Below are 115343 nucleotides of genomic sequence, written 5' to 3' on the forward strand. Positions count from 1 at the left end.
TGCTCCGAAGACCAGCCTGACAACGAAATCCGTTGTGTGGAACACCTGTTACAGCGTCAGGTGGATGCGATTATTGTTTCCACCGCACTGCCGCCGGAACATCCGTTCTATCAGCGCTGGGCAAACCGCTCGCTGCCGATTGTCGCGCTTGACCGCGCACTGGAAAATGAGCACTTTATCAGTGTGGTCGGGGATGACTTTGAGGACGCCAAAATGCTGGCTGCTGAACTGCGTCAGTTTCCGGCAGAATCGGTGGTTTATCTCGGCGCGTTACCGGAACTTTCCGTCAGTTTTCTGCGTGAGCAGGGATTCCGCGAAGCCTGGGAAGGCGATGTCCGCAAAGTGAATTTCCTGTATGCCGACAGTTATGAGCGTGATGCCGCCGCCAAAGCGTTTGATACCTGGCTGGAAAGCAACCCGATGCCGGATGCGCTGTTTACCACATCATTTGCTCTGTTACAGGGGGTGATGGATGCCACGCTGGCCCGCAGCGGCCGTCTGCCGGGGCAACTGGTGATCGCAACCTTCGGTGATCATGAACTGCTGGATTTCCTTGAGTGTCCGGTACTGTCTGTGGCGCAGCGTCATCGTGATATTGCTGAGCGCGTGCTGGAGCTGGTGCTGGCGAGTCTGGATGAAAAACAGAAACCGGCAGCGGGTATCACCCGGATCCGCCGTGATCTGTGCCGCCGCGGCAGTCTGAGCCGCCGGTAAGATTCAGACCATAAAATAATTTTTTTCCTGATACCTGTACGGAAACGTATAGGTATTTTTGTTTAGTTTGTCCTGAAACAGATGAAAAACTCTTTTTGGGAGGAATCCTAAGATTTTTTTTCAATTCTGCTGATTGACAGAAATTGACAATTTTCACAGAACGCCTGTTTTCCTTCCGTAAATACACTTATTCTGATTAAGGATATACACGACAGAATATCCTCCGTTCAGTTTTGTGACTGTTATGCCATTGATAAACTGAATATTAAATTTTCAAATAGTAAATAATCACGAGCTGTAACAGAAAGTAACGGCACAGATGACCGGCACAAAAATACGGAAATGCCGTGAGTTGTGGTGATTTTTTATCCTGAAAGTGAGTGATACCTCGCAAAAATGCATCTTTCTTTCGTCAGATTCGGTATAATTTGCCCCGGTTAGCCGAGTGTGTATTATGTGAATTTTTTTCTGATTTGAATCAGTGTGTTATCTCACTTCTGTTCCCTGAAGTAAAAAATCCCATATTTTCTCACCCCTTTATTCCCCGATAACGGAAACGAAACCTTGTCAGCGCTGGCTTGACAAGCTTTTCGTACCATTCGTAAACTCTGTTGGTGGGGAATTGTGGGTGAAAGTGGTAATTCAGGGCAAAACTGAGCGGAGAAACGAATGTTTCGCGGGGCAACACTGGTTAATCTTGACAGCAAAGGGCGCATAACCGTACCGGCACGGTACCGGTCGCTGCTTGCTGAAAAGTCGGAAGGTCAGATGGTCTGCACTATCGATCTCCACCAGCCGTGCCTGCTGCTTTACACCTTACCGGAATGGGAACTGATCGAACTGAAGCTGGCTCAATTGTCCACCATGGATCCCACAGAGCGCCGTGTTCAGCGCCTGTTACTGGGCCATGCCACGGAATGCCAGATGGACGGTGCGGGACGTCTTTTGTTAGCCGGTACACTGCGCACACATGCGCGGTTAACCAAAGAAGTCATGCTGGTCGGGCAGTTCAACAAGTTTGAGCTGTGGGATGAGCAGACGTGGTATCAGCAGGTACAGGATGATATTGCTGCCGGGCAGACGGCATCCGGACCTTTATCCGCCCGGTTACAGGATTTATCACTTTAAATGGCAGAGAGTCAGTTTCAGCATACCAGTGTTTTACTGGATGAAGCCGTTAACGGATTACAGATCCGCGAAGACGGTATTTATATCGACGGCACATTCGGCCGCGGCGGGCATTCCCGTCTGATTTTATCAAAACTCGGTCCGCAGGGGCGTCTGATCGCCATTGACCGGGATCCGCAGGCGATTGCCGCTGCGGCGCAGATTGACGACCCGCGTTTTTCCATTATTCACGGCCCGTTTTCCGGTATTGCCGGTTATGTGAATGATCTGGAACCGGGCGGACAGATTAACGGCGTTCTGCTGGATCTCGGGGTGTCTTCCCCGCAGCTGGACGATGCGGAGCGCGGGTTCTCCTTTATGCGTGACGGGCCGCTGGATATGCGCATGGATCCGACGCGGGGGATTTCCGCCGCACAGTGGCTGACTGAAGCCAAAGAAGACGATATTGCGTGGGTGCTGAAGAATTTCGGCGAAGAGCGTTTTTCAAAACGGATTGCCCGCGCGATTGTTGAACGGAACAAGACCGGAGAACCGCTGACGCGGACAAAACAGCTGGCGGAACTGATCGCCGCTGTGTCTCCGGTGAAAGAAAAGCATAAGCATCCGGCGACCCGCAGCTTCCAGGCGATCCGCATCTATGTCAACAGCGAGCTGGATGAAATCCGCCAGGCGCTGAGCGGCGCACTGAGCATTCTGGCACCCGGCGGCCGTTTATCGGTCATCAGCTTCCACTCGCTGGAAGACCGGATTGTGAAGCAGTTTATGCGCAACGAAAGCCGCGGACCACAGGTGCCGCACGGATTACCGCTGACGGAAGAACAACTGAAAGCACATGGTACACCGGCGCTGAAACTGGCCGGAAAAATGAAACCGTCAGAGCAGGAAATCAGTGTTAACCCGCGTGCCCGCAGTTCAGTGCTGCGCTTTGCGGAGAAAGCATGACCACAGAACGGCACAATTTAGCCCGTGTTATATGTCGTGACCTGCTGCGCCACGGATTAATCCCTGCGATTTTATTTATCGCAGTGATCGTCAGCGCGATTTTTGTGGTTATCACGGCACATAAAACACGTCTGCTGACCGCAGAGCGGGAACATCTTGTGCTGGAGCGTAACTCGCTGGATATTGAATGGCGTAACCTGATTCTGGAAGAGAACGCCCTGGGGGATCACAGCCGTGTCGAGCGCCTGTCCGTTGAGCGTCTCAGTATGCAGCATGTGGATCCGGCAAACGAAAAAATTGTCGTAACAAAATGACGAAGGCATGAAAAGCAGAAAAGCAGCAGCCAAAACGCAGGGCGGTGCCCGTATCAAACGTCCGGAAGAAAAAGCCAGTTTTATCAGCTGGCGTTTTGCGTTGTTATGCGGCGGTATCGGGCTTGCCCTGGCCGCACTGCTGATCCGGGTCGCGTATTTACAGATTATCAACCCGGACATGCTGGTCAAAGAGGGCGACATGCGCTCGCTGCGCGTCCAGGAAATCCCGACCGCACGCGGCATGATAAGTGATCGCATGGAGCGTCCGCTGGCGGTCAGTGTGCCGGTGAATGCGGTCTGGGCTGATCCGAAAGAGTTAGCCGACAAAGGCGGGGTAGGGGATGACACCCGCTGGCGCGCACTGTCCGAAGCACTGAATATTCCGCTCGACCAGGTGAAAAGCAAAGTCACGGCGAACCCGAAAGGCCGTTTTGTCTATCTGGCGCGTCAGGTGAACCCGACCATCGGCGATTATGTGAAAAAACTGAATCTGCCGGGAATTTATTTACAGGCGGAATCAAAACGGTATTACCCGTCCGGCTCCGTCACTGCTCATATTATTGGTGTCACCAATATTGATGATGAAGGGATTGAAGGGGTTGAGAAAAGCTTTGACCGCTGGCTGACCGGGGTTCCGGGACAGCGGACAGTCCGCAAAGATCGCGGCGGCCGTGTTATCGAAGACATCATCGCCCGTGAAAGTCAGGCCGGACACAACCTGACACTCAGTATTGATGAGCGTTTACAGGCGCTGGTATACCGCGAAATCAGCAGTGCGGTGGCACTGAACAAAGCGGAATCCGGCACGGCGATTCTGGTGGATGTGAATACCGGGGAAATTCTGGCGATGGCGAACAGCCCGTCCTATAACCCGAACAACCTCCAGGGCACGCCGAAAGATGCCATGCGTAACCGCGCTATCACCGATATCTTTGAACCGGGATCGACGGTAAAACCGTTAGTGGTGATGACGGCACTGAACAACAACATCATCAAACCGAACAGCGTGGTGAATACCTATCCGTACCGGATCAGTGGTCATGAAATCAAAGACGTGGCGCGTTATGCCGAACTGACCATCACCGGTATTTTACAGAAGTCGAGTAACGTAGGTGTCTCAAGACTTGCGTTAGCGATGCCCGCTCAGGAACTCGTGGACGTCTATTCGCGTTTCGGGCTGGGAAAACCGACCAATCTGGGGCTGGTCGGAGAAAGCAGTGGCATATACCCAAGTAAAAAAACACGGTGGTCTGAGCTTGAAAGGGCCACCTTTTCTTTCGGCTACGGGCTGATGGTAACACCGTTACAGTTAGCGCGGGCCTATGCAACAATCGGCAGTTTCGGGATTTACCGTCCGCTGTCCATCACAAAAGTGGATCCGCCGGTGCCGGGCACCCGCGTCTTCCCTGAACCGGTGATGAAAACCGTGGTGCAGATGATGGAAAGTGTTGCGTTACCGGGCGGCGGCGGAACGCGCGCTGCAATTAAAGGGTATCGCGTGGCGATTAAAACCGGGACGGCGAAAAAAGTGGGCGATGACGGGAAATACGTGAGCCGTTATATCGCTTACACCGCCGGGGTTGCACCGGCAAGCCGTCCGCGTTTTGCACTGGTTGTGATTATCAACGACCCGCAGGGCGGCAAGTATTACGGGGGTGCGATCTCCGCACCGGTATTCGGTGCCATCATGGGCGGTGTTCTGCGGACAATGAACGTGGAACCCGATGCGCTGACACCGGAAGAACAAACTAATGAAGTGGTTATTACTAAACCAAAAGAGGGTACAAGTGGCAGATCGTAATTTGCGCGATTTACTCGCGCCGCTCGGTGTTGATGCACCGGCTAAGGCGTTACGTGATATGACCCCGGACAGCCGTAAAGCGGCTGCCGGTGATCTGTTTCTGGCGGTTAAAGGCCACCAGTCTGACGGACGTCACTACATTCCTCAGGCCATTGCCCAGGGTGTGGCTGCCGTGGTCGCGGAAGCGGATGGCGCAGCGGAAGACGGCAGTGTACAGGTTCTGCATGGCGTACCGGTGGTTTATCTCAGCCACCTGAATGAAAAATTATCCGGTCTGGCCGGTGAGTTCTATCACCATCCGGCGGAGCGTCTGAAACTGATCGGCGTCACCGGTACTAACGGTAAAACCACCACCACCCAGCTGCTGGCGCAGTGGACTCAGGCGATGGGCGAAACCAGCGCCGTGATGGGGACGGTCGGGAACGGGTTACTTGGCCATGTGATCCCGACGGAAAACACCACCGGCTCAGCCGTCGATATCCAGCTTGAACTGGATAAACTGGCGAAGAAAGGTGCCACGGTGGCGGCAATGGAAGTCTCCTCTCACGGACTGGTTCAGAGCCGTGTGGCGGCACTGCCGTTCCGGGCAGCGGTCTTTACTAACCTGAGCCGTGACCATCTTGATTATCACGGTGATATGGCCAACTACGAAGCCGCCAAATGGCTGCTGTTCTCAACCCATCACAGCGAACAAAAAATTATTAATGCGGATGATGAGACAGGGCTGAAATGGCTGGCAAAACTGCCGGAAGCGGTCGCCGTCACAATGGATGACAATCTGCCTTCTGACTGGCAGGGGCGTTTTCTGAAAGCCGTTTCGGTGGATTATCATGACAGCGGGGCGCACATCACCTTTACCTCAAGCTGGGGTGACGGTGCACTGGACAGCCCGCTGATGGGCGCTTTTAACGTCAGTAATCTGCTGGTGGCCGCGGCAACCCTGCTGGCACTGGGCTATGACCTGAATACACTGCTGAGCGCTGCAACCGCGTTAACACCGGTCTGCGGCCGGATGGAAGTTTTCACCGCAGATAACCGGCCAACGGTTGTTGTCGATTATGCTCACACCCCGGATGCGCTGGAAAAAGCACTGAGTGCGGCGCGTCTGCATACCAAAGGCAAACTGTGGTGTGTCTTCGGCTGCGGCGGTGATCGTGACAAAGGTAAACGTCCGCTGATGGGGGCTATTGCCGAGCAGGAATCGGATGTGGTGGTGATTACCGACGATAACCCGCGCAGCGAAGAGCCGCAGGCGATTATCAATGACATTATGGCCGGACTGGTTGATACCTCCCGTGCTCTGCCGATCCCGGGCCGTGCGGAAGCGGTCACCTTTGCGGTGATGCAGGCAAAACCGGATGATGTGGTGCTGGTGGCCGGAAAAGGGCATGAGGATTATCAGCTGGTCGGCAACCGCCGTCTGGACTACTCCGACCGCCTGACCGTCGCCCGCCTGCTGGGAGTCATAGCATGATCCCGTTCTCCCTCGCTGATATCGCACAACTGACCGCCGGGGAGCTTATCCTCAGCGATCACGCGGCATCAGAACGGATTGAGAGTATCACCACGGACAGCCGCACTATCGGTGAACGTGCACTGTTTATCGCCCTGGCCGGTGAACGTTTTGATGCTCATGATTTCATTGCGGATGTGGCAGCGAAAGGTGCCGCCGCCGTCCTGGTGAACCGCCGCATGGACGTGAACTGTCCGCAGATTATTGTTAACGATACCCGTCTTGCACTGGGCGCGGTGGCGAAAGGCAACCGTGACCGCAGTCAGGCGAAAGTGGTGGCGCTGACCGGGTCTTCCGGCAAAACGTCTGTTAAAGAGATGACCGCTGCAATTTTACAGCAGGCAGGTGAAACCCTGTTTACCGCCGGTAATTTTAATAATGATATCGGCGTGCCGCTGACATTGCTGCGCCTGACAGAAAAACATCAGTTTGCGGTGATTGAGCTGGGTGCCAGCCACACCGGTGAAATTGCCTATACTGCCGCCATGACACACCCGCAGACCGCACTGGTGAATAACCTGTTTGCCGCCCATATCGGCGAGTTCGGTTCCGCAGACGCTATCGCACAGGCAAAAGGGGAAATTTTCACCGGCCTGACTGACGAAGGCACCGCGATCATCAATCTGGAAAGCAATGATTTCACTCACTGGCAGGCGCACCTGACGCCGCGTCAGACCCGCTGGTGTTTCTCCGTTGATCCGCACCCGCAGGCAGATTTTTACGCGGCTGATGTGGTGATAAACCCGCTGACCACCGATTTTACCCTGCACACACCGGCAGGCAGCACTGCTGTCACACTGCCGCTGCCGGGCCGTCATAATATTGCCAATACCCTCGCGGCAGCGGCACTGGCACTCTCTGCCGGGGCGACACTGGCGGATATCCGCAGTGGCCTGGCGCAGACCCGTGCCGTTCCGGGGCGGTTATACCCGGTTGAACTGGCACCGGGTAAACTGGTGATTGACGATACCTACAATGCCAATGACGGCTCAATGATTGCCGCAATCCGTGTGCTGGCACAACTGCCGGGTTATCGTGTGCTGGTTGCCGGGGATATCGGCGAACAGGGCGGTTATGCCGAAGAGAGTCACCGCAGAGTCGGGCAGGCTGCCCGTGATGCCGGGCTGGATGCGGTATTCACCGCAGGTCAGTTCAGTCATTTTATCAGTGATGAGTGCCAGGGACGCCATTTCGCTGACAAAACAACCCTCATTGCTGCACTGGCACCTCTGGTGGCACAGCATTCATCAATTTCAATTTTAGTTAAAGGTTCACGCAGCTCCGCAATGGAAGAAGTTGTGCACGCCTTGCAGGAGAATGTCCCATGCTGATTTGGCTGGCTGAGTATCTGGTGCAGTTTCACACTGCGTTTAACGTCTTTTCTTACCTGACGTTCCGTGCCATCGTCGGCCTGCTGACCTCGCTGATTATCGCATTATGGATGGGGCCGCATGTGATTGCATACCTCCAGAAAATGCAGATTGGTCAGGTTGTCCGCAACGAAGGACCGGAATCGCATTTCAGCAAGCGCGGTACCCCGACCATGGGCGGCGTGATGATCCTGTTCTCCATTGCCATTTCTGTTCTGCTGTGGGCACGTCTGGATAACCCGTATGTCTGGTGTGTGCTGCTGGTGCTGATTGGCTACGGGATTGTCGGGTTTATCGATGACTACCGCAAAGTGGTGCGCAAAGACACCAAAGGGCTGATTGCCCGCTGGAAATATTTCTGGCAGTCCGTGCTGGCACTGATCGTGGCATTCAGCATGTATGCCATCGGCAAAGATACACCGGCAACCGAGCTGGTGGTACCGTTCTTTAAAGATGTGATGCCGCAGCTGGGTGTGCTGTATATCCTGCTGGCCTATTTTGTGATTGTCGGCACCAGTAATGCGGTCAACCTGACGGACGGTCTCGATGGCCTTGCTATTATGCCGACCGTCTTTGTGGCTGCCGGTTTTGCGCTGGTGGCGTGGGCAACCGGTAACGTGAATTTCGCCCATTATCTGCATATCCCGTATCTGCCGCATGCCGGGGAACTGGTGATTGTCTGCACCGCGATTGTCGGGGCAGGGCTGGGCTTCCTGTGGTTTAACACCTATCCGGCCCAGGTTTTTATGGGGGATGTCGGTTCACTGGCACTCGGCGGTGCGCTGGGTACCATTGCTGTTCTGCTGCGCCAGGAATTCCTGCTGCTGATTATGGGCGGTGTTTTCGTGGTGGAAACGCTGTCGGTGATTTTACAGGTCGGATCCTTCAAATTACGCGGTCAGCGTATTTTCCGGATGGCACCTATTCATCACCATTATGAATTAAAAGGCTGGCCTGAACCAAGGGTGATTGTCCGCTTCTGGATTATCTCCCTGATGTTAGTGCTGATCGGTCTGGCGACACTCAAGGTACGTTAATCATGACGAATTATCAGGGGAAAGACATTGTGATTGTCGGGCTCGGTTTAACCGGGCTTTCCTGTGTGGACTTTTTTCTGTCGCGCGGCGTCACACCGAAAGTGATGGATACCCGCACCTCCCCGCCCGGCATCGATAAGCTGCCGGACAGCGTTCAGTGTCACTGCGGCGGTTTTGAAGCGCAGTGGCTGCTGGATGCCGACCTGATTATCGCCAGCCCGGGTGTGGCGGTCAGTACCCCGCAACTGCAGGCAGCGGTGCAGGCCGGTGCGGAAATTATCGGCGATATCGAATTATTTGCCCGCGAAGTGACAGTGCCTGTGGTGGCGATCACCGGCTCAAACGGTAAAAGCACCGTGACCTCCCTGGTGGGGGAAATGGGACGCTGTGCCGGTCTGCGTACCGGTGTCGGCGGTAATATCGGCCTGCCGGCACTGGAACTGCTGAAAGACGATTACGAGCTCTGTGTGCTTGAGTTATCCAGTTTTCAGCTGGAAACCACGTTCAGCTTGAAACCGGCAGCCGCCACGGTTCTGAATGTCACGGAAGATCATATGGATCGCTATCCGCAGGGGCTGGAACAGTACCGTGCGGCAAAACTGCGTGTTTATCACGACGCTGCGGTCTGTGTGTATAACGCGGAAGATGCACTGACACAGCCGGGCTGCGATTGTGACCGGTCTGAATATGTCAGCTTCGGCACCGAAACAGGGGATTACTGGCTGGATACCGATGAGCAGTCACTCTGTTTCTGCGGCGAGAAAATTATCAGCTGCAATGAGATGATCCTGCACGGTCAGCACAACTATTGTAATGCCCTGGCAGCTCTGGCGCTGGCGGATGCGGTTAATATCCCGCGCGAAGGCGCACTGAAAGCACTGCGCACTTACAGCGGCCTGCCGCACCGTTTTCAGCTGGTGCACGAATCTGCCGGGATCCGCTGGATTGATGATTCCAAAGCCACCAACGTCGGCAGTACCGAAGCAGCGCTGAACGGCCTGCAGGTGGACGGCTGTCTGCATCTGCTGCTCGGTGGTGACGGCAAATCAGCGGATTTCTCACCGCTGCTGCCGTACCTGAGCGGCGAAAAAATCCGTCTTTACTGCTTCGGGCGTGACGGTGCACAGCTGGCGCAGCTGCGTCCGGATGTCTCTCTGCTGACAGACACCATGGAGCAGGCCATGCGGGCGCTGGCACCGTCACTGGCTGCGGGGGATATGGTGCTGTTATCACCGGCCTGTGCGAGCCTGGATCAGTTCCGTAATTTTGAAGAGCGCGGGCGTGAGTTTGCCCGTCTGGCACGGGAGTTAGCGGCATGAAATTCCCCGGATCACAGCGTTTTAAAAACTGGATGATCGGCGAGCGTAACGGCGAGTTCAGTACGGTCGTGATGTATGACCGGACACTGCTGTGGTTTGCACTGGGACTGGCCGCGATTGGCTTTGTGATGGTGACTTCCGCCTCAATGCCTGTCGGGCAGCGTCTGGCGGATGATCCTTTCTATTTTGCCAAGCGTGACGGCGGCTTCTTAATTTTTGCTTTTATTATCGCTGTCGTGATTATGCGTTTCCCGCTGGAGATGTGGCAGCGCTACAGCACATTGCTGCTGATTGGTACGATCGGCGGGCTGATTGTGGTACTCGGCGTGGGCAGCTCCGTCAACGGGGCATCACGCTGGATAGCGATCGGGCCGATGCGTATTCAGCCTGCGGAAGTGTCGAAACTGGCACTGTTTGTTTATCTCGCTAGCTATCTGGTGCGCAAGGTGGACGAAGTCAGAAATAACTTCTGGGGATTCTGCAAGCCGATGGGCGTGATGTTTGTGCTGGCGGTGTTACTGCTGTTACAGCCGGATCTCGGTACCGTGGTTGTGCTGTTTGTCACTACACTGGCGCTGCTTTTTCTCGCCGGTGCCAAAATGTGGCAGTTTATCGCGATTATCGGCGGCGGTGTCGCGGCAGTGGTACTGCTGATTATCGCCGAACCTTACCGTATGCGGCGTGTGACCTCGTTCCTTGACCCGTGGGAAGATCCGTTCGGCAGCGGTTACCAGTTAACACAATCACTGATGGCCTTCGGGCGCGGTGATTATTTCGGTCAGGGGCTGGGCAATTCTATCCAGAAAATGGAATACCTGCCGGAAGCCCACACTGACTTTATTTTTGCCATCCTCGGTGAGGAACTGGGGTATTTCGGCGTGATCCTGGTATTGCTGATGGTCTTTTTTGTCGCCTTCCGTGCCATGGTTATCGGTCGCCGTGCGCTGATGATTGACCAGCGTTTTGCCGGTTTTCTGGCCTGTGCCATCGGCATCTGGTTCAGCTTCCAGGCTCTGGTTAACGTCGGTGCCGCCTCCGGTATGCTGCCGACCAAAGGGCTGACACTGCCGCTGATCAGTTACGGCGGTTCGAGTTTAGTGATTATGACCACAGCCATTGCTTTGCTGCTGCGGATTGATTTTGAAACACGCCTGGCGAAAGCCCAGGCATTCTCAAGGAGAGCGCGATGAGTAATAAAGCCCCCCGTCTGATGGTGATGGCCGGTGGTAGTGGCGGACATGTCTTTCCGGGGCTTGCGGTTGCGCACTATTTACAGAGTCAGGGCTGGGAAATCCGCTGGCTGGGTACCCGCGACCGGATGGAAGCTCAGCTCGTGCCTAAACACGGCATTGATATCGATTTTATTGAGATTACCGGTCTGCGCGGCAAAGGCGTAAAAGCGCTGCTCACCGCGCCGTTCCGTATCGCGAAAGCGATAAAACAGGCGAAAAAAATTATGCGTGATTACCAGCCGGATGCGGTGCTCGGTATGGGCGGATTTGTCTCCGGCCCGGGCGGTGTGGCGGCGTGGCGTTGTGGTATTCCGGTGATCCTGCATGAGCAGAACGGTGTTGCCGGGCTGACCAACGGCTGGCTGTCGAAAATCGCCACCACGGTATTACAGGGATTCCCGGGCGCCTTCCCGCAGGCTCCGGTGGTCGGTAACCCGGTACGTGAGGATATCCTCACTCTGCCGTCTCCGGCAGAACGGTTTGCCGGGCGTGAAGGGCCGATCCGCATTCTGGTGATCGGCGGCAGTCAGGGCGCGCGTATCCTGAACCAGACCCTGCCGGAAGTGGCCGGGATTATGGGGGATACTGTCTGTATCCGTCATCAGGCCGGAAAAGGCAGTGCGGAAAGCACACAGGCGTTGTATAACACGCAGAATGCGTCAGACAGTGTGACTGTCACAGAATTTATTGATGACATGGTTGAAGCTTATACCTGGGCGGACGTGGTTATCTGCCGCTCCGGGGCGCTGACCGTCAGTGAAATCGCGGTCGCCGGGCTGGGCGCAATTTTTGTGCCGTTTCAGCATAAAGACCGCCAGCAATACTGGAATGCGCTGCCGCTGGAACAGGCGGGCGCGGCGGTTATCATGGAACAGCCGGCCTTTAATGCACAGGCGGTGGCAGAGCAGCTGCGTGAGTGGGACAGACCACGACTGCTGACCATGGCGGAAAAAGCACGGAGTGTCGCGATTACCGATGCCACCAAACGGGTGGCGGATGCAATTATTGCGGCAGCAAAAAAACACTAACGAATTGATATAGCGAAGAAATAACGTGAATACACAGCAATTGGCGAAATTACGATCCTTCATTCCGGAAATGAAACGTGTCCGGCACATCCACTTTGTCGGCATCGGCGGTGCCGGTATGGGCGGCATAGCGGAAGTGCTGGCGAACGAAGGTTATGAGATCAGCGGGTCTGATCTGGCGCCGAATGCGGTAACAAAACAGCTGACTAATCTGGGCGCGACGATTTATTTCAATCACCGTCCGGAAAACGTGGCAGACGCCAGTGTGGTGGTGGTATCCACCGCCATTTCAGCGGATAACCCGGAAATCGTGGCGGCGCGTGATGCCCGTATTCCGGTGATCCGCCGCGCGGAAATGCTCGCGGAACTGATGCGCTTCCGTCACGGTGTGGCGATTGCCGGCACGCACGGCAAAACCACCACCACGGCGATGATTTCCGGTATCTATGGCCGCGGTGGTCTGGATCCGACCTTCGTCAACGGCGGGCTGGTCAAAGCCGCCGGTGTGCATGCGCGTCTCGGTTCAAGCCGTTATCTGATTGCGGAAGCGGATGAAAGTGATGCCTCTTTCCTGCACCTGCAGCCGATGGTCGCCGTGGTCACCAATATCGAGCCGGATCACATGGATACTTATCACGGTGATTTTGAAACCCTGAAAGACACCTTTGTGAACTTCCTGCACAACCTGCCGTTCTACGGCCTGGCGGTGGTGTGCATGGATGATGCGGTGATCCGCGACATCGTGCCGCGCATCGGTCGTTATGTGATTACGTATGGTTTCCATGAGGATGCGGATGTCCGAATTACTGATTTTGAACAGCGCGGTTCGCAGTGCTTCTTTACGGTTCAGCGTGAGAATCTGCCGGATCTGACTGTGGAACTGAATGCACCGGGCCGTCACAACGTGCTGAATGCCACGGCAGCGATTGCGGTCGCGACAGAAGAGGGTATTCCGGATGAGGACATTCTGGCCTCTCTGCGTGAATTCCAGGGGACCGGACGTCGTTTTGACTTTCTCGGCAACTTCCCGCTGGAGCACGTCAACCAGAAAGAAGGCAGCGTGATGCTGGTGGACGATTACGGCCATCATCCGACCGAAGTGGATGCGACTATCAAGGCGGCAAGAGCAGGCTGGCCGGATAAGCGGATTGTGATGGTTTTTCAGCCGCACCGTTATACCCGTACCCGCGACCTGTATGAGGATTTTGCCAACACGCTGGATCAGGTCGATATCCTGCTGATGCTGGATGTGTATGCCGCCGGTGAACCTGCCATTCCGGGGGCGGACAGCCGTTCGCTGTGCCGCACAATCCGCCAGCGCGGCAAGCTGGATCCGATTCTGGTCACCGAACCGGGCAAAATTGCAGCGGTACTGGCACAGGTTCTTGAAGATAATGATTTAATACTGGTTCAAGGCGCCGGAAATATCGGTAAAATAGCGCGTACATTGGCTGACACAAAATTACGGCCGGTTTTGAGTGAGGATAATTAAGAATGACTGAAAAAGTCGCGGTACTGATGGGCGGAACATCCGCAGAACGTGAAGTCTCTCTGGCTTCAGGTGCGGCGGTGCTTGCCGGTTTAAAAGAAGCCGGAATTAATGCGTTCGGGGTGGATACCAAAGAGTATCCGGTGACCCGTCTGAAGGAAGACGGTTTTACCAAAGTCTTTATCGCGCTGCACGGCCGCGGCGGGGAAGACGGTACATTGCAGGGCTGCCTGGAGCAGATGGGGCTGCCGTACACCGGAAGTGGTGTGATGGCCTCCGCTCTCTCTATGGACAAGCTGCGTACCAAACAGCTCTGGGCAGGCGCAGGACTGCCGATTGCCCCGTACTTTGCCATCAGTGCGGCCCGTTTTGCGCACATCAGTGATGAAGAATTACAGCAGGGTGTGGCATCACTGGGGTATCCGGTGATTGTCAAACCAAGCCTGGAAGGCTCGAGTGTCGGTATGTCCAAAGTGGATAATGCTCAGGCGCTGCGTCCGGCACTGGAAGAAGCGTTCAGACATGACAAAGATGTGCTGGTGGAAAAATGGCTGAGCGGCCCGGAATTCACCGTGGGTTTCCTCGGTGAGCAGATGCTGCCGTCTATCCGCATTCAGCCGGCGGCGGTGTTCTATGACTACGAAGCCAAATATATTTCTGACGACACACAATATTTCTGCCCCGGCCTCGAAGGGGCACGCGAAACAGAAATCCGTGAGCTGGCAAAAGCCGCTTACAAAGCCGTGGGCTGTGAAGGCTGGGGTCGTGTGGATGTGATGCTCGACAGTGACGGACAGTTCTACCTGCTGGAAGTGAACACCTCCCCGGGTATGACCAACCACAGTCTGGTGCCGCAGGCGGCGCGTCAGGCCGGCATGAGCTTCTCCGCTTTTGTGGCGGATGTTCTGGCACTGGCGGACTGATATGTCACAGGCTGCACTGAATATGCGTGAACCGGAACCGGATCCGGATTATGAAGGTTCACGTCCCAGTAACGGCACATACCTTGCCGGGCTGCTGTTTTTCCTGATGGTGCTGGGAACGCTGGTCTGGGGTGGTCTGATGGTGCTGAACTGGATGAAAGATGCAGACCGCCTGCCGATGTCAAAACTGGTATTAACCGGTGAGCGCCATTACACGACTAATGATGATGTGCGCAAAGCGGTATTATCCCTCGGGACACCCGGCACGTTTATGACACTGGATGTCAATGATGTGCAGCAGCAGCTGGAACGGATCCCGTGGCTACGTCAGGTCACTGTGCGCAAACAGTGGCCGGACGAATTAAAAATTCATCTGGTCGAGTATGTGCCGTATGCACGCTGGAATGACTCACAGATGATAGATGACGCCGGACGGGTCTTCAGCCTGCCGGCGGAACTGACAGAAAAAGATTCTTTCCCGATGCTCTACGGGGCACAGGGCAGTGAACAGGATGTTCTGAGCGGGTATCGTGAAATGGCGCAGCAGCTCAGCGGGACGGGACTGAAAATCAAATCAGCCTCCATGTCACCGCGTCATGCCTGGCAGCTGGTGCTGGATAATGACATCCGGGTTGAACTCGGACGGCTGGATACCCGGGGCCGGTTGCAGCGTTTTACCGAACTGTATCCGACTCTGGTGCAGGAACAGGACAAACGGGTTGATTATGTCGATCTCCGCTATGACAGTGGTGCTGCGGTCGGCTGGGCGCCATTGCAGATCGATCCTTTCGCAAACGGACATTAAGACATAACAGGTATAGAAGGCGGGCAGAATAACAATGATCAAAGCAACGGATAGAAAATTAGTCGTCGGCCTCGAAATAGGCACCGCCAAAGTATCTGCGCTTGTTGGTGAAATTCTGCCGGACGGTGTGGTGAACATTATCGGTGCGGGCAACTGCCCGTCACGCGGAATGGACAAAGGCGGCGTCAATGATCTGGAGTCGGTGGTAAAATGCGTTCAGCGTGCCATCGACCAGGCGGAACTGATGGCGGACTGCCAGATTTCATCAGTCTATCTGGCGTTATCCGGTAAACACATCAGCTGCCAGAATGAGATCGGTATGGTACCGATTTCAGAAGAGGAAGTGACCCAGGAAGATGTGGAGAATGTGGTGCACACGGCGAAATCTGTCCGTGTCCGCGACGAGCACCGTGTTCTGCATGTGATCCCGCAGGAATATGCCATTGATTACCAGGAAGGCATTAAAAACCCGGTGGGATTATCCGGTGTGAGGATGCAGGCAAAAGTGCATCTGATCACCTGTCATAACGACATGGCCAAGAATATTGTCAAAGCCGTTGAGCGTTGCGGACTGAAAGTGGATCAGCTGATTTTTGCCGGTCTGGCATCAAGCTTCGCGGTTCTGACAGAAGATGAGCGTGAGCTGGGTGTCTGTGTGGTGGATATCGGCGGCGGCACAATGGATATGGCGATTTACACCGGCGGCGCACTGCGTCACACCCGTGTTATCCCGTATGCCGGGAATGTGGTGACCGGCGATATCGCATATGCTTTCGGTACACCGCCTAATGATGCGGAAGCGATTAAAGTCCGTCACGGTTGTGCGCTGGGGTCTCTGGTCAGCAAAGACGAAACCCTGGAAGTGCCGAGTGTCGGCGGGCGTCCGCCGCGCAGCTTACAGCGCCAGACATTAGCCGAAGTGATTGAGCCGCGTTACACCGAATTACTCAATCTGGTTAATGACGAAATTTTGAAAGTACAGGAACAATTACGTCAGCAGGGTGTCAAACACCATTTGGCCGCTGGTATCGTGCTGACAGGTGGTGCGGCTCAGATTAACGGACTGGTTGAGTGCGCCCAGCGTGTTTTCCATACACAGGTTCGTATCGGACAACCGCTTAATATAACCGGCTTAACGGATTATGCGCAGGAACCGTATTACTCTACAGCGGTAGGGTTGCTGCATTACGGAAAAGAATCTCACCTGGTCGGCGATACCGAGACAGAAAAACGTGCCTCGGTGAGCAGTTGGTTTAAAAAATTAACTGGCTGGCTCAGAAAAGAATTTTAATTTGTACTAAGGCTGGCGATAATAAGCGCCGGGCCATAATAAGAAAGGCACAAAACGGAGAGAGATTATGTTTGAACCGATGGAATTGACCAACGACGCGGTGATTAAAGTCATCGGCGTCGGCGGGGGCGGCGGTAACGCTGTTGAGCATATGGTCCGTGAACGCATCGAAGGCGTTGAATTCTTCGCTGTGAATACGGACGCTCAGGCGCTTCGTAAAACCGCCGTCGGCCAGACTATTCAGATTGGTAACGGGATCACCAAAGGCCTGGGTGCGGGTGCAAACCCGGAAGTGGGCCGTAACGCGGCGGAAGAAGATCGCGAAGCTCTGCGCAATGCACTCGACGGTGCGGACATGGTCTTTATCGCAGCCGGTATGGGCGGCGGTACCGGGACCGGTGCGGCACCTGTTGTTGCTGAAGTTGCCAAAGAGCTGGGTATTCTGACCGTTGCTGTGGTGACCAAGCCGTTCAACTTTGAAGGCAAAAAACGCATGGCATTCGCCGAGCAGGGGATTACGGAGTTATCGAAGCATGTTGACTCACTGATCACCATCCCGAATGACAAGCTGCTGAAAGTATTAGGCCGCGGGATCTCACTGCTGGATGCCTTCGGAGCGGCTAACGATGTGTTACGCGGCGCGGTTCAGGGTATCGCAGAACTGATCACCCGTCCGGGTCTGATGAACGTTGACTTCGCGGACGTCCGTACCGTGATGTCAGAAATGGGTTACGCCATGATGGGTTCCGGCGCGGCACGCGGCGAAGACCGCGCGGAAGAAGCCGCCGAAATGGCGATTTCCAGCCCGCTGCTGGAAGATATCGACCTGTCCGGTGCGCGTGGTGTGCTGGTTAACATCACGGCGGGCTTTGACCTGCGTCTGGATGAGTTCGAAACCGTGGGTAACACTATCCGTGCATTTGCATCGGATAATGCGACCGTGGTTATCGGTACGTCTTTAGACCCTGAAATGAACGATGAACTGCGTGTGACTGTGGTCGCGACCGGTATCGGCATGGACAAACGTCCTGAAATCACGCTGGTAACCAACAAAGCGGTACAGACCAACAACATGGAACATCGTTATGCACAAATGCAAAACAGCATGACCAGCATGGATGACAGCAAATCAGTGGCACAGGTTGTCAACGATTCGTCAGCACAAAGCAATAAAGAACCGGATTATTTAGATATCCCGGCTTTCTTACGCAAACAGGCTGACTAAACCGAAAAGATTTGCATCTCCGCTTTTTGTGCTAAACTATCTCCCTTGTCATTAGTTTATAATGGCAGGGAGACAGTTAATCAAACGAGACAGACACGATGATCAAACAAAGAACATTAAAGCGTATTGTTCAGGCTACGGGTGTAGGTTTACACACCGGTAAAAAAGTTACGCTGACAATGCGTCCGGCACCGGCCAATACCGGGATCATCTATCGCCGTACTGATCTTAATCCGCCTGTCGATTTTCCGGCAGATGCGAAATCCGTGCGTGATACGATGTTATGTACTTGTCTGGTAAATGAAGACAACGTACGTATTTCCACGGTTGAGCATTTAAACGCCGCACTGGCCGGACTCGGCATTGATAACCTGGTTATCGAAGTCGATGCCGCGGAAATTCCGATTATGGATGGCAGCGCAAGCCCGTTCGTCTTCCTGTTACTGGATGCCGGTATTGAAGAACTGAACAGCGCGAAGAAATTCCTGCGTCTGAAAGAGACCGTCCGTGTTGAAGATGGTGATAAGTGGGCTGAACTCTCTCCGTTTAACGGTTTCAGCTTGGATTTCACTATCGATTTCAACCATCCGGCGATCGATTCCAGCACTCAGCGCTACGCGATGAACTTCTCTGCGGAAAACTTTGTCCGGGATATCAGCCGCGCACGTACCTTCGGGTTCATGCGTGATATTGAATATCTCCAGTCCAAAGGTTTATGTTTAGGCGGAAGTTTTGACTGTGCCATCGTGGTGGATGATTACCGCGTGCTGAATGAAGACGGCCTGCGTTTTGAAGACGAATTTGTCCGTCACAAAATGCTGGATGCTATCGGTGACCTGTTTATGTGCGGCCACAACATCATTGGTGCCTTTACCGCATTTAAATCCGGTCATGCACTGAATAACAAGTTACTGCAGGCTGTTCTGGCTAAAGAGAGCGCCTGGGAACTCGTGACATTCGAGAACGAAGCACAGATGCCGGTTGCATTCCGTGCACCGTCAACCGTACTGGCGTAATCAGGTCATGGCACCACAGCTTGTTGCCCTGACCCTGACACTCCTGTCACTGACGTTATTTGCCAGATAACCGTCTGCTTAATCTGCTGCACTGGTACTCTCTCCGGCCAGTGCAGCCAATTTCTCCAGTTTCTTCCTCAGTTTCTCCGGGCTTCTCTGCGCCAGCGCCTTCAGTGAACCGGCACTTTCTACACTCAGTTTCCGTCCCGGCCCCGTTGTCTTTTGCCCTCTGAACGCTGAATTGCTGTTTTTATCATCACCCGGTAACCCGGTTGACGATGATTTCATCAATGACGGATTGATTTTGATGTCGATAGCCGATAATGATGGTAAAATCTCCCGGCGCAGCGCAGAACGCAGCGCGGGAAGTTCGTAACGCAGCCGGGTCATCTGCGCGGCGTTAGAGACTTCCAGAATTAACAGTTGTTTGCGATAATTAGCCACGCGGCAATGTGGTTTGAGCATCGCGGGCAGCAGCGCCAGAACGGCGCGGTTGAGTTTAAGTAACACGACAGCACGCTGCTGAATACTTTTAAGGGTATTATTATCCTTAGTCCCGCTTTCCAGCAGGCTTTCAAGGGAAACTGGCTGACTGTCGCGCATCACATATACTCCGGATCTCGTGAGGGAAACACTATTTTAAATCTTTGGCGGCAATTTGGCAGGCGTTATTTCTGGTGCCATCTCTTTATCGGGATTGTGGCGACCGGTTTTGGCCTGCCTGCAGTCCTGAACAACGGTGATGTTACCACAGCCGGTGCCGGGACAACACAAAACCGCCAGAGTCAGGCATTATCCGCCTTTGACAGCCTGTTCCTGCAAAGCAGCCAGCCGGCGAGAACCTCACAGAGCATCAATTACTGGCAGCAGCATGCGGTCCGTAATGTTATCCGCCAGATTTCCTTTGCGTTTTCCTGTCCGGAAGATGCCTCAAAAGATAATACCCCGGCAGAAGACCGGCATGATGGCGCCGCGCAAAATATGCTGGCGGCACTGTATGCCATTCTGACCGACTCCCCGGCACTGCCTGTTTATCATCCGGCTGTCATGCCGCAGCGCATTGCCGCAGATAACCCGTCCCCGTCTTTTTCAGTTCAGTGGATTGCCCGCACCGGCGGCATCCGTGCCGGTCCCGTACAATCAGCGTAGTCCCTCAACGACATTATTAACACATTCGATTATTAACAAGGCCTGATTGTGCCTGAACAGAGACGTTTATTATGCTGGTAAAATTACTGACAAAAATCTTCGGCAGCCGGAATGACCGTACTTTACGCCGCCTGCGCAAATCCGTGGAAACGATCAACCGGATGGAACCTGAGTTCGAAAAGCTCAGTGATGATGAATTAAAAGCCAAAACACAGGAATTCCGTGATCGCCTGGCCAAAGGTGAATCCGAGCAGGATATCCTGCCGGAAGCATTTGCCACAGTACGTGAGGCGAGTAAGCGAGTATTTGGTATGCGTCACTTTGATGTCCAGCTGATCGGCGGCATGGTGCTGAACGAACGCTGCATTGCCGAAATGCGTACAGGTGAAGGTAAAACGCTGACCGCGACACTGCCTGCTTATCTCAATGCCCTGTCCGGCAAAGGGGTTCACGTGGTGACAGTGAACGACTACCTCGCCCAGCGTGACGCCGAAAACAACCGCCCGCTGTTTGAATTCCTCGGACTGACCGTCGGCATCAACCTGCCGGGCATGCCTGCACCGGCCAAACGCGAAGCGTATGCTGCGGATATCACCTACGGTACCAACAACGAATACGGTTTTGACTATCTGCGTGACAACATGGCGTTCAGCCCGGAAGAGCGTGTTCAGCGTAAACTGCACTACGCGCTGGTGGATGAGGTTGACTCCATCTTAATCGATGAAGCCCGTACCCCGCTGATTATCTCCGGTCCGGCAGAAGACAGCTCTGAGCTGTACATGAAAGTGGATAAACTGATCCCGCGCCTGGTTCGTCAGGAAAAAGAAGATTCCGACACCTTCAAAGGTGAAGGTCACTTCTCTGTGGATGAGAAAACCCGTCAGGTCACACTGACTGAGCGCGGTCTGGTGCTGGTGGAAGAGCTGTTATCTGAAGCCGGTCTGATGAATGAAGGCGAATCCCTGTACTCACCATCCAATATCATGCTGATGCACCACGTTATGGCGGGTCTGCGTGCGCACTCCCTGTTTGTCCGTGATGTGGATTATATCGTCAGCGAAGGTGAGGTTATCATCGTCGATGAACACACCGGCCGTACCATGCAGGGCCGCCGCTGGTCTGATGGTCTGCATCAGGCGGTGGAAGCCAAAGAAGGTGTGGAAATCCAGAATGAAAACCAGACACTGGCCTCTATCACCTTCCAGAACTACTTCCGTTTATACACCAAACTGGCCGGGATGACCGGTACAGCGGATACGGAAGCCTTTGAATTCAGTTCAATTTATAAACTCGATACCATTGTTATCCCGACTAACCGTCCGATGATCCGTAAAGATTTACCGGATCTGGTTTATATGACCGAAGCGGATAAATTCAATGCCATCATTGAAGATATCCGTGAGCGTACAGCTGCCGGACAACCGGTGCTGGTGGGGACTATTTCTATCGAGAAATCAGAGCTTATCTCCAACGCACTGAAAAAAGCCAAAATTGAGCACAGTGTACTGAACGCCAAATTCCACGCCATGGAAGCGGATATCGTTGAACAGGCCGGTCGTTCCGGTCATGTGACTATCGCTACCAACATGGCGGGTCGTGGTACGGATATCGTACTGGGCGGCAGCTTACAGGCGGATCTGACTGCGCTGGATGAGCCGACAGAAGAGAATATCGCGGCAGCGAAAGCGGCATGGCAGGAGCGTCACGATGCCGTTCTGGCAGCAGGCGGCCTGCATATCATCGGTACTGAGCGCCATGAATCCCGCCGTATCGATAACCAGTTACGTGGTCGTTCAGGCCGTCAGGGGGATGCCGGTTCTTCCCGCTTCTACCTGTCTATGGAAGATGCGCTGATGCGTATTTTTGCCTCTGACCGTGTTACCGGCATGATGCGTAAACTGGGCATGAAAGAAGGTGAGGCGATTGAGCATCCGTGGGTAACCAAAGCGATTGCCAACGCACAGCGCAAAGTGGAAAGCCGCAACTTTGATATCCGTAAACAGCTGCTGGAATATGATGATGTGGCAAACGACCAGCGCCGCGCTATCTATACCCAGCGTAATGATCTGCTGGATAACGGCGATATCAGCGAAACCATCGACAGCATCCGTGGTGATGTCTTCACTACGGTTATCGATGCATACATTCCGCCGCAGTCTCTGGAAGAAATGTGGGATATCCCGGGACTGGAAAAACGTCTGGAACAGGATTTCGACTTACATCTGCCAATCAAAGAGTGGCTGGATAAAGAGCCTGAGCTGCACGAAGAAACCCTGCGTGAGCGCATCCTGGAGAAAGCGGTCGAGGTTTATAAAGCCAAAGAAGATATTGTCGGCGCTGAAATGATGCGTCACTTCGAGAAAGGCGTGATGCTGCAGACGCTTGATACGCTGTGGAAAGAGCATCTGGCGGCAATGGATTACCTGCGCCAGGGGATCCATCTGCGCGGTTACGCACAGAAAGATCCGAAGCAGGAATACAAGCGTGAATCTTTCTCCATGTTTGCTAACATGCTGGAAGGTCTGAAATATGAAGTGGTCAGCACCATTTCCAAAGTTCAGGTCCGCATGCCGGAAGAAGTGGAAGCTCTGGAACAGCGCCGTCGTGAGGAAGCTGAACGTCTGGCACAGCGCCTGCAGCTCAGCCATGAAAATGACAATACTGCGCTGATGACCAAAACAGAGGCCGAAATGGCATCCGGTGTCCGCAAAGTCGGCCGTAACGATCCGTGCCCTTGCGGTTCCGGCAAAAAATACAAGCAGTGCCACGGTGCACTGAAATAACCGGTCTCTGACAGACGATTAGCATAAAAAAGTAAAAAGGCGGGGAAACCCGCCTTTCTTCTGTAAATAAAACGGACACAAGATGATGGAAAAAAAACACTTACGTATTGCCGCCGGCGTTATCCGTAATGCAGAAGGCGATATCTTTATTGCTCAGCGTCCGGCTGAATCCCATATGGGCGGTTACTGGGAGTTTCCCGGCGGAAAGCTGGAAGCCGGAGAATCACCGGAACAGGCGCTGATACGGGAACTGGAAGAAGAACTGGGTATTGTGGCGGTTCCCGGCGAACTGTTGCAGACGGCAGAACATGAATTTCCGGATCGTCTGATCACCATTTATTTCTTTCTGGTGGAAGAGTGGCAGAATGCGCCGTATGGCCGCGAAGGTCAGCCATCCCGCTGGGTAAAACAAACCGCCCTGATTGCTGAGGAGTTCCCGCCGGTCAACCGGGGGATTGTGGCACTGCTGACGGAATAAGGTTCAGATATACGGACGGCGGCTGTTTTGTTCAGCCGCCGCCGGGTTAATCAGTACGGTGAACTGTCTTCCGGTTCGCTCCAGGCTTCACTGTCAGAAAGGTCACTCTGGCTGGCAATCCGTTTTTCTTCAGCCGCCCATTCCCCGAGATCAATCAACTGACAACGTTTGCTGCAAAACGGGCGGTACGGGCTTTCCGGTCCCCAGATAACCTCTTTTTTGCAATTCGGACAGTTAACGATAATAGCTTCTGACATAACATCCTCCCCTGTCAGCAACAGGCAATTTCAAACGGTAAAGTAGCCGGTATTATACCGTGTTCGCTGTCAGTATGCAGGAAGCGTATGGCAAAACGTGTTTTATGGCCGGAGACCTGCGGGTAAATCTGAAAATCAACCGGCAGCCGCAGACGCAGTAAGTCGGCACCTTCTGCGTTATCCTGATAAAAACCGTTGTGGCTTTCAGTGGCAACAAACGGTGCAGACTGGCGCAGCAGCGTCAGCAGGCTGCTCAGCGCATTATGCAGCGGTTGTAAACCTTCAATCCAGGCAGCCTGCGTGGTATCACGGACACTTTGCGGCAGATTCAGCCACAGATGAAGGTAAGGCAGGTCAAAGCCGCAGCAGCCGCCCGGAATACTCAGCCGCTGGCGGACGATGCTGATAATTTTATCTTCTTTCAGATGCTGGGCGATACGGGGGGCTTTGCTCAGTGCCGCCGATTTTTGTTTCAGTTCGTCAGAAAAACCACGGATCAGCGCCTGGTCAGCATTAGGCGCTTCTGCCCACATGGCCAGTTTCTTTTGCTGCTTTTCCAGCTCTTTTAAAATTTCCGAACGGACTTCACCGCGATCAGTCACTTCAATAAACTCTGCGACAGCCCGGAAAAACGCCAGGCTTGACGGCAGAGAATCCAGTGGTGACAGCGTGCTCATTTGCTGAAGTGATGTTTCAATACGCAGCCATGAACGGGTTCGTTCGTTTAAAGGGTGTTCAAAAATAACTGACTGACGGATTTCGCTCATGGGTGTTCCTGTTCTGGCTGACGGGCCAGTGCTGTATAAAGTTCGTGCAGTGCAAGGACGCGGGGCATCAGCGGCTCATCGTTATCATGATTTGTCAGGATATCATCAGCAACGGCCAGACGTTGTTCACGGGATGCCTGCGCCCGCAGAATATTTTCGGCATGCTCTGCGGAAACACCGTCACGGCGCATTGTCCGGGCTATCTGTTCGTGCGGATGGATATCCACAACCAGCACGCGATCCGCAAGGGAAGCAAGGTTATTTTCAACCAGCAGAGGAACCACCCAGAGGGCATAAGGGGCGGTGACATTATTCAGCTGACGTTGGGTTTCCTGATGGATAAGCGGATGCAGTAACTGATTGAGCCATGTTTTTTCTGCCGGGTCTGCAAAGATTTTCCGGCGCAGGGCTGCTCTGTCCAGAGTGCCGTCTGCAGACAGAATCTGCTGGCCGAAATGATCAGTAATAGCCTGCAACGCCGGAGTTCCCGGTTCCACCACCTGACGGGCAATAATATCCGCATCTGTCACAGGAACCCCGAGACGGGCAAACATATCCGCAACAGTGCTTTTTCCGCTGCCGATCCCTCCGGTTAACGCAACAATATAAGCCATTGTATCTTGTCCTGATTGAAACAACGGGTAAATTGTACCTGATGAAATTAATTTCGCCTATGACAAATAAGCGATTAATACAGAGATATTTCACAGGTTTGAATTTTTTAATCCTGTTTTCTTAAATTATGAATAGTTTATCAGACTAAAACTTCACCGAGCCGGAATAAAGGTAAATACATTGCAATTAATAAAACAGCGATGAGAATTGCCGGAAGAATAAACAACAGTGGTTGCAGTATTTTAAAAAATGCCTGAATTTGGTTTAAGGCAAGAGATTTAAACCATTCTGCAATATAGGGGAAAATATGTCCGAATTGCCCGCTGGCTTCACCGGTGGCGACCAGCTCATGGCAAAGCGCAGGGAATACTCCGGATTTTTTAATTGACTGACTGAATGATTTTCCGTTAAGCAGCTCTTCACGTATTGTGGTGAGTGCTGCTTTATATAATGGATGCGTGGTTGTCATAATAAGTGTATTAATACCCGAAATGAGCGTAATACCCGATTGCTGTGTCATTGCCAGCATCTGAAAAATATGAGAGACATGATGACAGATAATAATATTACCGATAAACGGAATACGCAGAATACAGGCTGATTCTGTTTTTTTAACATTTGGGTATTTCCGGCGAAATATATGATAAATAAATATAATTATTGTCATCAGACTCAGTGCCGGAATTGTGTCACCGGCAATAATACCGGAAATCCGGATCAATTGCCGAGTCAGTACCGGGAGTTCCGCATCAAATGATGCATATATTTTTGCGAATTCAGGAATTACAAACAGAAACATTAATGTGACCATCAGCGAGCTGACAATGAACAGTGCGGCGGGATAGCGCACGGATTTAATTAATGTGGCCCGGTGATCCAGGTTGCTCTGAATATGCTGTGAAATAGTATGCAGACACTCCGGTAATTTACCGGTTTCCTCCCCGACCGTAATCATCTGACAGTAAAAGGAATCAAATAAGCCGGGATACTCCGTTATTCCCTGTGTGAAGGTTTTTCCCTGTTGCAGTTGTCTGATAAGCGCCCGGATCACTTCTTCCCAGAGCAGATGACGGCATTCACCGGCCAGCAGCGAGAGTGCTTTCAGTAACGGTAATCCTGATGTCAGTAAGATTGTCAGTTGCCGGGTAAAATGCAGCAGATACTGTTTTTCTTTCCGCGAACAGGCCAGCCGTTTGCGGCAGCAGAGGGAAACAGGTGTGATGCTCTGCGAAATCAGCTGATTGACAGCATTATTCTCTGATGACGAAATAAGCGTTCCGGTCACCACGCCGCCGGCAGATGTCAGGCCGGACCAGTCATACAGCCGGTAAAATTGCATGGCATCACTCCTGTTGTCAGCGGATATTAAATATCCTGCATATGGTAAATCTCACTGAGGGTGGTTACGCCGGTTTCTGCCAGTCTGACCCCGGCGTCAAACAGTGAGCCGGGTAACTCACCGGCAGCGGATGACGGCGGATGCTGCGGTGTCAGAAATGCAAAACAGGCGGTACGGCCGTAATAGCCCGAAAAACAGTGATCACAGCCGTTTGCCTGCCACGGGGTGAACTGATGTGTTTTTCCGCCGCTCAGTATGACGGTCTCCGTTTCCTGTTTTTGTGTTTTACAATGCGGGCACAGCACGCGGACCAGACGTTGTGCAATAATCAGTTTGATACAGGTTTTCATGAAATACTCGTCAATACCCAGTTGCCGCAGCCGTGAGAACGTATCTTCCGCAGAATTGGTATGCAGGGTGGACAGCACCAGATGCCCGGTATGCGCCGCTTTGACAGCCATTTCCGCCGTGGCTTTATCCCGGATCTCTCCCACCATAATGACATCAGGATCCTGGCGAAGCAGGGCACGGAGGATGGCGGCAAAGCCCAGTTCAATCTTCGGGTTTATCTGGGTCTGGGTGATCCCCCGCAGCGGGATTTCCACCGGGTCCTCAACACTGCAGATATTCCGGTTATTCTGGTTCAGATACTGCAGGCAACCGTAGAGTGTGGCGGTTTTTCCGCTGCCGGTGGGGCCGGTCAGTAAAATGATACCGGTGGCACTGCTGAGCCCTGCATGCAGTGTTTCCAGTTGCGGAACTGTCAGTCCTGATTTTTCCAGCGCCAGGTTCTGTGTGGTGCTCAGCAGGCGCAGTACCACTTTTTCACCGTAAATGGTCGGCAATGTGGCAACGCGGACAGCATAGCGGGTGTTATTTTCCAGCCATTCAAACTGCCCATCCTGGGGTAACCGTTTTTCGGCAATATCGAGACCGGCAATAATTTTGATACGGATAATGATTTCCCCGCTGATTTCCGGGGGCGGTGAGTTCAGTGTATGCAGTTGTCCGTCGATTCTGGCACGGATCCGGTAGCCCTGCTGTGCCGGTTCGATGTGAAGGTCGGATGCCCGTTTAATGATAGCTCCGGCAATCAGCTGGTTAACAAACCGGACTGCCGCTGATTGTTGTTCTGCCGGCCAGGTGTCAGTGTCCGGCGGTTGCCGGGAATCCTGTACCGGAGGCGGTGCAGGCGGCGGTAATGGTGAACCTGCGGCTGTGCCGCTGTTACCGGTATCGGCAGAGACCGGTGTGTGTGTCCCGGCAGTGATACCGGGGAACAGTACCGGCTCGGGCAGCGCGGTATTGCGGCGGCAGTAGGCCAGTTTTTCGCGGTGCCACAATTCAATATCAACCCGTTTACCGGCCAGAAACCGGATAGCAGATACAACATCCCTGCGCGGCTGTTGTGCGGCAGCAACTCTGACGGCATCCGGATTATAATCAATCAGCATCAGTTCATTGCGTTCACACAGTGCATGAACTTCAGCCAGCAGAAGTTGTTCTTCCCCGCCGGAGCGGGTAACAGGAGACAGTGTGCCTGTTTGCATAATGAATTCCTTTTCATGTCAGTAGTTACTTGATGACGTCAAGACAGATTTTTTTCAGCGCCTCTTCTTTGGTTTCACAGACGGTAGTCCAGACAGTGATACCGTTATGCGGACTTTTTGCCGGTGTTGTGCTGACTGTCAGCGCAGCCAGTGAGCTGTTCCCGAGTACAGTCACAACACCGTTTTCTGCTTTGACTGATTTGATATAACGGCCCGGTGAATCAGCAGGGATAGTGCCCTGTCCGCTGCTGCATCCGGCAAAGGCGGGGCTGTCAAAACTGCACAGCTCCACACCGGTTTTAAATGCGGTCACCGTACGCAGCACGTCAATCAGTGCCGCCTTCCGGATATAGTTCTGATAGCCGGGAACCGCAATGGCACTGAGGATCGCCACAATGGCAACCACCACCATCACTTCGATTAATGTGAAACCGTGCTGGTTCATACTGATGCTCCTTTTGTGTCAGTGAACGGGGTACTTATTTAGCGTGATGCACTCTATTCAATGACGGATCGGCAAAAAAGAGAGGCATCCGGATTTCTCGGCACAGATGGAAAACTGCAGTGTAACAACTGAAAACGGCAGATTTTTTTTCGGTCTGACACGCAGAAATCAGCCGTAAAAAATCAGCACTCCCCGGAGAGGGGGGAAGACACGTATACTGTGCGGCACAATATGATATTTGTTATGTGATTCAATAACGGTTTTTTGCTCAGGAGAACGAATGGATATTCAGGATGGCTGGCTGACCACAGCGCGCCGGGTTATCTCACCGCATCACGATACCCGGCCGGAACAGGTGACTCCCCGTTTACTGGTGATCCACAATATCAGTCTGCCGCCGGGACAGTTCGGCGGCCCGTATATCGATCAGCTTTTTCAGGGGACGCTGAACCCGGATGCGCATCCGTTTTTTGCAGAAATACAGGCGCTGCGGGTTTCCGCACATTGCCTTATCCGCCGGACCGGGGAAATTGTGCAGTATGTGCCTTTTGATGCACGGGCCTGGCATGCGGGGGTTTCCTGTTATCAGGGTACGGAAAAGTGCAATGATTTTTCAGTCGGCATTGAGCTGGAAGGCACCGATACCCAACCTTTCACCGATGAACAGTACCGGGCTCTGGCGGCGGTGACACAGGTGCTTCTGGCGCATTATCCGCACATGAACGGGCATATCACCGGGCACAGCGATATTGCGCCGGGACGTAAAACGGATCCCGGCCCCTGTTTCGACTGGAAGCGATACAGGGATTCACTGAATCCGGCAGACGTTCCGGCTGAATAACCCGCAAAATTACGCAGATATGACTGAGGTGAAATTTTCCTGTTTAACGGTTCCCTGCTAGAATCAGTATTCTGGTAATTGTTGTGAATTGAATAAGTTTGATAACAATAGTCATAGCAGAGACGGTCTTGTTTGCCGTCATAACCTAAAAAACCGGCATATATGTGCGGTAAAAATGCACAAAATAAGACTGTGTATTCAGCAAATTGGTCACTGTAACGGTTCAGTTTGCGTATTTATCTGAATTTTAAACGTTAAATTCTGTAACATTCACGATGCAGCATTTAAACGTATCAGTTATCAATTTATGCTAAAATTTAAAAAAAATTGTTAAAACTTGCGGGTTTTTATGATTTAGCTCAAGGTCTTTATAGACAGTTGGTGAATACTTTGTTACTTTAAGACCCTGTAAAAGAAATTGGTATTACCAATTGACTACAAAACCCATGAAGCAATATTTATCCATGTTGATGGTTCTGATACAAATATGGCTTACAGCAAAATCCGCCAACCAAAATTAGCCGACGTGATCGAGCAGCGGCTGGAGCACTTAATCCTCGACGGCACTCTGAGCCCGGGGGAGAAGCTGCCGCCTGAACGCGAGCTGGCCAAACAGTTCGACGTCTCACGTCCCTCACTGCGCGAAGCAATTCAAAAACTTGAAGCGAAAGGCTTTCTGCTGCGCAGACAAGGTGGCGGCACATTTGTACAGAGCAATCTCTGGCAAAGCTTCAGTGACCCGCTTGCCCAGCTGCTGGAAGGGCATCCCGAATCTCAGTTTGATCTGCTGGAAACCCGTCATGCCCTCGAGGGTATTGCTGCCTATTATGCCGCACTGCGGGGAACCGAAGCGGATTTTGTCCGTATCACCAACAGCCATCAGGCCATTGCCGATGCCCGCGACGCCGGGGATGTGGAAGCCGAATCTCAGGCTGTACTGCAATATCAGCTGATTGTCACAGAAGCCGCACATAATGTGGTGCTGTTACATTTACTGCGCTGTATGGTGCCGATGCTGGAAAAAAATATCCGGCAGAACTTTGAATTTTTATATACCCGAAAAGAGATGCTGGCGATGGTCAGCGAGCACCGGGAACAGGTATTCCGGGCCATTATGAGCCGGTCGCCGGAGGCCGCGCGGGAAGCATCCCACCGTCACCTGGCATTCCTGGAGGACGTATTGCTGGATATGAGCCGTGAACATACCCGCCGGGAACGTTCACTGCGCCGTCTCCAGCAGTATACAGAATAAATCAGTAATGGTTTTGGGGCTTACAGATCCCTGAATGCTGCGTCTGTAAGCTGACCTATGCATCAGCGGCAATATATAGCCGGGCCTATCTTCACGTCGCCCGCCAACATTAAGGCAGGATACGTGAAGATAGGCTCGGAATATCATTAGAAACAGATAAACTATAAGGAATACACCATGTCAGACATTTTGAACAATGACGTGGATCCGATCGAAACCCGCGACTGGCTACAGGCGATCGAATCGGTCATCCGTGAAGAAGGTGTTGAGCGTGCACAGTTCCTGATTGATCAGGTTCTGAATACTGCCCGTCAGGGTGGTGTGAATGTTGCAGCAGGTGCTGCGGCCCGTAACTACATCAACACCATTCCTGTTGAGGATGAACCGGCCTACCCGGGCAACCTGGAGCTGGAACGTCGTATCCGTTCTGCTATCCGCTGGAACGCCGTCATGATGGTTCTGCGCGCATCCAAGAAAGATCTGGATCTGGGCGGTCACATGGCATCTTACCAGTCTGCGGCAACCATGTATGAAGTGTGCTTCAACCACTTCTTCCGTGCGCAGAACGAAAAAGACGGCGGCGACGTTATTTATTTCCAGGGCCACTTAAGCCCGGGCTACTACGCACGCGCATTTATGGAAGGTCGTCTGACTGAAGAGCAGCTGAACAATTTCCGTCAGGAAATCGGCGGCAAAGGTCTGCCTTCTTACCCGCACCCTAAACTGATGCCAAACTTCTGGCAGTTCCCGACCGTTTCTATGGGTCTGGGGCCGCTGGCGGCTATCTATCAGGCTAAATTCCTGAAATATCTGGAACATCGTGGTCTGAAAGACACTTCTGAGCAAACCGTTTATGCCTTCCTCGGTGATGGCGAGATGGATGAGCCGGAATCTAAAGGTGCAATCAATATCGCTGTCCGCGAAAGCCTGGACAACCTGATCTTCGTTATCAACTGTAACCTGCAGCGCCTTGACGGCCCTGTCAACGGTAACGGTAAAATCGTTAACGAAATGGAAGGTATGTTCGCCGGTGCGGGCTGGCAGGTAATCAAAGTCATGTGGGGCGGCCGCTGGGATGAACTGCTGAAGAAAGATACCAGCGGTAAACTGATCCAGCTGATGAACGAAACCGTTGACGGCGACTATCAGACATTCAAATCCAAAGACGGTGCTTACGTCCGTGAACACTTCTTCAACCGCTATCCGGAAACCGCTGCATTAGTCAAAGACTGGACTGATGAGCAGATCTTCGCACTGAACCGCGGTGGTCACGATCCGAAGAAAATGTTCGCTGCACTGAAAAAAGCGCATGACACCAAAGGCAAACCAACACTGATCCTGGCCCAGACCGTTAAAGGTTATGGTATGGGTGATACCGCTGAAGGTAAAAACATCGCTCACCAGGTTAAGAAAATGAACATGGAAGGCGTGCGCCATCTCCGTGATCGTTTCAACATCGATGTGCCTGATGATCAGCTGGAAAAACTGCCGTACATCAAGTTTGACGAAAATTCAGAAGAGCAGAAATACATGATGGAACGCCGTGCGGCACTGCATGGTCCGGTTCCTTCACGCCGTTCTCATTTCGATGAGAAATTGGATATTCCTGCTCTGAGCGATTTCAGCCAGTTACTGGAAGAGCAGAACAAAGAAATTTCCACCACTATCGCGTTTGTGCGTGCCCTGAACGTGATGCTGAAAAACAAATCCATCAAAGAACGCATCGTGCCAATCATTGCGGATGAAGCGCGTACATTCGGTATGGAAGGTCTGTTCCGTCAGATCGGTATCTACAACTCCAAAGGCCAGCAGTATACGCCGCAGGACCGTGAGCAGGTTGCTTACTACCGTGAAGATGTGAAAGGTCAGATCCTGCAGGAAGGTATCAACGAACTGGGTGCAGGCGCATCCTGGCTGGCTGCTGCGACCTCTTACAGCACCAACAACGTTCCGATGATTCCGTTCTACATCTACTACTCTATGTTCGGTTTCCAGCGTATCGGTGACCTGATGTGGATGGCAGGCGACCAGCAGGCACGCGGCTTCCTGATCGGCGGTACTTCAGGCCGTACCACCCTGAACGGTGAAGGTCTGCAGCACGAAGACGGCCACAGCCACATTCAGTCTCTGACTATCCCTAACTGCCTGTCTTATGACCCGTCATTCGCGTACGAAGTTGCGGTTATCATGCAGGATGGTCTGGAGCGTATGTATGGTGAAGCACAGGAAAACATTTACTACTACATCACCACACTGAACGAAAACTACCACATGCCTGCAATGCCGGAAGGTGTTGAGGAAGGTATCCGTAAAGGTATCTACAAGCTCGAAACCCTGACCGGTGATAAAGGCAAGGTACAGTTACTGGGTTCAGGTGCGATTCTGCGTCACGTGCGTGAAGCAGGTCAGATTCTGTCTTCTGAGTACGGTATCAGCTCTGATATTTACAGCGTAACCTCGTTCACCGAACTGGCACGTGAAGGTCAGGATTGTGACCGCTGGAACATGCTGCATCCGTCAGAAACCCCGCGTGTGCCTTACATCACTCAGGTGATGAACGATGCACCTGCGGTGGCGTCCACTGACTGGATGAAACTGTTCGCAGAACAGGTTCGCGGTTATGTTCCTGCTGACCAGTACCGCGTACTGGGTACTGACGGTTACGGCCGTTCAGACAGCCGTGATAACCTGCGTCATCACTTCGAAATCGATGCCGGTTATGTTGTTGTTGCTGCTCTGGGTGAGCTGGCTAAACGTGGTGAAGTTGACGTGAAAGTGGTTGAAGAAGCCATTAAGAAATTCAGCATCAACCCTGAAAAAGTTAACCCGCGTGTGGCATAAGAGGTAAAAATTAATGTCTATTGAAATCCATGTGCCCGATATCGGTTCAGATGAAGTTGATGTAACTGAAATTCTGGTCAGTGTCGGCGATAAAGTAGAAGCAGAACAATCACTCATCACCGTTGAAGGTGACAAGGCGTCGATGGAAGTTCCGTCTCCGCAGGCAGGGGTTGTTAAAGAAATTAAAGTGGCTGTGGGCGATAAAGTCAGCACCGGCTCTTTCATCATGGTATTTGAAGCAGAGGCCGCAGCAGCGGCTCCTGCTCCGGCTGCCGCACCTGCTGCTCCGGCGGCGGCTGCATCCGCACTGCAGGAAGTTCATGTACCGGATATCGGCGGTGACGAAGTTGACGTAACTGAAATCATGGTCAGCGTCGGCGATACCGTGACTGAAGAACAGTCTCTGATCACCGTTGAAGGCGACAAAGCGTCAATGGAAGTTCCGTCTCCGATGGCGGGCGTGGTTAAAGAGATCAAAGTGGCTGTCGGCGATAAAGTCAGCACCGGTTCCCTGATCATGGTCTTTGAAGTTGCGGGCGCAGCACCGGCGGCACAGCCTGCCGCAGCCGCTCCGGCTCCTGCAGCAGCGGCACCTGCCGTGGCAGCAGACAAAGAAATCCATGTACCGGATATCGGCGGTGATGAAGTTGACGTGACTGAAATCATGGTCAGCGTCGGCGATACCGTGACTGAAGAACAGTCTCTGATCACCGTTGAAGGCGATAAAGCCTCAATGGAAGTACCGTCTCCGATGGCCGGTAAAGTCAAAGAAATCAAAGTAGCCGTTGGCGATAAAGTCAAAACCGGCTCTCTGATCATGGTATTCGAAGTGGCGGGCGCAGCACCTGCTCCGGCAGCACAGCCTGCAGCAGCCGCACCAGCGGCAGCAGCTCCGGCGTCTGCACCGGCAGCGGCACCTGCTGCGGGTAATGACTTCGTTGAGAACGACGCTTACGTTCACGCAAGCCCGGTTATCCGCCGTCTGGCCCGTGAATTCGGTGTGAACCTGGCGAAAGTCAAAGGGACAGGCCGTAAAGGCCGTATCCTGCGCGAAGACGTTCAGGCTTATGTGAAAGATGCGGTGAAACGCGCTGAAGCGGCTCCGGCTGCAGCAGGCGGCGGTTTACCTGGCATGCTGCCATGGCCGAAAGTGGACTTCAGCAAGTTCGGTGAAGTGGAAGAAGTTGAACTGAGCCGTATTCAGAAACTGTCCGGCGCTAACCTGAGCCGTAACTGGGTAATGATCCCGCACGTTACGCTGATGGACGAAGCGGACATCACTGATGTTGAAGAATTCCGCAAACAGCAGAACAAAGAAGCTGAGAAGAAACAGCTGGGCGTGAAAATCACTCCGCTGGTCTTTGTGATGAAAGCCGCTGCCAAAGCGCTGGTCGACATGCCGCGTTTCAACAGCTCTATCACCGAAGATGCACAGCGTCTGATTCTGAAAAAATATGTCAATATCGGTATCGCGGTAGACACCCCGAACGGCCTGGTTGTTCCTGTCATTAAAGACGTGAACAAAAAAGGTATTCTGGAACTGTCTTACGAACTGGCTGAAATCTCCAAGAAAGCCCGTAACGGTAAGCTGACGTCTTCTGATATGCAGGGCGGGTGCTTCACTATCTCCAGCCTCGGCGGTATCGGGACAACCGGTTTCGCACCGATTGTTAACGCACCGGAAGTGGCTATCATGGGTCTGTCACGTTCATCCATGAAACCGGTATGGGACGGCAAACAGTTTGTTCCGCGTCTCATTCTGCCAATGTCACTTTCCTTCGATCACCGTGTGATCGATGGTGCTGACGGCGCCCGCTTCATCACGCTGATTAATCAGTACATGAGCGATTTACGCCGCCTGGCGATGTAAGCAATTACACTGAGACCGGTGCAGAGCCGGTCTCAGTGGCGCAGGCTGAAACGTGCTCATCCCGGATAACGGGAGTCAGGTCACAGAACTGCGCCTTTCCAGGTTGTTAACAATTTTGTAAACTGCTCTCAGTGTGTACGTCCCGGTGGAATATATGTCGTCTGACCCGCCGGACAAACAATTAAGAGGTCACGATGAGTACTGAAATTAAAGCCCAGGTCGTTGTACTTGGTGCGGGCCCGGCAGGGTATTCAGCGGCTTTCCGCTGTGCTGACTTAGGTCTGGAAACTGTCCTGATTGAACGTTATTCAACCCTGGGCGGTGTCTGCCTGAACGTGGGTTGTATCCCGTCAAAAGCATTACTGCATGTTGCTAAAGTGATCGAAGAAGCGAAAGCGCTGGCTTCTCACGGCATCGTGTTCGGCGAACCGCAGACCGATATCGATAAAGTCCGTCTGTGGAAAGAGAAAGTCATTTCTCAGTTAACCGGCGGTCTGGCCGGTATGGCGAAAGGCCGTAAAGTGACTGTTGTGAATGGCCTCGGTCAGTTCACCGGCGCGAATACTATCGAAGTCAACGGTGAGAAGGGTAAAACCACCATCACGTTTGACAACGCGATTATTGCAGCGGGCTCACGCCCGATCCAGCTGCCGTTTATCCCGCACGAAGATCCGCGTGTCTGGGATTCAACGGATGCACTGCAGCTGAAAACCGTCCCGGGCCGTCTGCTGGTCATGGGTGGTGGTATTATCGGTCTGGAAATGGGTACCGTATACCACGCGCTGGGTTCAGAGATTGATGTTGTTGAAATGTTTGACCAGGTCATTCCTGCGGCAGACAAAGACATCGTTAAACTGTTCACCAAACGTATCAGCACGAAATTTAACCTGATGCTGGAAACCAAAGTGACCGCCGTTGAAGCCAAAGAAGACGGTATCTATGTCACAATGGAAGGCAAGAAAGGTCCTGCAGAACCACAGCGTTATGACGCGGTTCTGGTGGCTATCGGCCGTACGCCTAACGGTAAACTGCTGGCGGCTGATAAAGCCGGTGTTGAAGTTGATGATCGCGGTTTCATCCACGTTGACAAACAAATGCGCACCAACGTGCCGCACATCTTTGCTATCGGCGATATCGTCGGTCAGCCGATGCTGGCGCACAAAGGTGTTCACGAAGGTCACGTGGCAGCCGAAGTTATCTCCGGTCTGAAACACTATTTCGATCCGAAAGTGATCCCATCTATTGCCTATACCGAACCGGAAGTGGCATGGGTTGGTCTGACCGAGAAAGAAGCGAAAGAGAAGGGTATCAGCTACGAAACAGCAACCTTCCCGTGGGCAGCTTCCGGCCGTGCAATCGCGTCTGACTGCGCTGAAGGTATGACCAAACTGATTTTCGACAAAGAATCTCACCGTGTTATCGGTGGTGCGATTGTCGGTACTAACGGCGGCGAGCTGTTAGGCGAAATCGGCCTGGCTATCGAAATGGGTTGTGATGCGGAAGATCTGGCACTGACCATTCACGCTCACCCGACGCTGTACGAATCAATCGGTATGGCGGCTGAGATTTACGAAGGCAGCATCACTGACCTTCCGAATCCGAAAGCGAAAAAGAAAAAGTAATCAGCTGACCCGGTAACCGTGCTGTTACCCGGCTGAAAATAAAAATCCGGCTGCCTCTGGCGCCGGATTTTTTTATTCCCTGCCATCAGTACCCGCCTGTGTATTCATAGACAAACCGGTATTATTCAGATATTAATAATTTCAGCGTGCTGACCGCCGTTCCCGGAACAGCAGAACTGCGCAAATGACCGTTTTTTGCATTCCCGGCCTAATCAATAATCGTGCAGATTCCTGTTTAAAACGGCATAACACTGGTGAAACGGGTAAGCAGCAAGTTTAATTCACTAATGTTATTCAGCTCACAAATTGTTTATGTTGCTTTAATGTGAATGAATTAACAATGTGTTTAAATTTTGATATGCTGAAACCCCGTTGCCGGGCACTCATAAAAAACACAAAGCAAGGAGTACGTCGTGCTGGAAAATTACCGCAGGCACGTTGCCGAACGTGCAGCACAAGGGATCGCCCCTAAGCCATTGGAAGCCGCTCAGGTTGCTGAGTTAGTCGAATTACTGAAATCTCCGCCGACAGGCGAAGAAGCGTTTCTTGTTGATCTGATTACCAACCGTGTCCCGCCGGGTGTTGATGAAGCCGCGTATGTGAAAGCCGGTTTTCTGGCCGCGCTGGCAAAAGGTGACGCACATTCACCGCTGATCACCGCTGAAAAAGCCGTTGAATTACTCGGCACCATGCAGGGTGGTTATAATATTCATGCCCTGATTGAATCCCTCGATAACGAAAAACTGGCTCCGGTCGCCGCCAAAGCCCTCTCTCATACCTTACTGATGTTTGATAATTTCTATGATGTGGAAGAAAAGGCGAAAGCCGGTAATGCCTATGCACAGAAAATTATTCAGTCCTGGGCTGATGCAGACTGGTTTCTGGAGCGCCCGCAACTGGCGGAAAAACTGACCGTCACTGTCTTTAAAGTTTCCGGTGAAACTAATACCGATGATCTGTCACCGGCGCCGGATGCCTGGTCGCGTCCGGACATCCCGCTGCATGCACTCGCGATGCTGAAAAACCCGCGCGACGGTATTGATCCGGATGAGCCGGGTAATATCGGTCCGGTTAATCAGATTGATCTGCTCAGCAAAAAAGGGTTCCCGCTGGCCTATGTCGGTGATGTGGTCGGTACCGGCTCCTCCCGTAAATCCGCGACCAACTCCGTGCTGTGGTTTATGGGGGATGATATCCCGTATGTGCCGAACAAGCGCGGCGGCGGTATCGTGCTGGGCGGCAAAATTGCCCCGATTTTCTTCAACACAATGGAAGACGCGGGTGCGCTGCCGGTGGAAGTGGATGTCAGTAACCTGAATATGGGGGATGTGATTGATGTTTACCCGTATAAAGGTGAGATCCGCAACCATGACACCAATGAACTGCTGGCAACATTTGAACTGAAAACCGATGTGCTGCTGGATGAAGTCCGCGCCGGTGGCCGTATCCCGCTGATTATCGGCCGCGGCCTGACCGCAAAAGCACGCGAGTCTCTCGGCCTGCCGCATACGGATATTTTCCGTCAGGCGAAACCGGTTGAGAAAAGCAGCCGTGGTTTCTCGCTGGCTCAGAAGATGGTCGGCCGTGCCTGCGGCGTGGCGGGGATCCGTCCGGGTGAATACTGCGAGCCGAAGATGACCTCTGTCGGTTCTCAGGATACCACCGGGCCGATGACCCGTGATGAACTGAAAGACCTGGCCTGTCTTGGTTTTTCTGCGGATCTGGTAATGCAGTCTTTCTGCCACACAGCCGCTTATCCGAAACCGGTGGATGTGAATACTCACCACACCCTGCCTGATTTCATTATGAACCGTGGTGGTGTGTCGCTGCGTCCGGGGGACGGTATCATCCACTCCTGGCTGAACCGCATGCTGTTGCCGGATACTGTCGGTACCGGTGGTGACTCACACACCCGTTTCCCTATCGGAATTTCCTTCCCGGCCGGTTCCGGTCTGGTTGCCTTTGCGGCGGCGACCGGCGTGATGCCGCTGGATATGCCGGAATCGGTACTGGTGCGTTTTAAAGGAAAAATGCAGCCGGGGATCACGCTGCGTGATCTGGTGCATGCCATCCCGTATTATGCCATTCAGCAGGGTCTGCTGACGGTGGAGAAAAAAGGGAAGAAAAATATTTTCTCCGGCCGTATCCTGGAGATTGAAGGGCTGCCGACACTGAAAGTGGAACAGGCGTTTGAGCTGGCGGATGCCTCTGCCGAGCGTTCTGCGGCGGGTTGTACCATTAAGCTGGATAAAGAACCGATCACCGAATACCTCAATTCCAACATTGTCCTGCTGAAGTGGATGATTGCGGAAGGTTACGGTGATCGACGTACCATTGAGCGCCGTATTCAGAACATGGAAAAATGGCTGGCGGATCCGCAACTGCTGGAAGGTGATGCGGATGCAGACTATGCGGCTGTGATCGAAATCGACCTCAATGAGATCAAAGAGCCGATTCTCTGTGCGCCGAATGACCCGGATGATGCACGTCTGCTGTCTGACGTGGCAGGCAGTAAAATTGATGAAGTGTTTATCGGCTCCTGCATGACCAACATCGGGCACTTCCGCGCGGCGGGTAAACTGCTGGACAGTCATAAAGGCCAGTTGCCGACCCGCCTGTGGGTGGCTCCGCCGACCAAGATGGATGCTGCGCAACTGACAGAAGAGGGCTATTACAGCATCTTCGGTAAGAGCGGTGCCCGTGTTGAGATCCCGGGCTGTTCACTGTGCATGGGTAACCAGGCGCGTGTGGCGGATAACTCAACCGTCGTGTCCACTTCCACCCGTAACTTCCCGAACCGTCTGGGTACCGGTGCTGATGTGTACCTGGCCTCGGCGGAACTGGCGGCGGTGGCTTCCCTGCTGGGGCGTTTACCGACACCGGCGGAGTATCAGACCTTTATGGATAAAGTGGATGAGACGGCAGAAGATACCTACCGTTACCTCAACTTTGACCAGCTGAACGAGTATACCAAAGTTGCGGATGGCGTGATTTTCCAGACTCAGGTGTGATAGTCAGTATCTGAATCAGTCCGCAGTTTTATCACCGGCGGGAGACAGCAACCACTGTCTCCCGTTTTTTTATACCTGTTATCCGGTTAATTACGGTATCAATGTACCCGGAAAAGGGATAACCCGCTAAAATAAGAGCAGGTGTTGCATACGTGACAGCGGTAAAGCATTAACAAGAGGTATACAGCGATGGATTATGAATTTTCCCTCGGGATCGACGGGAACGTGATAGTTAAGCTGTCAATGGATCACGAAGCAATCGGTCACTGGCTGAATGAAGAAGTGAAAGGGGATCTCTCGGTAATTGATGAGATAACTGCGGCATTTGACAGTATTAAAGGGCGGGAACAGCAGTGGCAGCGTGTGGGGCATGAATACACTTTGCTGATGGATGATGAGGAAATCATGATTAACGCGAATCAGATTACCTTTGAAACGGATGAGCCGGACGAAGGCATGAGTTATTACGATAATGAAAGCATTGCCTTCTGCGGAACAGCTGACTTTATGATTTTACTGGAAAATTATCGTAAATTTATTGTGACCGGCGGGCAGGGCTGAGAATTTTTATTCTGAAATTTTTATTTGTTACGGTAATATAAACCAGTAGTTCTTTACCTGAGGCGATAATCGGTCGGTTATTGCAACAATATTGTTTTCTTTATTTCCGATAACTTATGAGGTGGATGAATGAATGAACAAATCCTGACGGACGGCCTGAATCAGGCGACCGGCTGGCTGGCAAACAATCAGGCATTACTGCTGGAATATGCGGTGAATATTGTGGCTGCCGTGCTGACCCTGATTATCGGTCTGTTTGTGGCGAAAATGGCCGCTAAAGCGGTTTCCCGCCTGCTGTCGATGCGCGGTGTGGATGTCACCGTGTCTGATTTTCTGTCCGCCATGGTTCGCTACGCGGTTATTGCCTTTACACTGATTGCGGTACTGGGGCGTCTCGGCGTACAGACGGCATCTGTTATCGCGGTACTGGGTGCGGCAGGTCTGGCCGTTGGTTTGGCATTGCAGGGTTCACTTTCTAATCTCGCGGCAGGGGTACTGCTGGTCATTTTCCGCCCTATCCGCGCCGGGGAATATGTGGTTATCGGGGCGTCAGAAGGGACGGTTCAGAATGTACAGATTTTCTCCACCACACTGCGCAGTGCCGATGATAAAATCATTGTCATTCCGAACGGTAAAGTCATTGCCGGCGATATTATTAACGTGACCCGTGAACCGAATCGCCGCCGTGACATTATTGTCGGTGTGGCGTACAACGCGGATATTGATCAGGTCAAAGAGATTCTGACAGAGATCGTCGCGGCTGACCCGCGTGTGCAGAAAGAGAAAGGTATCGTGGTGCGCCTCAATGAAATGGCGCCATCCTCTCTGAATTTTATCGTCCGTTACTGGACGAAGAACGGTGATTTCACGGATGTAAACTGGGATCTGCTGGAAAACTTTAAGCGTGCACTGGATAAACATAATATCGGCATTCCGTTCCCGCAGCTTGATGTGCATATGTATCAGAATAGTCAGCAAACACAGGCGTAACAGGTGTATATTATCAGCGGTGCCTCTTCGGGTGCCGCTTTTTTTGCCGTACTGTGAGAGGCTATGATGAGCGAGCATTTACTTCATTTTATTCCTGAGACCCTGAGTTATATCCCGGATGCTGAGCAGCAACAGGCTGCGGAGCAGTATCTGAGTGAATGGATGGCGGCTGACGATATTATGCATCAGGCGGATCCGGACGTGATGTTCTGGTCCGGCAGTGAAAATTTCCGCTATCCGCTGTGTCCTGCCTGCCGCAGGCAGGTTTCCGGCGTCTGGTGGGGCGCGCAGATGAATGCGATTTTTGCGGTCACCGGACAGGCGCGTATTTCTGCGGCGCTGACACCGCGCAATACCCCCTGCTGCGGTGAGCCGGTCGTGATTCCGGATATGGACTATGATGAAACCGGTGGTTTTGCGTGTTACGGGCTGACCGTCCGTTATAACAACAGCTTTATTGTCTGCATGGATAACGGGCGTGACGAAATTATCCGCCGTGTGAGCGAATGTCTCGGCACACCGGTACGTCTGGTCTGGGAGTGGATCTGAGTGCATTTCTCCGCGTGTTATTAGCTACATTAATGACCCATTAAAGCTATTAATTTCACTAATACTGAAATCCCGGTAATATTCATTCCATCCGGCGTGGATTGAATAATTATCGGGATTTTTTGCATGTTATCGACTTATTTTCAGGGGTTGTTACTCGGTGCGGCAATGATACTGCCGCTCGGGCCGCAAAACGTATTCGTTTTACAGCAGGGGAGTCGTAAGCAGTATCATCTGATGAGTGCATTTTTATGCACATTGAGTGATGTTTTACTGATCACGGCCGGGGTCTTCGGCGGCAGTGCGCTGCTGAGCCGGTCAGTGTGGCTGATGGCACTGGTCACCTGGGGCGGCGTGGCGTTTTTGCTGTGGTACGGGTGGGGTGCCCTGCGGGCAGTCTTTACCGCTGATACCGCGCTGACTATGCAGGAGCAGGTGGTCCGCAGCCGCTGGCGGGTGATTATGACGCTGGTGGCCGTTACCTGGCTGAATCCGCATGTTTATCTGGACACCTTTGTGGTGCTGGGCAGCATCGGCGGGCAACTCGGTTCCGATATGCGGATCTGGTTTACTGCCGGGGCGGTTTGTGCATCCATATTGTGGTTCTTTGGTCTGGCGCTGCTGGCCGCCTGGTTCTCTCCGGTGCTGCAAAAGCCGGTATCACAGCGGATTATCAATCTGTTTGTCGGTTCGGTGATGTGGTATATCGCGATACAATTAGCCTTAAAAGGATTGAATATTTCTTATTAATCCGAAATATTGTTTTGCCGGAGTGTGATAGTGTTATGAATTCCGGCATAACATCCTGTTATGTGACCGGTTTAAAACAGAAGGAGGAAATATGAAACTGAAATCTCTTGCTCTTGCCGCGATGGTTGCCCTGGGAAGTTACACGGCTGCGGTTCAGGCAGCGGAAACTCCGGCTGGCCCGCATATTTCAACCTCCGGCAGTGCTGTGATCCAGGCGGAGCCTGATATGGCGACATTGACTATCAATGTGACCGTCAGGGAAAAAGAGGCGTCAGCCGCCAAAGCACAGGCAGATAAACGTGTGGCGCAGTATTTTGATTTCCTGAAAGCGCAGGGAATTGAAAAGAAAGACATTAATGCGGCCAATATCAGTACCAGTCCGGATTATGTCTATGACAAAGAGAAAGAAGAGCCTGTTATCCGTGGTTATAATGCCTCCCGCTCTGTCACGGTAAAAGTGCATGATCTGAACAAGCTGAATACATTGCTCGACGGTGCCCTGAAAAGCGGCCTGAATGATATCAGCGCCGTGGAGTTCGGGGTGAATAATCCGGAAAAATACCGCGAAGAAGCACGCCAGAAAGCGATTTCAGATGCGATTTCACAGGCTAAATCCGTGGCAAAAGGCTTTGGTACTGAGCTGGGTGCCGTTTACAGCATCGGTTATAACGCACCACAGCCGGTTCCGGTGATGGCGCGTGGTAAAATGATGCTGGCTGCCAATGCACCGGCAGCGGTATCAGCGGATGAAACCTATGAACAGCAGACTATTGATTTCCGCGACCAGGTGGATGTCGTGTTTGAACTGAAACGTTAATCCGTGTCAGGCGGTTCCTGCCGTAAGGTCTGACGCCCGTGTTTCAGCAGGGCGTCAGTCACCCGGCGCATAGTGGCACTTTCCGGCGCAAACCGGTGCCAGTACAGCATCCGGCGCTGAAACAGCCCCGGTGTCAGATCCAGCAACTCTCCCCGTTCCAGCTCATCCGCAATCTGCAAATGCGGGATCATACAACAGGCCGAACTCTGTTTTGCCAGCTGTACAAACGCTTCCGAGGAATTGAGCACGTGGCTCGGCACACTGCCGGGAGCGAGGTCAAAATTGGTCTGCAAAAAGGCCATGTGCATATCATCGAGATAATCAAACGCCACAGCCGGTGCTTTCAGCAGGGCACTGCGGCTGACACCGTCAGGAAAATAACGGGCGGCAAATTCCGGTGAGGCGACAAAGAGGTAATCCAGCGCACCAAGCTGATCCGCCAGACAGCCGGGCAGCGGACGCGGCTGAATACTGACCGCACCGACCACTTCCCCGCGCCGCAGGCGTTCATGTGTCCGCGATTCATCTTCCACCTGAATATTCAGCCGGATAGACAGATCCGCCAGAACATGGCGCAGTGCCGGGAGCAGCCAGGTCGCGAGGCTGTCGGCATTGACCGCCAGAGAGATCAGCGGCGGCTCAATATTCCCCGCATCATCCCCCAGCCATTCGGCTTCCAGTAATTCCACCTGATGCAGCAGGCCGAGCAGCTTCTGGCCTTCTTCGGTCGGACGCGGCGGCACGGTACGCACCAGCAGCGGCTGTCCGAATAAATTTTCCAGCTGTTTGATACGCTGCGAAACGGCAGACTGGGTAATACAGAGTTTCTGTGCAGCCCGCTCAAAACCACGTTCACGGATAACAGCGTCCAGCGCCTGCAGGGCACGATAATCCGGTCGTCTCATGGCGGTTTTCTCCTCTTTTTTATAAGTCATTCACAATATGCCATAATTCGCATTCCGGGGGAGAAATAATTGCTATAATTATTGCGGGCTATGCCGGTGGCATAGGATGACGATGAAAAGGCAATAACATGACTCAGGATGAATTAAAAAAAGCGGTTGGCTGGGCGGCATTAGAATTCGTGAAGCCGGGCACCATTGTCGGTGTGGGCACCGGGTCCACCGCATCTCACTTTATTGATGCACTGGCAACCATGAAAGGCCAGATTGACGGCGCGGTATCCAGCTCTGTGGTTTCAACCGAAAAACTGAAAAGCTACGGCATTCCGGTGCTGGACTGCAACGACGTGGACAGCCTGGATGTGTATGTCGACGGCGCGGATGAAATCGACCACCACATGAATATGATCAAAGGTGGTGGTGCGGCACTGACCCGCGAGAAAATCGTGGCGGCTATCGCGAAGAAATTCATTTGTATCGTGGATGAAAGCAAGCGTGTTGATATTCTGGGTAAATTCCCGCTGCCGGTGGAAGTGATCCCGATGGCGCGTTCTTATGTGGCACGTGAACTGGTCAAACTCGGCGGTCAGCCGGAATACCGTCAGAATGTGGTGACGGATAACGGTAATGTGATTTTGGATGTCTACAATCTGGAAATCCTGAACCCGGTTGAGCTGGAAAATAAAATCAACGGGATCGCCGGTGTGGTGACTGTCGGTTTATTTGCTAACCGTGGTGCCGATGTGGTGCTGATGGGAACTCAGGATGGCGTAAAAACCATTAAATAAATCAGTACGGTATCTGTCATATTCAGATGCTGGATAAGGAACCGGAAACGGTTCCTTTTTTTATTTTTTTTAAATCATAAATTTCGGTGATATATATCACAATTTTGTCTTTGATATGGCCAAAATATCAGCGCTCAGCGGCATTTTTTCATTTTCTTCTGCAAACCGGCCTTTTCCCTGTGACTTGTTCTGTGCCTTATACAGGAGCGTGTATTGCGGAGACGTTATTTTTTGTTATTTTGATGTGAGGACAGGACATTTCGGGAACTTAACAAAAGGCAGGGTCATGGTAAAAGTATCACTGGAAAAAGATAAAATTAAATTTCTGCTATTGGAAGGCGTACACCAGAGTGCGGTAGACAGTCTGAAAGCAGCGGGTTATTCAAATATTGAATATCATAAAGGTGCATTATCCACGGAAGAATTAAAAGAAGCGATCCGTGATGCACGCTTTATCGGTATCCGATCCCGTACCCAACTGACGGAAGAGATTTTTGCCTGTGCGGAAAAACTGGTCGCTGTCGGTTGTTTCTGTATCGGGACGAACCAGGTTGATCTCGATGCTGCGGCAAAACGCGGTATCCCGGTCTTTAACGCGCCATTCTCAAACACCCGTTCCGTGGCTGAGATGGTGCTGGGCCAGTTATTACTGCTGCTGCGCCGTATTCCGGAAGCCAATGCCAAAGCCCATCGTGGTATCTGGGACAAACAGGCGAAAGGCTGCTACGAGGCGCGCGGTAAAAAACTGGGGATTATCGGTTACGGTCATATCGGGACACAGCTTGGGATCCTGGCGGAATCCATCGGTATGGATGTCTATTTTTACGATATCGAAAACAAACTGCCGCTTGGTAATGCCACTCAGGTACGTCATCTGTCTGAACTGCTGAATATGAGTGATGTGGTCACGCTGCATGTGCCGGAAACGGAATCCACCAAAAATATGATTGGCAAACAGGAGTTTGAGCTGATGAAACCGGGGGCGATTTTTATCAACGCCTCACGCGGTACGGTGGTCGATATCCCGGCACTGAGTCAGGCTCTGGCATCAAAACATCTGTCCGGTGCGGCGGTGGATGTGTTCCCGTCTGAACCGGCGGCCAACAATGACCCGGCAGATCCGTTTATTTCTGAGCTGATTGGGTTTGATAATGTCATTCTTACCCCGCATATCGGCGGCTCCACCCAGGAAGCACAGGAAAATATCGGGTTTGAGGTCGGCGGTAAGCTGGCGAAATACTCTGATAACGGCTCGACGCTCTCTGCGGTCAACTTCCCGGAAGTCTCTCTGCCGGTGCACGGCCAGAATGCCAACCGTCTGCTGCACATCCACGAAAACCGCCCGGGACTGCTGACCAGCATCAACCAGGTCTTTACTGATCGCGGTATTAATATCGCGGCGCAGTATCTGCGGACGGCGGGTGATCTGGGCTATGTGGTGATCGACATTGTGGCGAATAACAAAGACGAAGCGGATGATGTTCTGCTGCAGCTGAAAGCGCTGCCGGGAACTATCAGAGCGCGTCTGTTGTTCTGATAACAGAACGACTGAAGGTAAAGTAAACGGACGGTAACGGGCAGACGAACGAAAAGCATGCGCGTCACGGATGTATTTACAGCGACTTTTCGTTTTGCCCGTTACCGGTAGTTTCACCGGAGTCAATGTGTGACCGGTGTATCTCTCTGTTAAATAACTGTATGTTTATTTATGTTCCGGCCACAGCCAGCGGCGTGATCACTTCCGGCAGCGGGACATCCCACTGTGCGGCGGGAAGTTCATCAACCTGCTGACAATCATGTGCCAGTCCCGCCGGGTAAAACCCTTTCTTCTGCCAGCCCGCCAGGGTGCGGTCATAAAAACCGCCGCCCATCCCGAGACGCTCTCCTTTTTCATCAAACGCAACCAGCGGAATAAACATCATATCCAGTTCCTGCGGCGGCAATACCTGTGTGACATCCAATGCCGGTTCTGAAATTGAAAACTTGTTTTTAATCAGCGGGGTATCAGGGCGATAAGCAAGGAATAACAGATGATGGCGGCTGAACGGGTGAAGAACAGGTAAAAATACCTGTTTTCCCTGTGACCACAGCCACTCTGCCAGCGGACGGGTATCAATTTCACCATCAAAAGAGAGAAACAGGGCAATATTATTGGCGCGGTGTATATCAGGGTGATGAATGATTTGCTGAACAAGGTCTTGTGCGGCAGCAGTCTGCTGCTGTGGTGTCAGCGCACGGCGCTTGTTGCGGATTAACTGACGCAGATGATGCCGCGCTTGTAACAACGGGTCATTAGTCATAGTGAAATCAGCGAAATATCAGGCGATAAAAAAGAGAGAGGTCTCCAAGATGCCGTCGCAGGCTGTAACCCTTGAACCCTTGGTTCAAGGTGAACGCGGTGTTGCTTCCATTAGGCTGCCTGAACGAATCAGGTATGCTCACCGGTGACAAATCACCACATTCTGTCTGTATCAATATCGGCTCAGGGGACTGACCCGCAGACAAACATCTCAGAGAATTTTGTGAACGTTGTGTAACGCTGTTCTTAAACTCATTGTATGAAATCAGGTGGAGATTGCAACCTAATTTCTAAAATTTTTTTGTCTAGTGACTGATTTCTAAACAATTTTATTCAATAGGTGTTACCTGGCGCTCCGTGATACGGGTTTGGTCATGCAGCGCCTGCTCGATAGTCTGCTGTAACAGTTTTATCTTTTGTTCCATGTTATAGGCATAATCGCGCGTTTTCAATTTTTCTTGTGTCAGTTCGTGACAGATGTTTAGCGCGACGATAAAAACGAGCTGTTCTGTGTTGGACACCCGGCTGCGTTCTTTCAGGTCCTGTAACCGTTGTTCAAGCTCCGCAGCAGAAGCGAGCAGAGCTTCTTTTTGTTCCGGTGGACAATTAACGCGCATGGAACGCCCGAATATCTGGATATCAACGGGTTGTGCAGACATGAAATCTTCCTTTGGTTCTGCAACAGGATATTATCCTGTGTGACGTGAATTGTGTACGTTATAGCAGCAGGCCGCAGCCCTTATCTGGTACAGCGGCGCCTCTTGATGGTAGCATATCATGAACTGAAACCCGACTGGTGAGCAAAATAATGACTCCGGATAAAACACTGCCCGATTTTAAAACACTTGATGAACTTTTGCGTCAGCAGGCCGTCGCCATGAGTGCGTCAGAAATGCACGGCCTGATTACGGGTCTGCTCTGCGGCGGTAACACAGATGAGAGCTGGATGGCGCTGATTCATGACCTGACCAACGAAGGCATGGCGTTTTCACAGGTTCTGGCACAGCCGCTGCGTGCTCTCTTTAATACCACATTTGAACTGCTTGATGATACCGAATGTCAGTTTAATTTACTGCTGCCGGATGATGAGGCGGGTGTGTTTGCCCGGGCCGATGAGCTGGCAGGCTGGGTCAATCACTTCTTATTAGGTCTGGGTGTGGCGGATCCGAAATTCAGTGATCGCAAGGAAGTCAAAGAAATTGTGACTGATCTGCGGGAAATCGGCATGCTGGGCTATGATGAGGCAGAAGATGCCGAAGAACTGGATGACGCGCTGGAAGAAGTGATCGAGTATGTCCGCGTTGCGGTACAGCTGTGCTATATCTCGCTGGCGAAACCGCGCAGCGCACAAAAGGCTGATGCGCCGGAACAGAAACCGACATTACACTGATATATCTGAATCTGTCCGCAGCGGATAATTTGCTGCACACTGAACCATCAGATTTCTGAATCATCACACAGTACAAGGAAAGAGGGTATGAATAAACACGAATTTATCTCACGCCGTCAGGCATTGCTGGAAAAAATGGCACCGGCCAGCGCGGCGGTTTTCTTTGCGGCACCCCCGGCTCAGCGCAATGCGGACAGTGAGTATCCCTACCGTCAGCACAGTGATTTTCTCTACCTGACCGGCTTCAGTGAGCCGGAAGCCGTACTGGTACTGATTAAAAGTGATGAAACCCATAACCACAGTGTCCTGTTTAACCGGGTTCGTGATCTGACGGCGGAAATCTGGTTCGGCCGCCGTCTCGGCCAGGATGCCGCGCCGGAAAAACTGGGTGTGGATCGCGCACTGCCGTTTGATGAAATTAACGAACAGCTCTGTCAGTTGCTGAACGGTCTCGACACCCTCTATTTCGCGCAGGGCGAAATGGCGTATGCCGATACCATTGTTTTTAATGCGCTCGACACACTGCGCCGCGGCAGCCGCCGCAATCTTTCCGCGCCGGCCATCATTATTGACTGGCGGCCGATCGTCCACGAAATGCGTCTGTTTAAATCCCCGGCGGAGCTGGACATCATGCGCCGTGCTGGGAAAGTCAGCGCACTGGCACACACCCGCGCGATGGAAAAATGCCGTCCGGGCATGTACGAATACCAGTTACAGGGCGAAATTGAACACGAGTTTGTCAGTAACGGCGCGCGTTTCCCGTCCTATAACACGATTGTCGGCAGCGGCGAGAACGGCTGCATTCTGCACTACACCGAAAACGAATGCCGGATGAAAGACGGCGATTTGGTGCTGATCGATGCCGGATGTGAAATTGAGGGTTATGCCGGGGATATTACCCGCACCTTCCCGGTGAACGGCAAATTCAGCAAAGAACAGCGTGAAATCTATGATCTGGTACTGGAAACCCTGGATGTTTCCCTTGAACTCTACCGTCCCGGTACTTCTATTGCAGAGGTGACAGATCGCGTGGTGGAAATCATGACGGAAGGGCTGGTAAAACTCGGCTTACTGACCGGGGATGTACCGCATTTGATCGAGACCAAAGCATACCGCACATTTTTCATGCATAGTCTCAGCCACTGGTTAGGACTGGATGTGCATGATGTCGGCCATTACGGCACGGAACGTGACCGTATCCTGGAGCCGGGCATGGTGCTGACCATCGAACCGGGGCTGTATATCGCGCCGGATGCGGATGTGCCGGAGGCATATCGCGGCATTGGTGTCCGTATTGAGGATGATATTGTCATCACGGCGGACGGCAACGAAAACCTGACCGCGTCAGTGGTCAAAACCGCAGATGATATTGAAGCGCTGATGGCGCAGGCAAAACAGGCTGAATAATTAATGAGTGTGATAATCACCGGGGGCGGAATGACCGGCGCAACACTGGCGCTGGCGCTTTCCCGCCTCAGTCACGGCAGGCTTCCCGTTGCACTGGCGGAAGCCAGATTACCGGATGATCACCATCCGGGGTTTGATGCGCGGGCGATTGCCCTGGCGTACGGTACCTGTCAGCGGCTGGAAAAAATCGGGCTGTGGTCCGCCCTGAAAGCGCATGCGGCACCGATTACCCGGGTGCATGTGTCTGATCAGGGACATACCGGCTGTGTGAATATTACCGCCGGTGATTATGATATTGATGCACTCGGACAGGTGATTGAGCTGTATGATGCCGGGCAAACCTTGTTTGCCGAACTGGCAAAAGCAGAAAATGTCACGCTGTATTGTCCGGACAGCGTAAAAAATATTACCCGCACGATGGATTCGGTCAGTGTTCATTTAGACAGCGGCAAAACACTGAACGGTCAGGTTTTGATTGCTGCGGACGGCAGTCACTCTGCGGTCGCGCAACAATGCGGCATGCAGTGGAGCGACACCCCGTATGAGCAGGTGGCGGTGATTGCCAATGTGATGACAGAGCTGGATCCGCAGGGGCGGGCGTTTGAGCGTTTCACCCCGCAGGGGCCGCTGGCCATGCTGCCGATGACAGAAGGGCGCAGTTCGCTGGTCTGGTGTCACCGGGCAGAACATGCGGAAGCCGTGCGTGAATGGGATGATGAGACCTTCTGCCGCGAATTGCAGAAAGCTTTCGGCTGGCAGCTGGGCAAAATCGTCACTGCCGGTGCCCGCCACTGTTATCCGCTGACCCTGAGTGCCGCGCACTCTCAGATTTCCCACCGCCTGGCACTGGTGGGTAACGCCTCGCAGACACTCCATCCGATCGCCGGTCAGGGGTTTAACCTGGGCATGCGTGATGTGATAGCACTGGCGGAGGTTATCAGTCAGGCGTTTTTATCACAGGAAGATATTGGTCAGTACCGTGTGCTGATGCAGTATCAGGCCGCCCGCGAGGCTGACCGGCAGGCGACAATGACCCTGACTGACAGCCTGGTGCGCCTTTTCTCCAATCGCTGCTTCCCGCTGGCTGCCGGACGGAATGCCGGTCTGATGGCAATGGAAATGCTGCCGTTTCTGCGTAACCGGCTGGCAAAACAGACACTCGGCTGGGTCGCGCAGCCGGTTAATACCGCCACGGAAAGAGGATAAACAATGCAGTCATATGATGTGGTAATTGCCGGTGGCGGCATGGTCGGGCTGGCACTGGCCTGTGGTCTGCACGGCTGCGGGCTGCGTATTGCCGTGATTGAAAAGCAGGCTCCGGATACCCGTTTTGATCCGCAGGCGCCGTTTGCTGTCCGGGTCTCGGCTATCAACAGTGCCAGTGAGCGCTTACTGGGGCGGTTGGGTGTCTGGCAGGATATTCTGACAAAACGCGCGGCACCGTATCAGGGCATGGAAGTGTGGGATAACGACAGCTTTGGCCGTATCGCGTTCAGCGCGGCGGAAGCCCATTGTGAACACCTCGGCCATATCATTGAGAATGATGTGGTCCGCAACGCGCTCTGGGAGCGGGTGCAGACACTGTCTGATGTGACGCTGCTCACCGGCACACAAATCCGTCAGGTGGTGTGGGGCGAAAACGATGCCTTTATCACCCTGGAAAATGACGATATGCTCACGACCCGCCTGGTGGCGGGGGCCGACGGGGCAAATTCCTGGCTGCGCCAGCATGCGGATATCCCGGTCTCGTTTTGGGATTATGAACACCACGCGCTGGTCGCCACTATCCGCACAGAGCTGCCGCATGAGAATGTGGCGCGTCAGGTTTTCCACGGCGACGGCATTCTGGCATTTCTGCCGCTGCCGGATGCTCATCACTGCTCAATTGTCTGGTCTCTGCCCGGACTGACAGCACAGCACTGTCTGGATCTGGATGAGGCTGCGTTTAACCATAAACTGGCAGCGGCGTTTGATATGCGTCTCGGGCTGTGTGAAGTGGTCAGTGAGCGGCGGGCGATCCCGCTGACCGGGCGCTATGCCCGTCAGTTTGCCGCACCGCGTCTGGCGCTGCTGGGCGATGCCGCCCATACCATTCATCCGCTGGCCGGACAGGGGGTTAACCTCGGTTTTATGGATGTGGCGGAACTGATTGGCGAAATCCGCCGTCTGACCGCGGAGGGCAAAGATATCGGCAACTATTTCTGGCTGCGCCGTTTTGAGCGCCGCCGCAAGCAGAGTGCCGCAATGATGCTGGCCGGGATGCAGGGCTTCCGTGAACTGTTCGACGGCAACAATCCGGTGAAAAAACTGGTCCGTGATATCGGTCTGGTGCTGGCGGACACACTGCCGGGCGTAAAACCGGCGCTGCTGCGCCATGCCCGCGGACTGAGTGATATGCCGGACTGGCTGCGTGAACCGAAACCGGCATCAGCTGAAAAAATCTAATTTAATGGTCTTTTTCACATTAGTTTTATTCATAATGCACTAAAATTTAACCGGTCGATCCGGCCGGTGTTTTAGTGCATTCCCGCCGCTTAATTCAAAACTATCACCTGTTAATGCTTTTTTGCGTCTCAGGGCTCAGAATGGCAGATGAAAAATCTGCATACTGACGGCTCGTATTTTTCCGTCCGCGTACACGGTCACAATTTTTTCTTATGGTTACGTTTGTGATTCGGTGATAACGTCAGGAAAAGGGTATCGTTTGCGCGGTACACGCTGCGCACTATGTCTGACTGAAAGGGGATAGAATGGCACAACACACACCACTGTCCGGTGAGCACGTTGCCTGCGGGGCAAAAATGGTGGATTTCCACGGCTGGATGATGCCGCTGCACTACGGCTCCCAGATCGAAGAGCACCACAATGTCCGCAATGACGCCGGTATGTTCGATGTTTCCCATATGACAATCGTGGACTTTCATGGTCCGCAATGTCAGCAGTTCCTCCGTTATCTTCTCGCCAATGATGTGGCAAAACTCACCGAAAAAGGCAAAGCACTGTATACCGGGATGCTCAATGCGTCCGGCGGTGTGATCGACGATCTTATCGTCTATTACTTTGCGGATGACTTTTACCGGCTGGTGGTGAACTCCGCCACCCGCGAAAAAGATCTGGCGTGGATTGACGAACATCGCAAAAACTTTGCGGTTGAGATGACAGTCCGTGATGATTTGGCGATGATTGCTGTTCAGGGGCCGCATGCCAAAGAAAAAGTCGCGACACTGCTGACTGCGGAACAAAAAGCGGCTGTTGCCGGGATGAAACCGTTTTACGGCGTGCAGAGCGGGGATTATTTCATTGCCACCACCGGGTACACCGGCGAGGAAGGTTATGAAATCGCGCTGCCCGCAGAGCAGGCTGCTGACCTGTGGAAAAAACTGCTGGCCGCCGGAGTAAAACCGGCAGGGTTAGGGGCGCGGGATACTTTACGCCTTGAGGCAGGCATGAATCTTTACAGCCGGGAGATGGACGAAACCGTCAATCCGCTGGCGGCGAATATGGGCTGGACCATTGCCTGGCAGCCGGAAGACCGGAAATTTATCGGCCGTGAGGCACTGGAAAAATTCCGCCGCGACGGCACTGAAAAACAGGTCGGACTGGTGATGCGCGAAAAAGGCGTACTGCGGGCCGGCATGGAAGTCCGCTTTACTGATGAGCTCGGCAAATTACAGACCGGCGTTATCACCAGCGGAACCTTCTCCCCGTCACTGGGGTTCAGTATCGCGCTGGCCCGCGTCCCGCAGGGGATCGGAAATACCGCTATTGTACAGGTGCGTAACCGTGAAGTGCCTGTTGAGGTCGTGAAACCGGGGTTTGTCCGTAACGGCAAAGCACTGGTCTGAACATCCGTATTTTATTGTTAAATTTTGAGAAACCCGATAACAGGAGCCGTTGGCGATGAGTAATATACCTGAGAATCTGAAATATACAGAAGATCACGAGTGGGTTCGCCATGAGAGTGGTGATGAGTATGTGGCAGGGATCACTGATTACGCGCAGGAATTGCTGGGCGATGTGGTTTTTGTTGAATTACCGGAAGTGGGTGATGAAATCACGTTTGGTGAGGCATTCGGTACCGTTGAGTCGGTAAAAGCGGCATCTGACCTGTATGCGCCGGTGACCGGCACCGTTATCGCCGTGAACGAAGCACTGGAAGACAGCCCGGAACTGGTCAACAGCGAGCCGTATGAAGGCGGCTGGATGATCCGCATTAAAATCGCGGATCCGGATGAGTTTGCCGGTCTGATGGACGCAGCCAAATACGCAGAACTGCAGGCTGAAGAACAAGACTGACGGATTGCGGAACCCTGTTTGTGAGCAAACAGGGTTTTTTTTCGGGTTTTTATTGAATCAGACAATGTCAGGAACCGGAGAACAATGACTCAAACGTTAACTCAGCTTGAAAATCGCGGCGAATTTATCCGCCGTCATATCGGCGCATCCCCTGAACAGCAGCTGCATATGCTGAAAACAGTCGGTGCGGCGTCACTCGAAGATCTCACCCGTCATATTGTCCCGGACGATATTCAGCTGGATATCCCGCCTGCGGTCGGTGAAGGGGCAACAGAACAGGATGCGCTGGCAGAACTGAAAACCATTGCCGGGCTGAATCAGCAATTTACCTCTTACATTGGTCAGGGCTATGCACCGACCATTCTGCCGCCGGTAATTTTACGCAATCTGCTGGAAAATCCGGGCTGGTATACCGCGTATACGCCGTATCAGCCGGAAATCTCCCAGGGTCGCCTGGAAGCACTGCTGAATTTCCAGCAGGTGACTATCGACCTGACCGGTCTGGAGCTGGCATCTGCTTCACTGCTGGATGAAGCGACCGCAGCAGCGGAAGCGATGGCGATGGCAAAACGTGTCAGTAAAAAGAAAAATGCCAGCCGCTTTTTTATTGCGGATGACGTGCATCCGCAAACCCTGGATGTGATCCGCACCCGCGCTGAATATTTCGGTTTTGAACTGATTATCGATAGTGCGGAAAAAGCCCTTGATTACGATGATGTGTTTGGTGTGCTGTTGCAGCAGACCGGTACCGGCGGGCAGATCCATGATTACCGTGACTTACTGGCACAGTTACATCAGCGTCAGGTGATCACCAGTGTGGCAGCCGATATTATGGCGCTGGTCCTGCTGGAAGCACCGGGTAAACAGGGTGCGGATATCGTCTTCGGCTCAGCCCAGCGTTTTGGTGTGCCGATGGGTTACGGCGGCCCGCATGCTGCCTTTTTTGCCTGCCGTGATGCTTACAAACGCGCCATGCCGGGCCGTCTTATCGGGGTATCTATTGATGCCGCCGGTAACCGCGCACTGCGCCTGGCGCTGCAAACCCGCGAACAGCATATCCGCCGTGAAAAAGCGAACTCCAATATCTGTACTTCTCAGGTTCTGCTGGCAAATATCGCCGGGATGTATGCGGTCTACCACGGGCCGGAAGGTCTGAAACGGATTGCCGGTCGCATTCATCGTCTGACCGATATTCTGGCGAAAGCGCTGACAAATGCGGGTCTGCGTCTGCGCAATACCACCTGGTTTGATACCCTGACGATTGAAGTGCAGGACAAAGCTGCCGTTCTGGCCCGTGCCAAAGCGGCGCGCATTAACCTGCGTACCGATCTGCCGGGTGCCGTTGCGGTCACCCTGAGCGAAACCACGCAGCGTGAATGTCTGGAAACTCTGTACGCCGTACTGACCGGACAGGAAGCTCAGTGGGATATTGATGCGCTGGATGCACAGGTTGCCGCTTCTTCTGAATCCATTCCTGCCGCGCTGCGCCGCGAAGGGGAGATTCTGAAGCACCCGAACTTCCGCAGCTACCACAGCGAAACGGATATGATGCGCTACCTGCACAGCCTGGCCCGCAAAGACCTGGCGCTGGATCAGGCGATGATCCCGCTCGGCTCCTGCACCATGAAACTGAATGCGGCAGCGGAGATGATCCCGATCACCTGGCCGGAATTCGGTAATATGCACCCATTCTGCCCGCCGGAGCAGGCTCAGGGCTATCATGTGATGATAGAACAGCTCTCCCGCTGGCTGGTGCTGCTGACCGGTTATGACGCCATGTGTATGCAGCCGAACTCCGGCGCACAGGGCGAATATGCCGGGCTGGTGACTATCCGCCGCTATCAGGAAAGCAAAGGCGAAGGGCACCGCACTATCTGTCTGATCCCGCAGTCTGCTCACGGTACGAACCCGGCCTCAGCCAATATGGCGGGGATGGAGGTCGTGGTGGTGGCCTGTGATGAAGACGGTAATATTGACCTGGCGGATTTACGGGCGAAAGCAGAACAGCACAGTGAAAATCTGTCCTGTGTGATGATCACCTATCCGTCCACCCACGGGGTGTATGAAGAAGGTGTGCGGGAAGTCTGTGATATCATTCATGAATTCGGCGGCCAGGTGTATCTGGACGGCGCGAACATGAACGCCCAGGTTGGTGTGACCACACCGGGCTTTATCGGCGCGGATGTTTCTCACCTTAATCTGCACAAAACCTTCAGTATTCCGCACGGCGGCGGCGGACCGGGCATGGGGCCGATTGGTGTGAAAAAACACCTCGCACCGTTTGTGCCGGGGCACACTATTGTCACTTCTGAGCTGCTGACCTCTCAGGGCGCGGTATCCGCCGCACCGTTCGGCAGTGCCTCCATTCTGCCGATCAGCTGGATGTATATCCGCATGATGGGTGCGCAGGGGCTGCGTCAGGCCAGTCAGGTAGCGATCCTGAATGCCAACTATATCGCAGCACGGCTGAAATCCGCTTACGATGTGCTTTATACCGGCCGTAACGGCTATGTGGCACATGAATGTATTCTGGATATCCGTCCGCTGAAAGCGAAGTTTGGTATCACCGAGATGGATATTGCCAAGCGTCTGATTGACTACGGCTTCCATGCACCGACCATGTCGTTCCCGGTTGCCGGCACACTGATGGTCGAGCCGACAGAATCCGAAAGTCAGACGGAGCTGGATCGCTTTATTGATGCCATGCTGGGTATACGTGCGGAAATGGAGCGGGTCGGCAGCGGTGAATGGACAGCGGAAGATAACCCGCTGGTAAATGCCCCGCATATCCAGACTGAACTGGCAGCGGAGTGGTCACACCCGTACAGCCGTGAAGTGGCGGTATTCCCGACTCAGGCCACCCGCGACAACAAATACTGGCCGACGGTTAAACGGCTGGATGATGTTTACGGCGACCGTCACCTTCAGTGCTCCTGTGCACCGGTGAGTGATTACGAGTAACCGGTAAACGATAAACGATAAACGATAAAGAAAAGGCCGGTTGTGGTAACACAACCGGCCTTTTTTATCAGTGCAGCCAGCCTTTCTCTTTCGCGGTATCCAGTTCGGCGCGTAACCACGTCCAGAATGCCGGATGCACATCGGCGATAAATTTCGTGCGGTCAATCACCTGTTCCAGTGAAATATTGTTTTCCACCCAGCTCTGACCCTTATTGTGCAGATTCATCAGCACCGGCATCACGCGGTCGATCATATTGGCGATACGTGCCTCGCGGGTTTCTGCAGCGTCATACTCATTCCACAGCGTCTGAAACTCATCCGCCTGCGGCTGCGGCAGCAGACCGAAAATCCGTTTTGCGGCAGCCACTTCTTTTTCCGCAATCGCTTCACGGGCAGCCAGATCAAAGACCAGCACGTCTCCGGCATCAATTTCCACTACATCATGCAGCAGTGCCATTTTCAGGATGCGCAGCATATCCGCATCTTCAACATACGGCGCAAACGCCATTGCCGTCATGGCAAAATGCCAGCTGTGTTCAGCGGAGTTTTCCTGACGTTCATTGTTCAGCAGACGGGTTTTACGGTAAACGCTTTTGAGCTTATCCAGCTCCATCACAAAGGTGATTAACTGAGAAAAAGGAATGACTTCCTGTGCGGGAACAGCTGATGACATAACAACCTCAATACGGATTTATACAAAATATCCCCGGCGCAGAGGCAGGGTATCTCTGCGCCCGGGTATGACGGGAAATCAGGCTTCTTCAGTAAAGGAGTACGGCAGCGGGAAAAGGCTCAGGCGGCTTTCTTCATCTTCACGGATACGGAAGACAGCCTCTTCTTCCGTATCATTGTTCATGACAATCTGCACCAGCACGCGATCATCACTCAGGCGGACTGCCGCGAGGATAGTCCCGGTGCGGCGCCAGTTTTCACCTAACTGACGCTCAGCGGCATCACCAGCGACCGGCACATGGCGGCTGTGGCCGATAAGTGTGAACATAGCGCGTTTGTTGGCACCGCGGAATTTGGCGCGGGCCACCATTTCCTGCCCGGTATAGCAGCCTTTCTTAAAGCAGATACCCCGGGGAAGGGATTGCAGGTTTGTTGCCTGCGGCAGAAATTCACTGACGGTTGCCGCATCAATCACGGCGTAACCGGCTTCAATATCCAGCGCCGTCCACTGAGTGTCAGACGCATCCGGCAGAGAAAGGGCATCAGATAACACACCGGCCTGCTCAGCGGTTTGGATCAGAATAAAACGCCCCTGCGGCAGCGGCAGGTACAGCAGTGTGGTGTCATTGCTGCTGACAACCTGAGTGTCCGCATCCGGAACGGCGCTGAAATGCGCCTGTAAGGCGTCTGCCGCTCCGTGACCGGCGATCCCGGTCAGGACAGCACTCTCATCAGCGGCAATCGTCACTTTGGAAAATACCGCGTATTTTTTCAGTTCCGCGAGCTGGGTATCCAGCGCACTGCGGCGGATAAGATAGGCATAACCGTCTTTATAATGAAACAGACGCAGATCACTCCACATCTTTCCTTTGGCATCACAATGGGCACACAGCACATGCTGATCATCAGCCATAGCGTCGATATCAGCGGTGACCTGTCCCTGAAGATACTTCTGACTGTCCGGGCCGGTGATAGTCACCAGCGCCAGATCGCTGAGAGAAACACGTGTCAGGGGGAGAGAATCACTCAGTTGCGGGCGTAATGCGGTTGTTTCTGTGTTCATGATGTTTTACCTGTCCGGAGAGCTGTGCAATGTATGGTAAAAGAGATAACAGACATTGCAAGAGAATATTATTGACCCATTGTGTGATGCGGCGCATGCGGAGTGACAATGAAATCCTCAGCCGCGGATTTCATTTATTTTTCCGCTTGTGCCGCATTTTTCTCCGGCATGTGCGGCAGACGATTTTCTTTATTGTCAGGGCTTGGTAGGCTACGCTGATATCATCAGTTATGTTTACCGGTCTGATAAACCGCTTCTTATTAAAAAGGATATACCGGTGTTAGATATTGAAAATAAAGCCCGCATCCACTGGGCCTGCCGTCGCGGCATGCGGGAGCTGGATATTGCGATTATGCCGTTCTTTCAGCATGAATATGACACGCTGACCGATGCTCAGAAACAGGACTTTGTGCAGCTGCTGAACTGCCCGGATCCGGATCTGTTTAACTGGCTGATGAATAAAGGCCGTCCGGATGATGAAGCGCTGTATCAGATCATCCGCCTGATTCAGGAACGTAATCAGGCACGGATGGCAGCACAGAACGCAGCGTATTATCCGGACTGACCGGCAGAGAAAGTCATAACCGGTCACAGTTATTTCATAGGAAACCGGGAAGGAATGCCGTATATTTTCCGGCTGACGGATACGGGATAACCGGGTTCTCAGCCGGACAGCGTGTGCTGTCATTGTGTCAGGATACAGGGGGCAGGCCGTGGTTTTGTGGAAATCAGTATTACGTGTCTCATTTAAGACTCAGGTCTTCTCAACACTGATTTATGGTGCGCTGGCGCTGAGTGTGTTATTTGCGCCCTGGCCCGGCAGAACCTCATTTATCTGGCTGCCGCTCACATTGCTGCTGATCGCAGGCTGGGGGCGGACACAACATAAAATCAGCAAACGCACCGGTCACGCCAGTCTGCAGAATCAGAACCGGATTTTATGGCGCAAAAGCGAGTGGGAAATCACCAGACCGCCGTATATCACCCGGCTGGGTATCCGCCTGCATCTGCGCTCACTGACTTCCGGGCGGCAGAAATACCTGTGGATAGCCTCTGACAGTGTCCCGAAAGAGGCATGGAACAGCCTTAATCAGCTGCTTTTACAGTACCCGGATATCTGATCCGTCTACAGCAGTTCCTGCACTTCCTCAAGTACCTGCATGCACCATGCGGCGATACGCTCTTCGCTCTCGTCATACTGGTTAACATCATCAAGTGCCAGGCCGACAAAGTGTTTGCCGTCCGGGGTCAGGGCTTTCGGGCTGGTGAAGGTATAACCGTCCACCGGCCAGTAACCGGCAAATTTCACCCCGGATGATTGCAGTTGCTGATGCAGATAACCCAGTGCGTCCAGGAACCAGTCACTGTAATCCACCTGATCACCCATGCCGTACATGGCGATAATTTTTCCCGATAAATCAAGCTGCGGCAACTGATCCCACACCGCCAGCCAGTCTTCCTGGATTTCACCGAAATCCCAGGTCGGAATACCGAGGATCAGCACCGGGTAGCTTTCCATCAGTTGCAGATCTGTCTCTTTCACATCATGGAGTTCAACGAGATCATCACCTAAAATATCACGGATTTTTTCAGCTGCCATTTCGGTATAGCAGGTGCTGGAACCATAAAAAAGACCAATTTTCATCTGTTTATTCTGCTGTGTATCGGGTAAAAAATGAAAGCTCACCACCTCTGTGCGCTGCTTTCATCACAGGATTACGGTATTGTAACAGAAGATAAGTTAATTCTGACACGGGAATTCAAACGGGAGGTCAGCGGTGAAGGACGCCGTACAACACAGCGAAAGTGATGCACTGACAGAGCAGTTTCTTGATACTATCTGGCTGGAACAGAATTTATCGGAAAACACCCTGGCATCCTACCGACTGGATTTACAGGCACTGGCGGACTGGCTGGCACCGCAGGATCTGGACTGGTTATCACTGACCACCCTTGATTTGCAGGCATTTCTGGCAGACAGGCTGGATCGCGGTTACAAAGCCACCAGTTCGGCGCGGATGCTCAGTTCGCTGCGCCGGTTTTTCCAGTATTGCTACCGTGAAAAACTGCGGACGGATGATCCGACCATTCAGCTGTCAGCACCCAAACTGCCCGCCCGGCTGCCGAAAGATTTAAGTGAAAGCCAGGTGGATGACCTGCTGGCGGCTCCGGATGTGACCGACCCGCTTGAACTGCGCGATAAAGCCATGCTGGAAGTGCTTTATGCCTGCGGATTGCGCGTGACAGAACTGGTGTCACTGTCGCTGCCGGATATCAGTCTGCGCCAGGGCGTGATCCGCGTGATAGGTAAAGGTAATAAAGAGCGCCTGGTGCCGATGGGGGAAGAAGCGGTGTACTGGCTGGAGGTCTATCTGGCACAGGCCAGGCCGTCACTGCTGAACGGGCAGGCCGCAGATGTGCTGTTTCCGAGCAAACTCGGGCGGCAGATGACACGGCAGACATTCTGGCACCGTATCAAACATTATGCGGTGGTGGCGGGAATTGCGACAGAAAAACTCTCGCCCCATGTGCTGCGCCATGCCTTTGCCACGCACCTGCTCAATCACGGGGCGGATCTGCGGGTGGTGCAGATGCTGCTGGGGCACAGTGATTTATCCACCACACAAATTTATACCCATGTCGCGACGGAGCGGTTACGTACGCTGCACCAGCAGCACCATCCGCGCGGCTGATAAGGAAACAGTATGCTGAAAATTGTATCATCCGCACTGGCACTTCTGCTGGTGCTCAGCCACGGCGTGGTCGCCGGGGAAAGCGAAATCAAAGCGGCACTGGGCAAAATGGATATGACCGCCACCATGATCCGCCCGTCACCGGTGCCGGGGGTCTCGGCGGTTGCCACACCGCAGGGGGTTTTTTATATCAGCGATGACGGCCGTTATCTGCTGCAGGGGCCGATGTTTGATATGAGCGGTAAAACCCCGAAAAATATCACCAATAATGTGCTGCTGGATGAGCTGAACAGTCTGGAAAATGAGATGATCATTTATAAATCTCAGCGCGGAAGCCACGTTATTACGGTCTTTACGGATATCACCTGTCCGTACTGCCTGAAATTACATAATGAAAATAAGGTGCTGAATGATAAAGGTATTACGGTCCGTTATCTGGCGTTTCCGCGCAAAGGGCCGGAGTCTGCGGTCGGGCGGGACATGCAGTCTGTCTGGTGTAACGGCTTCAAAACCAAAGCGCTGGATAATGCATTCCGTAATGAGCCGATCCCGCAGATAGACAGCTGTAACATTGATATCAGTAAACACTATAATCTCGGCCTGAAATTCGGCATCACCGGTACCCCGGCGATTGTCCTTGAGGACGGAACGCTGATTGCCGGTTACTTATCTGCAGATAAAATTGCTGAATTAGTAAATAAATAATTAATAGTATAATCAGGTTGTTATGATAAAAACAGAACTCCGCCGCCGTGATGCGGCGGATTACACCGCACTGCTTTCCCCCGATCGCCCCGAACTGCTATGCCGCCTGTATGCCGCCAGAGGGATCACCTCTGCGGAGCAACTGGAACGCAGCGCACGCGGACTGCTTAATTACGGTCAGCTCAATGGTATCGATCAGGCTGTCGCATTACTGAAAGAGGCACTGCATCAGAATCAGCGGATTGTGATTGTCGGCGATTTTGATGCTGACGGCGCAACCAGCACCGCACTGTCGGTTCGTGCACTGCGACGGATGGGATTCCGGCAGGTGGATTTTCTTGTCCCCAACCGTTTTGAGGACGGTTACGGGCTCAGCGCGCAGGTGACAGAGCAGGCCCGCCGCAAAGGGGCGGAGCTGATTATGACCGTGGACAACGGTATTTCCTCCCATGACGGTGTGGCCGCTGCGCATGCTGCCGGGATCCGCGTGATTGTGACTGACCACCATCTGCCGGGGGAGATCCTGCCGCCGGCGGAAGCAATTATTAACCCGAATCTGGCAGACTGCGGATTTCTTTCCAAATCCCTGGCCGGTGTCGGGGTGACGTTTTATCTGATGTCCGCACTGCGGGCATCACTGCGGGCGGATGACTGGTTCGCGCAACAGAATATTGCTGAGCCGAACCTGGCTGAAATGCTGGATCTGGTCGCACTGGGTACGGTGGCGGATGTGGTACCGCTTGATCAGAACAACCGGATCCTGGTGCATCAGGGGCTGAACCGCATCCGTGCCGGACGCTGCTGTGCCGGGATCACCGCACTGCTGGAAATCTCCAAACGACAGGCATCCGGGCTGGTGGCGAGTGACCTCGGTTTTGCCCTCGGGCCGCGTCTGAATGCGGCGGGCAGACTGGATGATATGTCAGTCGGTGTTGAACTGCTGCTGACCGATGATATGGCGAAAGCCCGCATGCTGGCGCATGAACTGGACGGCCTGAATCAGACACGGCGCGAAATCGAGCAGGGGATGCAGCAGGAAGCCCTGACGCTGTTCAGCAAAATTGAGCACAGCACCACGGAAATGCCGTCAGGGATTGCCCTGTATCACCCGGAATGGCATCAGGGCGTGGTCGGTATTCTCGCCTCACGCATCAAAGAGCGTTATCACCGACCGGTGATTGCCTTTGCCCCCTGCGGCGATGGTCTGCTGAAAGGCTCCGGACGCTCGGTAAGCGGCCTGCATCTGCGGGATGTGCTCGAGCGGCTCGATACGCTCAATCCGGGAATGATGGCGGCATTCGGCGGGCATGCCATGGCGGCCGGGCTTTCTCTGCCGGAATCCTGTTTTCCTGATTTTCAGCATAAATTTGCCGCGCTGGTGGATGATATGATCGACCCCGGCCTGCTGCACGGGGTCATCTGGAGCGACGGGGTGCTGCTGCCGCAGGATATGACACTGGAAACCGCCGGACTGCTGCGCGAAGGCGGGCCGTGGGGACAGGGTTTTCCGGAGCCGTTGTTTGACGGTACATTCCGTCTGCTGCAACAGCGCATCGTCGGTGAAAAACACCTGAAAGTGATGATCGAACCGGAAGGCGGCGGTCCGCTGCTCGATGGTATCGCCTTTAACGTGGATGTAAATTACTGGCCGGACAACAGTGTGCAGCGGGTTCGCCTCGCCTACAAACTGGATGTGAATGAGTTCCGCGGGCAGCGCAGTGTGCAGTTACTGATAGAACATATCTGGCCGGATTAATTTTAGTCCGAAAGGGGGTTGCAGTGCTGTCATGATGAGCGGATTTTCGTTACAATATACAGTTCTCACATTATTACCTGACAATCAACAAAAGATAAAAAGACATGTTTGAAATTAACCCGGTAAAAAATCAGATCCAGGATTTGACTGAGCGTACTTCGGTGCTTCGGGGGTATCTTTGACTACGATGCCAAGAAAGAGCGCTTAGAAGAAGTTAACGCCGAGCTGGAACAGCCTGACGTCTGGAACGAACCTGAACGTGCTCAGGCACTCGGTAAGGAACGCGCCTCTCTGGAAGCCATCGTGGAAACCATCGATGATCTTGACCAGGGGCTTGAGGATGTCAGCGGTCTGCTGGAACTCGCCGTCGAAGCCGATGACGAAGAGACCTTTAACGAAGCGGTTGAAGAGCTGAAGGGACTGGAAGACAAACTCGGTCAGCTGGAATTCCGCCGGATGTTCTCCGGTGAATATGACAGCGCTGACTGCTACCTTGATCTCCAGGCCGGTTCCGGTGGTACAGAAGCTCAGGACTGGGCAAGCATGCTGCTGCGTATGTATCTGCGCTGGGCGGAAAGCCGCGGCTTTAAAACCGAAATTATTGAAGAATCTGACGGCGACGTGGCGGGTCTGAAATCGGCAACGGTTAAGATCATGGGTGAATATGCCTACGGCTGGCTGCGCACAGAAACCGGCGTTCACCGCCTGGTGCGCAAGAGCCCGTTTGACTCCGGCGGCCGCCGCCATACCTCGTTCAGTTCCGCGTTTATCTATCCGGAAGTGGATGATGACATTGATATCGAAATCAATCCGGCGGATATCCGTATTGACGTTTACCGCGCCTCCGGTGCCGGTGGTCAGCACGTCAACAAAACGGAATCTGCGGTACGTCTTACCCATATTCCGACCGGGATCGTCACTCAGTGCCAGAATGACCGCTCGCAGCATAAGAATAAAGATCAGGCTTTCCGTCAGATGAAAGCAAAACTTTATGAATATGAAATGCAGAAGAAAAACGCCGATAAACAAGAAATGGAAGATAACAAATCCGACATCGGCTGGGGCAGTCAGATCCGTTCTTATGTGCTTGATGATTCCCGGATTAAAGATCTCCGTACCGGTGTGGAAACCCGTAATACGCAGGCTGTATTAGACGGTGATCTGGATAAATTTATTGAGGCCAGCTTAAAAGCGGGTTTATAAGGATTAAAAATGTCACAAGACCAACACAGTGCTGAGCAGGCACCTGATTTAAATAACGAATTAAAAACACGCCGTGAAAAACTGGCACTGCTGCGTGAAAAAGAAGCCGTTGCATTCCCGAATGATTTCCGCCGTGACGCGGTATCCGGTGAGCTGCATGAGAAGTATGGCGAAAAAAGCGCGGAAGAGCTGGAAGCCCTGAATATCGAAGTGGCGATTGCCGGCCGTATGATGACCCGCCGTATCATGGGGAAAGCCTCTTTCGCCACCTTACAGGACACCGCAGGCCGTATTCAGATTTACGTTTCCCGTGATGATCTGGCGGAAGGTGTGTACAACGAATCCTTTAAAAAATGGGATCTGGGCGATATCCTCGCGGCACGCGGTAAGTTATTTAAAACCAAAACCGGTGAGCTGACTGTCCACTGTACTGAAGTCCGTCTGCTGACCAAAGCACTGCGTCCGTTACCGGATAAATTCCACGGTCTGAGTGACCAGGAAACCCGCTACCGCCAGCGTTATCTGGATCTTATCGCCAACGATGAATCCCGTAACACCTTTGCGGTGCGTTCACGTATCCTGGCTGAAATCCGCAAGTTCATGGTGAACAAAGGATTTATGGAAGTGGAAACGCCGATGATGCAGGTGATCCCGGGCGGGGCGAGTGCGCGTCCGTTTGTTACCCATCATAATGCGCTGGATATTGATATGTATCTGCGTATTGCGCCGGAACTGTATCTGAAGCGTCTGGTGGTCGGTGGTTTTGAGCGTGTGTTTGAAATCAACCGTAACTTCCGTAACGAAGGGGTTTCTCCGCGTCACAACCCGGAATTCACCATGATGGAACTTTATATGGCGTATGCCGATTATAAAGATCTGATTGCGCTGACCGAAGAGTTGTTCCGTACTATTGCGCAGGATGTGCTGGGTAACCCGGTTGTGAAATACGGTGACCAGGAATTCGATTTCGGCAAACCGTTTGCCAAACTCACCATGAAAGAAGCTATCTGCAAATACCGTCCGGAAACCAATATGGCGGATCTGGATGATATGGATAAAGCAGTTGCTATCGCGAAATCCCTGAATATCAAAATTGAGAAATCATGGGGTCTGGGCCGCGTACAGTGTGAAATCTTCGAGGAAGTGGCAGAAAGCCATCTGATCCAGCCGACATTCATCATTGAATATCCGGCAGAAGTGTCTCCGCTGGCACGCCGTAATGACGACAATCCGTTTATTACTGACCGCTTTGAATTCTTTATCGGCGGCCGTGAAATCGGTAACGGTTTCTCTGAGCTGAACGATGCGGAAGATCAGGCAGAACGTTTTGCCGAGCAGGTCCGCCAGAAAGATGCCGGTGACGACGAAGCGATGTTCTATGACGAAGACTATGTTGTCGCGCTGGAACACGGTCTGCCGCCGACAGCGGGTCTGGGTATCGGGATCGACCGTATGGTTATGCTGTTTACTGACAGCCACACCATCCGTGACGTCATCCTGTTCCCTGCAATGCGTCCGGGAAAATAATTGCTGCAGTAAATGAATACGGAGCCTCACAAATTTGTGAGGCTTTTTTTTCACTATCCTCTTGATAAACAAGATGACCGGCGTATAATCTCACACATCCTGACGCGGGCGTAGTTCAATGGCAGAACGAGAGCTTCCCAAGCTCTATACGAGGGTTCGATTCCCTTCGCCCGCTCCAGACAAACCTCTCTGAACGTCTCCTGAAGTCTGCAAACCCCACCAGAATCAAGCTTTACAGCTAAATCACTGTCTTTTGAAGTCTGCCGCCGTCTTTTGGAATCTATACAGTTTGCGGGCAAAACAAAAATGTTATTTCCCGGCGTATATCCGGTGGTCACTCTAACTGAAACCCGTGAAAGCGGGCTGAGCAGCGGCAGGTACAGACGTTTTAATCCTGACAAATCCTAACTAAAATTGAGTTTTGAGAGGCTGCCCCGATTATCATGGCGATATTAATGATTGTTCAGTATGAAGAATATACGATATCCTGCTGACCAAAGAAAAATATAAGGACTTTTCTGACTGAGTTTCACTTATGGGTTAATATTCTTACGTGATAATAACTAAACCAGGGATAATACAATGTCAGGATACCGGCCTAATATATTCGGAAAAGCCATGGCGATTGATGGTGACAAAACCACAACAGGAGCCACCTGTATCGCGTCGTCAGGCATGGTAAAATACAAAGGCAACCCGCAGTGATTGCCGGCGATCTCACCACCACCTGCCCGCAGTGCAAGCAGACCGGCACGATAGCAACCGGAGACAGCAGGATGATGAATAACCGCAAACCACAGGCTGTTGACGGCTCAATAGTACAATGTGGTTGCCCTTACGGCTCCAATACCATTATTGCAAAAGCTTCCCTCGTAAACGCTACATCACTCACTGATGTGGCCGCATTTTCAGAATCAAAACCACATACAGGATATGCCGGAACCCGGAAACTTCCGGCCTACCTCACCGGAGAAAAACCCGAATTAGGATTTATTCCTGATTATCCGGTGCTACGTAACAGCATGGTCTTTCCGGATCAACGGTTGAGGGGGATGCTGTATCAAAATAATTTCGACGTGATGTTGCTTACCGTTAGTGAAGTTTTTGAAGTGCTTCAGTCATGGGGATGGAAAGACACAAAAACGGCCTGGGTAGAAATGACACAATCCGGTATCGGGCAGGTTATGGTGAATTATGGGGTGAATGGTAAGGATGTTGTTACCACGTCAATGATTCTTGTAAAACTCGGCGATCTTGGTATTCGGGCAACGGTTTATATCAATCATATAGGGACGGAGCTCATTAAACTGACAGGTCATCCCGGAATAAGAAAAATACTCAATGCCCCGGTATTCAGATTAGATAATACAAAGGTTGTTGATCTCGGCATTGGTAAATATGGACTTGCCAAGTCAATTATTGAAGGTGCACGTCTGACGTTTTATGTTGCCGCAGCTTACCGTACACTCGATTATATATTGAATGATGAAACGTCATTGGCAAAATTTATTGGCTCACTTGCAACTGATGTAGTTAAATTGGGAATTGCGTCTGTTATTAGCTGGGGGGCGGGATCTTTGGCTATTGCCTATGTACCTTTTGTCGCAGTACCTCTGGTTGTTGTTGTTGGATTCGGTTTGTTTGCTGCATGGGGGCTAAATAAACTGGATGACAAGTTTGGTGTAACAGATCAGGTAGTTGCATACCTTGAAGCCGCACAGCAGGAGTTTGTTGAGAAAGCACGGGAAGTCGAAAAAGGAATTCTCGACCTTGGGTCTATGTATGCTGACAAAATGTTAGAGACGGGCAGAGAAGTTATTGTGAGTGAAATTAAAAGGTATGTACGGAATTCTATAGAAAAAGTAATCCCGAGGGGGTATTGATGCTAACCATTAGATTAAAAGCAATAGCGTCTTCATTGTTTTTTTTAATAATGGGTATAGGTGCTTTTTATTTTTCGATTATAGATTTAATCGGGTATTTTGAATTTCAAGATGAAATAACGTATTCGTGGGGAGACTGTTTTGCCTTTGTTTTCTCTTTTGTTGTTTTTATTTTTTCATTATATCCAATATATGTGGCTTTTTATGGTTCTCCTATGCCAATATGTAAAGCAAAGAAAACGTATAAAATCGCTCTTGTTTTTTTTGTCGCTTCATTAGTTTCCCCGGTTATATTTTCTTATGTTTATACAAGTAAATTAGAAAGCCTTGGTTATATAGCTTGTCGGGGTACTCCCTTAGGTTGGACACCTATGATGGCAACTAAATATGTCACTGATAAAAAACTCTGTTTAGCGCCTAAGAAATAAGTCAAAGCTTCTTTTCCGTAATCCGCCTCTAAGATTTTGGGGCGGGTAATCCGGAAGGAGACAAGGCCCGGAATAAGCACGTTAAATAGTTAAAAATATAGACGTTTGAGTCCTGACAAATCCTAACGTTCCGGATGATGGGGTTGATAAGGTAAATCCGTCCGCAGATCACCGCAGCACCTTAAAAAATCTGTAAATGTTTCCGGTTATCATGTATCGGTATTTTGCGCAAAGTACGAACCGAATGCAAATCTCTTATAAGCCTTGTAACATAAGGGATTCAGGAAAATCAGACCCGGCAGAATGCGCAAGAAAATGCTAAGATTTGCTAAGGTCTGCAAACCCCAATAAAATCAAGTCTTACAGTGAAATCCCGGTACTCAGAGGTTGGCCGGTATCCTTTGGGATTTGTATATCGTTGTGTACGGTAATGTGTTCAGGATGAAATCATTTCTTCGGCGCTATACACTAAATGACAGTAACGGCAAAATCCGGGCGATGTTCGCAAGGCTCAAAAACAGGAATTATCATCGGTACGCTCATCAATAAGCGTCACAACGTCATTTTTTACAGCCTGAAGTTCAGTTACTAACAATTCATAACTTAACTCACTGTAATCTGAATAAAATTTTTGAGCAAGAAGACCAAGCTGATTCCATTTATAGCCTGTTTCCGGAAAGTCGGCAGGCAGGCCTTCAGCATCGTAAGTGATCCACTTTACCACAAGAGCATTCCATCCGATCAGATACGAAACGAGGTCACGAATACTCATATCCGTTCCTTTGGCATGCCCGTCCATTGAGTTATCTGAAGTAAATTCAGGTGGGATTGCGTTGAGGTAACTAATTAATTTACTAAAATTTTTATCAATAGCTAAAAGCAGTTCAGCTTTTGTTTGCGGTACACTCATAAGAATTCCCTCTTACGTTAAAAGAAATACCACGAAGGCGCAGAGTGGTATTATCTCCCCGTGCCGGTTATCTACGCCCGTGCATAAAAACAATATTTCCGCTTTCTGTGATTTTCATCAAATAATCAAAAAGATATTTCGCTAAGATAGCGCTCTCAAAGGAGCGATGTCTATGATAAGTTTATCTCATCTATCCGGTTTATTCTTAGGGGTATTACTGGGTTTTGTTATGCAGCGCGGCCGCTTTTGTTTAGCCGGTGGTTTGCGCGATCTCTATCTTTTCCGCGACAGCAGAATGCTGATTGCTATTCTGATTGTCATCTCTGTCCAGAGTATCGGACTCTTCGTTTTTTCTTATTTCGGTATTGCAAAAATCCCTGCCGGCACATTTCCCTGGCTGGCAACACTGACCGGCGGATTACTTTTTGGTATGGGGATGGCATTTGCCGGATCCTGCTCAACCGGTGCTTATTACCGGGCTGCGGAAGGATTGGCAGGCAGTATTATAGCTGTTGGCGGTTTTATTATTGCCAGTTGGTTTATCCGTCAGTCCGCCGTAAAACAGGTCTTTTCTCCGGTCACCACACCGAAACTGGATTCCCCGACTATCACACAATCACTGAATATCCCGCCGTATATCGCGATTATTGTTTTGGTGCTGCTGACGGTTTTTCTGGTGAATCGTCACCTGAATAAATACAAATCTGTTCACATTCCCAAAATGAAAGCACGGAAAACCGGGGTCGCCCACCTGCTGTTCGAAGCCCGCTGGCATCCGTTTGTTTCTGCCCTGATTATTGGTGTCATCGCACTGCTTGCCTGGCCTTCAAGCCTGGCGGACGGACGTGTCGGCGGATTAGGGATCAGCGGCCCGAGCGCACAATTATTTTCACTGGTAACGGCCGGTGACCTGAAATTCTTTAACTGGGCGGGTTATCTGCTGATCGGGATTTTTGCCGGGGCGTTTATCGCTGCAAAAGGCAGCCGGGAATTCCGTTTCCGCAACCCGGGTTTTCCCGTGATGATAAAAAGTCTGACCGGCGGATTACTTATGGGTATCGGCAGCGGCCTGGCCGGCGGCTGTATGCTGGGAAATACCCTGGTCAATACGGCCTGGTTCTCCTGGCAGGGCTGGGTGTTTATTCCCTGCATTATCCTCGGCAGCTGGATTGTCAGTTATTTTACTATCATACGTCCTCAGAAAATAAAGCAATAAGGTGAAACCATGAATATGCTGGAATTAGATACCTGCGGGCATCTGTGCCCCTTTCCGTTAATTGAAGCAAAAAAAGCCATTGAGACATTAGCGGCCGGTGATGTACTGGTCATCAAATACGATTGCGCTCAGGCCACGGAAAATATTCCGCGCTGGGCGGCGGAAGCCGGCCATGAAGTTACTGATTTTGAGCAAATCGGTGATGCCCAATGGCGGATGGAAATTAAAAAAGGGTAACGAAATGATGGCATCGTGCTGAGTAAAATGATGCCATCTGTTCTTTATCACGGGAAGTCACAGTGATTATCTGCATTTAAATCAATATATTATCGCTATTGGTTGGCATGAATAGTTTAACGGATATCTGCTTACCGGGGCGCAGATAGTTACCTGTTAGTAAAAGTTAGTATTGCCGGATTTGAAACTTATCCTGCAGGCCTTAAACGTTGCCTCAGTCACACATATGCTTGCATCAGCATAATGGTGCGCGTCATTCCCGAATCCGGCGTCATATTGCGTTTATATATTTAGCATGCACAGAAAAATATTATTACTGTAATGAATAATTATTCAAAAATAATACCTTATTAATTTTACGAGTCTTACGGTCACAAAATATTATTGCTGGTAATTTATTGTTATTACGTCCGAATTTAAAATTAAACTATTAGTGCCATTTGATTAAATATATATCACGGTTGTGTTTTATTATTTTTTAAATGAAGAATATAGACCGTGTCACTATAATAATGGTGTCTTGGTTGTTATATTTAATATAGACGTAGTAACTATATTAAATATTTATTTGTTTTTTAATTGATCCAAATAATATACACAACACGGTATTAACAAAATGTATTTTCATACTGATTAATTTTGGGGAAATCTATTTTTAAAATTATAATTTTGATATATATCACGGTATGGCATTTGTACTTGGTTATATTAATAATTGTTCGTCAGATAGTCTTAATTTTAAACAGGTGCAAAAATGGAAAACAACAACCGATTTTGGCCGCATATAAGACGTGTCACACACCTTATGATGTTCTCACATCGTTCGTGTTTTGATTTTAATCGTTTTAATGCGCAAAGGTAGTCCCTCTACTGACATCCATGACGTTGTCTGCATATTGCCATCGTATGGATCGTCGACCTCATTCTCATTATATCCCGCATTTATGTGTGGATATGCTGAATTCTGATTGATAATTCATACTCTGGCTTTCATGCATATCAATGTGCAGGTAAACAGTTTTCATCATTCCCGGTTACGGCAAAAAAGCCCTTGCTGAGACAGTGAAAGCCGTCAGCCCTGAGCATTGTTTTGACATACGTAATGGCATAAAGAGAAATGTGATTTTTAACTCAATAGAATATTGAGGGAACAAACTCGCATTTATGAAAATAAATAACTGAAATATTTTTTATGAATATTTCAGCGGGAATTTTTTGCCAAAAATAAAAGGTATGAAAATGAAAAGTTATAAAGTAGCTGTCAGCTATGATATGTCTGACTATATTTCAACACACCGGGAATGTGTGGATATCCTGAATACAGATTTTACTGATGTTGCCGTCATCGTTATTTCACTTGATGATATCCGCGACGGAAAGCTGGATTTTATTGAGCAGCACAGTTTTGAACAGCCGGTTTTCGCTGTAATCAGTGATCACGAAGTCATTCCGGCAGATATCATTACACGGTTAACCGGTGTGATTGATTTAAATAAAAAGAACGGTGAATTATACAGTAAGCAACTGGAAACAGCGGCGCTGAAATATGAAGAAAGCCTGTTACCGCCATTTTTCGGCAGTCTGAAAAAATATGTTGAGCAGGGCAATTCGGCTTTTGATTGTCCCGGACATCAGGGCGGGGAGTTTTTCCGCCGTCACCCGCTGGGTAACCAGTTTGCTGAATATTTCGGCGAAAATTTATTCCGTTCTGATTTATGTAATGCGGACGTCTCCATGGGGGATCTGCTGATTCATGAAGGGGCTCCGTGCGCGGCACAACAGCATGCGGCGAAAGTCTTTAACGCGGATAAAACGTATTTCGTCCTTAATGGTACATCGTCTTCAAATAAAGTGGTGCTTAATGCCTTACTCGCTCCGGGTGACCTGGTATTATTCGATCGTAACAACCACAAATCAAATCATCACGGCGCATTAATACAGGCAGGGGCAACACCGGTTTATCTGGAAGCGGCGCGCAACCCGTTCGGATTTATCGGCGGGATTGATGCCCACTGTTTTGAGGAAAATTATCTTCGCGGCTTAATTAAAGAAGTCGCACCTGAACGGACCGGCGAAAAACGTCCGTTCCGCCTTGCTGTTATTCAGCTGGGCACCTATGACGGCACAATTTATAACGCACGCCAGGTTGTCGATAAAATCGGTCATTTATGTGACTACATTTTATTTGATTCCGCCTGGGTTGGTTATGAACAGTTTATTCCGATGATGAAAGATTGTTCTCCGCTTTTGCTGGATCTGAATGAAAATGATCCCGGAATTCTGGTCACACAATCAGTCCATAAACAACAGGCCGGTTTCTCTCAGACATCTCAGATCCATAAAAAAGACAGTCATATTAAAGGCCAGAGCCGTTATGTGAATCATAAGCGTCTGAACAATGCCTTTATGATGCATGCCTCCACCAGCCCGTTCTATCCGCTGTTTGCCGCTCTGGATGTGAACGCCAAAATGCATGAAGGGAAATCGGGCAAGCGTTTATGGATGGATTGCGTGAAAACCGGGATTGAAACCCGTAAGTTGCTGCTCAAATCCTGTCAGCATATCCGCCCGTTCATTCCGGAAACTGTTGACGGCCGTTCATGGGGCGATTTTGAGACTGATGTGATTGCCAATGATCTCCGGTTCTTCAATTTTGTGCCGGGTGAGCGCTGGCATGCCTTTGAGGGATATGAAGAAAATCAGTATTTTGTTGACCCGTGCAAATTACTGCTGACAACGCCGGGTATTGATGCCAAAACCGGTAATTATGAAGTGTTCGGTGTGCCGGCAACGATTCTGGCTAACTATCTGCGTGAAAATAATATCATTCCTGAAAAATGCGATCTTAACTCCATTCTGTTCCTGCTGACACCTGCCGAGAGCATGGCAAAAATGCAGCATCTGGTGGCTCAGATTGCCCGTTTTGAGCAATTACTGGAGCAGGATGCGCCGCTGAAAGAGGTACTGCCGTCTGTATATCATGCGCATGAAACCCGTTATCAGGGGTATACCATCCGTCAGTTATGTCAGGAAATGCATGATATGTATGTGAAGTTTAATGTGAAACAACTCCAGAAAGAGATGTTCCGCAAATCACACTTCCCGCAGGTCAGCATGTTGCCGCAGGCCGCGAATATTGCGTTTGTGCGCGGTAATGCGGAACTGGTTGCGGTGGATCAGATTGAAGGCCGTATTGCGGCTGAAGGTGCTCTGCCTTATCCGCCGGGGGTTCTGTGTGTGGTTCCGGGGGAAATCTGGGGTGGCTCCGTGCAGCAATATTTTCTGGCGCTCGAGGAGGGGATTAACCTCTTTCCGGGATTCTCACCGGAATTACAGGGTGTGTATATCCGCTGTGATGAAGATGGCCGTCAGCGGGCATACGGCTATGTAATTAAACACTGAGTTCGTTAATTCGTGCATGACGGAGCGCGGATGAGCGTGCTCCGTCAGCCGGGGAGAAATATGATGAGTGCTTCAAAAAATAAAATGAGCGTATTACAGCTCACTATATTAACCGCAGTGAATATGATGGGATCCGGCATCATTATGCTGCCGACAAAACTGGCGGAAGTGGGGACGGTTTCTATTCTGTCATGGGTTGTGACCGCCGTCGGTTCTATGGCACTGGCTTATGCATTTGCCAAGTGCGGTATGTACAGCCGCCGCAGCGGAGGGATGGGAGGTTACGCGGAATACGCATTCGGTAAATCCGGTAACTTTATGGCGAATTACACCTATGGTGTTTCTCTGCTGATTGCAAACGTTGCGATCGCGATTTCAGCCGTCGGTTATGGTGCTGAACTGATGGATGCGGCGATGACGCCGCTGGGTATCTGTATTGCCACAATTGTTGTGTTGTGGATTTGTACGGTGGCAAACTTCGGCGGTGCACGGATCACCGGACGGATCAGCAGTGTGACTGTCTGGGGGGTCATTATTCCGGTTGTTGGTATTTCGGTTATCGGCTGGTGGTGGTTCAGCCCTGAACTGTATGTTAATTCCTGGAACCCGCATAATTTTCCGCTTTTTGAGGCGGTCGGTTCCTCTATTGCGATGACATTATGGGCATTTTTAGGAATGGAGTCAGCCTGTGCTAACAGTGAGGCGGTTGATAATCCTGAGAAAAATGTGCCGATAGCGGTATTGGGCGGAACATTAGGTGCAGCGGTTATTTATATCGTATCAACAAACGTCATCGCCGGTATTGTACCGAATATGGATCTGGCAAACTCGACTGCGCCGTTTGGCCTGGCATTCTCACAAATGTTTACGCCGGGTGTGGGTAAGGTCGTTATGGCGCTGATGATTATGTCCTGCTGCGGTTCATTATTAGGCTGGCAGTTCACCATTGCGCAGGTATTTAAATCATCATCCGATTCCGGTTATTTCCCGAAAGTTTTTTCTGCCGTTACCAAAGCGGATGCCCCGGTAAAAGGTATGCTGGTTATTGTTATTATTCAGTCTGTACTGTCGCTGATGACCATCAGCCCGTCACTGAATAAACAGTTCAATGTGCTGGTTAACCTGGCTGTTGTTACCAATATTATCCCTTATATCCTTTCCATGGCTGCCATGATTATTCTGCAGAAAGTCGCCAATGTGGATCCTAAGAAAGCACGGACAGGCAATGTGATTGCATTTATCGGTGCTGTTTATAGTTTCTATGCGCTGTATTCATCCGGTGAAGATGCTGTGATGTGGGGGGCGCTCGCCACCTTCCTCGGCTGGACACTGTATGGTTTTGTTTCCCCGCGGTTTGAGATGAAACAAAACCAGGACGTAATGATGAAATAACGAACACTCTCCGGTGGGTTCCTCCCGTGCAGTTACGGCGGGAGGATTTTTTCCTGCAGCGAAACAGCCGGAATGTATACGGACAGCAATCTGTATATTCCGCATAACAGAGATAAAACGTAATGACAGCAATAATGACAAAGCCGAAACGGGGACGACCGCCGAAAAACCATGATGCAGGTACCGATGTAAAAGAAATATTGATCCGCAGCGGTACGGCGGTGTTTACCGAAACAGGCTATATGACGTCGGATATCAGCAGAATATTAACAAAAGCCGGTGTTCCGAAGGGATCTTTTTATTATTACTTTGGCAGTAAAGAAAATTTCGGTGTGAAAGTGATACGTCATTATGACCGCTGTTTTTCTTATCTGCTGGATAAATGTCTGTCTGATACCACATTGCCGCCACCGGAAAGATTACTGACATTTTGCCGGATTGCCAAATCCGGAATGGAAAAATACCACTGGCAGCGCGGGTGTCTGATCGGTAATCTCGGGCAGGAAGTCGTCAGTCTGCCGGCAGGGTATTGCGAATTACTTAATGACATTATTACCGGCTGGCAAAAAAAAGTGGAAAATTGCCTTCTGGAAGCACAGACACAAAGTCTTATTTCCGGAAATATTGATTGCAGGCAGATGGCGGCTTTTTTCTGGGCGGGCTGGGAAGGGGCGGTCATGCGTGCCAAACTGACCCGTAACGGTGAACCGCTGGATCTGTTTATTACAATTTTCATGAAGCAGATACTGGCTGATAAAACATAACAGCCGGAAAATACCCGGTTATGTGGTATTTTTGCCCAGGCTGACTTATCTGAATCAGAACTATTATTACCACTACGATTATCTGTTTGATATTGAAGGTGATTTTTCCGGCTATGAGGGACGGTCATTTATTGAGGTCAGGGAGATTGCAGAACGGTTTTACCGGTTGTTATCTCTGCGGGAAGCGATGAATATTCTCCGATGAAAAACGGTTTATATCAGAAGATATAAACCGGAAGAAGAAGATTATATTCATCATTATGGTTGTTATGATTATGCGATAATTATAATTCAGCTGCCTCCACAACTGTTCCAAGTACAGAATTTATGGTAAATGAAGAGGACGGCAATACAGCTGAGTCATCCGGTAATTCATTGTTTATATTAGTCATGGATGATCCCATGATAAGATGAGGTAAGCTATCTATTCTTGATGGTTTATATTCTTTAAATTCCTCAACAGAGGAATGCGTATCTCCACTGGAATATAATTCGTTCACAATGTTTTTTTCAATGATGCTATTACCCACTCTTTCATATTTAGTTGCAATCTCTATTAATTGGTTTGGTATGCTTATATATGCAGAATATTCCTGCTCTCGGGCTAATACAGATCTTAGTGTATCATCGACACGTTGTTTAGCTTGGTCATAGTAATAATATACAGTATCAAGTGCAGAATAAAAATTATTTACTGGTCTTATCTTATATACGTAAGATATTCCTTCTTCTGAAACATTAAGTAAATCTATGGCGAAATTCTTCGCTAAATCAAAGTTTGATGTTGTCGGAATAAATGCTGAATCTTTAGTTCCTCTCCTTCCGGAAGAACCATTCACATGGGCATGAAAATTAATGTTATTTCCCCATGCGGTAAAGCCTTTTTCAAATACATCTGACGGTGGTCTTGAATCTGCTCTGTATACGGTATATACAGGGCGTGCATATGATGGTTGTATGTTAAGAAAAATAAATAATGCAGCCAGGATTATTTTTTTCATTACAACTCTCCGGTGGTGATAGTATAAGGTTAGTTGTGTTATAAAGATTATTTTTTGCTTAATCCAATCATATAGATGGCATCTCCACCAGGAAAGTTATTTTCAGTACCGACACACAGGGTTATATCTGCGTGTGTCAGATAGGCTACCTTAGCGATATCGTAAAGAGCACTGGCATTGCGCATGATGCCATAATGGTATTCTCTTCCATCGGATAGTTTTATTTTCGTATTGGCGATGAAGGCGGGATTTCCTCCCGCTGTAGTTCCATTATTATAATGGTTGGAAACAACATGAAAGCTTACGATATTTCCATTTTTCACAGTTCCTCTTAAGTCTTTGCAATAACTATCAAAATCTGTTCCTGCATATGAAAATGCTGATAAAGAGAGTAAGGTTAAAGTAAGTGATTTTTTCATTTGTAACCTCTGTATTTATCGTGTTTATTTATTCTTATTTTTTCAGGTTAAATTATTACTGTTCTCATTTAGGGAATTAGAACAAATGTAGTATATGTGTCGTGGCTTGTTTTTAAATGATTCTTTTTAATATATTGTTTTTAAAAAATAAGTAATTGTATATTGTAAGTGTGATCATAAAATACTACCATGACTGAATAACCGGTATTATCTTTCTTGTTGTGTCGTCACTATACGGAGTCGTCTGTGTCTTTTCAGGACAAAAATTATATTTTAGGTTTTCCGAAGCTGCCTCAGCGCGCGTTAATCTTCCTGGTACCTTTTTTCTTATCACTGGTGATGAGTGGTATTGTTTCGTTTATCAGTACCGTCAAAGCACTGGGATTCTCCTGGCTGCTGGTTTCCCCGTGGCTGACATCATGGGGAATATCCTGGGCTATTGCGTTCCCGACTGTCTTATTTGTTCTGCCGTTCGCCCGTAAATTATCGTTATTGCTGGTCAGAAGTTCATAATGACGGGATCTGAATCCCTAACCATTGCCGGAATTGTTTTTTCCCTTTTCCGGTAATTGTCACTTCACGGTAGCCCGGCGTGCGGGTCAGCCAGCCCTGTTGCTCACAGTGAGTGAAAAGGGCGGCACCCAGATAGCCGCCGAGGTGAAACCGGCGTTCACTCCAGTCCAGACAGGCGCAGCAGAAAACCCGTTTTACCGTGCGGGCGTCAGGCAGCCCGAGCGCAGTCAGCGCAGATTCGCCTGATACCGTCAGCGCCGTACCATCAGCGGTTATCCAGCCTTTTTCCTGCATCGCATCATACACCGCGACTGCTGTTTCCCCGGCCAGATGGTCATAACAGGTTCTGGCCTGCCGCAGATGCGGCGGGGCGGAGGATTTGCGGATGGCAGCCGTCACCGGGATACCGGCAAGATTCATCATTTTTTCGATGATTTCGGCCACGTTTAATCCGGCCAGCTGATAATAGCGATGACGCCCCTGCGGAATACAGATAATCAGCTTTCCGGCGACCAGTTTTGCCAGGTGCGCACTGGTGGTGGAGGCACTGATATCTGCGGCAATGCTCAATTCGGTTGCCGTCCAGGCTCTGCCGTCCATCAGAGCGCAGATCATGCGGATACGGGACGGATCAGCCAGTGCGGCAGCCACACCGGCAAGCGCGGTTTCTAACTCAGACGTGTGTTCTTCTGACATATCAGCTCCGCCGATTATTCCTGCCCGAAGTCATATTCACGGGTGATTTCAGCAATACGGATGCGGTAAAAAGAAAAAATATCCGCTTTACCTTCTTCCTGAGCCTGCCGGTGCTGCAGGTTTTGTTTCCATTTCAGCAGAGAGGCTTCGTCTTCCCATAATGAGAGCGATAATAATTTGCCCGGTGTGCTCAGGCTGGCAAAACGTTCAATGGAGATAAAGCCCTCTGCCTCACTGAGCAGCGGGCGCAGCCCGGCGGCGATATCCAGATAACGGGATTGCTTGTCTTCCGGCATAGTCACTTCAAAAATTACAGCAAACATGGGTTTCTCCTTATGCAGTCCGGCTAATCATAACGGAAGCACAGAGAAAACACTTCGCTGAGTAACGAAATAAGAAAAATTATGTCCGGTAGCGGACCGCGATTGCCAGCAGGATTAAGATCACGCCGGTTATCTGCATCACCAGATGTGACGGCATACCGTGTTGTATGATATCGATAATAAAGCCGGATAATACCTGGCCGCAGATAGCCAGAATAGTGGTCAGCGTGGCACCGAGCAACGGCAGGATATAACTGTTTATCACCACGAAACAGGCACCGATAATACCACCGGTGAATGCGATCAGCGGAATGTTACTCAGCGTGACGGGGAATTGCGGCAGGTAAAACAGAACAACCACACTCAGGAAGATAAACCCGGCGATATGATTAACCAGCGAGGCATAAAACGCATTGCTGCTCTGAGATAATCTGCCGTTGATGCTGCGGCTGAAAATAATGCAAATGCCATTTGTCAGCGCAATACTAATATAAAACAGTAACATTATTATTTCCCTGCAATGATCAGAATACAGCCGCTGAATAACAGCAGCAGTGTCAGCCCGTCGCGGCCTGTTGCTTTGCGCCGGGCCAGTCCCATCAGACCAAAATGGTCGATAATCAGACCGGTCACTATCTGCCCCGCAAGCATCAGCACAATCGAGCCGGAGAGTGACAGCGGGCTGTTAACGGTGATCGCCGCCAGCAGTACGGTAAACGCGCCGGGTATCCCGCCGAGATAGCACCACCGAGGTATTTTTGTGCCGGTGCGGCGTGACGGCAGATGTTTTTTCACTGTCAGCCAGATAATCAGGGCAACCACAGCACCGATACCGTGTGTCAGCCAGGAGGCGTGCAGCGGGGAAGTAAAGGTAGATAAATAGCTGTTGCTCATAATCATCAGGGTGAGTAATACCCCGGAAAGTAAGGCAATCAGCGGTAACAGGATCTCTTTTTTCATCGTCATTTTTCACTTTATTGCGGACGGAGAGAGTATAGAGATTGCCGGTGCCCGGAATAAACGCTATAAACAGAAAAACAGAGTTTCCTGTCAGTTGACAATGAAGAGGGTACTATGGATTTTTCGCTGTTACCGGTGTTTATTGCTATCACCGAGCAGGGGAGCCTGACAAAAGCGGCAGAGTATCTGCACATGACCAAGTCGGCGGTCAGCAAAAAACTGGCGGCGCTGGAAACACAAACCGGTATCCGGCTGGTCACCCGTACCACGCGCCATTTGCAGCTGACGGAAGCCGGACAGCTTTATTACACCTATCTGAAAAAAGCCCATCAGGCGGTGCTGGACGGGCAGGATGCACTGTCGCATTACAGCCGTGAGGTTGACGGCACACTGAAAATCAGCGCCCCGGCAGTATTCGGCAGTCTGCATCTGGCCAACATAATGCCTGAATTTTTACAGCGCTGGCCGTCATTACAGGCGGAAATGGTGTTTGATGACAAACTGACGGATTTGGTCGGGGAAGGGTTTGATCTGGCTGTGCGGATCGGTGAATTGCAGGATTCCTCTCTGATTGCCCGCGTGTTGTCCCCCTGCCGCAGCGTGTTGTGCGCATCTCCCGCCTATCTGGCACGACACGGCACACCACAGGATCTGACTGATCTGAAATCTCATAATTGCCTGTTTTACAGCTATTTTCAGGCCGGTCAGTCATGGACATTTCTGCACCGGGGAGAGGTCGTGCGTTTTACCCCGCAGGGCACTCTGCGTGCCAACAACAGTCTGGCGCTGCATCAGGCTGTTTTGCAGGGAACGGGGATCTGCCAGCTGCCGCAGTTTATCGCCGCACCGGATATCCGTGCCGGGCGGCTGATCCCGTTACTGCCGGAATACCCGCTGCCGCTGCATCATATTTATGCGGTTTATCCGGATCGTGACTATCTGCCGAAAAAAGTCTCCGCATTTTTACATTTTTTGCAGGATGCGCTGGGCACGGAAGGGCACTATCAGAAAGAATATGAACAGGATTTATCCTTTTTTAAGGTGGCGGAATAAAAAACGGATACATTGGGTAAGGTAATCAGCCTGCTGTTTATATCATTTATTTTAATTTCATCGGGAGGGGTTATATGTCTCTGCAATTGTGGATCGCTAATAAAAATTACTCTTCCTGGTCGCTGAGACCCTGGTTTTTACTGAAAGCCCTGAATATCCCGTTTGATGAACAACTGGCCACCTTTGTGCCGGGCGGCAGCAGTTATGAGAAATTTATCCGTTTTTCCCCGTCCGGGCTGGTGCCGTGTCTGGTGACGGCGGAGACCACGGTCTGGGATTCTCTGGCAATCTGCGAGTATATTGCAGAGGATCACCCGCGGACCTGGCCGGCGGAAAAAACCGCCCGGGCATGGGCGCGCTCTGCCGCAGCAGAAATGCATTCCGGATTTACCACGCTGCGCCGCGAGTGCCCGCTGAACTGCACAGAAAGCCGCCCGGCCGCAGAGATAACGCCGGAATTACAGAAAGAGTGTCAGCGTCTGGATCAGCTCTGGTGTGAGGGATTAAGCCGGTTCGGCGGCCCGTGGCTGGCCGGGGAAAATATCAGTGCGGCGGATGCTTTTTATGTGCCGGTGGCTCTGCGCGCACGGACGTATCAGCTGCCGTTTTCAGCGGCGGCACAGGCGTGGATTGACCGGATCCTGGCGCATCCTGCAATTATTGAGTGGTGTGAGGCGGCAGCGAAAGAAGAAAAAATCGCCCACGACTGAAAACAGAGAAGGCGGGGATACCCGCCCTGATTATTTTACTTAACGGCGCTGTCCATCAGGATAAAACGCGGCTCTGCGCGCTGATATTTATTAATAGCGGGCACCAGACGGCGGAAGTGTTCACTGGCACAATGGGCATCCAGTGCGGCCTGATCCGGCCAGGTTTCGATAAAAACAAAATGTCCCGGGTCTTTCTGATCGACAAACAGATCATAACTGATACACAGCGGCTCACGGCGGGTGGCGGCAACCAGTTCTTCATACATCGGCATCAGGATCTCAACGGCATCCGGCTGCATAAAATCTTCAGCAATCACTTTTAACATTGTGTTCCCCTTGTCCGGTGCGGACAACAACATGAAATATCTGCAAATGACTTCCCCGGCAAGCCGTGTAAATTCTGACTGATAACCAGAGCATAAATTACAACGACTACCGGTATAACATTGAGGGGGCAGAATGTCATTATCATTAATCGCCGCAATTAATCTGTTAAAGTCCAAAAAATGGATTGACCTGACACACGCATTTAACGCGGATTCACCGCACTTTTTTATGTTTGATCCGGCTGAATTCAAAACACTGTTTGATTACCGTGACGGCTTTTTTGCCCAGCAGTTTACGTTCCCCGGCCAGTACGGCACCCATATCGATGCGCCGTGTCATTTTGTGCAGGGACGGCGCTTTGTGCACGAACTGGAACTGAAAGAGCTGGTGCTGCCGCTGGTGGTAATTGATCAGTCCGTCAGGGCACAGCAGGATGCGGACTTTGCGTTATCCGCAGACGATGTGCTGGCGTTTGAACAGGTTCACGGGCGTATTGACAGCGGCAGTTTTGTGGCACTGCGCACGGACTGGAGCAAACGCTGGCCGTCACAGGCACTGATGGACAATAAAGACGCGGAAGGTAACAACCATATTCCGGGATGGGGAATTGATGCGCTGGAGTTTTTGTTTCGTGAACGCGGGATCAGTGCCGTGGGGCATGAAACCTTTGATACCGATTCGGCGCAGGATTTCCGCAAAAATAGTGCATTGCTGGCGGAATATTTTGTACTGGATCAGGATGCGTATCAGATAGAGCTGCTGACCAATCTCGATAAAGTTCCGGCCAAAGGTGCGGTGATTTTTAATATCGTGGCAAAGCCGGACAATGCGGGCGGATTTCCGGTCCGGTCATTTGCGGTTCTGCCGGATTAACGCAGGGTGTCAGCGGAGATTAAACTGAGAGAAAGTCAGCTGGTTATTAACATAAAGCAACTGATTGAGTTCGGCGGCAATCAGTGATTTGAGGTCACTGTCAGATAATGATTCCGGCAGTGACTGCCAAAGACGGGACAAAATAAATTCCTGCTGTTCGCCGTATTCATCATAGCGGGACAGGATCTGTAAGAGTGAGTCTCTGGTTATCTGTCCGGTATGTTTTGTTTTTTTCAGATCACAAATCACCGGAGCCAGTAAGCTCACACAAATATCCCGGTATTCCTGACTTTCGGCAGGGAATGTCTCCAGTGTCTGCCATAACAACCGGCGTTCATCGGTAAACACAGGTGTGGCAGCAGTCGTTTCAGTGTGACGGTACATAAATATCAATCCTCTTGCGGTTATCAGGCAAATGCCGTTCGTGTGTTATTTCCCGTCGTGGTCACTATTTTATTTTTATCGGAATGTATCATCAGATAAAAGGGATATTGCTATCCCTTTATCCGGTGTATTGACCGGTACTGTCAGCACCAGTGTATTTTATCTGCCGTCAGACAGATATTGCGGTTGTTCAGCCACAGATACAGCTGATCGTCATTATTGTTATTTTTCAGCTGCAAAATCAGCTGCACAACCGTGCGGAAATAGTCCGGGATGCCGTTGTCCGGTAAGGGTTTATGATGATAAATAACATCACGGAACACATTAATAAAATGACGCAGTGTGAACGGCATTTCCCGGCGGAGAGCATAAATATCCTGCTGCGTCCGGGAAAGATCCTGTGCGGATTCTGTGAGACAGTTTTTGATATCTGACAGCTCTGTCTGTTCCGGTTGCGGATAATATGCACTGTACAGTGTATACAGGGCCGACAGCTGGCTGTTTATTATCCGGTTCCGGCGATATTTCTCTTCCAGATCCCACAGCTCACGGTGTGCGTTTTTTATCCGGTATTCATATGTTTCATTTAATAACCAGTCAACCCAGTAACGGGATCCGGATAATATAATGGTATCAGACAAACAGGTATCCCAGTTATCAGGATAAGCCTGTATTGTTTGTCTGATCATGGTCAGGTCACGATACTGAAAAGGAATATTCCATTTCTTTCTGCGGCGGAACCAATCCGTTTTTTTTAAATGGTCTGTCTGCTGACGTGTAAGATATTTAGATAATAAATCATTCTCGTTACAAACGTCTTCTGAATTATATATTTCATTATCTGACAGATAACGATGACAGGTCGTTTTATTAAGCATAAATCCCTCTGGCTGAATAAAAGTGAAGCAAAGGAACGCAGCTTAACAGACCCGTTTTTTTTCGGTGTTATTTTTGTTTTCTGTTTTTATCACTATTCGTCAGTTTATATGATTACTCCGGGCTTTGCTGGGTGTAAATCCGAAACGCTTACGGTAACTCTGGGTAAAATACGACTGACTTGAGAACCCGGCTTCCATGGAGACATCAACAATACTCATCTGGGTATTGAGCAGAAGCTGATGGGAGAATAATAACCGCCGTTCACTGATCCAGGCCCGTGGTGATGTGCCGTATACCGCACCAAACAGCTCTTTGAAGGTTGTCAGACCCATACCAAATTCCCGGGAAAATTCATTTAATTTCCAGTCTTTCAGATAATGTTTTTCCATAAAGGTCTGCAAACGTTCCGCCTGACGGTTACTCAGCTGGCGCAATACCGACATCAGTCGTGTGCCTTCCTCACTGAGGGCGATAATTAATAATAATTCCTCCAGCTTCAGCTTTATCAGCGGTGACGGTGCATTATTACAGTAAGCATCATAAAACCCGCTGATACTGTTTTTCAGCATGGCGGACTGCGGGAAGTAAATGAGTCCGGATGTCGGGTCCGCAACGCGGTGAAGATGGCTGAGAATATCGGAAAAGCGGTGCAGAAAATCCCGCAGAAAATGGTTACTCAGCGGAACCCATAATAAGTTAATATCACCGGAAATATGCTGATATGCATAGCTTCCCTGGTTGGAAAAAATAACTTCATTGTCATGAAGGGTGTATGAGTTTATGCAATCCTGCCATTTCATTTTTCCGGACATCAGAAGGTAAAGACCTTTTTCCTGTTGTTCGGTAATATTGAAAATATCGGGCTCAACAATAACAGACTGTATCTCTTTATTATTGTCAGATGTCAAAGTACATGAGTTCATGGGCATCTCAGAGTAAACAATACGGCGTAGTTTTCGGAAATTAAATAACAGGGACAGTGTCAATCCATCCGATATAAATAATTATATAACTAATGTCGGACTTTTCTACTTGATACGTAGTTTTTATGACATTAACGGCCTTATTTATTGGTTTGAGTGCTATTTTATTTACATGGTGAATAACTTTAACGAACAGCAAGTAATGTCATGATGAATTATGTATTTTAAATGCTATTTTCTTGTTATTATCTTGTTTTTATTAATGATATATATATACAATTAATTATCATTGAACCCGTTTTATTGATAAAAAAATTGAGCGGGAATGAATTAATGCTGAAGTTACCGGTACAGTGCAGAGTATTATTCTTAAAAGATGTAATAATTGTTTTAATTATGATGATTGACGTTATTGTGTTTAATATTATGTTTTTATTATGTTACGGTTGGCTGATTTGAATTTTTTGGGTGAATATCAATCGTTATATTATTTATGTTATGGATTGTTTCCGGCGGGGAACGCCGCCGGCATGACAGATGATACGCCGTTTCGTGATGACTGTCCCTTGCACCGCTCACTGTTTTTAATCATTATGTAAAAAAATATATAACGAGTGAGGTTACTATGTCGTCCCGTCGTCTGATGCTCTCTGCATTACTGCTTTGTTGTTCTGTTCCGGCCGCGATGGCCGCTGAGTTACATATGTATGCCGGTGCCGGTCTGCGCCCGCCGATCGAAAAGGTGATCAGTCAGTTTGAAAAAGAGACCGGTAATACAGTGACGGTGGAATATGGCGGTTCCGGACAGATCCTGACCCGGTTTGAACTGACAAAGCAGGGCGACCTGTTTTTCCCGGGATCGGCGGATTATGTGGAAAAGTTGCAGAAAGAGAAACAGGTGACAGACAGTTATCCGATCGTCCGGCATATTCCGGTGATTGCGGTACGTAAAGATAAAGCAGACGGGATCAACAGTATTGCGGATCTTGCCGCAAGCAATCTGCGTATCGGCATGGGTGACCCGAAAGCCATAGCCCTGGGCCGCAGCGGTGAGGTATTGCTGGATGCCAGCGGTTACGGTGATGCGTTGCGGGAAAAAGTCATTGTCCGGGCGGCCACGATTAAACACCTGTCGATGTATCTGCTCAACGGTGAAGTGGACGCCGCCGTTATCGGCCGCGCCGATGCCATGAAAAACCGCGATAAACTGATGATTCTGCCATCACCGGAAGGCAGCCCGGAAGAGGTAGCCACGCTGGCCGTGCTCAGCACCAGTGCATCCCCGGCAGAAGCAAAACAACTGGCGGAATATTTTGCCTCTCCGGAAGGGATCACCGCCTTTACCGATTACGGTTTTCTGCCGGTCAGACCGGCTGACGCGCACTGATCCCGGTATTACTGATGTATCCGGTGATGAAATGGGCACTGGTGCCCCTGTTACTGTTGTTGTGCCTGATTACCGGGTCTCTGCTGGCGTTACTGTTTCAGGTAACGCCGGCACTGCTGACTCAGCTGATTACCGACCCTGAATTTCATTTTGCGGTGCTGATGTCACTGGCGACCTCACTGACATCGCTGGTGCTGGCATTTCTGATCGCTGTACCGGCCGCCTGGGTGATGGTGCGGGGGGATTTCCCCGGCAGGCGGGTGGCGGATGCGCTGTTTGATATCCCGCTGGTCACACCGCCGCTGGTGATTGGTATCGGGCTGTTACTGCTGCTGGGCAGTCAGGGCCCGCTGGCCGGGATTTTTCCGCAATTGGGGCGCTGGCTGTTTTCTCCGCTGGGTGTGATTATCGCCCAGACCTATGTCGCGTCAGCGGTGCTGTACCGTTCGGCGCAGGGGGCGTTTGCCTCAGTGGATCCGGCTTATGTCCGCACAGCAATGAATCTCGGGCTGACCCCCGGAAAAACCCTGTTGCTGGCGGAAATCCCGTTATGCCTGCAGGGATTGCTGAGCGGCGGGATCCTCGCCTATTCCCGGGCGCTGGGGGAGTTCGGCGCCACACTGATGCTGGCCGGTGCCACCCGCTTTAAAACCGAAACCCTGCCCATGGCAATTTATCTTAATATTGCCAGCGGTGATTTTTCACTCGCGCTCGGCTGTGCACTGATCCTGATGGCACTGGCGATTGTTCTGCTGGTCGCATTGCACCGGCTGAAAAGGCAACCTTCACATGCTGCACGTTGAACATCTGAGTGCAGGGATCCTGCAGGATCTCTCGCTGACACTGCCGCGCGGACAATGTACCGCGATCTGCGGCCCTTCCGGCAGCGGAAAAACCACATTACTGAACTGTATTGCCGGTTATCTGCCGTATCAGGGCACCATCCGGCTCGGGGATGTCCCCCTGGATCCGCTGCCGGTCTGGAAACGTCCCTGCCGTTATCTCAATCAGCGGTTGTGGCTGTTTCCGTGGCTGACGGTTATGGGTAATTTACGGCTTGCACAGTATGCCGCCGGGCTGAAGCGGGATAAATCACAGGCGATGGCACTGCTGGACAAAATGCAGGTCGCACACCTGGCGGCACGTTTTCCGCATCAGATTTCCGGAGGGGAACAGCAGCGGGTGGCACTTGCCCGCGCACTGATCTCACCGCCGGCATTGTTGCTGCTGGACGAACCGTTCTCCGGGCTGGACCGGGCGACCCGCAGACAGTTATGGCCGCAGATTAATCTGCTGAAAGAAGAAGGGATCACCACGATTCTGGTCACACATGAACCTGAAGAGGCAGAGGCACTGGCACAATACCATTTAGCAGCAGAAGGCGGAAAAATCCGGGGGACGGCAGGGGCTTGAGAGGGATAAAATCGTGACGTAATTGTGATATTTTTATTCTGCCCTCTTCAGTTAATGTAGATACCGGAGAGGGCGGTGATGGATTGTAATGAAGGGATGCTGTCTCAGGGTACACGGAGTGTATCCGGCTATAGTCACCGCTTTCTCTATTTCCCTGATTACATACTGATACTGCTCTTAATCCGCCCTTTACCGGTGCGGCGGCGGCGTACAATATGCAAAAGTATCTTCCGTAACGTAAAAATACCATCACAAAGGTCTGCCATGCTTAATATTATGCTGACATCCCTTTGGTTTTTATGGGGATTGTTACTGTATGCAGTGATAGCCGGACACGCATCGTGGCCTGTTTATTTAACGGGTATCGCCGCCGTCATCTGTGCTATTACGATTCTCCCGGAAAGGAAAAGGAAAAACGTCATGTTCGGTAAGAAAAAACAAGCAGATATCCCTGAAACGGCGCCGGTTGCGGCACCGTTGCAAAAAACCAGAGAAGAAGAGGAACGAAAAACGGCTGAACTCAGCGCACAGGCGAATGAAATTTCCCAGTTGCTGTCCGCGCGTGGTGAAGAGAAACAACGCCCGCCGGCATCGCTTGAATCCCGCCAGCCGACGGTTATCAGCAAAGAAACCCGCCTGACCGGTGATATCGAAATCAGCGGTAATCTGCAAATCTGGGGGAAAATCAAGGGACAAATCAAAGCCCGTTCCGGCTCGATCAGCATTATGCAGTCCGGTGTGGTTGAAGGGGATATTTTTGCCGAAACTCTGCTGATTGACGGCGTGCTGACCGGAACCTGTACAACCGAGCAGGTGGAAATTCTTGAGCACGGTGAACTTAACGGCGTCTGCCGGGCATCTAATTTCTCTATCCGCAAAGGCGGTACTTTTATCGGCCAGTCAGAGCCGTATGCCCCGGCAGGTAAAACCGCTGCAACGGTACAGACACCACCGTCCCGCCCGGAAAATAATAAACCGGCAGCCGTGACTGAACGGAAGGTATCTGAAAAAGCAGACACTGCGGCAGAGAAATCACCGGAATCCGCTCCGGAATCCCCGTCACAGAACGGCAACGGTAAAAACAAAGAACCGCAGAAAGTCCCGTCTGTCTTTAAGCGCGTGTAACCGCGCTGCCCTCACGTAAATCCGTTATACTTCTCCGGTAAATTTTATGAATGAACCGGAGGAGTATATGCTTACCCTTGATACCCCGCGTCTGCATCTGCGTCCCTGGACGCCGGAAGATTATGCGCCGTTCCGCGCACTGAATGCGGATCCGCAGGTGATGCGTTTTTTTCCGGCCTGTCTGAGTGCGGCAGAGAGTGATGCAATGGCGGATGAAATTATCCGCCGCTTTGAACGGCAGAAGGCATTCGGATTATGGGTGGCGGAAGAAAAAAGCAGCAGGGAATTTACCGGGTTTGTTGGTCTTAATATCCCGTCCGCGCCGTTTGATTTCAGTCCGTGTACTGAAATCGGCTGGCGTCTGGCGAAACGCTTCCACGGTAAAGGCTATGCGACCGAAGCGGCAAATGCGGTGCTGCATCACGCCTTTATGACGCTGAATATGCCGGAGATTGTCGCGTTTACCGCGAAGGTGAATCTGCCTTCCGAACGGGTGATGGTGAAGGCGGGGATGCAGTATCAGCGGGCGTTTCTGCATCCGTCACTGGAACAGGGGCATCCGTTACAGACGCATGTACTGTATAAGATCACACAGGCGGATTACCGCGCGCGTCAGTCCTGATTATTGCGGGGTGTGCGGCGGCGGGGAGGCAGAGGCGGTACCGGTTTTTTGTCATCAATGAGATGACGGACAGCCAGGATCGGGTGATGCCACAGCATACGCGGTCCGGCCCAGCGCATAATCACTTTCATTTCTTCCCGCGGCTTTGGCTGATAACAGTGTACCGGGCACTGTTTACAGGCTGGTTTGTCTTCGCCGTAACGGCATTTTTCCAGCCGTTTCACCGCATAGGCCAGCAGATCACGGTAATGTTCCGGAGCATCTGCCGGTGCCGGATGGCGCTGTTCATACAGTTCCACCATACGGGTAACGGTTTTGATTTCCCGTAAAATACGTTTGCCGGCCATCGGAAACTCCTCTTTCGTGCAGTAAAGCCCATAAATTTAAATACTGTGCTAAAAATTTGCTTTCTTTTTATTTAAAAATAAAATACTGTATATGCATACAGTTTACGGAGAGCAACATCATGCGTATTGAAATTCTGTTAGATAAACGAAATGCAGTGCCTGCGCATCTTATCCAGTCCCTTGAAGTCCAGTTAAAACGCCGGATCCTGCCGTTATATCCGGATATGCAGTTCCGTATTGCGCAAAGCAGTCAGACCACGATTAACATCTCCGGCGTGAAATCCCCCGACGATAAACAGTCGCTGATGGATACTATTCAGACCATCTGGGAAGATGACAGCTGGATGGATGATGACAATACACCCTCATGATTTTCTTCCTGTTACAGGAAACGCTATCTCCCTGCTTTTGTGCCTTCAGGGGAGATAGCGGTTTTTTTACGCCATTCAGTGATTGCAGATTTTCTCAGCTGATGTGCTGAATCCCTCTTCAGTACCGATAAACTTCCCGCGTCCCGCCAGAAAACTGACCAGCGCTTTTGCATCCATATTCTCTGCCGAGCAGGTATGGAAGCGGGTCTCTTCGCCGAACGTGGCATGAATAGCCGCGATAAGTGATTCTGTGGTGTAATGCTTCCCGCTTTCAATAATCATATTCATGACTTCGTGGCCATGGACAGAGGCTTTCTCAGACATAATAACTCCGGTCGGATAGTAAAGATGTAATTATTATGCATCTTTTGATGTGTAATAGATTGCGTCAGGTCAGATTATGGTGCGAAAGGGAGGGAGACATAAGATAACGCCCGTTAAAAAGGGCGTTATCTGACAAGGGGAGAAACTACTGACACTCCGCTAAAATGCGCTGCATCTCATCTTTAACGTGCAGTTTTTCTTTTTTCAGCCGGACGACATTGTCGTTGTAGCCTGCGCCGTTCGGGCCTTCAAGCTCGGCAATTTCATTATTTAACTGATGATGTTTCAGATACAGTGCGGCAAAACGAGGATTTGAGTCTTTAAGCTGTGCTATAAGGGCTTGCTGATCAAGTGGCATAGAACCTCCTGTTTGACGGGGAATACAGCTTTTTCAGTATAACAAACACACGCCGGAATGCATGGGTTGTATCGTTATATCCGTGATCGGAATGGCATAAATGGATCATGATTTATTGATGGGTTGATGGTACACCGGCAGAATTATTGGTTTAACGCACTGCTTATGGTAATTTGTCTGAGATTATATGCCGGTTTGTAAGAATATTCTGTGTTTTACTCTGGCAGTGAACTAAAGATTATTATAATGTTCTTAATAGTCAGCATGAAGATTATGAGACGATTTCATAATCAAATGGACTTATAAAACAAGGTAATTATTTGATGAAAAAATTGATCCTTCCTGTTATGGCCATGTTCGCCGCCGCCGGCGCTTATGCTGAAGAAGCAAAAACCGCTGATATGGAGCCGCTGAAGATTGTGAAAACCGACAATGGCATGAGTGAGCTGAAACATTTCCCGCAGGCTGCGTCAGGTCAGGTTCGCCATGTGATTGCCGTAGAGCCGAAAGCCGATGAAGGTCAGTACAAAATCGAACTGGTTGTTGGTAAAAAACAGATGGTGGACTGTAACCGCCAGTGGTTCGGCGGTACGCTGACACAGAAAACCGTTGATGGTTTCGGTTATGACTATTATGAGGCCGGCGACTTAACCGGGCCGATGTCCACCATGATGGGTTGCCTCAATAATGAAAAACATGAAGCGTTTGTCAGCGCTAACCTGGGTGACGAAGCCTTTGTCCGTTACAACAGCCGCCTGCCGGTTGTGGTGTATGCCCCGAAAGATGTGGAAGTAAAATACCGTATCTGGAGCACGGATAACCAACTGCTGGATGCACCGGCAAAATAATCCGTTAATATCTGACATATAAAACACGGCATCCGCCGTGTTTTTTTATTCGGTTCTGTCATCATTTCGTCGTACACTTAAAACCATACTGTTTACGGGCGTAATTGTCGTCTATCACTGAGGCTATTGATTATGGAATTTCAGCCATCCCGCCAGATAGCAACCGCACTGCAATGGGTTCTGAATATTGCATTGCTGATTTTAGGTGTGCTGCTGATTGTATTTATGGGAAAGGAAACACTGACGCTGATTAACCTGCTGTTTTCCCCGCAGGAGAAAACAACCTATCTGTTATTAGACAGTATCGTGACCTATTTCCTCTATTTTGAATTTATTGCCTTAATTGTGAAATATTTTTCGTCGGGCTACCATTTCCCGCTGCGCTATTTTATCTATATCGGCATTACGGCGATGGTGCGCTTAATTATTGTCGATCATTCAGATGCCAATGCGACATTCCTGCATACCTTGTCAATACTGGCGCTGACCGTGGCGTTATATCTGGCAAATACCGATAAGCTTAAACGCAGCTGAAATAGCATGCCCCGCAGTGATGCGGGGCAGAATAAACAGATAAACGTGTTCAGCGGATAACCATCACCGACGTTTTGGCGTGACGGACAATCGTTGCTGCGGTAGAGCCGAGCAGGAATGTTGCCGCACCCGGGCGGTGAGAGCCCATCAGAATCAGGTCGGCGTTAATCTCTTTGGCATAAGAGAGAATTTCGTTTTTGGCTGATCCGATAGCCGCGTGCAGGGTGTACTGACTTTCCTGCACGGCAATTCCTTTAATAATTTCTTTCAGTGCGGCAAGCGCCAGCTCAATGCGCTCTCCGGATTCCCGCATACTGACCGGCATTGAGGCGTATTCCACGCCAAAGAACATTTCCACGTTAGGGATAACGGTGAAGAAATGGATCTTCGGATTATCAATTTTCGCCAGTGCCTCCACATGGGGCAGCATTTTGTCTGTCAGGTCATCTTCAAGAATATCAATCGGAACCAGAATCGTGTTGTACATAGAGCCTCCTGTTAACTGAAATCGGTCTCAGTATGACAAAAAATGGCAGTGTATGTTGTGATCATGACGGCAGCTTATTTAATTTGTGAAATGAAAATAACTATCGTTTATTTTTATTATTAACAATAATAAAAAGGAGAGCGTGAATTAAAGAAAATAATGCTAACGCAATCAGAGAAGGCGAATGAAAGAAGGCGTTTTAAAAGCGATAAGAATAATGATTATCAGTTGTAAAAATCAAATAAAATCATAAAATTGGAGACGCGAAAAAAAGGTTGTGGCATACTGAGGATGCTGAATTAATATTCTGCTTTAACCTGATTAATTGTAATTCTTTATTTCCTGTTCAGAAAGAACGGCATTGAACCGTTTGCTGAACTATAATGATTACGATCCACAGCAAATATTTGCTTTGTATTAACCACAAAAATAATGTGGAATTAAATTATGTCTAATATACCTGCACAGGCGGATGAAACCGCAGAAAACAGCGCGGATATCAGCCGTGAGATAAAATTCGCAGCCGCGAAAAAAAGCACCTGGGTCAGTGTCTGGGTGAATACCCTGTTGTCCGCATGGCAGATAGTGGCGGGGATTTTCTCGCACTCACAGGGTCTGATTGCTGACGGGGTTCATACACTGTCTGACCTTATCGCTGATTTTGTGGTGCTGATTGCTAACCGCGGCAGCCGTAAAGCGCCGGATGAGGAACACCCTTACGGTCATTTCCGTTATGAGAACGTGGCGTCGCTGGTGCTGGGCGTGCTGCTGCTGCTGGTCAGCGGCGGTATGCTGTGGACCGCCGGTTCACGGATTATGTCGCCGGAAACCATTCCGGAAGTACACTCGCTGGCGCTGTATGTCGCGCTGCTGGCGTTGCTGGCGAAAGAGGGTCTGTTCCGCTATATGCTGCATGTGGCGCGCAAAGTAAAATCCAATATGCTGGAAGCCAATGCCTGGCATGCCCGTTCAGATGCGGCATCATCGCTGGTGGTGGCCATCGGTATCACCGGCAGTCTGCTGGGGTACAAAATTCTGGATCCGATTGCCGCGCTGGTGGTCGGGCTGTTTATTCTGCGCATGGGGGTGAAATTTACCCTGCAGTCTCTCCAGGATTTAATGGATCGCGGTGCGGATGAAGAAACCGTTGCCAGAATCACGCAGTCTGTAATGGAAACCCCGGGGGTGGAAGGGGTTCATGATCTGAAAACCCGTAAGTCCGGCGATTATCTGCTGGTGGATGTCCATATTGAAATTGATGAAAATCTGACGGTTAAAGAAGGCCATGATATCGCTATTGCAGCGGAAATGAATATCCGCCGTGATCCGCAGGTGCTGAGTGTGATGACGCATATTGATCCCGCTCAGTCCGTCCGGGCCGGGCTGACAACCTGATTATTATCTCTGATGGTGTGACTGTTACGGATCTTTATCCGTAACAGTTGCCGGTCTTTTTATAAAGAACTGCGGGAAAGGCGGATAAACCGGCCCTGTTTATCCCGGTGAAGCGAATAGAGTGCTTTTTTATCCCGTGCGGATAACCAGATCTCATCCTGTCCCTGATCCTGCGTCCGGTAAAGATAATAACCGGCATTATTCAGGTAATTTTTCAGTGGGGTACAATCCCGGGCATCATGAAAAACAACACTGCTCATCTCAGAAATTGTCCCTGCTGTCGGGATATATTCAAACTGATAATTTTCCGAGATCCGCGGGGCATTGCGTATCCCGCTGTCTGTGTACATATAATAACGGTAAGTATCGGATTCATGATAAATAATGCGTCCTGTTTCATGAAAAAACAGAAATAAGCCAAACAGCAAAACAGGAATACAAAGAAGTGATAATCTGATTTTTTTCATGCGCTGACCTTCAATACTCTGTCTGTATTTTTCCTGAATATCCGTATTCCGGAACAGTGTGCTACAGATCAAACGATATCAGCGATGGATACTATCGTATTTATCTGATAATTATGGAAATTAATAATTATCTGAAAGGGGTGTAAATAGCAGAAACAGCAGATTATCCGGCAAAAATAATCTGCTGTGTGTGGTCGGGATAATTACTGTTGCAGCGCCTGCGGATTGACGCAATTCTGACTGACATTCCCTTTCAGGGCGCGGAGAATATTATCAATAGTGAAAATGAAAAACATTTGCCGGCAGACATCACCTTTACTGTAAATAACACCCTGTACAGGTATATTTACCTATCTGAGGAATAATCTGCGAAGAAGAAAGTAGCCGGTCAGCGAGATTAATAGCGCTGAACCAATCCGTAACATCAGCAACAGTAAATAGTAGTTGTTCATGGCATCTTCACCATCCCCACAGACGGACACATACCTGCTGAAAACACTGGCTGGTATAAAATAACTTATCAGCAGTGTCACTATGATTATAATAAGGATATGGAAAATAATTTTCATCGTACTTTGCAGTTCCAAAAAAGCGGAATTCCTTTTACCTCAATACGGCCATAGGCTTCCAGACCCTTACCTCCGGGCACTTTTCCTTTTTTTCCGGATAACAGAGATGCCCGTAATGTGTAAAAATCATCATAATTTTTTAGTGTGATACAGCCCCATGATACACCGGAACCATCAGAATCCAGAGGATGTAATCTGAATCCTCCCCGCTTTATTCCGTTGACATAAACGTAATCACTCATTGTCTGATTATTATAAAGACCAAACCAGTCAGAATGATTATTTCGGTATGCTTTTGATAAATCGATAAGCTCAGCTCTGACCTGATTTGAGAAACTGCCTTTGGGTCTGTCAGCTACCCAATACGTTCCCGGAGGAATGGCTGCCTTTTCGATATCTGAACAGTCAGGATTATTAAGATATTGTTCAGCACCAGATATAACATCAAATTCTCCTAAGCCGGGACAATAGAGTTTTAATGTTTTTCCATCGGCTGAAATGCTGTCGTAATCCAGCAACATAATTTTCATATAAAATCCATTTCAGAGGGACAAGATTAATAACAAGGTAAATACTAACACTGGCTATTCTATGTTAAGACCTTTAATACACTGCCGGGAGTATTCTCAATATCCGCGTTCCGGAATAGTATGCTACAGAACAAACGATATCAGCGATGGATGCTATCGTATTTATCTGATAATTATGGAAATTAATAGTTATCTGAAAGGGGTGTAAATAGCAGAAACAGCAGATTATCCGGCAAAAGTAATCTGCTGTGTGCGGTCGGGATAATTACTGTTGCAGCGCCTGCGGATTGACGCAATTCTGACTGACATTCCCTTTCAGGGCGCGGAGAACATTATCCGCAGCACAGGCAGCCATGGCATAGCGGGTTTCATGGGTGGCGGAGCCGATATGCGGCATCAGCACCACATTATCCAGCGACAGCAGCGGTGAATCCGGCGGCAGCGGTTCCTGTTCAAAAACATCCAGACCGGCGGCGAGGATTGTTTTATCTTTCAGCGCCTGTGCCAGCGCGGCTTCGTCGATCACGGCACCGCGCCCGATATTGACCAGAATGGCACTGCGTTTCATTTTCTCAAACTGTTCACGGCCGAATAAATGGCGGGTTTCCGCCGTCAGCGGCAGGGTGATACAGACAAAATCTGATTCTGCCAGCAGGGCATTCAGCGAACGGTACTCCGCCTGATATGTTTTTTCGGTTTTTTCATGGCGGGAGCGGGCATTGTAGAGCACTTTCATGCCGAATCCGCAGTGCGCCCGGCGCGCCAGTGCATCACCGATGCGGCCCATGCCGGCAATCCCCATCGTTTTATGGTGGACGTCACAGCCGTACCAGTCCGGCGTGATACTTTCTCTCCATTCGCCGCGTTTTACCCGCTCTGAGCTGATGATCATTTTCCGTGCGGTCGCCAGCACCAGTGCCATCGTGGCATCGGCAACGGTTTCGGTCAGGACATCCGGGGTATGCATCAGCACCACATTCCGTGCACTGAGCGCAGAGACATCAAAATTGTCATAACCGACGGTGATGGTGGAAGCCACCCGCAGTTTCGGAGCCATTGCCAGAAAACGGGCATCAATTTTCCCGCCGGAGCCGAGGATAGCATCCGCCCCGGCCAGCAGCGGTTTTACTGACGGGTCAATGTCCGGATCAATTTCCGGCACACGGCGGACATCACATTCAGCAGACAGGCGGGTGAGGATATCGTCAGGAATATCGCGGTAAACAAGAACGGATGGTTTCATCATGACCTCTCTGAGTGAAAAACTCACAAAATAATCTCTCTTTGATAGTATGATCATTATCACTATATTAACAATAAATCTGACACTGCATCCGAAAGGCGTTATCCCATGATAAAAATGCAAAAAAGCCACTGGCTGTCCGGCTTTCAGTGGTATTTCTTTATTTTCTGCAATACGGTGCTGATCCCGCCGACACTGCAATCTGCGTTTCATCTCTCTGACGCCGCCACACTGACTATCACTCAATACAGTTTTATCGCCACCGCGCTCGGCAGCCTGGTGCAGGTGTTTACCGGTCACCAGCGCGCGATTATGGAAGGACCGACCGGCCTGTGGTGGGCCACCATTCTGGGGATCGCTGTGGCGGAAGCCTCTTTCGGCACCTCTGCGGGCGTGACCGGCGCAAACCTTGCTATCGGGATTGCCTGTGCGGGACTTATCACGCTGGTGATTGGTTTTACCGGCGCAGGAGCGCGTATCGCCCGGATTTTTAATCCGGTGGTGATGGCAGTGTTTATGTTTATGATAGGCGCGCAGCTGGTCTCCATTTTCCTGAAGGGGATGCTGGGACTGCCCTTCGGTATTATGCCGCCGGATGCGACCGTGAATTACCCGGTCTTTTTCCTCGCGCTGGCAACGCTGATCCTGGTGCTGGGCGTGATTGTGTATGCCTCGGTATCGGTGGCCAAATATGCGCTGCTGATTGGCGTGTTGCTGGGCTGGGGAGCGTATGTGTTGCTGTTTTCCCCGCCGGGACGGGATGTGGCATCCGCATCATGGGAGTTTCTGCCGCTCGGCAGTACTGACGGGTTTGAATTCCGCTGGGGGGTGATTATCACCTGCATCCTGACCGGGCTTCTGAATATCAGTAATACCTTTGGTGCTATCCGTTCGACGGATGTGTTTTACATGGATAAACTGCAGGAAAATAATGTCCTGTTCCGGCGCAGTTTTATTGTCACCGGCTCGGTGACGCTGCTGACCGCGCCGCTGGCCGTGGTGCCGTTTGCACCGTTTGTCTCCTCGGTGGGATTAATCACCCAGACCAATGACAGCAGCCGGACATCCCTGGTGGTCGGCAGTGTGCTGTTTCTGCTGATGGGGCTGATCCCGCCGGTCACACTCTTTTTCAGCGGGTTGCCGCTCGCCATCGGCAGTGCGGTGATGCTGGCGACCTATCTGCCGCTGATGTTCTCCTCGCTGGCTTTTGTGGACAAAATTTCCCTGAATGCCCGCAATATTTACCGGCTGGCGATCCCGCTGTTCGTCGGTATTTTTCTGATCAATCCGCCCGCCGTGTTTATCAGCGACCTGCCGGTGCTGCTGCGTCCGATGCTGGGGAACGGTATGCTGGTGGCAATTTTACTGGCGGTATTATCAGAAAGTCTGGTGCGCTGGGATAAGGTAAAGTAGGGCAATTCTGCGGCATTTTTCCGGATGCGCGGGAAACTGTGATAGACTTTATGTCTGTTCCGGCTCCGGAAAATGCACTGACAAAAGGATATTTATGACGCACAAACTCTGGCTGGCAACCGTACTGCTCCCGATTTTGCTCAGCGGTTGTGCCGCGCCTCTGCCTCCGGCGCAGACGCAGGAAAACTGCCCGGATTTCACCGGTGTTTATCAGCTGCCGTTGCAGGGGGAGTCACAGAATATTGCTCTGACGCTGCTGGATAAATCCACCAATCAGTATGGTGTGGCAGTGAAGGACAAAAACGGCGTTGATCATTTCACCTCGCGTCCGTATCAGGGCGATATGGTGCGGATGGATAAAAAAGAGATGAACGGCCAGCTGGCATGCAGTGTGATGATTGACCAGGTGGGGCTGATTAAGCAGGTTGAGAAGGGCGGGCCGATGCCGGGCTTCCCGGGGATTGCCCGCAACGATGATATTAAAATGGCCACCGGTTATGCGTTGTTTATTTTCAGCCCGCAGGGAATTGATTTTATTAATCTGATCAAAACATCCGATGTGGTACCTATCGAGTTACAGCCACCGCGTTGATCGCATTAAGGTGGATTGTGACGCCGGTGATTCCGGCGATAACCGGTAAAAATGAAAAGTCGCTGTGAATACGTCCCTGTAAGCTCAGGCTCGCCATCCATGGCTCGCATGCTTTTCATTTTTTTACCGGTCATCACCCTGTTACATAAAGTCAGAAGTTCATAAATGCAAAAAGCCACCGTCCGGTGGCTTTTCAGTATCTGCAGGATAATCAGATATTATCGACGGATCCGTCGCCGCGTGCCTGCGCGGTTTGCGCGGTCGGGGCATCGGCAATTTTCCGTTCCTCTGCGGTCAGGGTTTTCTCATAACGGCTGTATTTCCACCAGGCGTAGCCCGGGAAAATCAGGATCGCCGGCAGACCGAAACAGGCACGCGGCGGCAGGCGGTTCTCATGCAGCAGGGTGTAGTTTTCCCGGTTATTCACAGAAGCTCCTTCTTTATAGTCAGCAATCATTGCGGGCTATCGGATGAGATCAATCATTAACGGGATATTGGTAAAAGTTTTACTAAAAACAACAAGGTAAAATCGAGATATTTAACCTGATCACAGATTCCTCACATCAGTGGCACAATCTTGTGAGCTGGAACGCTAAATTGTGTAAAAGGCGACCATTTTTGCAGGAAGTAAATTTTACTGAAAGAAAAACGGCTGCCCGGAAAGGCAGTCGTCAGAAACCTACGGAAGGTGTGTTACTTCGTGGTGCCGCGCAGAATAAGGCGGGAAGCGGCAAAGACCTGGAGCGGCTCCTGCCGTTCGTCACGCAGACGTTCAAACAGCAGATTCACGCCCTGGCTGCCCATCACCTCGGAGTGGATGCGGACAGTCGACAGAGACGGAATGGTAAACTTGGCGGTCGGGATATCATTGACACTGATAAGGGCGATATCTTCCGGGATAGCAATATGCTGTTCATGCAGGGCGCGCAGCACGCCGATAGCAATGGAGTCAGAAGCGATAAACAGGGCCTTCGGGTAGCTCTCTTTGGCCAGCATCTGTTTTGCCAGTGCATAACCGGACGCGCTGGAGAAATCCCCGCGATAGATATCTTCCCCGTGCACCACACCGCGCAGTGAACCGTATTCAGTAAATGCGACTTCGCGGATATCCGCCGCCGCCGGGGAGTCTTGTCCGCCGATAAAACCTATCCGGTCATACCCCTGTGCAATAAAGAAATCGGTCACGGATTGCGCAATATACGCGAGGTCAATATCCACCGCGTCATAATCACTCTGACGATCGCTGAAATCGACAAAACAGACGGCAGAGCAGAGCGCCCGCACCTCTGTCAGTACCGCGCGGGCACCGTGTCCGATCAGCAGTACGCCGTCAGGGCGGGAAACCGTCTCCGGCAGGTTGTTTTCATAAGCGTGTGTCAGCTCAATACCCAGCCGTTCACTCTGTAGCTCAATACCGTGGCGGATGGAGAGATAATAAGGATCATTAATTTCCGCTGTTTTCGGATAACTGTAAATCGCCAGAAAATGCAGCCGCTGCGCCTGACGTTTGCCCGGAGTGTGACGGCGCTGCGCGGAAACGGTGTATTCCAGTTTCCCGGCGATTTCCAGAATACGCAGCTTGGTTTCTTCTTTCACACTGAGTGTCGGGTCGTCATTCAGCACCCGCGACACGGTCGCGAGTGAGACACCGGCTTGCCGGGCAATATCTTTTAGCGTGGCCATTTTTTTTGTTCTTTCTCCTCCGGCCGGGAACTGCGGCAGGGCAACAGGCTTAATTCAGGCAGTAACACCCGGTTATAGTAGCACAGAACGTTTTAGTAAAAACCATTCAGCGTATTATTGTAAACGTTTACACAAATACGATCGTTGTCACGGACTCAAATAGTATTCATGGTTAGAATCGTCCCCGTCCTCACGTTATACTTTGGTTTTCTCTGAATACATTACAAAGTCTGAGAGGTATATGTGGAAATTCTTGTCACCGGCGGTATGGGCTATATCGGCAGCCATACCTGCGTACAGCTGATGAATGCAGGCATGACACCGGTTATTGTGGATAATCTGTGTAACGCCAATGCCAAAGTTCTGGCACGGATCACTGCAATTACCGGAAAAGAGCCTGTGTTCTATCAGGGGGATATCCGTGATGAAGCCTTTCTTGACAGCGTATTTGCCAAACACCGTATCGATGCGGTGATTCACTTTGCGGGCCTGAAAGCTGTGGGTGAATCCGTGGAAAAACCGGTTGAATATTATGATAACAATATCAACGGTACACTGGTTCTGCTGCGCAGCATGAAGCGGGCGCAGGTAAAACGGATTATTTTCAGCTCTTCCGCCACCGTTTACGGCGATCCGGCCAGTGTGCCGATCACTGAAGAATCCGCTATCGGCAACACCACAAACCCTTACGGCACCAGTAAATACATGGTTGAGCGCATCCTGAGTGATGTGCTGATCGCGGATAATGACTGGTCTGTATCCCTGCTGCGTTATTTCAACCCGGTCGGGGCGCATCCGGCAGGCACGATGGGGGAAGATCCGAAAGGTATCCCGAATAACCTGACGCCATATATCACTCAGGTTGCTATCGGCCGCCGTGAAAAAGTCAGTATCTATGGAAACGATTACCCTACACCTGACGGTACCGGGGTGCGTGATTACATTCATGTGATGGATCTGGCGGACGGTCATGTTGCGGCACTGAAAACCGTGGCACAGTCTTCCGGGCTGCATATCTATAACCTGGGCACCGGCAAAGGCACCAGTGTGCTGGAAATGATCGCGGCGTTCAGTAAAGCGGCCGGTAAACTGATCCCGTATGCTATCTGCGACCGCCGTCCGGGCGATATCGCCGAGTGCTGGTCCAGTCCGGAAAAAGCCGCCCGCGATATGCAGTGGCGCGCCGTCCGCACTGTTGATGATATGGCGCAGGATGCCTGGCGCTGGCAGCAGCAGAACCCGGAAGGTTACGCAGACTGACGGAAGACGAAAACCGGTAACGCCTGAGGACAATCATCGCTAACCCGTTTCATCATCAGAGAGAATTGTGTCTATGATGACTTTTGATCCGTCTGATTGCCCTCACCGTCGCTATAACCCGTTAACGGGACAGTGGATTTTAGTCTCGCCTCACCGGGCAAAACGCCCGTGGCAGGGAAGAGATGAAATCGCTGATGTGGCGGATTTACCGGCTTATGACCCGGACTGTTTTTTGTGTCCGGGAAATACCCGGGTAAGCGGCGATACCAATCCCGCATATACCGGTACTTATGTTTTTCAGAATGACTTCTCCGCACTGAGGCCGCAGCCCTGCACGCAGCCGGAAAATACCCGTCCGTTATTTCAGACTCAGGCCGTCAGCGGGCTGAGCCGCGTACTCTGTTTTTCTCCCGATCACAGCAAAACCCTGCCGGAACTGCCGGTGGTGCAAATCCGCGCCGTCATTGATACCTGGCAGGCGCAGGCACAGGAACTCGGGGAGAAATACCTCTGGGTGCAGCTGTTTGAGAATAAAGGGGAACTGATGGGCTGCTCGCAGCCGCACCCGCACGGTCAGATCTGGGCCAGTGATTTTCTGCCTGATGCCCTGAGCCGCAAGGACGGGCTGCTGCGCGACTATTCCCGGCAGCACGGCAGTAACCTGCTGCTGGATTACGCACAGGCAGAGCTGAAAGACGGCAGCCGTATTGTAACTGAAACGGCGCACTGGCTGGCAGTGGTACCGTACTGGGCGGCGTGGCCGTTTGAAACCATGCTGCTGCCGAAACACCGCGTTATCACCCGGATGGACGCCATGACAGAGGCGGAGCGGGATGATCTTGCAGTTGCACTGAAAAAACTCACCAGCCGTTACGATAACCTGTTCCGCTGCGCTTTCCCGTACTCGATGGGCTGGCATTTTGCGCCGTATTTTCAGCAGGGCGAACCGCTGGATCACTGGCAGTTACATGCGCTTTATTATCCGCCGCTGCTGCGTTCCGCAACCGTGCGCAAATTTATGGTCGGCTATGAAATGCTGGCGGAAAGCCAGCGTGACCTGACACCGGAGCAGGCCGCAGAACGGCTGCGTGCGGTCAGCGATCACCATTTTAAAACCCCTTTATAATCTGAGGTTTCCGATGAAAACAGTTATCAGCAAGGCACAGAATGCCTTTGAGCAATGCTTCGGCGCATCCCCTGACATGCTGATTCAGGCACTGGGCCGTGTGAATCTGATTGGTGAACACACAGATTATAACGACGGTTTTGTTCTGCCGTGTGCCATTGATTTCGGCACCGTGGCGGCGGCCTCGCGGCGTGATGATCAGAAGGTCTGCGTGGTGGCGGCGGATTATGATAATGATCGCGATGAGTTTGATCTCTCACAGCCGATCGAATACCGCGATAATAAATTGTGGGCGAATTATATCCGCGGCGTCATCAACTATCTGGCGGAGCGTGGTTTTGTGTTCGGCGGGATGAATATTGCGGTCAGCGGCAATGTGCCGCAGGGCGCGGGTCTGAGCAGTTCCGCCTCGCTGGAGGTAGTGATCGGCCAGACTGTCAAAGCCCTGTACGATTTACCCGTCAGCCGCGAAGTCATTGCCCTGAACGGGCAGCAGGCGGAGAACCAGTTTGTCGGCTGTAACTGCGGCATTATGGATCAGCTGATTTCGGCCTGCGGTGAAGCCGGACACGCACTGCTGATCGACTGCCGCAGCCTGGAAACCCGGGCGGTTGCCATGCAGGAAAACAGTGTGGTGATGATTGTTAACTCCAACAAAAAACGCGGGCTGGCGGACAGCGAATACAACACCCGGCGGCGTCAGTGTGAGGCGGCAGCGGCATTCTTCGGCGTGCCGGCGCTGCGGGATGTGACAATGACGCAGTTCGCCGCGCATGTTCATGAACTGGATGCGGTGACCGCGAAACGGGCCCGTCACGTGATCAGCGAAAATATCCGTACCCGGGCAGCGGCGGAAGCGCTGAAAGACGGGGACTTACCGCGCCTCAGTCAGCTGATGGCGGAATCTCATCATTCCATGCGTGATGATTTTGAAATCACCGTCCCTGAAATTGATGCGCTGGTGGCGATTATCGGTGATGTGATTGGTCTTGAAGGCGGTGTCCGCATGACCGGCGGCGGCTTCGGCGGTTGTGTGGTGGCACTGGTGAAACCTGAACATGTCGCACAGGTTACAGAGGCGATTAATGCACATTACACCCCAATCACCGGCTGCAGACGGCAGACCGGCGGAGATCGTGGTGCTGACCAACCACAACGGCATGCGTATCAGTATTGCTGACACCGGCGCGACCTGGCTCAGCTGTGAGCTGCCGCTGGCAGATGGCGTGCGGGATGTGGTGTGCGGCGTGGCGGACAGCGCCGGATTTGCCCGTCAGACCGCCTATTTCGGTGCCACAGTCGGGCGTTTTGCCAACCGGATTGCGGGCGGTGGTTTCACCCTGAACGGGCAGTTTTATCCGCTCGCCTGTAATGAAGGTACCACCTGTCTGCACGGCGGAACGGATAACTTCAGTCACCGGCGCTGGCAGTATCGCCGCCGCTCAGCGGATTCAGTGACATTCTCTCTGCAGTCACCGGACGGTGACCAGGGCTTCCCGGGCAATCTCAGCGCCGAAGTCACTTATCAGCTGACCCCGGAAAACGAAGTCCGTCTGACTTACCGGACACAAACAGACAAAGCCTGTCCGGTCAGCCTGACCAATCACGCTTACTTTAACCTTGCCGGTGAAAGCAGCGGTGTGAAGGTGACAGAAGGGGAAATGCAGATCAGGGCGGACAAACGGCTCGGGCTGAATGCGGATAACTTACCGGATGGCTCGCTCTGCCCGGTGGCCGGCACTGTGTTTGATTTGCGCATCCGCAGGCCGCTGGCACAGGGTTTTATGTCTGAGGCGGCACTGCAGCAGACAAAAGGCTTTGATCACGCCTTTGTGCCGGACCCGGCATTGTGTGACGGTAAACAGACTGTTGCGGCGTACTGGTCACCGGCGGGGGATGTGTGTCTGGAAGTAGCCACCACCATGCCCTGCATACAGCTTTATACCGGCAATTATCTCGGCGGTCAGCCGGGAAAACACGGCGATTATCAGGATTATGCCGGGCTGGCGCTGGAAACCCAGTATTTCCCGGACGGGCCGAATCACCCGCACCGGCCGGATGCGGTCAGGGGAATTTCAGCACCGGGAGAACAGCGGGAGAGTGTGACGGTATACCGGTTTGTTTTTTAAATCAGTGGCTCACAATAGTGAGCCACTTTTGCGTTATCAGACAATACGGACACCGGCAGGCATTACACGTTCCGGGGTCAGCAGAAAACTCTCTGAGCCGTCATCGGTTTCCGCGCACAGCAGCATACATTCAGAGGTTTCGCCGCGCATTTTGGCTTTTTGCAGATTGCACAGCACCACGACCTGCTTATGCAGTAACTCTTCCTCTGTATAATACGGCACGAGACTGGTAACGGTCTGAAGTGAGCGGTCACCGACATTTATCTGAACAATATAGAGTTTATCGGCATTTTCGTGACGTTTGACATCGGTGATCCGGCCGGTGCGGATCTCCAGTTTAGCGAAATCAGGGTAAGCGACAGTGTCCATAGCAGAATTCGGTAAAGTTTTAGTAAAAAGATAATAAAAATTAGCAGAGTTACACCGGATGGCAAGTGCCGGGATCACAAAACAATAACGGAGCGGTAAATGGCAACCATTAAAGATGTTGCGAAACTGGCGGGAGTCTCAGTGGCAACGGTCTCGCGGGTTATCAATCAGTCACCAAAAGCGGGGGCGGAATCTGTCCGTACGGTTCAGGCAGCCATGAAGGCGCTGGCTTACCGCCCGAATGCGGCGGCGCGGGCGCTGGTCAGCCAGAGCAGTGATATTGTCGGCGTGCTGGTGGGGGATGTGTCCGATCCGTTTTTCGGCTCACTGGTCAAAGCCGCAGATGAGGTGGCACATCAGCACGGAAAGCATCTTTTAATCGGTAATGGCTACCACCGGCAGGAAGATGAACGGCGCGGTATCGAATTACTGATGAACAGCCGTTGTGATGCCTGTGTGATCCATGCCAAAGCACTGAGTGATGAAGAACTGCGCGGCTATGCGGCGGAAATGTCGTCAATGGTGTTTATCAACCGCATGATCCCGGGACTGGAAAACCGCTGTGTTGCCCTGGATAACCGGCACGGCACCCGGCTTGCCACACAATATCTGCTGAAACAGGGACACCGCCATATTGCCTGCTTATCGTCATCCCACACGATTGAAGACAGTGCGCAACGGCTGGCGGGGTACAGAGATGCCCTGACAGAAGCCGGTTGTGAGCTTCCGGAGGCCTATATTGCGGTTGGTGAACCGGTGGCAGAGGGCGGGGAAGCGGCAATGAGTGCGGTGTTGTCCCTTTCACTGCCGGTGACGGCGGTGGTGGCATACAATGATTTTATGGCGGCGGGGGCATTGTCGGTGATTGAGGCAAACGGGTTGTGTGCGCCGGAAGACATTTCGGTTATCGGTTTTGATGACAGCATGATCGCACGATATATCCAACCCCGTCTGACCACAATACGCTATCCTGTTGACATGATGGCTCAGACAGCAACACAGCTGGCGCTGGCACTGGCGTCCTCACAGACGCTGCCGTTTTGTCCGCCGTGTTACACACCGACTCTGGTTCTCCGCCACTCGGTGATGAGCAGATTTTCCTGACGAGAATGTGTTAATTTTATTTATTAGTTATCCCTCACTATTTACTTTGGTACTTTGTTAGAAGGCTGCAAATTTATCTGAATTTGCAGCATTTTTTTTATCCTGCGATTTTCATTCCGGCCATTTACCCTCCAGCTGTACTTTCCGGTTTAACGATATCACAGCAATTTATTATCATCGTGATAATAATTTTCATTTGCGATCATATTCTCAATGGCATATATCAATGATAGGATTAATCATTCTCATTTAATATTTCAAATAAAAAATATCAATCCAGTCAGGGAATAATATGAACGTCTCATTCAAACGCTCACTGCTTGCTGTTGCTGTTATGTCAGCGGCCACCGCCGCTTATGCTGAAAATAAAGATGACACCATCGTGGTGACCGCGTCCGGTTTTGCGCAGGAAATGCGTGATGCACCGGCGAGTATCACCGTTATCACCAAGGAGCAGTTACAAAATAAACCGGCTGCCAACCTGATTGACATGGTAAAAGATGTGGAAGGGGTCAGTGTGATCGGCGGCAGCCTGAAGCCGGATATCAGTATCCGTGGCCTGTCCGGGGACTACACTCTGATTATGGTGGATGGCCGTCGTCAGAACAGCCGTGAATCCCGCCCGAACGGCAGCGGCGGTTACGAAGCCGGGTTTATTCCGCCGGTGGAAGCCATTGAGCGTATTGAAGTGATCCGCGGCCCGATGTCCTCCCTGTATGGTTCTGATGCCATGGGCGGCGTGATTAACATTATCACTAAAGCAGTGGCAGACGAATGGCACGGCTCGATGGGGATGGGCGGTATTATTCAGGAAAGTAAAGATTACGGTAACTCCGCGAATACCGATTTCTACGTCTCCGGCCCGCTGATTAAAGACAAGCTGGGGTTACAGGTGTACGGCGGGCTTAACTATCGTCGTGAAGATAAACTCCTGGAAGGTACACCGCGTAAAGACGACAAAAATATCACTGCCAAACTGGCCTTTACGCCGATCGAAGGGCAGAAATTCCTTGCGGAAGTCGGCCGCAGTACACAGGAACACACATCGACCCCGGGGAAATCGATTGATGAGACAACTACCCGCGGCGGTATCGTTCAGAAGAACAACAAATCCGAAGTACACAACGATCGTAACCACTGGGCGCTGACCTGGAAAGGTGACTGGGATGAAATCAACAGTGAACTGAGTGTGTATCAGGAAAACACCGTCCGTAAAACCAATACCGGTAAATGGAACAAAGTCAGTGAAGATTGGGTAATGGAGTATGACGCGCGCCGGCCGGAAGTTACCAATACGGTGGTGGACGGAAAGGTCACTGCATTCCTGCCGTCTAACGTCCTGACTGTCGGCGGACAATATCAGCATGCCAAACTGAAAGATGATTCCGTGATTAAAAACAAACAGACAGTCACTGAAAAAATGACTGCTGAGCAGAAAGCGCTGTTTGTGGAAGATGAATTCAGTGTAACCGACGACCTGACGCTGACCGGTGGTCTGCGTATGGATGACCACGAATTCTACGGTAAACACTGGAACCCGCGTGCCTATGCCGTCTATAAACTGACCGATGAAATCACCATTAAAGGCGGCGTGGCGAAAGCCTTCCGTGCCCCGACACTGCGTGAGTTAAGCCCGAATTTCGGAACGTCCACACAAGGCGGTGCGGCTATCATGTACGGTAACCGTGATCTGAAACCGGAAACCAGTGTCACCGAAGAACTGGGCATTGCTTATGACCACGAATCCGGTTTCTCTGTCAGTGCAACCCTGTTTAACACCGAATTCAAAAACAAGCTGACCAGCTACCAGGTTGCCGGTCAAACCGATCCGCTGACCGGCCTGAATATGTTTATCTATGACAACGTGGGTAAAGCGAATATCCGTGGTGTGGAAATGGCCTCCCGTATTCCGGTGGCAGAAAAATGGAATCTGAACCTGAACTACACCTTCACCGATTCAGAACGTAAGAGTGACGACGAAAAACTCAACGGTAAATCCCTGAAAGGACAACCGCTGGAAATGACACCGCGTCATATGGCAAATGCCAAACTTGACTGGCAGTACCGCCCGGATATGAGTTTCTACACTCAGGCAAACTACACCGGCAAACAGGTCTGGGCAGCACAGCGTAACGGGGCAAAACAGCCGCGTGAACGCAGCGGGATCACCACCCTCGACCTCGGGATGACCTACCAGGTTATGCCAAACGCTCTGCTGAATTTCGCCGTACTGAATATCGCCAACGAGAAAGGGGATGATATCGATACTAACGGGAACTGGCAGATCGATGAAGGGCGCCGGTATTGGGCTAATCTGAAACTGAATTTCTGATTACGCGTCATCCTTCGCCCTGTGGCGGCGTTGGCTGCTTTCAGGAAACCGGGTCACATACCATTGTATGCTCCCCGGTTTCCTTCGGTTGCCGCCTTGCCACAAGGCGAATGATTTAGCGTAACGCGTCTCTTTGTTTTGTGGCGGTGTTGGCTGCTCTCAGGGAACCGGGTCACATACCATTGTATGCTCCCCGGTTTCCTTCGGTTGCCGCATGCCACAAACGAAATGATTTAGCGAATCTGCGTCATCCTCCACTCTGTGGCTGTGTTGGCTGCACTCAGAATTCCGGGTCACATACTGGTGTATGCTCCCCGGAATTCTTCCCTTGCCGCCTTGCCGGTTATCCCGCCGCCCGGGTTCGAAAGAGGATGGTCTTATTTTTTCCGGGGATGGCGCGATCTGAATCTGCGTCATCCTCCGGTCCGTGGCAGAATTGTTTTTTTAAGTCAGTCATTCCCGGAGTCAGGATGTGGAAAAAAATAATGGTGATTTGTTGCATGATGGCGGTATCTCCCCTGATGGCGCGGCCTTCACAAGAGATCACACCGCTCACTGAAGCGGCACAACAACAGTTCACAATAACGCACCATGAGATGCAGCACGGTGATCGTCACTACCGCCTTTTTATCGCGCAGCCGAAACAACCGCAAACGGCGTACACTGTGCTCTATATGCTCGACGGTAACGGTCAGTTTCCGATGATGATTAACCGGCTCAGTGCCGGTAAAACCCGGCCATTGCCTCTGGTGGTGGGGATCGGTTATCCCTCTGATCAGGCTTACCCGAAAACCCGCACCTTTGATTACACACCGCCCGCAACCGGCGAACAATTTACCGCAGGCGGCGGTGAACTGCCTTTCCGGCAGTTTATCCGTGAACAGGTTATTCCGTGGGTGAGCAGTCACTATCCTGTTAACGACCGCCGCTACTTCTTTGGTCACAGCCTCGGCGGGCTGTTTGTGCTGCGGACAGCCACGGATGAACCCGGTTTATTTACCGATTACATCAGTGCCAGCCCGTCCCTGTGGTGGGGGCATGGCTCTTATATGACAGCGGAACGATTTGATCGCCTCCCGGCGGATATCCGGCTGACCATCACTCAGGGCGGACTGGAAGAAAAACCCGATCTGAGTAAAATGAGTGAAGAACAAAAACACAATCTGTCCGTCCGCTACAGTGACATTACCGCGCGGGAAGTGTGTGAGCAGTTACAACTGCGGGACAAACAGTGTCAGTTCCGTATCTTCCCCGGAAAGTCCCACGGCAGTGTTATCCCCGATGCGCTGGAAACGGTGATTTCCTTATTACCGGCAGATAAGGAAAAATAAGTTATTTTTTTGTTAATCTGCATGTAAAAATACTGCAAATAACAGGGGAAACCCCATATTCCTCTGTTATTTCCTTCCATAACAAAAACTACTCGCAGCCATTAGTTTTTTTGATTTCATTTTTCCCTCACAAGGGGCTATATTCCGCTCCGTTTCAGACATAAATTCACAATCCACTGCTTCTATCAATGACCCGTCATCCACCATTTTGGCGATGAAACAGCCTGAGAAAAAAAGCAGCGTCATGTTTTTTTGATTTTTTTGTTTTAGGTGGAGAAAAGCAGTGAGTCACAGCATCCGCACGCCGCGTCCTGACAGTGTGTTAATCCCTGTCGCCGGTCTGACGTTATTTGCGATTGCATCCGGTTATCTGATGAGCCTGATCCCGTTATCGCTGGATTCTTTTGCCATCGGTACCGATTACGCAGGCTGGTTAGCCAGTGCTTACTATATTGGTTTATTACTCGGTTCGATGCTGATTGAGCCGGTGATTGCCCGTATCGGTCACCGCCGTTCCTTTATTCTCTTTGTGCTGGCGCTGGCGGCAACCGTGGCGGTTCTGCCGTTTTATACCAGCCTCAGCGCGTGGCTGGCTTCCCGGATGCTGGCCGGGGTGGCGGTTGCCGGTATTTTTGTGGTGATTGAATCCTGGCTGCTGATTGGCGATAATCCGGCTGTCCGTGCCAAACGCCTGAGCTTCTACATGACCGCACTGTACGGCGGCACCACCCTGGGTCAGCTGGCGATCGGCGTGTTCGGAACCGCAGGTGTCGTGCCGTTTGCCGTGGTGATGGTTCTGCTGTTTGCTGCAGTATTGCCGCCGCTGTTTTCCAAAGCACAGCCGGTGTGTCACGGCGGACATAAAAGCTTATCCCTGAAACAGATCCTGCGTCTGAGTAAACCGGCCATGGTCGGTTGTATGACTTCCGGTATTGTGATGGGCACCATTTACGGGCTGATGCCGCTGGCATTGCAGGAAAAACATTACAATACCGAGCAGGTCGGCGGCCTGATGGCGGCGATCATCCTCGGCGGGATGATTATTCAGCCGGTGATCAGCAAATTATCTTCCCGCATGAGTAAAGTATTATTGCTGGCGATGGTCTCTCTCGCCGGGGTATTTGCGATGGGAATGATTTATCTCTCCGGCCACTATCTGGTGATGGTGGTGGCGCTGACACTGCTGGGGATGTCTTCCTTTGCCCTGTATCCGGTGGCAATCACACTGGCATGTGACACACTCACCGCGAATGTGATTGTGGCGGCAACCCAGGTGATGTTGTTCTGCTACAGCATCGGTTCAGCGGCGGGCCCGCTGGTGGCGGGACAGTTTATGAAACAGCCTGACGGTATCATGAACTTCTTCTTTATTGTGCTGCTGTCCACCGCGATTTATATGCTGTTATCTGCGGTGCGCCGCAAATCCCGGATTCTGGCAAGCTGATACCGGCGGAATGAAAAATGCCCTCATTGAGGGCATTTTTGTACATTGGTATTTATTCTGCGGCTTTGGGTTTGTGGACAATATCCGCATAATGGCTTTTATCGTCCGGTTTCGGGTAGACGCGGTAAATGTATTCATCCGGTGTCACTTTGATATTTTCGACCACACGGGTAAACAGCACTTCTCCTTTATCATTCTTACCGGTCAGCGACCGGGTTTTACCGTCCGCGCTGAAAGACCAGTCGCCCTGTAATTTCAGCTTTCCTTCCGGGGTGTACATCTTAACGGAGCCGTCTTTTTCATAGTTGGCCAGGCCAAAGAAGCCCGCCACACTTTCATCGGTGGCCGGAATCGCTTTACCGTCCTGGTCCAGTGCCTCGGTGGTTACCCAGGTTTTGCCAATCAGATAATCAGCAGTATTTCCGGCTTTCTGTGCCGTGGCTGTCAGGGGTTTTACCTGAGCATCCGCCGGGGCCGCCAGCGCTGAAAAGGAATACGCCGCTGCAATAATACCGGCAATCATTGTTATTTTTTTCATGTCACTTCCTCAGGTTGTTCTGTTTACTGTCTTTCTTAGTGATAACAATTCCCGATATCAATAATAAGGGGATTAATCTTATTGGCTCATTTTTTATGTAAGGAAGTATAAAAATGGTTAAATTTTATATTCATTTCTGACACATCTCTTTTGAAACCGGCAGGGTGAAATATGGAGAGAAAATGAAGAACTGTGCAGAAATTATGATGAATTGTGCAGGGATTATGATTTCACCGTCAGAAAGGGTAAAACGGATTGTCATATATACCGGCATCGGCAATGATAGCGTCAACAGCAAAACAGTGCTTAAGAAAATTAACTCAAAAGGAATATTAATATGAAAAAGATCATTGCAGGTGTTATCGGACTGAGCTTATTAGGTGCGGGTGTTACCGCTGTCGCAGCACCGGCGCCGGTCACTCAGCCGCAACAGAATGGCCAGTATATGAATGGTTATGGCAACTGTGACGGCAACGGTGGTCGTCATATGATGCGCGGTAATCATGACGGACGCGGCCATCATAATAAGCGCGGATACCATAACGGTGGTTACAACCGTGCACCGGTCTTTCAGTCCGCACTGACCACCGCCACCCCGGGTGAAGCCCTGAAAAAAATGAGCGCGGATGCACCGGCAGTCAGTAAAGACGGCAAACAGTATTTTGTCCGCGCCAGTGTCCGTGATATCAACGGCAACACGCTGTATCAGTCTTCATTATCCACCACAACACCGAAAGAAGCGCTGGCAAAAATGGCGGGTGATGCACCGGCTGCCGCATCCGGGCAGCAGTATTATGTCCGCGCAGGTATTATGGAAATTCTGCCGGCTAACAACGCAGCACAGTAACCGCTGTCATGAACAAACAAAAATGCCCTCTGATGAGGGCGTTTTTGTCTGCGGATAAAAAACTGCGGCTGTCAGAGTGTCAGCGCAGTTTCCAGTGCCAGCTCAATCATATTATGCATCGCGTTCTGGCGCTGGCCGATGGTCAGTTTACCGCCGTTTTTGATGTGATCAGAAGTGGTAAGTATTGCCAGCGCCCGTGCGCCCAGCTCTGCTGCAACGGTGTACAGCCCGGCGACTTCCATATCCACCCCGAGAATGCCGTACTGCTCCATCACGGCAAACAGTTCCGGGCGGGTGGTGTAAAACAGATCCGCCGTAAACACATTGCCGGTTTTGACCGGTAACTGCAGACGTTCAGCCGTTTTCACCGCAGATGCCAGCAGATGCCAGTCCGCCAGTGCCGCCAGGTCGTTACCGTAAAAGCGGTCGCGGTTCACTTTGGAATCGGTACTTGCGCCCATGGCAATCACCACATCCATCAGTGACACATCATCCCGCACCGCACCGCAGGTGCCGATACGGATAAGATTTTTCACACCAAAATCCTGAATCAGCTCATACGCATA

General features: G+C 51.2%; 115 protein-coding genes, 1 tRNA gene, 1 other RNA gene and 2 pseudogenes (2 of these 119 cut by a window edge). 82 read left to right on the forward strand and 37 right to left on the reverse strand.

Going from position 1 to position 115343, the window contains the following annotated elements:
- The 17 genes from cra to lpxC all read left to right on the forward strand — a co-directional run.
- Positions 1–714 carry the 3' portion of a catabolite repressor/activator gene (gene cra, locus U868_RS0107550; protein ID WP_025152767.1) on the forward strand. It extends 291 nt beyond the left edge of the window, so 714 of the gene's 1005 nt are visible here — the last part of the coding sequence; the start codon falls outside the window, past its left edge; it ends in the stop codon at positions 712–714.
- A 669-nt stretch (positions 715–1383) separates the two neighbouring features.
- Entirely contained in the window at positions 1384–1842 is a 459-nt protein-coding gene (gene mraZ, locus U868_RS0107555; protein ID WP_025152768.1) for a division/cell wall cluster transcriptional repressor MraZ, read from the forward strand.
- Positions 1843–2784 carry a 16S rRNA (cytosine(1402)-N(4))-methyltransferase RsmH gene (rsmH, locus tag U868_RS0107560; RefSeq protein ID WP_025152769.1) on the forward strand — a complete coding sequence of 314 codons (942 nt, stop codon included), beginning with the start codon at positions 1843–1845 and terminating at the stop codon, positions 2782–2784.
- A complete protein-coding gene (ftsL, locus tag U868_RS0107565) occupies positions 2781–3098 on the forward strand; it encodes a cell division protein FtsL (RefSeq protein ID WP_025152770.1) in 318 nt (105 codons plus the stop codon). Before rsmH ends, ftsL begins: the two co-directional genes overlap by 4 nt.
- A 7-nt stretch (positions 3099–3105) precedes the next feature.
- Positions 3106–4899, forward strand: a complete 1794-nt coding sequence (gene ftsI, locus U868_RS0107570; RefSeq protein ID WP_025152771.1) for a peptidoglycan glycosyltransferase FtsI — start codon at positions 3106–3108, stop codon at positions 4897–4899.
- Positions 4886–6373: a UDP-N-acetylmuramoyl-L-alanyl-D-glutamate--2,6-diaminopimelate ligase gene (gene murE, locus U868_RS0107575; RefSeq protein ID WP_025152772.1), complete on the forward strand. Its 1488-nt coding sequence runs from the start codon at positions 4886–4888 to the stop codon at positions 6371–6373. Before ftsI ends, murE begins: the two co-directional genes overlap by 14 nt.
- Complete coding sequence (gene murF, locus U868_RS0107580; protein ID WP_025152773.1) at positions 6370–7743, forward strand: UDP-N-acetylmuramoyl-tripeptide--D-alanyl-D-alanine ligase; 1374 nt, start codon at positions 6370–6372, stop codon at positions 7741–7743. The genes murE and murF overlap by 4 nt, the downstream gene beginning before the upstream one ends.
- Positions 7737–8819, forward strand: a complete 1083-nt coding sequence (gene mraY / locus U868_RS0107585; protein ID WP_025152774.1) for a phospho-N-acetylmuramoyl-pentapeptide-transferase — start codon at positions 7737–7739, stop codon at positions 8817–8819. The genes murF and mraY overlap by 7 nt, the downstream gene beginning before the upstream one ends.
- A 2-nt stretch (positions 8820–8821) precedes the next feature.
- On the forward strand, positions 8822–10138 hold the full coding sequence (gene murD / locus U868_RS0107590; protein ID WP_025152775.1) for a UDP-N-acetylmuramoyl-L-alanine--D-glutamate ligase: 1317 nt from the start codon (positions 8822–8824) through the stop codon (positions 10136–10138).
- On the forward strand, positions 10135–11328 hold the full coding sequence (ftsW, locus tag U868_RS0107595; RefSeq protein ID WP_025152776.1) for a cell division protein FtsW: 1194 nt from the start codon (positions 10135–10137) through the stop codon (positions 11326–11328). The genes murD and ftsW overlap by 4 nt, the downstream gene beginning before the upstream one ends.
- The gene (gene murG / locus U868_RS0107600) at positions 11325–12398 is read left to right on the forward strand and encodes an undecaprenyldiphospho-muramoylpentapeptide beta-N-acetylglucosaminyltransferase (protein ID WP_025152777.1); all 1074 of its coding nucleotides are present in this window, start codon (positions 11325–11327) and stop codon (positions 12396–12398) included. Before ftsW ends, murG begins: the two co-directional genes overlap by 4 nt.
- 25 nt (positions 12399–12423) lie before the next feature.
- Entirely contained in the window at positions 12424–13890 is a 1467-nt protein-coding gene (gene murC / locus U868_RS0107605) for a UDP-N-acetylmuramate--L-alanine ligase (RefSeq protein ID WP_025152778.1), read from the forward strand.
- Between the two features lie 2 nt (positions 13891–13892).
- Complete coding sequence (locus tag U868_RS0107610) at positions 13893–14810, forward strand: D-alanine--D-alanine ligase (protein WP_025152779.1); 918 nt, start codon at positions 13893–13895, stop codon at positions 14808–14810.
- Position 14811: 1 nt separating this feature from the next.
- A complete protein-coding gene (ftsQ, locus tag U868_RS0107615) occupies positions 14812–15615 on the forward strand; it encodes a cell division protein FtsQ (RefSeq protein ID WP_025152780.1) in 804 nt (267 codons plus the stop codon).
- Positions 15616–15649: 34 nt separating this feature from the next.
- Positions 15650–16906, forward strand: coding sequence for a cell division protein FtsA (gene ftsA, locus U868_RS0107620; protein WP_025152781.1), 1257 nt, complete (start codon positions 15650–15652; stop codon positions 16904–16906).
- Positions 16907–16973: 67 nt separating this feature from the next.
- On the forward strand, positions 16974–18131 hold the full coding sequence (ftsZ, locus tag U868_RS0107625; protein WP_025152782.1) for a cell division protein FtsZ: 1158 nt from the start codon (positions 16974–16976) through the stop codon (positions 18129–18131).
- A 98-nt stretch (positions 18132–18229) separates the two neighbouring features.
- Positions 18230–19147, forward strand: a complete 918-nt coding sequence (lpxC, locus tag U868_RS0107630; protein ID WP_025152783.1) for a UDP-3-O-acyl-N-acetylglucosamine deacetylase — start codon at positions 18230–18232, stop codon at positions 19145–19147.
- A 78-nt stretch (positions 19148–19225) separates the two neighbouring features.
- Here the strand turns inward: lpxC and U868_RS0107635 are convergent, their stop codons facing one another.
- Complete coding sequence (locus U868_RS0107635) at positions 19226–19750, reverse strand: DUF721 domain-containing protein (RefSeq protein WP_025152784.1); 525 nt, start codon at positions 19748–19750, stop codon at positions 19226–19228.
- A gap of 33 nt (positions 19751–19783) precedes the next feature.
- Between U868_RS0107635 and secM the strand changes: the two genes are divergently transcribed.
- The 3 genes from secM (at position 19784) to mutT (ending at position 23557) form a co-directional block, all read left to right on the forward strand.
- Positions 19784–20296: a secA translation cis-regulator SecM gene (gene secM, locus U868_RS0107640; RefSeq protein ID WP_025152785.1), complete on the forward strand. Its 513-nt coding sequence runs from the start codon at positions 19784–19786 to the stop codon at positions 20294–20296.
- Between the two features lie 71 nt (positions 20297–20367).
- Positions 20368–23079, forward strand: coding sequence for a preprotein translocase subunit SecA (gene secA / locus U868_RS0107645; RefSeq protein WP_025152786.1), 2712 nt, complete (start codon positions 20368–20370; stop codon positions 23077–23079).
- An 85-nt stretch (positions 23080–23164) separates the two neighbouring features.
- Positions 23165–23557, forward strand: coding sequence for an 8-oxo-dGTP diphosphatase MutT (gene mutT / locus U868_RS0107650; RefSeq protein ID WP_029990837.1), 393 nt, complete (start codon positions 23165–23167; stop codon positions 23555–23557).
- Positions 23558–23607: 50 nt separating this feature from the next.
- On the opposite strand, the gene yacG is transcribed toward mutT, so the two are convergent.
- The 6 genes from yacG to ppdD all read right to left on the reverse strand — a co-directional run bounded on the left by yacG (position 23608) and on the right by ppdD (position 28530).
- Positions 23608–23814: a DNA gyrase inhibitor YacG gene (gene yacG, locus U868_RS0107655; protein ID WP_025152788.1), complete on the reverse strand. Its 207-nt coding sequence runs from the start codon at positions 23812–23814 to the stop codon at positions 23608–23610.
- A gap of 14 nt (positions 23815–23828) precedes the next feature.
- Positions 23829–24581, reverse strand: a complete 753-nt coding sequence (gene zapD, locus U868_RS0107660; RefSeq protein ID WP_025152789.1) for a cell division protein ZapD — start codon at positions 24579–24581, stop codon at positions 23829–23831.
- Positions 24578–25195 carry a dephospho-CoA kinase gene (coaE, locus tag U868_RS0107665; protein WP_025152790.1) on the reverse strand — a complete coding sequence of 206 codons (618 nt, stop codon included), beginning with the start codon at positions 25193–25195 and terminating at the stop codon, positions 24578–24580. Before coaE ends, zapD begins: the two co-directional genes overlap by 4 nt.
- Before the next feature lie 140 nt (positions 25196–25335).
- On the reverse strand, positions 25336–26535 hold the full coding sequence (locus tag U868_RS0107670) for a type II secretion system F family protein (protein ID WP_025152791.1): 1200 nt from the start codon (positions 26533–26535) through the stop codon (positions 25336–25338).
- A gap of 26 nt (positions 26536–26561) precedes the next feature.
- Entirely contained in the window at positions 26562–28085 is a 1524-nt protein-coding gene (locus U868_RS0107675; RefSeq protein ID WP_025152792.1) for an ATPase, T2SS/T4P/T4SS family, read from the reverse strand.
- A 25-nt stretch (positions 28086–28110) separates the two neighbouring features.
- The gene (gene ppdD, locus U868_RS0107680; protein WP_025152793.1) at positions 28111–28530 is read right to left on the reverse strand and encodes a prepilin peptidase-dependent pilin; all 420 of its coding nucleotides are present in this window, start codon (positions 28528–28530) and stop codon (positions 28111–28113) included.
- Positions 28531–28810: 280 nt separating this feature from the next.
- On the opposite strand from ppdD, the gene ampD reads away from it, so the two are divergent.
- From ampD to U868_RS0107735, 11 genes are all read left to right on the forward strand, one after another.
- On the forward strand, positions 28811–29371 hold the full coding sequence (gene ampD, locus U868_RS0107685) for a 1,6-anhydro-N-acetylmuramyl-L-alanine amidase AmpD (protein WP_025152794.1): 561 nt from the start codon (positions 28811–28813) through the stop codon (positions 29369–29371).
- Positions 29372–29858: 487 nt separating this feature from the next.
- Positions 29859–30623: a pyruvate dehydrogenase complex transcriptional repressor PdhR gene (pdhR, locus tag U868_RS0107690; RefSeq protein ID WP_025152795.1), complete on the forward strand. Its 765-nt coding sequence runs from the start codon at positions 29859–29861 to the stop codon at positions 30621–30623.
- 177 nt (positions 30624–30800) lie between these two features.
- Complete coding sequence (gene aceE, locus U868_RS0107695) at positions 30801–33464, forward strand: pyruvate dehydrogenase (acetyl-transferring), homodimeric type (RefSeq protein WP_025152796.1); 2664 nt, start codon at positions 30801–30803, stop codon at positions 33462–33464.
- A gap of 13 nt (positions 33465–33477) precedes the next feature.
- Positions 33478–35334: a pyruvate dehydrogenase complex dihydrolipoyllysine-residue acetyltransferase gene (gene aceF / locus U868_RS0107700; RefSeq protein WP_025152797.1), complete on the forward strand. Its 1857-nt coding sequence runs from the start codon at positions 33478–33480 to the stop codon at positions 35332–35334.
- A gap of 194 nt (positions 35335–35528) precedes the next feature.
- Positions 35529–36956 carry a dihydrolipoyl dehydrogenase gene (gene lpdA, locus U868_RS0107705; protein ID WP_025152798.1) on the forward strand — a complete coding sequence of 476 codons (1428 nt, stop codon included), beginning with the start codon at positions 35529–35531 and terminating at the stop codon, positions 36954–36956.
- A 413-nt stretch (positions 36957–37369) separates the two neighbouring features.
- Complete coding sequence (acnB, locus tag U868_RS0107710) at positions 37370–39967, forward strand: bifunctional aconitate hydratase 2/2-methylisocitrate dehydratase (protein ID WP_025152799.1); 2598 nt, start codon at positions 37370–37372, stop codon at positions 39965–39967.
- Positions 39968–40156: 189 nt separating this feature from the next.
- Complete coding sequence (locus U868_RS0107715) at positions 40157–40528, forward strand: YacL family protein (protein WP_025152800.1); 372 nt, start codon at positions 40157–40159, stop codon at positions 40526–40528.
- A gap of 129 nt (positions 40529–40657) precedes the next feature.
- On the forward strand, positions 40658–41518 hold the full coding sequence (mscS, locus tag U868_RS0107720) for a small-conductance mechanosensitive channel MscS (protein ID WP_025152801.1): 861 nt from the start codon (positions 40658–40660) through the stop codon (positions 41516–41518).
- Positions 41519–41581: 63 nt separating this feature from the next.
- Positions 41582–42067, forward strand: coding sequence for a hypothetical protein (locus U868_RS0107725; RefSeq protein ID WP_025152802.1), 486 nt, complete (start codon positions 41582–41584; stop codon positions 42065–42067).
- 126 nt (positions 42068–42193) lie between these two features.
- Positions 42194–42817 carry an arginine exporter ArgO gene (gene argO, locus U868_RS0107730; protein WP_025152803.1) on the forward strand — a complete coding sequence of 208 codons (624 nt, stop codon included), beginning with the start codon at positions 42194–42196 and terminating at the stop codon, positions 42815–42817.
- A gap of 91 nt (positions 42818–42908) precedes the next feature.
- Positions 42909–43634 (forward strand): oxidative stress defense protein, encoded by a 726-nt coding sequence (locus U868_RS0107735; protein ID WP_025152804.1) that lies wholly within the window; start codon positions 42909–42911, stop codon positions 43632–43634.
- On the opposite strand, the gene U868_RS0107740 is transcribed toward U868_RS0107735, so the two are convergent.
- Positions 43631–44539, reverse strand: coding sequence for a LysR family transcriptional regulator ArgP (locus U868_RS0107740; RefSeq protein ID WP_025152805.1), 909 nt, complete (start codon positions 44537–44539; stop codon positions 43631–43633). The genes U868_RS0107735 and U868_RS0107740 overlap by 4 nt on opposite strands.
- Before the next feature lie 128 nt (positions 44540–44667).
- Here U868_RS0107740 and rpiA point away from each other — a divergent pair, with 128 nt between their 5' ends.
- Positions 44668–45324 (forward strand): ribose-5-phosphate isomerase RpiA, encoded by a 657-nt coding sequence (gene rpiA / locus U868_RS0107745; RefSeq protein WP_004238350.1) that lies wholly within the window; start codon positions 44668–44670, stop codon positions 45322–45324.
- Between the two features lie 286 nt (positions 45325–45610).
- Positions 45611–46861 (forward strand): phosphoglycerate dehydrogenase, encoded by a 1251-nt coding sequence (gene serA / locus U868_RS0107750; protein WP_025152806.1) that lies wholly within the window; start codon positions 45611–45613, stop codon positions 46859–46861.
- A gap of 169 nt (positions 46862–47030) precedes the next feature.
- Here the strand turns inward: serA and U868_RS0107755 are convergent, their stop codons facing one another.
- From U868_RS0107755 to zapA, 3 genes are all read right to left on the reverse strand, one after another.
- Positions 47031–47624 carry a 5-formyltetrahydrofolate cyclo-ligase gene (locus U868_RS0107755; RefSeq protein WP_029990840.1) on the reverse strand — a complete coding sequence of 198 codons (594 nt, stop codon included), beginning with the start codon at positions 47622–47624 and terminating at the stop codon, positions 47031–47033.
- A 37-nt stretch (positions 47625–47661) separates the two neighbouring features.
- A non-coding RNA gene (gene ssrS, locus U868_RS24465) (6S RNA) lies at positions 47662–47844 on the reverse strand.
- A 108-nt stretch (positions 47845–47952) separates the two neighbouring features.
- Positions 47953–48282, reverse strand: coding sequence for a cell division protein ZapA (zapA, locus tag U868_RS0107760; protein WP_025152807.1), 330 nt, complete (start codon positions 48280–48282; stop codon positions 47953–47955).
- Positions 48283–48431: 149 nt separating this feature from the next.
- On the opposite strand from zapA, the gene U868_RS0107765 reads away from it, so the two are divergent.
- The 7 genes from U868_RS0107765 to gcvP all read left to right on the forward strand — a co-directional run bounded on the left by U868_RS0107765 (position 48432) and on the right by gcvP (position 57677).
- Entirely contained in the window at positions 48432–49013 is a 582-nt protein-coding gene (locus tag U868_RS0107765; RefSeq protein ID WP_025152808.1) for a YecA family protein, read from the forward strand.
- Positions 49014–49100: 87 nt separating this feature from the next.
- The gene (pepP, locus tag U868_RS0107770; protein WP_025152809.1) at positions 49101–50420 is read left to right on the forward strand and encodes a Xaa-Pro aminopeptidase; all 1320 of its coding nucleotides are present in this window, start codon (positions 49101–49103) and stop codon (positions 50418–50420) included.
- 3 nt (positions 50421–50423) lie between these two features.
- The gene (gene ubiH / locus U868_RS0107775; RefSeq protein ID WP_025152810.1) at positions 50424–51626 is read left to right on the forward strand and encodes a 2-octaprenyl-6-methoxyphenyl hydroxylase; all 1203 of its coding nucleotides are present in this window, start codon (positions 50424–50426) and stop codon (positions 51624–51626) included.
- Between the two features lie 3 nt (positions 51627–51629).
- Positions 51630–52865 carry an FAD-dependent 2-octaprenylphenol hydroxylase gene (ubiI, locus tag U868_RS0107780; RefSeq protein ID WP_025152811.1) on the forward strand — a complete coding sequence of 412 codons (1236 nt, stop codon included), beginning with the start codon at positions 51630–51632 and terminating at the stop codon, positions 52863–52865.
- Between the two features lie 305 nt (positions 52866–53170).
- The gene (gene gcvT, locus U868_RS0107785; RefSeq protein WP_025152812.1) at positions 53171–54265 is read left to right on the forward strand and encodes a glycine cleavage system aminomethyltransferase GcvT; all 1095 of its coding nucleotides are present in this window, start codon (positions 53171–53173) and stop codon (positions 54263–54265) included.
- A gap of 55 nt (positions 54266–54320) precedes the next feature.
- On the forward strand, positions 54321–54716 hold the full coding sequence (gene gcvH, locus U868_RS0107790; protein WP_025152813.1) for a glycine cleavage system protein GcvH: 396 nt from the start codon (positions 54321–54323) through the stop codon (positions 54714–54716).
- A gap of 84 nt (positions 54717–54800) precedes the next feature.
- The gene (gene gcvP / locus U868_RS0107795; RefSeq protein WP_025152814.1) at positions 54801–57677 is read left to right on the forward strand and encodes an aminomethyl-transferring glycine dehydrogenase; all 2877 of its coding nucleotides are present in this window, start codon (positions 54801–54803) and stop codon (positions 57675–57677) included.
- A 67-nt stretch (positions 57678–57744) separates the two neighbouring features.
- Here the strand turns inward: gcvP and U868_RS0107800 are convergent, their stop codons facing one another.
- A complete protein-coding gene (locus U868_RS0107800) occupies positions 57745–58350 on the reverse strand; it encodes an HD domain-containing protein (protein WP_025152815.1) in 606 nt (201 codons plus the stop codon).
- Between the two features lie 78 nt (positions 58351–58428).
- On the reverse strand, positions 58429–59412 hold the full coding sequence (ygfZ, locus tag U868_RS0107805) for a tRNA-modifying protein YgfZ (protein ID WP_025152816.1): 984 nt from the start codon (positions 59410–59412) through the stop codon (positions 58429–58431).
- 277 nt (positions 59413–59689) lie between these two features.
- Between ygfZ and sdhE the strand changes: the two genes are divergently transcribed.
- Positions 59690–59977 (forward strand): FAD assembly factor SdhE, encoded by a 288-nt coding sequence (gene sdhE / locus U868_RS0107810; protein WP_004240904.1) that lies wholly within the window; start codon positions 59690–59692, stop codon positions 59975–59977.
- 148 nt (positions 59978–60125) lie between these two features.
- The gene (locus tag U868_RS0107815) at positions 60126–60533 is read left to right on the forward strand and encodes a protein YgfX (protein WP_025152817.1); all 408 of its coding nucleotides are present in this window, start codon (positions 60126–60128) and stop codon (positions 60531–60533) included.
- A 5-nt stretch (positions 60534–60538) separates the two neighbouring features.
- Here the strand turns inward: U868_RS0107815 and fldB are convergent, their stop codons facing one another.
- Positions 60539–61057 carry a flavodoxin FldB gene (fldB, locus tag U868_RS0107820; protein WP_025152818.1) on the reverse strand — a complete coding sequence of 173 codons (519 nt, stop codon included), beginning with the start codon at positions 61055–61057 and terminating at the stop codon, positions 60539–60541.
- Between the two features lie 133 nt (positions 61058–61190).
- On the opposite strand from fldB, the gene xerD reads away from it, so the two are divergent.
- The 9 genes from xerD to U868_RS23525 all read left to right on the forward strand — a co-directional run bounded on the left by xerD (position 61191) and on the right by U868_RS23525 (position 69607).
- Positions 61191–62105, forward strand: a complete 915-nt coding sequence (xerD, locus tag U868_RS0107825) for a site-specific tyrosine recombinase XerD (RefSeq protein WP_025152819.1) — start codon at positions 61191–61193, stop codon at positions 62103–62105.
- 12 nt (positions 62106–62117) lie between these two features.
- Positions 62118–62810: a bifunctional protein-disulfide isomerase/oxidoreductase DsbC gene (gene dsbC, locus U868_RS0107830; RefSeq protein WP_025152820.1), complete on the forward strand. Its 693-nt coding sequence runs from the start codon at positions 62118–62120 to the stop codon at positions 62808–62810.
- Between the two features lie 22 nt (positions 62811–62832).
- Entirely contained in the window at positions 62833–64566 is a 1734-nt protein-coding gene (recJ, locus tag U868_RS0107835) for a single-stranded-DNA-specific exonuclease RecJ (protein ID WP_025152821.1), read from the forward strand.
- A gap of 104 nt (positions 64567–64670) precedes the next feature.
- A protein-coding gene (gene prfB / locus U868_RS0107840) for a peptide chain release factor 2 (protein WP_096862115.1) occupies positions 64671–65769 on the forward strand; the annotation gives its coding sequence in 2 pieces (ribosomal slippage) (positions 64671–64745 and positions 64747–65769; 1098 coding nt in all).
- A 9-nt stretch (positions 65770–65778) separates the two neighbouring features.
- Positions 65779–67296, forward strand: a complete 1518-nt coding sequence (gene lysS / locus U868_RS0107845) for a lysine--tRNA ligase (protein WP_025152822.1) — start codon at positions 65779–65781, stop codon at positions 67294–67296.
- Between the two features lie 104 nt (positions 67297–67400).
- A tRNA-Gly gene (locus tag U868_RS0107850) sits at positions 67401–67474 on the forward strand.
- 404 nt (positions 67475–67878) lie between these two features.
- Positions 67879–68001, forward strand: a complete 123-nt coding sequence (locus U868_RS26155) for a hypothetical protein (protein ID WP_275886618.1) — start codon at positions 67879–67881, stop codon at positions 67999–68001.
- On the forward strand, positions 67998–69179 hold the full coding sequence (locus tag U868_RS0107860; protein WP_080694331.1) for a PAAR domain-containing protein: 1182 nt from the start codon (positions 67998–68000) through the stop codon (positions 69177–69179). Before U868_RS26155 ends, U868_RS0107860 begins: the two co-directional genes overlap by 4 nt.
- Positions 69179–69607, forward strand: a complete 429-nt coding sequence (locus U868_RS23525) for a DUF1240 domain-containing protein (protein ID WP_025152824.1) — start codon at positions 69179–69181, stop codon at positions 69605–69607. Before U868_RS0107860 ends, U868_RS23525 begins: the two co-directional genes overlap by 1 nt.
- 526 nt (positions 69608–70133) lie before the next feature.
- On the opposite strand, the pseudogene U868_RS0107870 reads toward U868_RS23525, so the two are convergent.
- Positions 70134–70517: pseudogene (locus U868_RS0107870) on the reverse strand (ClbS/DfsB family four-helix bundle protein); the annotation flags it as partial.
- Positions 70518–70689: 172 nt separating this feature from the next.
- On the opposite strand from U868_RS0107870, the gene U868_RS0107875 reads away from it, so the two are divergent.
- From U868_RS0107875 to U868_RS0107900, 7 genes are all read left to right on the forward strand, one after another.
- A complete protein-coding gene (locus U868_RS0107875; RefSeq protein ID WP_025152826.1) occupies positions 70690–71733 on the forward strand; it encodes a YeeE/YedE family protein in 1044 nt (347 codons plus the stop codon).
- A 9-nt stretch (positions 71734–71742) separates the two neighbouring features.
- Entirely contained in the window at positions 71743–71970 is a 228-nt protein-coding gene (locus tag U868_RS0107880) for a sulfurtransferase TusA family protein (protein ID WP_025152827.1), read from the forward strand.
- A 754-nt stretch (positions 71971–72724) separates the two neighbouring features.
- Positions 72725–72832 (forward strand): leader peptide SpeFL, encoded by a 108-nt coding sequence (gene speFL / locus U868_RS25275; protein ID WP_107678959.1) that lies wholly within the window; start codon positions 72725–72727, stop codon positions 72830–72832.
- Between the two features lie 377 nt (positions 72833–73209).
- Positions 73210–75372 (forward strand): ornithine decarboxylase SpeF, encoded by a 2163-nt coding sequence (speF, locus tag U868_RS0107885; protein ID WP_025152828.1) that lies wholly within the window; start codon positions 73210–73212, stop codon positions 75370–75372.
- 63 nt (positions 75373–75435) lie between these two features.
- Positions 75436–76764: a putrescine-ornithine antiporter gene (gene potE / locus U868_RS0107890; RefSeq protein ID WP_025152829.1), complete on the forward strand. Its 1329-nt coding sequence runs from the start codon at positions 75436–75438 to the stop codon at positions 76762–76764.
- 134 nt (positions 76765–76898) lie between these two features.
- Complete coding sequence (locus U868_RS0107895) at positions 76899–77528, forward strand: TetR/AcrR family transcriptional regulator (RefSeq protein WP_240182688.1); 630 nt, start codon at positions 76899–76901, stop codon at positions 77526–77528.
- Positions 77529–77559: 31 nt separating this feature from the next.
- Positions 77560–77733 (forward strand): hypothetical protein, encoded by a 174-nt coding sequence (locus tag U868_RS0107900; RefSeq protein ID WP_162817217.1) that lies wholly within the window; start codon positions 77560–77562, stop codon positions 77731–77733.
- Between the two features lie 79 nt (positions 77734–77812).
- On the opposite strand, the gene U868_RS0107905 is transcribed toward U868_RS0107900, so the two are convergent.
- Together U868_RS0107905 and U868_RS0107910 are read right to left on the reverse strand one after the other, a co-directional pair.
- Positions 77813–78529 (reverse strand): scabin-related ADP-ribosyltransferase, encoded by a 717-nt coding sequence (locus U868_RS0107905; protein WP_025152832.1) that lies wholly within the window; start codon positions 78527–78529, stop codon positions 77813–77815.
- Between the two features lie 47 nt (positions 78530–78576).
- Entirely contained in the window at positions 78577–78948 is a 372-nt protein-coding gene (locus tag U868_RS0107910) for a hypothetical protein (RefSeq protein ID WP_025152833.1), read from the reverse strand.
- Positions 78949–79194: 246 nt separating this feature from the next.
- Here U868_RS0107910 and U868_RS0107915 point away from each other — a divergent pair, with 246 nt between their 5' ends.
- Positions 79195–79461, forward strand: coding sequence for a DUF2798 domain-containing protein (locus tag U868_RS0107915; RefSeq protein WP_004238319.1), 267 nt, complete (start codon positions 79195–79197; stop codon positions 79459–79461).
- Here U868_RS0107915 and U868_RS0107920 read toward each other — a convergent pair.
- The 4 genes from U868_RS0107920 to U868_RS0107935 form a co-directional block, all read right to left on the reverse strand.
- A complete protein-coding gene (locus U868_RS0107920) occupies positions 79456–80157 on the reverse strand; it encodes an ArsR/SmtB family transcription factor (RefSeq protein WP_029990849.1) in 702 nt (233 codons plus the stop codon). The two genes, U868_RS0107915 and U868_RS0107920, sit on opposite strands and share 6 nt — an antisense overlap.
- 14 nt (positions 80158–80171) lie before the next feature.
- Complete coding sequence (locus tag U868_RS0107925) at positions 80172–80480, reverse strand: antibiotic biosynthesis monooxygenase family protein (RefSeq protein WP_025152835.1); 309 nt, start codon at positions 80478–80480, stop codon at positions 80172–80174.
- Between the two features lie 79 nt (positions 80481–80559).
- Positions 80560–80985 (reverse strand): DMT family transporter, encoded by a 426-nt coding sequence (locus U868_RS0107930; protein ID WP_025152836.1) that lies wholly within the window; start codon positions 80983–80985, stop codon positions 80560–80562.
- Between the two features lie 2 nt (positions 80986–80987).
- Positions 80988–81440 (reverse strand): DMT family transporter, encoded by a 453-nt coding sequence (locus U868_RS0107935; RefSeq protein ID WP_025152837.1) that lies wholly within the window; start codon positions 81438–81440, stop codon positions 80988–80990.
- 114 nt (positions 81441–81554) lie between these two features.
- Between U868_RS0107935 and U868_RS0107940 the strand changes: the two genes are divergently transcribed.
- The gene (locus tag U868_RS0107940; protein ID WP_025152838.1) at positions 81555–82493 is read left to right on the forward strand and encodes a LysR family transcriptional regulator; all 939 of its coding nucleotides are present in this window, start codon (positions 81555–81557) and stop codon (positions 82491–82493) included.
- A 74-nt stretch (positions 82494–82567) separates the two neighbouring features.
- On the forward strand, positions 82568–83203 hold the full coding sequence (locus U868_RS0107945) for a glutathione S-transferase family protein (RefSeq protein WP_025152839.1): 636 nt from the start codon (positions 82568–82570) through the stop codon (positions 83201–83203).
- Between the two features lie 35 nt (positions 83204–83238).
- Here U868_RS0107945 and U868_RS0107950 read toward each other — a convergent pair whose 3' ends face one another.
- A complete protein-coding gene (locus U868_RS0107950; protein WP_004238308.1) occupies positions 83239–83529 on the reverse strand; it encodes a putative quinol monooxygenase in 291 nt (96 codons plus the stop codon).
- A 133-nt stretch (positions 83530–83662) separates the two neighbouring features.
- On the opposite strand from U868_RS0107950, the gene U868_RS0107955 reads away from it, so the two are divergent.
- Positions 83663–84403 (forward strand): cyclase family protein, encoded by a 741-nt coding sequence (locus U868_RS0107955; protein ID WP_025152840.1) that lies wholly within the window; start codon positions 83663–83665, stop codon positions 84401–84403.
- 9 nt (positions 84404–84412) lie between these two features.
- On the opposite strand, the gene U868_RS0107960 is transcribed toward U868_RS0107955, so the two are convergent.
- The 3 genes from U868_RS0107960 to U868_RS0107970 form a co-directional block, all read right to left on the reverse strand.
- Positions 84413–84787, reverse strand: coding sequence for a hypothetical protein (locus U868_RS0107960; protein ID WP_025152841.1), 375 nt, complete (start codon positions 84785–84787; stop codon positions 84413–84415).
- A 143-nt stretch (positions 84788–84930) separates the two neighbouring features.
- Complete coding sequence (locus tag U868_RS0107965; RefSeq protein ID WP_240182689.1) at positions 84931–85476, reverse strand: hypothetical protein; 546 nt, start codon at positions 85474–85476, stop codon at positions 84931–84933.
- 288 nt (positions 85477–85764) lie between these two features.
- Positions 85765–86574 carry a helix-turn-helix transcriptional regulator gene (locus U868_RS0107970; protein WP_025152843.1) on the reverse strand — a complete coding sequence of 270 codons (810 nt, stop codon included), beginning with the start codon at positions 86572–86574 and terminating at the stop codon, positions 85765–85767.
- Between the two features lie 640 nt (positions 86575–87214).
- On the opposite strand from U868_RS0107970, the gene modA reads away from it, so the two are divergent.
- The 5 genes from modA (at position 87215) to U868_RS0108000 (ending at position 91136) form a co-directional block, all read left to right on the forward strand.
- Entirely contained in the window at positions 87215–87976 is a 762-nt protein-coding gene (gene modA / locus U868_RS0107980; RefSeq protein ID WP_025152844.1) for a molybdate ABC transporter substrate-binding protein, read from the forward strand.
- Between the two features lie 14 nt (positions 87977–87990).
- Positions 87991–88779, forward strand: a complete 789-nt coding sequence (locus U868_RS0107985; RefSeq protein WP_029990853.1) for an ABC transporter permease — start codon at positions 87991–87993, stop codon at positions 88777–88779.
- Positions 88766–89389 carry an ABC transporter ATP-binding protein gene (locus U868_RS0107990; RefSeq protein ID WP_025152846.1) on the forward strand — a complete coding sequence of 208 codons (624 nt, stop codon included), beginning with the start codon at positions 88766–88768 and terminating at the stop codon, positions 89387–89389. Before U868_RS0107985 ends, U868_RS0107990 begins: the two co-directional genes overlap by 14 nt.
- A 420-nt stretch (positions 89390–89809) precedes the next feature.
- Entirely contained in the window at positions 89810–90514 is a 705-nt protein-coding gene (locus tag U868_RS24055; protein WP_025152847.1) for a bactofilin family protein, read from the forward strand.
- Between the two features lie 67 nt (positions 90515–90581).
- The gene (locus tag U868_RS0108000; RefSeq protein ID WP_025152848.1) at positions 90582–91136 is read left to right on the forward strand and encodes a GNAT family N-acetyltransferase; all 555 of its coding nucleotides are present in this window, start codon (positions 90582–90584) and stop codon (positions 91134–91136) included.
- Here U868_RS0108000 and U868_RS0108005 read toward each other — a convergent pair.
- Positions 91127–91483, reverse strand: a complete 357-nt coding sequence (locus tag U868_RS0108005) for a nitrous oxide-stimulated promoter family protein (RefSeq protein WP_025152849.1) — start codon at positions 91481–91483, stop codon at positions 91127–91129. The genes U868_RS0108000 and U868_RS0108005 overlap by 10 nt on opposite strands.
- 119 nt (positions 91484–91602) lie before the next feature.
- Here U868_RS0108005 and U868_RS0108010 point away from each other — a divergent pair, with 119 nt between their 5' ends.
- A complete protein-coding gene (locus U868_RS0108010) occupies positions 91603–91854 on the forward strand; it encodes a DinI family protein (RefSeq protein WP_025152850.1) in 252 nt (83 codons plus the stop codon).
- A 75-nt stretch (positions 91855–91929) separates the two neighbouring features.
- Here U868_RS0108010 and U868_RS0108015 read toward each other — a convergent pair whose 3' ends face one another.
- Positions 91930–92178, reverse strand: a complete 249-nt coding sequence (locus U868_RS0108015; protein WP_025152851.1) for a YecH family metal-binding protein — start codon at positions 92176–92178, stop codon at positions 91930–91932.
- Between the two features lie 145 nt (positions 92179–92323).
- Positions 92324–92536 (reverse strand): DUF465 domain-containing protein, encoded by a 213-nt coding sequence (locus tag U868_RS0108020; RefSeq protein WP_024474907.1) that lies wholly within the window; start codon positions 92534–92536, stop codon positions 92324–92326.
- A 323-nt stretch (positions 92537–92859) separates the two neighbouring features.
- Between U868_RS0108020 and eco the strand changes: the two genes are divergently transcribed.
- Positions 92860–93384 carry a serine protease inhibitor ecotin gene (gene eco, locus U868_RS0108025; protein ID WP_025152852.1) on the forward strand — a complete coding sequence of 175 codons (525 nt, stop codon included), beginning with the start codon at positions 92860–92862 and terminating at the stop codon, positions 93382–93384.
- Between the two features lie 132 nt (positions 93385–93516).
- The gene (gene psiE, locus U868_RS0108030) at positions 93517–93918 is read left to right on the forward strand and encodes a phosphate-starvation-inducible protein PsiE (RefSeq protein WP_029990857.1); all 402 of its coding nucleotides are present in this window, start codon (positions 93517–93519) and stop codon (positions 93916–93918) included.
- Between the two features lie 49 nt (positions 93919–93967).
- Here the strand turns inward: psiE and U868_RS0108035 are convergent, their stop codons facing one another.
- A complete protein-coding gene (locus U868_RS0108035) occupies positions 93968–94405 on the reverse strand; it encodes a universal stress protein (protein ID WP_025152854.1) in 438 nt (145 codons plus the stop codon).
- Positions 94406–94852: 447 nt separating this feature from the next.
- On the opposite strand from U868_RS0108035, the gene U868_RS0108040 reads away from it, so the two are divergent.
- Positions 94853–95800, forward strand: coding sequence for a cation diffusion facilitator family transporter (locus U868_RS0108040; RefSeq protein ID WP_025152855.1), 948 nt, complete (start codon positions 94853–94855; stop codon positions 95798–95800).
- Between the two features lie 59 nt (positions 95801–95859).
- On the opposite strand, the gene U868_RS24060 is transcribed toward U868_RS0108040, so the two are convergent.
- The 3 genes from U868_RS24060 to ghrB form a co-directional block, all read right to left on the reverse strand.
- Positions 95860–96267, reverse strand: coding sequence for a hypothetical protein (locus tag U868_RS24060; RefSeq protein WP_152689441.1), 408 nt, complete (start codon positions 96265–96267; stop codon positions 95860–95862).
- A 565-nt stretch (positions 96268–96832) separates the two neighbouring features.
- Positions 96833–97366 carry a DUF2778 domain-containing protein gene (locus U868_RS0108060; protein ID WP_025152858.1) on the reverse strand — a complete coding sequence of 178 codons (534 nt, stop codon included), beginning with the start codon at positions 97364–97366 and terminating at the stop codon, positions 96833–96835.
- Between the two features lie 265 nt (positions 97367–97631).
- The gene (gene ghrB / locus U868_RS0108065; RefSeq protein ID WP_025152859.1) at positions 97632–98609 is read right to left on the reverse strand and encodes a glyoxylate/hydroxypyruvate reductase GhrB; all 978 of its coding nucleotides are present in this window, start codon (positions 98607–98609) and stop codon (positions 97632–97634) included.
- Positions 98610–98717: 108 nt separating this feature from the next.
- Here ghrB and U868_RS0108070 point away from each other — a divergent pair, with 108 nt between their 5' ends.
- Both U868_RS0108070 and U868_RS0108075 read left to right on the forward strand, forming a co-directional pair.
- A complete protein-coding gene (locus U868_RS0108070) occupies positions 98718–100022 on the forward strand; it encodes a uracil/xanthine transporter (RefSeq protein ID WP_025152860.1) in 1305 nt (434 codons plus the stop codon).
- A gap of 94 nt (positions 100023–100116) precedes the next feature.
- Complete coding sequence (locus tag U868_RS0108075) at positions 100117–100614, forward strand: hypothetical protein (RefSeq protein WP_025152861.1); 498 nt, start codon at positions 100117–100119, stop codon at positions 100612–100614.
- A 211-nt stretch (positions 100615–100825) separates the two neighbouring features.
- On the opposite strand, the pseudogene U868_RS0108080 reads toward U868_RS0108075, so the two are convergent.
- Together U868_RS0108080 and ebgR are read right to left on the reverse strand one after the other, a co-directional pair.
- A pseudogene (locus tag U868_RS0108080) lies at positions 100826–100966 on the reverse strand (hypothetical protein); the annotation flags it as partial.
- A 341-nt stretch (positions 100967–101307) separates the two neighbouring features.
- Complete coding sequence (gene ebgR, locus U868_RS0108085; protein ID WP_025152863.1) at positions 101308–102297, reverse strand: transcriptional regulator EbgR; 990 nt, start codon at positions 102295–102297, stop codon at positions 101308–101310.
- 243 nt (positions 102298–102540) lie between these two features.
- Here ebgR and galE point away from each other — a divergent pair, with 243 nt between their 5' ends.
- The 4 genes from galE (at position 102541) to U868_RS0108105 (ending at position 106812) form a co-directional block, all read left to right on the forward strand.
- Positions 102541–103557, forward strand: coding sequence for a UDP-glucose 4-epimerase GalE (gene galE / locus U868_RS0108090; protein ID WP_025152864.1), 1017 nt, complete (start codon positions 102541–102543; stop codon positions 103555–103557).
- A gap of 73 nt (positions 103558–103630) precedes the next feature.
- Positions 103631–104683, forward strand: coding sequence for a UDP-glucose--hexose-1-phosphate uridylyltransferase (locus U868_RS0108095; protein ID WP_205275494.1), 1053 nt, complete (start codon positions 103631–103633; stop codon positions 104681–104683).
- A 13-nt stretch (positions 104684–104696) separates the two neighbouring features.
- Positions 104697–105863 carry a galactokinase gene (gene galK, locus U868_RS0108100; RefSeq protein ID WP_025152866.1) on the forward strand — a complete coding sequence of 389 codons (1167 nt, stop codon included), beginning with the start codon at positions 104697–104699 and terminating at the stop codon, positions 105861–105863.
- Positions 105769–106812: a galactose-1-epimerase gene (locus tag U868_RS0108105; protein WP_025152867.1), complete on the forward strand. Its 1044-nt coding sequence runs from the start codon at positions 105769–105771 to the stop codon at positions 106810–106812. The genes galK and U868_RS0108105 overlap by 95 nt, the downstream gene beginning before the upstream one ends.
- Positions 106813–106848: 36 nt before the next feature.
- On the opposite strand, the gene U868_RS0108110 is transcribed toward U868_RS0108105, so the two are convergent.
- A complete protein-coding gene (locus tag U868_RS0108110; protein WP_025152868.1) occupies positions 106849–107181 on the reverse strand; it encodes a tRNA-binding protein in 333 nt (110 codons plus the stop codon).
- Positions 107182–107280: 99 nt separating this feature from the next.
- Here U868_RS0108110 and U868_RS0108115 point away from each other — a divergent pair, with 99 nt between their 5' ends.
- The 4 genes from U868_RS0108115 (at position 107281) to U868_RS0108130 (ending at position 113392) form a co-directional block, all read left to right on the forward strand.
- Positions 107281–108285 carry a substrate-binding domain-containing protein gene (locus U868_RS0108115; protein WP_025152869.1) on the forward strand — a complete coding sequence of 335 codons (1005 nt, stop codon included), beginning with the start codon at positions 107281–107283 and terminating at the stop codon, positions 108283–108285.
- Positions 108286–108577: 292 nt separating this feature from the next.
- Positions 108578–110617 (forward strand): TonB-dependent receptor domain-containing protein, encoded by a 2040-nt coding sequence (locus U868_RS0108120; protein WP_025152870.1) that lies wholly within the window; start codon positions 108578–108580, stop codon positions 110615–110617.
- A gap of 470 nt (positions 110618–111087) precedes the next feature.
- Entirely contained in the window at positions 111088–111948 is an 861-nt protein-coding gene (locus tag U868_RS0108125) for an alpha/beta hydrolase (RefSeq protein WP_025152871.1), read from the forward strand.
- 283 nt (positions 111949–112231) lie between these two features.
- Positions 112232–113392, forward strand: coding sequence for an MFS transporter (locus U868_RS0108130; protein ID WP_025152872.1), 1161 nt, complete (start codon positions 112232–112234; stop codon positions 113390–113392).
- 52 nt (positions 113393–113444) lie between these two features.
- Here U868_RS0108130 and U868_RS0108135 read toward each other — a convergent pair whose 3' ends face one another.
- Entirely contained in the window at positions 113445–113930 is a 486-nt protein-coding gene (locus U868_RS0108135; RefSeq protein ID WP_025152873.1) for a DUF4822 domain-containing protein, read from the reverse strand.
- A gap of 337 nt (positions 113931–114267) precedes the next feature.
- Here U868_RS0108135 and U868_RS0108145 point away from each other — a divergent pair, with 337 nt between their 5' ends.
- Entirely contained in the window at positions 114268–114777 is a 510-nt protein-coding gene (locus U868_RS0108145; RefSeq protein WP_025152874.1) for a hypothetical protein, read from the forward strand.
- 71 nt (positions 114778–114848) lie between these two features.
- Here U868_RS0108145 and deoD read toward each other — a convergent pair whose 3' ends face one another.
- A protein-coding gene (deoD, locus tag U868_RS0108150) for a purine-nucleoside phosphorylase (RefSeq protein WP_025152875.1) crosses the window boundary here: on the reverse strand, positions 114849–115343 show its 3' portion. Its footprint extends 213 nt past the window's final position; only the last 495 of its 708 coding nucleotides appear in the window; the start codon falls outside the window, past its right edge; its stop codon occupies positions 114849–114851.

The organism is Morganella morganii H1r, assembly GCF_000633515.1.
In the GTDB taxonomy this organism is placed as follows: domain Bacteria; phylum Pseudomonadota; class Gammaproteobacteria; order Enterobacterales; family Enterobacteriaceae; genus Morganella; species Morganella morganii_B.

Excerpts from the sequence above, each read along its gene's own strand:
- U868_RS0108040 (WP_025152855.1), top strand. The coding sequence starts at position 94,853 with ATGTCTAATATACCTGCACAGGCGGATGAAACCGCAGAAAACAGCGCG.
- U868_RS0107715 (WP_025152800.1), top strand. The coding sequence starts at position 40,157 with ATGGATTATGAATTTTCCCTCGGGATCGACGGGAACGTGATAGTTAAG.
- U868_RS0108135 (WP_025152873.1), bottom strand. The coding sequence starts at position 113,930 with ATGAAAAAAATAACAATGATTGCCGGTATTATTGCAGCGGCGTATTCC.
- speFL (WP_107678959.1), top strand. The coding sequence starts at position 72,725 with ATGGAAAACAACAACCGATTTTGGCCGCATATAAGACGTGTCACACAC.
- gcvH (WP_025152813.1), top strand. The coding sequence starts at position 54,321 with ATGAGTAATATACCTGAGAATCTGAAATATACAGAAGATCACGAGTGG.
- U868_RS0107895 (WP_240182688.1), top strand. The coding sequence starts at position 76,899 with ATGACAAAGCCGAAACGGGGACGACCGCCGAAAAACCATGATGCAGGT.
- pepP (WP_025152809.1), top strand. The coding sequence starts at position 49,101 with ATGAATAAACACGAATTTATCTCACGCCGTCAGGCATTGCTGGAAAAA.
- U868_RS0107880 (WP_025152827.1), top strand. The coding sequence starts at position 71,743 with ATGAATATGCTGGAATTAGATACCTGCGGGCATCTGTGCCCCTTTCCG.
- argO (WP_025152803.1), top strand. The coding sequence starts at position 42,194 with ATGTTATCGACTTATTTTCAGGGGTTGTTACTCGGTGCGGCAATGATA.
- U868_RS0108125 (WP_025152871.1), top strand. The coding sequence starts at position 111,088 with ATGTGGAAAAAAATAATGGTGATTTGTTGCATGATGGCGGTATCTCCC.
- U868_RS0107610 (WP_025152779.1), top strand. The coding sequence starts at position 13,893 with ATGACTGAAAAAGTCGCGGTACTGATGGGCGGAACATCCGCAGAACGT.
- U868_RS0108035 (WP_025152854.1), bottom strand. The coding sequence starts at position 94,405 with ATGTACAACACGATTCTGGTTCCGATTGATATTCTTGAAGATGACCTG.
- ppdD (WP_025152793.1), bottom strand. The coding sequence starts at position 28,530 with ATGAACCAGCACGGTTTCACATTAATCGAAGTGATGGTGGTGGTTGCC.
- U868_RS24055 (WP_025152847.1), top strand. The coding sequence starts at position 89,810 with ATGTTCGGTAAGAAAAAACAAGCAGATATCCCTGAAACGGCGCCGGTT.
- U868_RS0107910 (WP_025152833.1), bottom strand. The coding sequence starts at position 78,948 with ATGAAAAAATCACTTACTTTAACCTTACTCTCTTTATCAGCATTTTCA.
- U868_RS0108105 (WP_025152867.1), top strand. The coding sequence starts at position 105,769 with ATGCACATTACACCCCAATCACCGGCTGCAGACGGCAGACCGGCGGAG.
- modA (WP_025152844.1), top strand. The coding sequence starts at position 87,215 with ATGTCGTCCCGTCGTCTGATGCTCTCTGCATTACTGCTTTGTTGTTCT.
- U868_RS0108005 (WP_025152849.1), bottom strand. The coding sequence starts at position 91,483 with ATGGCCGGCAAACGTATTTTACGGGAAATCAAAACCGTTACCCGTATG.
- U868_RS0108110 (WP_025152868.1), bottom strand. The coding sequence starts at position 107,181 with ATGGACACTGTCGCTTACCCTGATTTCGCTAAACTGGAGATCCGCACC.
- U868_RS26155 (WP_275886618.1), top strand. The coding sequence starts at position 67,879 with ATGTCAGGATACCGGCCTAATATATTCGGAAAAGCCATGGCGATTGAT.
- U868_RS0108020 (WP_024474907.1), bottom strand. The coding sequence starts at position 92,536 with ATGCCACTTGATCAGCAAGCCCTTATAGCACAGCTTAAAGACTCAAAT.
- murF (WP_025152773.1), top strand. The coding sequence starts at position 6,370 with ATGATCCCGTTCTCCCTCGCTGATATCGCACAACTGACCGCCGGGGAG.
- U868_RS0108000 (WP_025152848.1), top strand. The coding sequence starts at position 90,582 with ATGCTTACCCTTGATACCCCGCGTCTGCATCTGCGTCCCTGGACGCCG.
- U868_RS0107930 (WP_025152836.1), bottom strand. The coding sequence starts at position 80,985 with ATGTTACTGTTTTATATTAGTATTGCGCTGACAAATGGCATTTGCATT.
- U868_RS0107905 (WP_025152832.1), bottom strand. The coding sequence starts at position 78,529 with ATGAAAAAAATAATCCTGGCTGCATTATTTATTTTTCTTAACATACAA.
- ftsZ (WP_025152782.1), top strand. The coding sequence starts at position 16,974 with ATGTTTGAACCGATGGAATTGACCAACGACGCGGTGATTAAAGTCATC.
- psiE (WP_029990857.1), top strand. The coding sequence starts at position 93,517 with ATGGAATTTCAGCCATCCCGCCAGATAGCAACCGCACTGCAATGGGTT.
- speF (WP_025152828.1), top strand. The coding sequence starts at position 73,210 with ATGAAAAGTTATAAAGTAGCTGTCAGCTATGATATGTCTGACTATATT.
- mutT (WP_029990837.1), top strand. The coding sequence starts at position 23,165 with ATGGAAAAAAAACACTTACGTATTGCCGCCGGCGTTATCCGTAATGCA.
- lpxC (WP_025152783.1), top strand. The coding sequence starts at position 18,230 with ATGATCAAACAAAGAACATTAAAGCGTATTGTTCAGGCTACGGGTGTA.
- U868_RS0108010 (WP_025152850.1), top strand. The coding sequence starts at position 91,603 with ATGCGTATTGAAATTCTGTTAGATAAACGAAATGCAGTGCCTGCGCAT.
- U868_RS0107725 (WP_025152802.1), top strand. The coding sequence starts at position 41,582 with ATGATGAGCGAGCATTTACTTCATTTTATTCCTGAGACCCTGAGTTAT.
- ubiH (WP_025152810.1), top strand. The coding sequence starts at position 50,424 with ATGAGTGTGATAATCACCGGGGGCGGAATGACCGGCGCAACACTGGCG.
- U868_RS0108120 (WP_025152870.1), top strand. The coding sequence starts at position 108,578 with ATGAACGTCTCATTCAAACGCTCACTGCTTGCTGTTGCTGTTATGTCA.
- ubiI (WP_025152811.1), top strand. The coding sequence starts at position 51,630 with ATGCAGTCATATGATGTGGTAATTGCCGGTGGCGGCATGGTCGGGCTG.
- murG (WP_025152777.1), top strand. The coding sequence starts at position 11,325 with ATGAGTAATAAAGCCCCCCGTCTGATGGTGATGGCCGGTGGTAGTGGC.
- U868_RS0107960 (WP_025152841.1), bottom strand. The coding sequence starts at position 84,787 with ATGTACCGTCACACTGAAACGACTGCTGCCACACCTGTGTTTACCGAT.
- ftsW (WP_025152776.1), top strand. The coding sequence starts at position 10,135 with ATGAAATTCCCCGGATCACAGCGTTTTAAAAACTGGATGATCGGCGAG.
- mraZ (WP_025152768.1), top strand. The coding sequence starts at position 1,384 with ATGTTTCGCGGGGCAACACTGGTTAATCTTGACAGCAAAGGGCGCATA.
- mscS (WP_025152801.1), top strand. The coding sequence starts at position 40,658 with ATGAATGAACAAATCCTGACGGACGGCCTGAATCAGGCGACCGGCTGG.
- gcvP (WP_025152814.1), top strand. The coding sequence starts at position 54,801 with ATGACTCAAACGTTAACTCAGCTTGAAAATCGCGGCGAATTTATCCGC.
- zapA (WP_025152807.1), bottom strand. The coding sequence starts at position 48,282 with ATGTCTGCACAACCCGTTGATATCCAGATATTCGGGCGTTCCATGCGC.
- U868_RS0107675 (WP_025152792.1), bottom strand. The coding sequence starts at position 28,085 with ATGCAAACAGGCACACTGTCTCCTGTTACCCGCTCCGGCGGGGAAGAA.
- U868_RS0107955 (WP_025152840.1), top strand. The coding sequence starts at position 83,663 with ATGTCATTATCATTAATCGCCGCAATTAATCTGTTAAAGTCCAAAAAA.
- U868_RS0107925 (WP_025152835.1), bottom strand. The coding sequence starts at position 80,480 with ATGTTTGCTGTAATTTTTGAAGTGACTATGCCGGAAGACAAGCAATCC.
- aceE (WP_025152796.1), top strand. The coding sequence starts at position 30,801 with ATGTCAGACATTTTGAACAATGACGTGGATCCGATCGAAACCCGCGAC.
- lpdA (WP_025152798.1), top strand. The coding sequence starts at position 35,529 with ATGAGTACTGAAATTAAAGCCCAGGTCGTTGTACTTGGTGCGGGCCCG.
- dsbC (WP_025152820.1), top strand. The coding sequence starts at position 62,118 with ATGCTGAAAATTGTATCATCCGCACTGGCACTTCTGCTGGTGCTCAGC.
- U868_RS0107740 (WP_025152805.1), bottom strand. The coding sequence starts at position 44,539 with ATGAGACGACCGGATTATCGTGCCCTGCAGGCGCTGGACGCTGTTATC.
- ftsI (WP_025152771.1), top strand. The coding sequence starts at position 3,106 with ATGAAAAGCAGAAAAGCAGCAGCCAAAACGCAGGGCGGTGCCCGTATC.
- aceF (WP_025152797.1), top strand. The coding sequence starts at position 33,478 with ATGTCTATTGAAATCCATGTGCCCGATATCGGTTCAGATGAAGTTGAT.
- rpiA (WP_004238350.1), top strand. The coding sequence starts at position 44,668 with ATGACTCAGGATGAATTAAAAAAAGCGGTTGGCTGGGCGGCATTAGAA.
- U868_RS0107635 (WP_025152784.1), bottom strand. The coding sequence starts at position 19,750 with ATGCGCGACAGTCAGCCAGTTTCCCTTGAAAGCCTGCTGGAAAGCGGG.
- zapD (WP_025152789.1), bottom strand. The coding sequence starts at position 24,581 with ATGAGCGAAATCCGTCAGTCAGTTATTTTTGAACACCCTTTAAACGAA.
- U868_RS0108070 (WP_025152860.1), top strand. The coding sequence starts at position 98,718 with ATGATAAAAATGCAAAAAAGCCACTGGCTGTCCGGCTTTCAGTGGTAT.
- gcvT (WP_025152812.1), top strand. The coding sequence starts at position 53,171 with ATGGCACAACACACACCACTGTCCGGTGAGCACGTTGCCTGCGGGGCA.
- U868_RS23525 (WP_025152824.1), top strand. The coding sequence starts at position 69,179 with ATGCTAACCATTAGATTAAAAGCAATAGCGTCTTCATTGTTTTTTTTA.
- U868_RS0107755 (WP_029990840.1), bottom strand. The coding sequence starts at position 47,624 with ATGACTAATGACCCGTTGTTACAAGCGCGGCATCATCTGCGTCAGTTA.
- ftsQ (WP_025152780.1), top strand. The coding sequence starts at position 14,812 with ATGTCACAGGCTGCACTGAATATGCGTGAACCGGAACCGGATCCGGAT.
- U868_RS0107765 (WP_025152808.1), top strand. The coding sequence starts at position 48,432 with ATGACTCCGGATAAAACACTGCCCGATTTTAAAACACTTGATGAACTT.
- U868_RS0108075 (WP_025152861.1), top strand. The coding sequence starts at position 100,117 with ATGACGCACAAACTCTGGCTGGCAACCGTACTGCTCCCGATTTTGCTC.
- murD (WP_025152775.1), top strand. The coding sequence starts at position 8,822 with ATGACGAATTATCAGGGGAAAGACATTGTGATTGTCGGGCTCGGTTTA.
- U868_RS0108115 (WP_025152869.1), top strand. The coding sequence starts at position 107,281 with ATGGCAACCATTAAAGATGTTGCGAAACTGGCGGGAGTCTCAGTGGCA.
- U868_RS0107950 (WP_004238308.1), bottom strand. The coding sequence starts at position 83,529 with ATGTTAAAAGTGATTGCTGAAGATTTTATGCAGCCGGATGCCGTTGAG.
- U868_RS24060 (WP_152689441.1), bottom strand. The coding sequence starts at position 96,267 with ATGAAAAAAATCAGATTATCACTTCTTTGTATTCCTGTTTTGCTGTTT.
- mraY (WP_025152774.1), top strand. The coding sequence starts at position 7,737 with ATGCTGATTTGGCTGGCTGAGTATCTGGTGCAGTTTCACACTGCGTTT.
- U868_RS0107965 (WP_240182689.1), bottom strand. The coding sequence starts at position 85,476 with ATGATCAGACAAACAATACAGGCTTATCCTGATAACTGGGATACCTGT.
- U868_RS0107670 (WP_025152791.1), bottom strand. The coding sequence starts at position 26,535 with ATGCAATTTTACCGGCTGTATGACTGGTCCGGCCTGACATCTGCCGGC.
- U868_RS0107945 (WP_025152839.1), top strand. The coding sequence starts at position 82,568 with ATGTCTCTGCAATTGTGGATCGCTAATAAAAATTACTCTTCCTGGTCG.
- rsmH (WP_025152769.1), top strand. The coding sequence starts at position 1,843 with ATGGCAGAGAGTCAGTTTCAGCATACCAGTGTTTTACTGGATGAAGCC.
- U868_RS0107920 (WP_029990849.1), bottom strand. The coding sequence starts at position 80,157 with ATGTCAGAAGAACACACGTCTGAGTTAGAAACCGCGCTTGCCGGTGTG.
- ghrB (WP_025152859.1), bottom strand. The coding sequence starts at position 98,609 with ATGAAACCATCCGTTCTTGTTTACCGCGATATTCCTGACGATATCCTC.
- U868_RS0107985 (WP_029990853.1), top strand. The coding sequence starts at position 87,991 with ATGTATCCGGTGATGAAATGGGCACTGGTGCCCCTGTTACTGTTGTTG.
- potE (WP_025152829.1), top strand. The coding sequence starts at position 75,436 with ATGAGTGCTTCAAAAAATAAAATGAGCGTATTACAGCTCACTATATTA.
- serA (WP_025152806.1), top strand. The coding sequence starts at position 45,611 with ATGGTAAAAGTATCACTGGAAAAAGATAAAATTAAATTTCTGCTATTG.
- U868_RS0107875 (WP_025152826.1), top strand. The coding sequence starts at position 70,690 with ATGATAAGTTTATCTCATCTATCCGGTTTATTCTTAGGGGTATTACTG.
- U868_RS0107990 (WP_025152846.1), top strand. The coding sequence starts at position 88,766 with ATGCTGCACGTTGAACATCTGAGTGCAGGGATCCTGCAGGATCTCTCG.
- ftsL (WP_025152770.1), top strand. The coding sequence starts at position 2,781 with ATGACCACAGAACGGCACAATTTAGCCCGTGTTATATGTCGTGACCTG.
- ygfZ (WP_025152816.1), bottom strand. The coding sequence starts at position 59,412 with ATGAACACAGAAACAACCGCATTACGCCCGCAACTGAGTGATTCTCTC.
- U868_RS0107735 (WP_025152804.1), top strand. The coding sequence starts at position 42,909 with ATGAAACTGAAATCTCTTGCTCTTGCCGCGATGGTTGCCCTGGGAAGT.
- ebgR (WP_025152863.1), bottom strand. The coding sequence starts at position 102,297 with ATGGCCACGCTAAAAGATATTGCCCGGCAAGCCGGTGTCTCACTCGCG.
- fldB (WP_025152818.1), bottom strand. The coding sequence starts at position 61,057 with ATGAAAATTGGTCTTTTTTATGGTTCCAGCACCTGCTATACCGAAATG.
- U868_RS0107935 (WP_025152837.1), bottom strand. The coding sequence starts at position 81,440 with ATGAAAAAAGAGATCCTGTTACCGCTGATTGCCTTACTTTCCGGGGTA.
- U868_RS0108095 (WP_205275494.1), top strand. The coding sequence starts at position 103,631 with ATGATGACTTTTGATCCGTCTGATTGCCCTCACCGTCGCTATAACCCG.
- U868_RS0107800 (WP_025152815.1), bottom strand. The coding sequence starts at position 58,350 with ATGTCATCAGCTGTTCCCGCACAGGAAGTCATTCCTTTTTCTCAGTTA.
- secA (WP_025152786.1), top strand. The coding sequence starts at position 20,368 with ATGCTGGTAAAATTACTGACAAAAATCTTCGGCAGCCGGAATGACCGT.
- eco (WP_025152852.1), top strand. The coding sequence starts at position 92,860 with ATGAAAAAATTGATCCTTCCTGTTATGGCCATGTTCGCCGCCGCCGGC.
- recJ (WP_025152821.1), top strand. The coding sequence starts at position 62,833 with ATGATAAAAACAGAACTCCGCCGCCGTGATGCGGCGGATTACACCGCA.
- pdhR (WP_025152795.1), top strand. The coding sequence starts at position 29,859 with ATGGCTTACAGCAAAATCCGCCAACCAAAATTAGCCGACGTGATCGAG.
- U868_RS0108060 (WP_025152858.1), bottom strand. The coding sequence starts at position 97,366 with ATGAAAATTATGTTGCTGGATTACGACAGCATTTCAGCCGATGGAAAA.
- ftsA (WP_025152781.1), top strand. The coding sequence starts at position 15,650 with ATGATCAAAGCAACGGATAGAAAATTAGTCGTCGGCCTCGAAATAGGC.
- lysS (WP_025152822.1), top strand. The coding sequence starts at position 65,779 with ATGTCACAAGACCAACACAGTGCTGAGCAGGCACCTGATTTAAATAAC.
- ampD (WP_025152794.1), top strand. The coding sequence starts at position 28,811 with ATGGATATTCAGGATGGCTGGCTGACCACAGCGCGCCGGGTTATCTCA.
- coaE (WP_025152790.1), bottom strand. The coding sequence starts at position 25,195 with ATGGCTTATATTGTTGCGTTAACCGGAGGGATCGGCAGCGGAAAAAGC.
- U868_RS0108015 (WP_025152851.1), bottom strand. The coding sequence starts at position 92,178 with ATGTCTGAGAAAGCCTCTGTCCATGGCCACGAAGTCATGAATATGATT.
- yacG (WP_025152788.1), bottom strand. The coding sequence starts at position 23,814 with ATGTCAGAAGCTATTATCGTTAACTGTCCGAATTGCAAAAAAGAGGTT.
- U868_RS0107940 (WP_025152838.1), top strand. The coding sequence starts at position 81,555 with ATGGATTTTTCGCTGTTACCGGTGTTTATTGCTATCACCGAGCAGGGG.
- galK (WP_025152866.1), top strand. The coding sequence starts at position 104,697 with ATGAAAACAGTTATCAGCAAGGCACAGAATGCCTTTGAGCAATGCTTC.
- U868_RS0108145 (WP_025152874.1), top strand. The coding sequence starts at position 114,268 with ATGAAAAAGATCATTGCAGGTGTTATCGGACTGAGCTTATTAGGTGCG.